This is a genomic window from Nocardioides hwasunensis (genome assembly GCF_014779665.1).
GTDB lineage: Bacteria > Actinomycetota > Actinomycetes > Propionibacteriales > Nocardioidaceae > Nocardioides > Nocardioides hwasunensis.
Window position 1 is genome coordinate 1 of sequence record NZ_JACXYY010000005.1, and the last position, 114,036, is coordinate 114,036.

Annotated in this window: 102 protein-coding genes, 2 tRNA genes and 1 other RNA gene (1 of these 105 only partly in view); 61 read left to right on the forward strand and 44 right to left on the reverse strand. The window is 72.2% G+C overall.

The features are described 5' to 3' along the window. Window positions 1–147 precede the first annotated feature (147 nt). A tRNA-Ser gene (locus tag IEZ25_RS12490) sits at window positions 148–233 on the reverse strand. A gap of 94 nt (window positions 234–327) precedes the next feature. Here IEZ25_RS12490 and ffs point away from each other — a divergent pair. The 11 genes from ffs (at window position 328) to IEZ25_RS12545 (ending at window position 9,829) form a co-directional block, all read left to right on the forward strand. Then, window positions 328–418, forward strand: an RNA gene (ffs, locus tag IEZ25_RS12495) — signal recognition particle sRNA small type. 78 nt (window positions 419–496) lie between these two features. Continuing rightward, window positions 497–2,650, forward strand: coding sequence for a DNA polymerase III subunit gamma and tau (locus IEZ25_RS12500; protein ID WP_191199786.1), 2,154 nt, complete (start codon window positions 497–499; stop codon window positions 2,648–2,650). 37 nt (window positions 2,651–2,687) lie between these two features. Continuing rightward, window positions 2,688–3,086 carry a YbaB/EbfC family nucleoid-associated protein gene (locus tag IEZ25_RS12505; RefSeq protein ID WP_191199787.1) on the forward strand — a complete coding sequence of 133 codons (399 nt, stop codon included), beginning with the start codon at window positions 2,688–2,690 and terminating at the stop codon, window positions 3,084–3,086. Window positions 3,087–3,095: 9 nt separating this feature from the next. Further along, window positions 3,096–3,692, forward strand: a complete 597-nt coding sequence (gene recR, locus IEZ25_RS12510; protein ID WP_191199788.1) for a recombination mediator RecR — start codon at window positions 3,096–3,098, stop codon at window positions 3,690–3,692. Further along, entirely contained in the window at window positions 3,689–4,267 is a 579-nt protein-coding gene (locus IEZ25_RS12515) for a DUF5063 domain-containing protein (RefSeq protein ID WP_191199789.1), read from the forward strand. The genes recR and IEZ25_RS12515 overlap by 4 nt, the downstream gene beginning before the upstream one ends. Before the next feature lie 92 nt (window positions 4,268–4,359). Then, complete coding sequence (locus IEZ25_RS12520; RefSeq protein ID WP_191199790.1) at window positions 4,360–5,670, forward strand: aspartate kinase; 1,311 nt, start codon at window positions 4,360–4,362, stop codon at window positions 5,668–5,670. Beyond that, window positions 5,667–6,725, forward strand: coding sequence for an aspartate-semialdehyde dehydrogenase (locus IEZ25_RS12525; RefSeq protein WP_191199791.1), 1,059 nt, complete (start codon window positions 5,667–5,669; stop codon window positions 6,723–6,725). Before IEZ25_RS12520 ends, IEZ25_RS12525 begins: the two co-directional genes overlap by 4 nt. A gap of 168 nt (window positions 6,726–6,893) precedes the next feature. Further along, a complete protein-coding gene (locus IEZ25_RS12530; protein ID WP_191199792.1) occupies window positions 6,894–7,121 on the forward strand; it encodes a hypothetical protein in 228 nt (75 codons plus the stop codon). Window positions 7,122–7,326: 205 nt separating this feature from the next. Next, the gene (locus IEZ25_RS12535) at window positions 7,327–8,232 is read left to right on the forward strand and encodes a DUF4397 domain-containing protein (RefSeq protein WP_191199793.1); all 906 of its coding nucleotides are present in this window, start codon (window positions 7,327–7,329) and stop codon (window positions 8,230–8,232) included. Continuing rightward, on the forward strand, window positions 8,229–8,945 hold the full coding sequence (locus IEZ25_RS12540) for a class F sortase (protein WP_191199794.1): 717 nt from the start codon (window positions 8,229–8,231) through the stop codon (window positions 8,943–8,945). The genes IEZ25_RS12535 and IEZ25_RS12540 overlap by 4 nt, the downstream gene beginning before the upstream one ends. Then, window positions 8,945–9,829, forward strand: coding sequence for a hypothetical protein (locus IEZ25_RS12545; RefSeq protein ID WP_191199795.1), 885 nt, complete (start codon window positions 8,945–8,947; stop codon window positions 9,827–9,829). Before IEZ25_RS12540 ends, IEZ25_RS12545 begins: the two co-directional genes overlap by 1 nt. Window positions 9,830–9,894: 65 nt before the next feature. Here IEZ25_RS12545 and IEZ25_RS12550 read toward each other — a convergent pair whose 3' ends face one another. The 6 genes from IEZ25_RS12550 to IEZ25_RS12575 all read right to left on the reverse strand — a co-directional run bounded on the left by IEZ25_RS12550 (window position 9,895) and on the right by IEZ25_RS12575 (window position 18,338). After that, a complete protein-coding gene (locus IEZ25_RS12550) occupies window positions 9,895–10,959 on the reverse strand; it encodes a multicopper oxidase domain-containing protein (RefSeq protein ID WP_191199796.1) in 1,065 nt (354 codons plus the stop codon). Between the two features lie 32 nt (window positions 10,960–10,991). Further along, a complete protein-coding gene (locus tag IEZ25_RS12555; RefSeq protein ID WP_191199797.1) occupies window positions 10,992–12,605 on the reverse strand; it encodes a cupredoxin domain-containing protein in 1,614 nt (537 codons plus the stop codon). Window positions 12,606–12,637: 32 nt separating this feature from the next. Further along, window positions 12,638–16,354, reverse strand: a complete 3,717-nt coding sequence (locus IEZ25_RS12560) for a ThuA domain-containing protein (RefSeq protein WP_318152202.1) — start codon at window positions 16,352–16,354, stop codon at window positions 12,638–12,640. Between the two features lie 224 nt (window positions 16,355–16,578). Continuing rightward, window positions 16,579–16,652: transfer RNA gene (locus tag IEZ25_RS12565), tRNA-Pro, on the reverse strand. Between the two features lie 102 nt (window positions 16,653–16,754). Continuing rightward, window positions 16,755–17,384 carry a dihydrofolate reductase family protein gene (locus tag IEZ25_RS12570; RefSeq protein WP_191199798.1) on the reverse strand — a complete coding sequence of 210 codons (630 nt, stop codon included), beginning with the start codon at window positions 17,382–17,384 and terminating at the stop codon, window positions 16,755–16,757. A gap of 18 nt (window positions 17,385–17,402) precedes the next feature. After that, a complete protein-coding gene (locus IEZ25_RS12575; RefSeq protein ID WP_191199799.1) occupies window positions 17,403–18,338 on the reverse strand; it encodes a metallophosphoesterase in 936 nt (311 codons plus the stop codon). 26 nt (window positions 18,339–18,364) lie between these two features. Between IEZ25_RS12575 and IEZ25_RS12580 the strand changes: the two genes are divergently transcribed. Beyond that, complete coding sequence (locus tag IEZ25_RS12580) at window positions 18,365–18,823, forward strand: GatB/YqeY domain-containing protein (protein WP_191199800.1); 459 nt, start codon at window positions 18,365–18,367, stop codon at window positions 18,821–18,823. Here IEZ25_RS12580 and IEZ25_RS12585 read toward each other — a convergent pair. Next, window positions 18,820–21,159 carry a transglycosylase domain-containing protein gene (locus IEZ25_RS12585; protein ID WP_191199801.1) on the reverse strand — a complete coding sequence of 780 codons (2,340 nt, stop codon included), beginning with the start codon at window positions 21,157–21,159 and terminating at the stop codon, window positions 18,820–18,822. The two genes, IEZ25_RS12580 and IEZ25_RS12585, sit on opposite strands and share 4 nt — an antisense overlap. A gap of 193 nt (window positions 21,160–21,352) precedes the next feature. Here IEZ25_RS12585 and IEZ25_RS12590 point away from each other — a divergent pair, with 193 nt between their 5' ends. Then, window positions 21,353–21,640, forward strand: coding sequence for a WhiB family transcriptional regulator (locus tag IEZ25_RS12590; protein ID WP_191200124.1), 288 nt, complete (start codon window positions 21,353–21,355; stop codon window positions 21,638–21,640). A 31-nt stretch (window positions 21,641–21,671) separates the two neighbouring features. Here the strand turns inward: IEZ25_RS12590 and IEZ25_RS12595 are convergent, their stop codons facing one another. Further along, entirely contained in the window at window positions 21,672–22,823 is a 1,152-nt protein-coding gene (locus IEZ25_RS12595; protein WP_191199802.1) for an ArsA family ATPase, read from the reverse strand. Further along, window positions 22,820–23,848: an ArsA-related P-loop ATPase gene (locus IEZ25_RS12600; RefSeq protein WP_191199803.1), complete on the reverse strand. Its 1,029-nt coding sequence runs from the start codon at window positions 23,846–23,848 to the stop codon at window positions 22,820–22,822. The genes IEZ25_RS12595 and IEZ25_RS12600 overlap by 4 nt, the downstream gene beginning before the upstream one ends. Before the next feature lie 196 nt (window positions 23,849–24,044). Between IEZ25_RS12600 and IEZ25_RS12605 the strand changes: the two genes are divergently transcribed. Beyond that, window positions 24,045–30,968 carry an OmpL47-type beta-barrel domain-containing protein gene (locus IEZ25_RS12605; RefSeq protein ID WP_191199804.1) on the forward strand — a complete coding sequence of 2,308 codons (6,924 nt, stop codon included), beginning with the start codon at window positions 24,045–24,047 and terminating at the stop codon, window positions 30,966–30,968. A 1,525-nt stretch (window positions 30,969–32,493) separates the two neighbouring features. On the opposite strand, the gene IEZ25_RS12610 is transcribed toward IEZ25_RS12605, so the two are convergent. Beyond that, on the reverse strand, window positions 32,494–32,895 hold the full coding sequence (locus tag IEZ25_RS12610) for a VOC family protein (RefSeq protein WP_191199805.1): 402 nt from the start codon (window positions 32,893–32,895) through the stop codon (window positions 32,494–32,496). Window positions 32,896–33,030: 135 nt separating this feature from the next. On the opposite strand from IEZ25_RS12610, the gene IEZ25_RS12615 reads away from it, so the two are divergent. The 8 genes from IEZ25_RS12615 (at window position 33,031) to IEZ25_RS22275 (ending at window position 41,747) form a co-directional block, all read left to right on the forward strand. Further along, window positions 33,031–34,092 carry an LLM class flavin-dependent oxidoreductase gene (locus IEZ25_RS12615; RefSeq protein WP_191199806.1) on the forward strand — a complete coding sequence of 354 codons (1,062 nt, stop codon included), beginning with the start codon at window positions 33,031–33,033 and terminating at the stop codon, window positions 34,090–34,092. Between the two features lie 99 nt (window positions 34,093–34,191). Further along, complete coding sequence (locus IEZ25_RS12620) at window positions 34,192–35,271, forward strand: ABC transporter substrate-binding protein (protein WP_191199807.1); 1,080 nt, start codon at window positions 34,192–34,194, stop codon at window positions 35,269–35,271. Beyond that, window positions 35,271–36,107, forward strand: a complete 837-nt coding sequence (locus tag IEZ25_RS12625; protein WP_191199808.1) for an ABC transporter permease — start codon at window positions 35,271–35,273, stop codon at window positions 36,105–36,107. Before IEZ25_RS12620 ends, IEZ25_RS12625 begins: the two co-directional genes overlap by 1 nt. Next, window positions 36,083–36,865 (forward strand): ABC transporter ATP-binding protein, encoded by a 783-nt coding sequence (locus IEZ25_RS12630; protein ID WP_191199809.1) that lies wholly within the window; start codon window positions 36,083–36,085, stop codon window positions 36,863–36,865. The genes IEZ25_RS12625 and IEZ25_RS12630 overlap by 25 nt, the downstream gene beginning before the upstream one ends. Continuing rightward, window positions 36,862–38,220 carry an LLM class flavin-dependent oxidoreductase gene (locus IEZ25_RS12635; RefSeq protein ID WP_318152203.1) on the forward strand — a complete coding sequence of 453 codons (1,359 nt, stop codon included), beginning with the start codon at window positions 36,862–36,864 and terminating at the stop codon, window positions 38,218–38,220. Before IEZ25_RS12630 ends, IEZ25_RS12635 begins: the two co-directional genes overlap by 4 nt. Beyond that, window positions 38,217–39,275 carry an aldo/keto reductase gene (locus IEZ25_RS12640; RefSeq protein WP_191199810.1) on the forward strand — a complete coding sequence of 353 codons (1,059 nt, stop codon included), beginning with the start codon at window positions 38,217–38,219 and terminating at the stop codon, window positions 39,273–39,275. Before IEZ25_RS12635 ends, IEZ25_RS12640 begins: the two co-directional genes overlap by 4 nt. A gap of 152 nt (window positions 39,276–39,427) precedes the next feature. Continuing rightward, complete coding sequence (locus IEZ25_RS12645) at window positions 39,428–40,516, forward strand: alkene reductase (protein ID WP_191199811.1); 1,089 nt, start codon at window positions 39,428–39,430, stop codon at window positions 40,514–40,516. Window positions 40,517–40,574: 58 nt separating this feature from the next. Then, window positions 40,575–41,747 (forward strand): DUF418 domain-containing protein, encoded by a 1,173-nt coding sequence (locus IEZ25_RS22275; RefSeq protein WP_318152204.1) that lies wholly within the window; start codon window positions 40,575–40,577, stop codon window positions 41,745–41,747. Here the strand turns inward: IEZ25_RS22275 and IEZ25_RS12655 are convergent. After that, window positions 41,725–43,131 (reverse strand): MFS transporter, encoded by a 1,407-nt coding sequence (locus IEZ25_RS12655; protein ID WP_191199812.1) that lies wholly within the window; start codon window positions 43,129–43,131, stop codon window positions 41,725–41,727. The genes IEZ25_RS22275 and IEZ25_RS12655 overlap by 23 nt on opposite strands. A gap of 74 nt (window positions 43,132–43,205) precedes the next feature. On the opposite strand from IEZ25_RS12655, the gene IEZ25_RS12660 reads away from it, so the two are divergent. The 3 genes from IEZ25_RS12660 to IEZ25_RS12670 all read left to right on the forward strand — a co-directional run bounded on the left by IEZ25_RS12660 (window position 43,206) and on the right by IEZ25_RS12670 (window position 49,866). Further along, window positions 43,206–44,240 (forward strand): LLM class flavin-dependent oxidoreductase, encoded by a 1,035-nt coding sequence (locus tag IEZ25_RS12660; RefSeq protein WP_191199813.1) that lies wholly within the window; start codon window positions 43,206–43,208, stop codon window positions 44,238–44,240. Between the two features lie 194 nt (window positions 44,241–44,434). After that, window positions 44,435–49,441 carry a beta strand repeat-containing protein gene (locus tag IEZ25_RS12665; protein WP_191199814.1) on the forward strand — a complete coding sequence of 1,669 codons (5,007 nt, stop codon included), beginning with the start codon at window positions 44,435–44,437 and terminating at the stop codon, window positions 49,439–49,441. Next, window positions 49,438–49,866, forward strand: coding sequence for an FxLYD domain-containing protein (locus IEZ25_RS12670; protein ID WP_191199815.1), 429 nt, complete (start codon window positions 49,438–49,440; stop codon window positions 49,864–49,866). Before IEZ25_RS12665 ends, IEZ25_RS12670 begins: the two co-directional genes overlap by 4 nt. Window positions 49,867–49,893: 27 nt before the next feature. On the opposite strand, the gene IEZ25_RS12675 is transcribed toward IEZ25_RS12670, so the two are convergent. Together IEZ25_RS12675 and IEZ25_RS12680 are read right to left on the reverse strand one after the other, a co-directional pair. Continuing rightward, window positions 49,894–50,289 carry a low affinity iron permease family protein gene (locus tag IEZ25_RS12675; protein WP_191199816.1) on the reverse strand — a complete coding sequence of 132 codons (396 nt, stop codon included), beginning with the start codon at window positions 50,287–50,289 and terminating at the stop codon, window positions 49,894–49,896. Between the two features lie 36 nt (window positions 50,290–50,325). Then, window positions 50,326–50,943 carry a malonic semialdehyde reductase gene (locus tag IEZ25_RS12680; RefSeq protein WP_191199817.1) on the reverse strand — a complete coding sequence of 206 codons (618 nt, stop codon included), beginning with the start codon at window positions 50,941–50,943 and terminating at the stop codon, window positions 50,326–50,328. Between the two features lie 93 nt (window positions 50,944–51,036). On the opposite strand from IEZ25_RS12680, the gene IEZ25_RS12685 reads away from it, so the two are divergent. Then, window positions 51,037–51,384, forward strand: a complete 348-nt coding sequence (locus IEZ25_RS12685; protein ID WP_191199818.1) for a winged helix-turn-helix transcriptional regulator — start codon at window positions 51,037–51,039, stop codon at window positions 51,382–51,384. Window positions 51,385–51,403: 19 nt separating this feature from the next. Here IEZ25_RS12685 and IEZ25_RS12690 read toward each other — a convergent pair whose 3' ends face one another. The 4 genes from IEZ25_RS12690 to IEZ25_RS12705 all read right to left on the reverse strand — a co-directional run bounded on the left by IEZ25_RS12690 (window position 51,404) and on the right by IEZ25_RS12705 (window position 56,526). Next, window positions 51,404–53,818: an FtsX-like permease family protein gene (locus tag IEZ25_RS12690; protein WP_191199819.1), complete on the reverse strand. Its 2,415-nt coding sequence runs from the start codon at window positions 53,816–53,818 to the stop codon at window positions 51,404–51,406. Then, window positions 53,818–54,564 carry an ABC transporter ATP-binding protein gene (locus IEZ25_RS12695; RefSeq protein ID WP_191199820.1) on the reverse strand — a complete coding sequence of 249 codons (747 nt, stop codon included), beginning with the start codon at window positions 54,562–54,564 and terminating at the stop codon, window positions 53,818–53,820. The genes IEZ25_RS12690 and IEZ25_RS12695 overlap by 1 nt, the downstream gene beginning before the upstream one ends. Before the next feature lie 121 nt (window positions 54,565–54,685). Then, complete coding sequence (locus tag IEZ25_RS12700; protein ID WP_318152205.1) at window positions 54,686–55,363, reverse strand: response regulator transcription factor; 678 nt, start codon at window positions 55,361–55,363, stop codon at window positions 54,686–54,688. Further along, window positions 55,360–56,526 (reverse strand): sensor histidine kinase, encoded by a 1,167-nt coding sequence (locus IEZ25_RS12705; protein ID WP_191199821.1) that lies wholly within the window; start codon window positions 56,524–56,526, stop codon window positions 55,360–55,362. Before IEZ25_RS12705 ends, IEZ25_RS12700 begins: the two co-directional genes overlap by 4 nt. 91 nt (window positions 56,527–56,617) lie before the next feature. Between IEZ25_RS12705 and IEZ25_RS12710 the strand changes: the two genes are divergently transcribed. Genes IEZ25_RS12710 through IEZ25_RS21870 form a run of 6 tightly spaced genes read left to right on the forward strand, consistent with a single transcriptional unit; the run spans window position 56,618 to window position 59,192 of the window. After that, entirely contained in the window at window positions 56,618–56,770 is a 153-nt protein-coding gene (locus IEZ25_RS12710; RefSeq protein ID WP_168218378.1) for a hypothetical protein, read from the forward strand. Between the two features lies 1 nt (window position 56,771). Further along, window positions 56,772–57,242: a RidA family protein gene (locus IEZ25_RS12715; protein ID WP_191199822.1), complete on the forward strand. Its 471-nt coding sequence runs from the start codon at window positions 56,772–56,774 to the stop codon at window positions 57,240–57,242. Window positions 57,243–57,244: 2 nt separating this feature from the next. After that, a complete protein-coding gene (locus IEZ25_RS12720) occupies window positions 57,245–58,105 on the forward strand; it encodes an NUDIX hydrolase (RefSeq protein WP_318152206.1) in 861 nt (286 codons plus the stop codon). Then, entirely contained in the window at window positions 58,102–58,908 is an 807-nt protein-coding gene (locus tag IEZ25_RS12725; protein ID WP_191199823.1) for an MBL fold metallo-hydrolase, read from the forward strand. The genes IEZ25_RS12720 and IEZ25_RS12725 overlap by 4 nt, the downstream gene beginning before the upstream one ends. Before the next feature lie 45 nt (window positions 58,909–58,953). After that, window positions 58,954–59,085, forward strand: coding sequence for a maleylpyruvate isomerase N-terminal domain-containing protein (locus IEZ25_RS22470; RefSeq protein ID WP_397184008.1), 132 nt, complete (start codon window positions 58,954–58,956; stop codon window positions 59,083–59,085). Then, a complete protein-coding gene (locus tag IEZ25_RS21870) occupies window positions 59,070–59,192 on the forward strand; it encodes a hypothetical protein (RefSeq protein ID WP_263575224.1) in 123 nt (40 codons plus the stop codon). Before IEZ25_RS22470 ends, IEZ25_RS21870 begins: the two co-directional genes overlap by 16 nt. 57 nt (window positions 59,193–59,249) lie before the next feature. Here the strand turns inward: IEZ25_RS21870 and IEZ25_RS12735 are convergent, their stop codons facing one another. The 5 genes from IEZ25_RS12735 to IEZ25_RS12755 form a co-directional block, all read right to left on the reverse strand. Next, window positions 59,250–60,395 carry a hypothetical protein gene (locus IEZ25_RS12735; protein ID WP_191199824.1) on the reverse strand — a complete coding sequence of 382 codons (1,146 nt, stop codon included), beginning with the start codon at window positions 60,393–60,395 and terminating at the stop codon, window positions 59,250–59,252. Beyond that, the gene (locus IEZ25_RS12740) at window positions 60,392–60,892 is read right to left on the reverse strand and encodes a SigE family RNA polymerase sigma factor (RefSeq protein WP_318152207.1); all 501 of its coding nucleotides are present in this window, start codon (window positions 60,890–60,892) and stop codon (window positions 60,392–60,394) included. The genes IEZ25_RS12735 and IEZ25_RS12740 overlap by 4 nt, the downstream gene beginning before the upstream one ends. A gap of 171 nt (window positions 60,893–61,063) precedes the next feature. Further along, window positions 61,064–62,332: a hypothetical protein gene (locus tag IEZ25_RS12745; protein WP_191199825.1), complete on the reverse strand. Its 1,269-nt coding sequence runs from the start codon at window positions 62,330–62,332 to the stop codon at window positions 61,064–61,066. Beyond that, complete coding sequence (locus IEZ25_RS12750) at window positions 62,329–62,820, reverse strand: SigE family RNA polymerase sigma factor (protein WP_191199826.1); 492 nt, start codon at window positions 62,818–62,820, stop codon at window positions 62,329–62,331. Before IEZ25_RS12750 ends, IEZ25_RS12745 begins: the two co-directional genes overlap by 4 nt. Window positions 62,821–62,888: 68 nt before the next feature. Continuing rightward, complete coding sequence (locus IEZ25_RS12755; RefSeq protein ID WP_090968825.1) at window positions 62,889–63,566, reverse strand: Crp/Fnr family transcriptional regulator; 678 nt, start codon at window positions 63,564–63,566, stop codon at window positions 62,889–62,891. A gap of 150 nt (window positions 63,567–63,716) precedes the next feature. On the opposite strand from IEZ25_RS12755, the gene nth reads away from it, so the two are divergent. The 4 genes from nth to IEZ25_RS12775 are packed head-to-tail and all read left to right on the forward strand — an operon-like array spanning window position 63,717 to window position 67,009. Further along, entirely contained in the window at window positions 63,717–64,442 is a 726-nt protein-coding gene (nth, locus tag IEZ25_RS12760; protein WP_191199827.1) for an endonuclease III, read from the forward strand. 10 nt (window positions 64,443–64,452) lie between these two features. Further along, window positions 64,453–65,061, forward strand: a complete 609-nt coding sequence (locus IEZ25_RS12765; RefSeq protein ID WP_191199828.1) for a TlpA disulfide reductase family protein — start codon at window positions 64,453–64,455, stop codon at window positions 65,059–65,061. A gap of 19 nt (window positions 65,062–65,080) precedes the next feature. After that, a complete protein-coding gene (locus tag IEZ25_RS12770) occupies window positions 65,081–65,827 on the forward strand; it encodes an NUDIX hydrolase (RefSeq protein ID WP_318152208.1) in 747 nt (248 codons plus the stop codon). A gap of 6 nt (window positions 65,828–65,833) precedes the next feature. Next, window positions 65,834–67,009 (forward strand): MarP family serine protease, encoded by a 1,176-nt coding sequence (locus tag IEZ25_RS12775; protein ID WP_191199829.1) that lies wholly within the window; start codon window positions 65,834–65,836, stop codon window positions 67,007–67,009. 3 nt (window positions 67,010–67,012) lie between these two features. On the opposite strand, the gene IEZ25_RS12780 is transcribed toward IEZ25_RS12775, so the two are convergent. Beyond that, the gene (locus tag IEZ25_RS12780) at window positions 67,013–67,411 is read right to left on the reverse strand and encodes a phage holin family protein (RefSeq protein WP_191199830.1); all 399 of its coding nucleotides are present in this window, start codon (window positions 67,409–67,411) and stop codon (window positions 67,013–67,015) included. A 156-nt stretch (window positions 67,412–67,567) separates the two neighbouring features. On the opposite strand from IEZ25_RS12780, the gene nhaA reads away from it, so the two are divergent. Continuing rightward, window positions 67,568–68,947 carry a Na+/H+ antiporter NhaA gene (gene nhaA, locus IEZ25_RS12785; RefSeq protein ID WP_191199831.1) on the forward strand — a complete coding sequence of 460 codons (1,380 nt, stop codon included), beginning with the start codon at window positions 67,568–67,570 and terminating at the stop codon, window positions 68,945–68,947. Between the two features lie 63 nt (window positions 68,948–69,010). Here the strand turns inward: nhaA and acs are convergent, their stop codons facing one another. The 3 genes from acs to IEZ25_RS21500 form a co-directional block, all read right to left on the reverse strand. After that, the gene (gene acs, locus IEZ25_RS12790; protein ID WP_191199832.1) at window positions 69,011–70,966 is read right to left on the reverse strand and encodes an acetate--CoA ligase; all 1,956 of its coding nucleotides are present in this window, start codon (window positions 70,964–70,966) and stop codon (window positions 69,011–69,013) included. Between the two features lie 131 nt (window positions 70,967–71,097). Further along, window positions 71,098–71,820: an anti-sigma factor family protein gene (locus tag IEZ25_RS12795; protein WP_191199833.1), complete on the reverse strand. Its 723-nt coding sequence runs from the start codon at window positions 71,818–71,820 to the stop codon at window positions 71,098–71,100. Further along, window positions 71,817–72,365, reverse strand: a complete 549-nt coding sequence (locus IEZ25_RS21500; protein WP_318152209.1) for a sigma-70 family RNA polymerase sigma factor — start codon at window positions 72,363–72,365, stop codon at window positions 71,817–71,819. The genes IEZ25_RS12795 and IEZ25_RS21500 overlap by 4 nt, the downstream gene beginning before the upstream one ends. Window positions 72,366–72,591: 226 nt before the next feature. Here IEZ25_RS21500 and IEZ25_RS12805 point away from each other — a divergent pair, with 226 nt between their 5' ends. Beyond that, complete coding sequence (locus tag IEZ25_RS12805) at window positions 72,592–74,805, forward strand: hypothetical protein (RefSeq protein ID WP_224748965.1); 2,214 nt, start codon at window positions 72,592–72,594, stop codon at window positions 74,803–74,805. Between the two features lie 65 nt (window positions 74,806–74,870). Here IEZ25_RS12805 and IEZ25_RS12810 read toward each other — a convergent pair whose 3' ends face one another. Next, a complete protein-coding gene (locus tag IEZ25_RS12810) occupies window positions 74,871–76,478 on the reverse strand; it encodes a solute symporter family protein (RefSeq protein WP_191199835.1) in 1,608 nt (535 codons plus the stop codon). Next, complete coding sequence (locus tag IEZ25_RS12815) at window positions 76,478–76,819, reverse strand: DUF485 domain-containing protein (RefSeq protein WP_318152210.1); 342 nt, start codon at window positions 76,817–76,819, stop codon at window positions 76,478–76,480. Before IEZ25_RS12815 ends, IEZ25_RS12810 begins: the two co-directional genes overlap by 1 nt. A gap of 169 nt (window positions 76,820–76,988) precedes the next feature. On the opposite strand from IEZ25_RS12815, the gene IEZ25_RS12820 reads away from it, so the two are divergent. The 3 genes from IEZ25_RS12820 (at window position 76,989) to IEZ25_RS12830 (ending at window position 78,987) form a co-directional block, all read left to right on the forward strand. After that, the gene (locus tag IEZ25_RS12820; protein ID WP_191199836.1) at window positions 76,989–77,909 is read left to right on the forward strand and encodes an NAD-dependent epimerase/dehydratase family protein; all 921 of its coding nucleotides are present in this window, start codon (window positions 76,989–76,991) and stop codon (window positions 77,907–77,909) included. A gap of 71 nt (window positions 77,910–77,980) precedes the next feature. Beyond that, window positions 77,981–78,553 carry a hypothetical protein gene (locus IEZ25_RS12825; protein WP_191199837.1) on the forward strand — a complete coding sequence of 191 codons (573 nt, stop codon included), beginning with the start codon at window positions 77,981–77,983 and terminating at the stop codon, window positions 78,551–78,553. Between the two features lie 44 nt (window positions 78,554–78,597). After that, window positions 78,598–78,987 carry a VOC family protein gene (locus IEZ25_RS12830; protein ID WP_191199838.1) on the forward strand — a complete coding sequence of 130 codons (390 nt, stop codon included), beginning with the start codon at window positions 78,598–78,600 and terminating at the stop codon, window positions 78,985–78,987. On the opposite strand, the gene soxR is transcribed toward IEZ25_RS12830, so the two are convergent. Beyond that, window positions 78,988–79,467, reverse strand: a complete 480-nt coding sequence (gene soxR, locus IEZ25_RS12835) for a redox-sensitive transcriptional activator SoxR (protein ID WP_191199839.1) — start codon at window positions 79,465–79,467, stop codon at window positions 78,988–78,990. 46 nt (window positions 79,468–79,513) lie between these two features. Between soxR and IEZ25_RS12840 the strand changes: the two genes are divergently transcribed. Next, the gene (locus IEZ25_RS12840) at window positions 79,514–80,197 is read left to right on the forward strand and encodes an SDR family NAD(P)-dependent oxidoreductase (RefSeq protein WP_191199840.1); all 684 of its coding nucleotides are present in this window, start codon (window positions 79,514–79,516) and stop codon (window positions 80,195–80,197) included. After that, window positions 80,197–81,249 (forward strand): S-adenosylmethionine:tRNA ribosyltransferase-isomerase, encoded by a 1,053-nt coding sequence (locus IEZ25_RS12845; protein WP_191199841.1) that lies wholly within the window; start codon window positions 80,197–80,199, stop codon window positions 81,247–81,249. The genes IEZ25_RS12840 and IEZ25_RS12845 overlap by 1 nt, the downstream gene beginning before the upstream one ends. A 75-nt stretch (window positions 81,250–81,324) precedes the next feature. Here IEZ25_RS12845 and IEZ25_RS12850 read toward each other — a convergent pair whose 3' ends face one another. The 7 genes from IEZ25_RS12850 to IEZ25_RS12880 all read right to left on the reverse strand — a co-directional run bounded on the left by IEZ25_RS12850 (window position 81,325) and on the right by IEZ25_RS12880 (window position 87,874). Then, entirely contained in the window at window positions 81,325–81,903 is a 579-nt protein-coding gene (locus IEZ25_RS12850) for a hypothetical protein (protein ID WP_191199842.1), read from the reverse strand. 147 nt (window positions 81,904–82,050) lie between these two features. Continuing rightward, a complete protein-coding gene (locus tag IEZ25_RS12855) occupies window positions 82,051–83,094 on the reverse strand; it encodes a DUF4082 domain-containing protein (RefSeq protein ID WP_191199843.1) in 1,044 nt (347 codons plus the stop codon). A 117-nt stretch (window positions 83,095–83,211) separates the two neighbouring features. Then, entirely contained in the window at window positions 83,212–84,729 is a 1,518-nt protein-coding gene (locus IEZ25_RS12860; RefSeq protein ID WP_191199844.1) for a sodium/solute symporter, read from the reverse strand. A gap of 7 nt (window positions 84,730–84,736) precedes the next feature. Beyond that, on the reverse strand, window positions 84,737–85,126 hold the full coding sequence (locus tag IEZ25_RS12865; RefSeq protein ID WP_191199845.1) for a hypothetical protein: 390 nt from the start codon (window positions 85,124–85,126) through the stop codon (window positions 84,737–84,739). A 10-nt stretch (window positions 85,127–85,136) separates the two neighbouring features. Further along, window positions 85,137–85,856 (reverse strand): LytR/AlgR family response regulator transcription factor, encoded by a 720-nt coding sequence (locus IEZ25_RS12870; RefSeq protein ID WP_191199846.1) that lies wholly within the window; start codon window positions 85,854–85,856, stop codon window positions 85,137–85,139. After that, a complete protein-coding gene (locus IEZ25_RS12875) occupies window positions 85,853–86,983 on the reverse strand; it encodes a sensor histidine kinase (protein ID WP_191199847.1) in 1,131 nt (376 codons plus the stop codon). The genes IEZ25_RS12870 and IEZ25_RS12875 overlap by 4 nt, the downstream gene beginning before the upstream one ends. 27 nt (window positions 86,984–87,010) lie before the next feature. After that, window positions 87,011–87,874 (reverse strand): class I SAM-dependent methyltransferase, encoded by an 864-nt coding sequence (locus IEZ25_RS12880; RefSeq protein ID WP_191199848.1) that lies wholly within the window; start codon window positions 87,872–87,874, stop codon window positions 87,011–87,013. A gap of 52 nt (window positions 87,875–87,926) precedes the next feature. On the opposite strand from IEZ25_RS12880, the gene IEZ25_RS12885 reads away from it, so the two are divergent. Both IEZ25_RS12885 and IEZ25_RS12890 read left to right on the forward strand, forming a co-directional pair. Continuing rightward, window positions 87,927–88,652 carry a hypothetical protein gene (locus IEZ25_RS12885; protein ID WP_224748966.1) on the forward strand — a complete coding sequence of 242 codons (726 nt, stop codon included), beginning with the start codon at window positions 87,927–87,929 and terminating at the stop codon, window positions 88,650–88,652. A 20-nt stretch (window positions 88,653–88,672) separates the two neighbouring features. Beyond that, window positions 88,673–89,389 carry a Fic family protein gene (locus IEZ25_RS12890; RefSeq protein WP_191199849.1) on the forward strand — a complete coding sequence of 239 codons (717 nt, stop codon included), beginning with the start codon at window positions 88,673–88,675 and terminating at the stop codon, window positions 89,387–89,389. Between the two features lie 315 nt (window positions 89,390–89,704). On the opposite strand, the gene IEZ25_RS12895 is transcribed toward IEZ25_RS12890, so the two are convergent. After that, entirely contained in the window at window positions 89,705–90,502 is a 798-nt protein-coding gene (locus IEZ25_RS12895; RefSeq protein ID WP_191199850.1) for an HAD family hydrolase, read from the reverse strand. Window positions 90,503–90,657: 155 nt separating this feature from the next. Here IEZ25_RS12895 and ssd point away from each other — a divergent pair, with 155 nt between their 5' ends. From ssd to IEZ25_RS12930, 7 genes are all read left to right on the forward strand, one after another. Beyond that, the gene (gene ssd, locus IEZ25_RS12900) at window positions 90,658–91,665 is read left to right on the forward strand and encodes a septum site-determining protein Ssd (RefSeq protein ID WP_191199851.1); all 1,008 of its coding nucleotides are present in this window, start codon (window positions 90,658–90,660) and stop codon (window positions 91,663–91,665) included. Next, on the forward strand, window positions 91,662–92,837 hold the full coding sequence (locus IEZ25_RS12905) for a TadA family conjugal transfer-associated ATPase (protein WP_191199852.1): 1,176 nt from the start codon (window positions 91,662–91,664) through the stop codon (window positions 92,835–92,837). The genes ssd and IEZ25_RS12905 overlap by 4 nt, the downstream gene beginning before the upstream one ends. After that, window positions 92,834–93,526: a type II secretion system F family protein gene (locus IEZ25_RS12910; protein WP_191199853.1), complete on the forward strand. Its 693-nt coding sequence runs from the start codon at window positions 92,834–92,836 to the stop codon at window positions 93,524–93,526. The genes IEZ25_RS12905 and IEZ25_RS12910 overlap by 4 nt, the downstream gene beginning before the upstream one ends. Beyond that, window positions 93,523–94,209, forward strand: coding sequence for a type II secretion system F family protein (locus IEZ25_RS12915; RefSeq protein WP_191199854.1), 687 nt, complete (start codon window positions 93,523–93,525; stop codon window positions 94,207–94,209). Before IEZ25_RS12910 ends, IEZ25_RS12915 begins: the two co-directional genes overlap by 4 nt. Before the next feature lie 389 nt (window positions 94,210–94,598). Next, a complete protein-coding gene (locus tag IEZ25_RS12920) occupies window positions 94,599–94,781 on the forward strand; it encodes a DUF4244 domain-containing protein (protein WP_224748968.1) in 183 nt (60 codons plus the stop codon). Beyond that, window positions 94,781–95,146, forward strand: a complete 366-nt coding sequence (locus tag IEZ25_RS12925) for a TadE family protein (RefSeq protein WP_191199855.1) — start codon at window positions 94,781–94,783, stop codon at window positions 95,144–95,146. The genes IEZ25_RS12920 and IEZ25_RS12925 overlap by 1 nt, the downstream gene beginning before the upstream one ends. Continuing rightward, on the forward strand, window positions 95,143–95,478 hold the full coding sequence (locus IEZ25_RS12930) for an Rv3654c family TadE-like protein (RefSeq protein WP_191199856.1): 336 nt from the start codon (window positions 95,143–95,145) through the stop codon (window positions 95,476–95,478). Before IEZ25_RS12925 ends, IEZ25_RS12930 begins: the two co-directional genes overlap by 4 nt. A 12-nt stretch (window positions 95,479–95,490) precedes the next feature. Here the strand turns inward: IEZ25_RS12930 and IEZ25_RS12935 are convergent, their stop codons facing one another. Beyond that, window positions 95,491–95,802: a hypothetical protein gene (locus tag IEZ25_RS12935; protein WP_191199857.1), complete on the reverse strand. Its 312-nt coding sequence runs from the start codon at window positions 95,800–95,802 to the stop codon at window positions 95,491–95,493. A 16-nt stretch (window positions 95,803–95,818) separates the two neighbouring features. Continuing rightward, window positions 95,819–98,161, reverse strand: coding sequence for a DEAD/DEAH box helicase (locus tag IEZ25_RS12940; RefSeq protein ID WP_318152211.1), 2,343 nt, complete (start codon window positions 98,159–98,161; stop codon window positions 95,819–95,821). Window positions 98,162–98,331: 170 nt separating this feature from the next. Here IEZ25_RS12940 and IEZ25_RS12945 point away from each other — a divergent pair, with 170 nt between their 5' ends. Further along, complete coding sequence (locus tag IEZ25_RS12945; protein ID WP_191199858.1) at window positions 98,332–98,667, forward strand: anti-sigma factor antagonist; 336 nt, start codon at window positions 98,332–98,334, stop codon at window positions 98,665–98,667. Between the two features lie 167 nt (window positions 98,668–98,834). After that, window positions 98,835–101,114: a sodium-translocating pyrophosphatase gene (locus IEZ25_RS12950; protein ID WP_191199859.1), complete on the forward strand. Its 2,280-nt coding sequence runs from the start codon at window positions 98,835–98,837 to the stop codon at window positions 101,112–101,114. Window positions 101,115–101,182: 68 nt separating this feature from the next. On the opposite strand, the gene IEZ25_RS12955 is transcribed toward IEZ25_RS12950, so the two are convergent. Together IEZ25_RS12955 and eccCa are read right to left on the reverse strand one after the other, a co-directional pair. Then, entirely contained in the window at window positions 101,183–102,076 is an 894-nt protein-coding gene (locus IEZ25_RS12955; RefSeq protein WP_191199860.1) for a phosphotransferase family protein, read from the reverse strand. Between the two features lie 12 nt (window positions 102,077–102,088). Next, entirely contained in the window at window positions 102,089–106,009 is a 3,921-nt protein-coding gene (eccCa, locus tag IEZ25_RS12960) for a type VII secretion protein EccCa (RefSeq protein WP_318152212.1), read from the reverse strand. 208 nt (window positions 106,010–106,217) lie between these two features. Here eccCa and eccD point away from each other — a divergent pair, with 208 nt between their 5' ends. Next, complete coding sequence (gene eccD / locus IEZ25_RS12965) at window positions 106,218–107,594, forward strand: type VII secretion integral membrane protein EccD (protein ID WP_224748969.1); 1,377 nt, start codon at window positions 106,218–106,220, stop codon at window positions 107,592–107,594. 9 nt (window positions 107,595–107,603) lie between these two features. Here the strand turns inward: eccD and IEZ25_RS12970 are convergent, their stop codons facing one another. Next, a complete protein-coding gene (locus IEZ25_RS12970) occupies window positions 107,604–108,230 on the reverse strand; it encodes a hypothetical protein (protein WP_191199863.1) in 627 nt (208 codons plus the stop codon). After that, window positions 108,227–109,306, reverse strand: a complete 1,080-nt coding sequence (locus IEZ25_RS12975; protein ID WP_191199864.1) for a hypothetical protein — start codon at window positions 109,304–109,306, stop codon at window positions 108,227–108,229. The genes IEZ25_RS12970 and IEZ25_RS12975 overlap by 4 nt, the downstream gene beginning before the upstream one ends. A gap of 141 nt (window positions 109,307–109,447) precedes the next feature. On the opposite strand from IEZ25_RS12975, the gene eccB reads away from it, so the two are divergent. From eccB to IEZ25_RS13005, 6 genes are all read left to right on the forward strand, one after another. Continuing rightward, window positions 109,448–110,800, forward strand: coding sequence for a type VII secretion protein EccB (gene eccB / locus IEZ25_RS12980; RefSeq protein ID WP_191199865.1), 1,353 nt, complete (start codon window positions 109,448–109,450; stop codon window positions 110,798–110,800). Window positions 110,801–110,906: 106 nt separating this feature from the next. Beyond that, window positions 110,907–111,224, forward strand: coding sequence for a WXG100 family type VII secretion target (locus IEZ25_RS12985; RefSeq protein WP_318152213.1), 318 nt, complete (start codon window positions 110,907–110,909; stop codon window positions 111,222–111,224). Window positions 111,225–111,235: 11 nt separating this feature from the next. Continuing rightward, the gene (locus IEZ25_RS12990; protein ID WP_191199867.1) at window positions 111,236–111,523 is read left to right on the forward strand and encodes a WXG100 family type VII secretion target; all 288 of its coding nucleotides are present in this window, start codon (window positions 111,236–111,238) and stop codon (window positions 111,521–111,523) included. A 90-nt stretch (window positions 111,524–111,613) separates the two neighbouring features. Continuing rightward, window positions 111,614–112,063, forward strand: coding sequence for a hypothetical protein (locus IEZ25_RS12995; protein ID WP_191199868.1), 450 nt, complete (start codon window positions 111,614–111,616; stop codon window positions 112,061–112,063). A 29-nt stretch (window positions 112,064–112,092) separates the two neighbouring features. After that, the gene (locus tag IEZ25_RS13000; protein WP_191199869.1) at window positions 112,093–113,286 is read left to right on the forward strand and encodes a hypothetical protein; all 1,194 of its coding nucleotides are present in this window, start codon (window positions 112,093–112,095) and stop codon (window positions 113,284–113,286) included. Window positions 113,287–113,317: 31 nt separating this feature from the next. Next, window positions 113,318–114,036: the 5' portion of a lamin tail domain-containing protein gene (locus IEZ25_RS13005; protein WP_191199870.1), read on the forward strand. The gene runs 286 nt beyond the window's last position; 719 of the gene's 1,005 nt are visible here — the first part of the coding sequence; it begins with the start codon at window positions 113,318–113,320; its stop codon lies off the right edge, out of view.

The window sequence follows — 114,036 nt, forward strand, 5'->3', positions numbered from 1 at the left end:
GGCGAACTGCTCCGTGAGCTCACCATCGACCCCACCCGCAACTACCAGCCACTAGGCCGACCGCCCGGCCCCAAGCCCGGACAACACAGAAGGCCGGACCCAGAATCTGGGTCCGGCCTGTCCGGTATCTCCTGAGAGATCACACGGCGGAGGTAGGGGGATTCGAACCCCCGAGGGCTATTAACCCAACCCGCTTTCCAAGCGAGCGCCATAGGCCACTAGGCGATACCTCCGCCGAGGAGAGTACCGGTCGGCTCGCGGCGCGGTGAAATCGCCTGCCGTCCCCGGGTTTGGGCGGCCGTCACCGGCTCGCCTAGACTCCCCGGCAACCCCCCACGCGGCGTCACCTCGCCCAATTCCCCCAGGGCCGGAAGGCAGCAAGGGTAAGTGAGCTCTAGCGGGTGCGTGGGGGGCCTCTTCATGTCCGGGGACGGCCGTCCCCGCGGGCGCTCTCCCGCGGTGTGCAGTGTGGGTGCGCCCGGTTAGGGTTCACGACGTGGAGTCACCGCTCGCGCTCTATCGCCGCTACCGGCCCGAGACCTTCCAGGAGGTCATCGGGCAGGACCACGTGACCGAGCCGCTCCGCGCCGCCCTCGCGGCCAACCGCGTCAACCACGCCTACCTCTTCTCGGGTCCCCGCGGCTGCGGCAAGACCACCTCCGCGCGGATCCTGGCGCGCGCGCTCAACTGTGCGCGGGCGCCGATCTCCGACCCGTGCGGCGAGTGCGACAGCTGTCGTGACCTCGCGCGCGGCGGCCCGGGCTCCATCGACGTCATCGAGATCGACGCGGCCTCGCACGGTGGTGTCGACGACGCCCGCGACCTGCGCGAGAAGGCGTTCTTCGCGCCGGTGCGCGACCGCTACAAGGTCTACATCATCGACGAGGCCCACATGGTCACCACGCAGGGCTTCAACGCCCTGCTCAAGCTGGTCGAGGAGCCGCCGCCGCACCTGCGGTTCATCTTCGCCACGACCGAGCCCGACAAGGTGCTGCCGACGATCCGCTCGCGCACCCACCACTACCCGTTCCGGCTCATCCCGCCGCGGCTGCTCAGCGACTACCTCTCCCAGCTCGCGGGGGAGGAGGGCGTCGCGATCGAGCCGGCCGCCCTGCCCCTGGTCGTACGAGCCGGCGCGGGGTCGGCGCGCGACACGCTGTCGGTGCTCGACCAGCTCCTCGGGGGCGCCGGACCGGCCGGGGTCACCCACAAGCTGGCGACCGACCTGCTCGGCTTCACCCCCGACTCGCTGCTCGACGAGGTCGTCGAGGCCTTCGCGACGCGCGACGGGGCAGCCGTCTTCTCCGTCGTCGACAAGGTCGTCGAGACCGGCCAGGACCCGCGGCGCTTCACCGAGGACCTGCTCCGCCGGCTGCGCGACCTCGTCATCGTCACCGCCGTGCCCGACGCCCCGGCGACCGGGTTGATCGACGTCTCCGAGGACGCCGGCGAGCGGCTCGTCGCGCAGGCTGCGCGCTTCGGCGCGATCGAGCTCAGCCGGGCTGCCGACATCGTCGCCGCCGGACTCACCGAGATGCGCGGCGCCACCGCCCCGCGGCTGCTGCTCGAGCTGCTCTGCGCCCGCGTGCTGCTGCCCGGCGCCGACCACACCTCCGACGGCGTCATGGCCCGCCTCGAGCGACTCGAGCGCCGTCTGGACGTCACCGGAGTGCCCACCGGAGCAGCCGCCGCGCGCGCGGCGGTGCCGGCCCCCGCCGAGCCGACCCACGCCGAGCCGGCCCACGCCGAGCCGACCCGGGTCGAGCCTGCCCGGGTCGAGCCTGCTCCCGAGCCTGCTCCAGCCGCGCCCCGCAGCGACGAGCCCGCCCCGCCGCCACCGATGCCCACCGCGGCTCCGATGCGTGACGACGGCCCGGCCCCGCCGCCGCCGATGCCGATGCCGACCAGCGCCCCCGAGGCGCCACCCGCCCCGCCCACGGTCGCCGAGCCCGCCACCGCCCCGGCCGCTCCGGTCGCGGCGCCCGACGCCCCGGTGGCCGACCAGCCCGCCGGACCGCGCGGCGGCCTCAGTCTGGTCGACGTGCGCCGCCTGTGGCCCGACATCCTCGAGCAGACCAAGAACCGGCGTCGGCTGGCGTGGATGGTGCTCTCCCAGCACGCCCATGTCGTCGACGTCGACGGCACCCGCCTGACCGTCGGGTTCGCCAACGCAGGTGCCCGCGACTCCTTCGTGAACGGCGGCTGCGACGAGATCCTGCGCCAGGCCGCGATCGACGTCGTCGGGATGGACTGGCGCGTCGAGTCGATCGTCGACCCGAGCGGCGCGGCCGCCGAGGCGCCGGTCGTCCGCCAGGCCGCGACCGACCCCCAGGGCCCGCCCGCCGCCGCACCCGGTGCCCCGGCTCCGGAGACACCCGACGGTCCGCCCGCCTGGGTCACCGGCGACGCGGCGGTGCCCACCGCCGCACCCGCGCCGCCCGCGGAGCCGGCCGTGTCCGCGGCGCCTGCCCGCGAGGCGCTCGAGGCCGCCCGCTCGGGAGGCGTTCCCCAGGCCGCCGAGCCGGTCCGCTCGGCCGACGACGACGTGCACCCCGACGACCCCGACGCCGACTCCGCCGCGATCGACACCGAGTCGCTGCTGAGCCAGACGCTCGGCGCCAAGCTGATCGAAGAGATCAAGAACGACTGACCCGCTCCAACCACTCACCTCTCACGTGGGAGATCCGATGACCCAGAACCCCTTCGACGCCCTCGGTGGCGGCGGCTTCGACATGAACGCCCTCCTCCAGCAGGCCCAGCAGATGCAGCAGCAGCTCGAGGAGGCGCAGGCCAACCTCGCCCAGCAGACCGTCGACGGCACCGTCGCCGGCGGCGCCGTCGTGGTGACCGCCAACGGTGTGGGCGAGCTCGTCGGGGTGACGATCCGCTCCGGGGAGTTCGACGGCAGCGACCCCGACGACCTGTCCGACCTCTCCGACCTGATCGTCGCCGCCTACCGCGACGCGCGCGCCAAGTCCGAGGCTCTCGCCGGCGACTCGCTCGGTCCGCTCACCGAGGGACTCGGTGGCAGAGCCGGTGGCGAGGGTGGCGGCGGCCTCGGCTTCCCGCCGCCCAGCCTGGGCTGAGGGACTTCGTTGTACGAGGGTGTCGTCCAGGACCTCATCGACGAGCTGGGCCGGTTGCCCGGCGTCGGTCCGAAGAGCGCGCAGCGCATCGCCTTCCACCTGCTGCAGGCCGAGCCCGTCGACGTACGCCGCCTCGCCGACGTGCTGATCGAGGTCAAGGCCCGGGTGAAGTTCTGTTCGGTGTGCTTCAACGTCAGCGAGGACGAGCAGTGCCGGATCTGCCGCGACGAGCGGCGCGACCCGAGCGTGCTGTGCGTCGTCGAGGAGTACAAGGACGTCGTCGCGATCGAGCGCACCCGCGAGTTCCGCGGCCGCTACCACGTGCTCGGCGGGGCCATCTCGCCGATCGACGGCATCGGCCCCGACCAGCTGCACGTCAAGGAGCTGATGCCGCGGCTGGCCGACGGCACGGTCACCGAGGTCATCCTCGCCACCGATCCCAACCTCGAGGGCGAGGCCACCGCGACGTATCTCACGCGGCTGCTCGCCCCCATGGGGTTGCGTGTGACCCGATTGGCGAGTGGACTGCCAGTGGGCGGCGACCTCGAGTACGCAGACGAGGTGACGCTCGGACGAGCGTTCGCCGGAAGGAGATCGGCCCAATGAGTGACATCGACATCAGGTTCGAGGAGCAGATCGCGGACTCCGTGACGAGCTTCCTCGTCGCGGTGCGCGAGATCGCGCGCGAGGGCAACGGCCAGCAGGCGGTGTCGTTGCTCCTGCTCGAGATCAGCCAGGTGCTGCTCGCCGGTGCCCGGCTCGGCGCCCAGACCGACTTCAGCCCGCGCGAGGAGTTCCAGCCCGACGTCGGCCCCGAGGCCGACATCGACGAGCTGCGCCTGCGCCTCGCGGAGATGCTCGGCGGCGTCGACGCCTACACCTTCGTCTTCGACCCCTACGTCCCCGAGGTCGTCGAGAGCCGGCTGTCCGACGACCTCGCCTCCATCGCGATCGACCTCGAGAACGGTCTGCGCCACTTCCGCGCCGGCAACGTCGACGAGGCGCTGTGGTGGTGGCAGTTCTCCTACGTCAACAGCTGGGGCAACCTCGCCGGCGCCGCGCTCAACGCGCTCATCACCGTCGTCGCGCACGACCGCTTCGACACCGACTTCGAGGCCGATGCCGACCAGCTCGAGGTCGCCGATGAGATGCTCGAGAGCGCCCCTGCCGCGCAGCCGTAGAATCGGGGGAGTCCGGCCGGCAACGGCGCCGCCGGGCACGCCAGACGTACGCGGTCGCTGACGGCCGCACCCCGATCCGTAGAGGTTCAACCGTGGGCATTGTCGTGCAGAAGTACGGCGGCTCCTCGCTCGCCGACGCCGACGCCATCAAGCGCGTCGCCCGACGCATCGTGGACATCAAGAAGGCCGGTCATGACGTCGTCGTCGCCGTGTCCGCCATGGGCGACACGACCGACGACCTGCTCGACCTGGCCAACGGCGTCTCGCCGCTCCCTCCGGCGCGCGAGATGGACATGCTGCTGACCGCCGGCGAGCGGATCTCGATGGCGCTGGTCGCGATGGCCATCAGCGACCTCGGCTTCACCGCCCGGTCGTTCACCGGCTCGCAGGCCGGCGTGATCACCGACTCGGTCCACGGCAAGGCCAAGATCATCGACGTCACGCCGGGCCGCATCACGCAGGCCATCGGCGAGGGCCACATCGTCATCGTCGCCGGCTTCCAGGGTGTCTCGGCCGACACCAAGGAGATCACCACGCTCGGCCGCGGAGGCACCGACACCACGGCGGTGGCACTCGCCGCGGCCCTCGAGGCCGACGTCTGCGAGATCTACACCGACGTCGACGGCGTCTTCACCGCCGACCCGCGCATCGTGCCGTCCGCGCGCAAGCTCGACACGGTCTCCTACGAGGAGATGCTCGAGCTCGCGGCCTGCGGCGCCAAGATCCTGCACCTGCGGTGCGTCGAGTACGGACGCCGCTACGGCATCCCGATCCACGTCCGCTCGTCGTTCAGCCAGCTCGAGGGCACCCGGGTCAGCAACGACGCTCGCCCCGACGCACAGCCCGATCTGCAGCCCACGGGAACCACCCAGGGAGACACCATGGAACAGCCCATCATCGCCGGCGTCGCCCACGACCGGAGCGAAGCGAAGATCACGGTCGTCGGCGTGCCCGACAAGGTCGGCGAGGCCGCCCGCATCTTCGAGGCGCTGGCCGACGCACAGATCAACCTGGACATGATCGTGCAGAACGTCTCCGCTGCCGCGACCAGCCTGACCGACATCTCCTTCACGCTGCCGCGCACCGACGGCCAGAGCGCGATGAGCGCGCTCGCCCGGATCCAGGCCGAGGTCGGCTACGACAAGCTGCTCTACGACGACAAGATCGGCAAGGTCTCGCTGATCGGTGCGGGCATGCGCTCGCACCCCGGCATCACCTCGAAGTTCTTCGGCGCCCTCGCCTCGGCCGGCGTCAACATCGGCATGATCTCCACCTCGGAGATCCGGATCTCGGTGATCGTCGACGAGGCGTCCGTCGACGACGCCGTGCGCGCGACGCACACCGCCTTCGACCTGGACGCCGACGAGGTCGAGGCCGTGGTCTACGGGGGCAGCGGACGATGAGCATCAACATCGGCATCGTCGGCGCCACCGGGCAGGTCGGTGTCGCGATGCGCCAGATCCTCCTCGAGCGGGCCCACTCCGGACTGATCGGCCCCGCCGACCAGGTGCGCTTCTTCGCCTCGTCGCGATCGGCCGGCACGGTGCTGCCGTTCGGCGACCGCGAGATCACCGTCGAGGACGCCGGGAGCGCCGACCCGTCCGGCCTCGACATCGCGCTCTTCTCGGCCGGGGCCACCACCTCGCGCGCGCTCGCCCAGAAGTTCGTCGACGCCGGCGTGATCGTCGTCGACAACTCCTCGGCGTACCGCAAGGACCCGTCGATCCCGCTGGTCGTCTCCGAGGTCAACCCCGATGCGATGGCGTCGGTGATCGAGGCCGGTCGCGGCATCATCGCCAACCCCAACTGCACGACGATGGCCGCGATGCCGGTGCTCAAGCCCCTGCACGAGGAGGCCGGGTTGACCCGGCTGGTCGTCTCGACCTACCAGGCCGTCTCCGGATCCGGTGTGGCCGGCGTCGACGAGCTCGCGAGCGGCGTGGCCGAGGCGGGTGACAAGGCGCGCGAGCTGGCCTACGACGGTGCCGCGATCGCGCTGCCCCAGCCGGTGACGTACGTCGAGCCGATCGCCTACAACGTGCTCCCGATGGCCGGCTCGATCGTCGACGACGGCCTCGGCGAGACCGACGAGGAGCAGAAGCTGCGCCACGAGTCGCGCAAGATCCTCGGCATCCCCGATCTGCTGGTGTCGGGGATCTGCGTGCGCGTCCCGGTCTTCACCGGCCACTCGCTGGCGATCAATGCCGAGTTCTCGCGTCCGCTGACGCCCGCTCGCGCCCGGGAGATCCTGGCGACCGCGGCGGGCGTCGAGCTCGACGAGGTGCCGACCCCGCTGAAGGCAGCCGGCAAGGACCCGTCCTACGTCGGTCGCCTCCGCCAGGACGAGGGCGTCCCGGACGACCGGGGCCTCGCGCTGTTCATCAGCAACGACAACCTGCGCAAGGGCGCGGCCCTCAACACCGTCCAGATCGCCGAGCTGGTCGCCGCGGCTCGCTGACGACGCGGGCGGTCACGGCGTACGACGTCGGCGCGCGGACCTCGGCACCGGGTTCGTCGCGCGGAGCTGGTGAGCCACCACGACCTGAGCGAGCCAATCCGCGGGGCCTCCGGCCACGAATGACTCGCAGGGGCGAGCACCCGACCCGCCCGGGACGCAGGAGTGGTCATGAGCAGACTGGCCCTTGATCTGAACCGACGTGGCGTCGTGGGTCGTCCGGCGCCGCGGCACGCCGCGACAGCCGGCTCGGCTGCGCGACAGCTGTCGCGCGGCGCGGTCGCCGTGGTGGCCTTCGTGGCGCTGTTCGCCGCGCTGGCGCTCGTGCTCTCGACCCTGACGGGGAGCACCGACGTGGACCCGGTCCGGTCGCCGGCAGCCCTGGCGCAGACGAGCTGAGGGACTGACCCACGCTCGGAGTGGGCACCCGTGGTCTAGTCCGCGTGTCCGCGCAGAGCCACACGACGTCCACATCCCGGCCCGGGGTGACACGTCAGGGCAACAGTTCGGTCCCGTGACGGTGGGCCGGCAATCCACGGAGGGACCACCCCCGAACGACGCGCGATGGACGCGTACCCGACACGTCCGAGACGCAGGAGTGGTCATGAAGAGACTGACGTTGCTCTCCCTCGCAGGGGCGCTGGCGATCGCAGGCGCCGCCACCGCGGCCCCGGCTGCGCAGGCCGCAGGGAGCACTCGACCCGACACCGCCCGCCTCACGGTGGTGCAGGCCCTGCCGGGTCAGAGCCTCGACGTCGACATCGACGCCGACACCGTGACCCGCGGCTCCGACACCGGCGACCTCGCAGGACCCTTCACCGTGCCGGCCGGGCGGCACCAGGTGACCTTCCGCGACGCCTCGGGCGGCGTCGTGGTCGCGACTGCCGTGGACCTCGCGCCCGGCAGCACCCAGGACCTGGTGGTCCACCTCCCCGCCCAGGTCGACGGCGACCCCGTCGCGACGGTGTACGAGACCCCGACCCAGCCCCTCGCCAGCGGCAAGGCCCGCGTCCTGATCGCTCACACGGCCTCCGTCGCGCCGGCCGACGTGCGCCTCGACGGCTCGGTCGTCTTCCGCAACATCGCCAACGGTGAGTTCGCCACCGCCGACGTGGCCGAAGGCGACCATGTCGCCGAGCTCCTGCCGTCCGGGCTCGCCGCGCGTCCGATCCTGGGCCCGCTCGGGGTCGAGCTGAAGCCGGCGACCGCGACGATGGTCTACGCCGTGGGCAACACCGACGACCTCTCGATGCAGGCCATCTCGCACAGCATCTCGCTCGGCGCGAGCAACGAGGACGCCCCCACCACGATCGCCGCCGGCAGCGAGGGGCTCGCGGCGGGGATCCCCGTCACGCCGTTCTCCGGAGCGGCCTCCACCTCCTCCGCTGCCGACCAGGAGCGAGGCGAGGGTCCGGCGGACTGGATGGTCTTCGGCGGGCTGGCAGGAGCGCTGTCGCTGGCAGCCATGGTCCTGGCCCGCAGTCGGATCACCGCCGACGTCGCGCCGTGAGCCGACAGGCCCCGCGGCACTCCGCGAGGGCCGGCACGCGCGTGGGCCCGATGTCCGGTGAGGCGCGCTGGGTGGCGGCCCTCGTCGCCGTGCTCGCCGCGCTGGCCGTCGTCGTCGCCAGCTGCACGGGGAGTGCGAAGAGCGCGGGCGAGGCCGACGCCGATCCGCCTGCGTCGACCGCGGCCGTCGCCCAGCCGGCCTCACCGCGCGCTGCCGAGCCCGCGCGGCGCACGGGATCCGTGATCCCCGAGCGACCCCGGAGCGTCCGGCTGCCGAGCGGCCGGACGGTCCCGGTGGTCCCCGTCTCGACCCTGCCCGACGGCACCCTGGACGTCCCCGGCGACGTGGACGTCTCGGGCTGGTGGCGGGGCGGGTCGCGCATCGGTGACCCGTTCGGCTCGGTGCTGCTGTCGGCACACGTCGACTCGGCGACCCAGGGGCTCGGGCCGTACGCCGAGCTCCTGGGCGTCAGCGCCGGCGACACCGTCGTGCTCTCCTCGGCCGGACTGCGCCAGGAGTACGCCGTGAGCTCACTGAGGCTGCTCGACAAGGGAGCGCTGGCCGACGACCCCTCGATCTCGTCCCCGGCCGGTCCCCACCGGCTGACCCTGGTGACCTGCGCGGGGCCCTTCGTCCCGAGCAGGGGCGGCTACCAGCGGCTGGCGGTCGTCACCGCCGAGGCTGTCAGCCCGCCCACCGAGAAGAGCTCGTGATGTCCGACGACGGACTCGAGGCCACGCCGAAGGTCGTGGGGCCGCGCCCGCGGCCACGGCTGACCTCGTCGGCGCTGCGACGCAACGCCCCGGACGGGGTGGCGGCGGCCGGCGCCAGGAGGCCGCAGCCGACCCCGATGCCGACCCCAAGCACCGAACCCCAGCCCGAGCCGGTGGGTCCACGTGGCAGGCGCCCGGCCGTCGCGGGTGCCGTCGGAGCCGTCCTGCTGGTGGTGCTGGGGCTCGCGTGCGTCATCCGTCCGGCCGTCGATCGCCCGGTGGGGGTCGCGACCGGTGCCGGCTCGGCCGCCGAGGCGCGCCGGGCGGGTCGGTTCGACGCCCCGGTCGCTCTGGCGCCCGACTCCGAGCGCGTCGAGACGGAGGTCCTCGACGACGGTGATCTCCAGGTGACCCACTGGGTCGCGACGAGCGTCGACATCGACCAGGTCCGCCTGGGCCTGCCGACCAGTCCCGCGCTCGCGGACGTCGACCTGTCCGCGACCGGCGTGACGCTCGCCGCGGACGGCGTACGCCTGGACGGCGCCGGCGACGTGACCCGCGAGCCCGTGGTGCCGCCACCGGGTACCCGTCGGCTCTACGTGCAGTACGTCCTGCCGGGCGCCGTGCAGGACAGTGACTCGGCCACGGGGCGCGCACTGGCCACCGTGACCGCGCTGGAGCTCGGCCTGGCGGGACGCTCGCTCGCCCGGACCCAGGCGTTCCCCGGTGGCGACGTCCTGGCGCTGGCCTGCCTGGGACGAGGCGTTCGGGCGGTCCCCGAGCCGTGCGGTGCCTCGACGGACGGCGTCTGGCAGGTCGCGTCGGCCGCCGGCGACGCACCCGTCGTGATCGCGCAGCTCGACCTCGCGACGGCCCGGAGATGACCCGGAGATGACGGACGGACCCACGCCAGGCGTGGGTCCGTCCGTGGCCGCTGCGAGTCGTCCTCCTAGTGGTGAGCCCCGTCGCCCATGGGCATGTGGCCGTGCTCGGGCGGCCAGTCGCCGGCGGGTGGGCGCCCCTGCCGGTCGTGGACGTGGAAGTAGGTGCTCATGCCCATGTCGGAGTGCGTCTGCAGGTGGCAGTGCAGCATCCAGTGGCCCGGCCCGGACCCTTCCCCGGCGACGACCTGGAAGCCGAAGCTGTCGCCGGGGCCGATGGTCTTGTTGTCGATGACCGGGACCATGTCGGCCCAGGCGTCGTCGGGCAGCATCCCGGTGCGGGTGTCGGCCCAGGTGTGGCCGTGCAGGTGCCACGTGTGCAGCTCGGATCCGAGGGCGATGTTGACGAACTCGATCCGCTCGCCCTGGTTGGCCACGATGCTGGTGTTGGAGCGCACCGGGTTGGCCGGGTCGTAGGTGTCGGTGTCGGGGTAGCGACGGGCGTTGAGCTCCATCCCGTCCCCGAACGCCGTCACGTAGGTCGACACCGGCAGGGGGTCGTTGCGCCGACGCACGATCAGCGCACCGAACAGCCCGGCCTCGAGCCCGCCGGTGCCGTGCTGGGTGCCCACCACGTGGTCGTGGTACCACCAGTAGCCCGCCGACCCGGCGATGCCGTTGGCCCGCGCGGCGGGTCGGGCCCACCACACGTAGCTGCGGGACTCGCCCGGCGCCACCCACGACCCGCTGTGGACGGTGCCGTCGGAGTCCTGCCCGTAGCGCACCCCGTGGGCGTGCAGCGAGATGCCGATCGGGGTGTGCTCGTCGGTGCGCAGCGCCTCCAGCGTCTCGGCCGAGACCTCGTTGTGCAGCACGATCTCGATGGCCTCGCCCTCGACCATCTCGATCGTCGGACCCGGCACGGACGCGGTCTCCGGCGTCCGGCCGTAGCCGATGCGCTTCTCGCCGGAGTAGTCCGGCAGCTCCACGGCGTACAGCTGGATCCGGCGGCTCGGCGACGGGAAGCCGGCCGGGACGGCGGCCTCCGCGCCCTGCAGGGCTGCGGCGCCGCCGACGACGACGACCGGTCCGGCGCCGAGGCCCCGGAGGATGGATCGACGGGTGGGGGACATGCGGTGTCCTTTCGACTGGGACGACTCGGTCATCACGCGCCCTGCCTTCCGACGTCGGACCGGTTGGCGGCGCTCACGATGCGCGAGCGCTCGGCGCCGGTGACGTAGCCGTCCTCGAGGAGGCCGGCGAGCACCGAGCGGACGTGGACCATGAACGCGTCGTGGCTCGACCAGCGGGCCTCGTCGCGGATCAGGTCGTCGATCGTGCAGGAGCCGTCGCCGGTGACGCGGTTGCGCACGTCGGTCCCGATGGTGCCCATGACGACCACCGGGCTCGGGTCGGGTGTCGGACAGGCCGGGGCGGCGGTGTCGGCGACGATGGTGAAGCCTACGGTGCCGACCTCGGAGACGTTGCCGCCGAGGTCCACCGCGCGGTACTGCATCGTGTGTGCGCCCTCCTCGTCGACGGTCACGGGCTCGTCGTACGTCGTCCAGTCGCCGTCGTCGAGCAGGTACTCGGTGCGTGCCACGCCCGAGCCCTCGTCGGTGGCGTCGAGGGTGACGGTGACCTCGCCCCGGTAGGCCCAGGTCGCGTCCTGGGTGCCGGCGATCGACGCGGTCGCCACGGGAGGCTCGGTGTCGTCGTCGGGCGCCTCCACGACGGTGAAGGACAGCTCGCCGACCTCGGAGACGTTGCCGGCCGCGTCGGTGGCCCGGTAGGTCACCGTGTGGTCGCCGACCGCGGTCACGTCGAACACGTCGGTGTAGGCCGTCCAGTCACCGCCGTCGAGGGTGTACTCCACGGAGGCGATCTCGGACTGTGCGTCCTGGGCGTTGATCATCACCTCGGCCCGACCCAGGTAGGCGCCGTCGTCGTTGGTCTCGCCGTGCACCATGCCCTCCACCGTCGGGGGCGTCGTGTCCGGCCCGTCGGCCGCGACCACCGAGAAGGCCTCGTTGCCCTCCTCGGAGACGTTGCCGGCCTCGTCGGTCGCGCGATAGCCGATGGTGTGGTCGCCGACCTCGTCGACGACGACCGGCTCGGTGTAGGGCTGCCAACCCAGGTCGTCGACCTGGTACTCGACCGAGGCCAGCCCGCTGCCGCCCTCCTCGTCCGTGGCGCGCACCGTGGCGGTGGCCTGACCGATGTAGGCGCCGTCGGCGTCCTGGTCACCGGCCAGCGACACCGCGACCTCCGGAGGCGTGGTGTCCTCGTCCGGGTCACCCCCGCCGCCGCTGGTGACGACGAGCAGGCCCTGCATCTGGCCGTGGCCGGGGATCGTGCAGAAGAAGCGGTACGTCCCGACGCTCAGGTCGACCTCGACCTCCCAGCGACCGCCGTTCTCGTCGCTGGGCGAGGCCAGGATGTCGACGTCGACGTCGTCGTTGTACTGCCCGCCGGAGGTGTCGAACGTCAGCGTGTGCTGCAGGCCGCTGGTGTTGCCGGTCGCGGTCGAGTTCTCGAACACGATGGTCGCCGGGCCGGAGGTCGCCTCGGTGGTCTGCGACGCGTAGGCGGTGGTGCTGTTGTTGCCGGTCCAGGTCAGCGTCTGCGCCGCTGCCTGCTCGGCCGAGGCCGGCGCGGCGGCCGCGACAGGTGCGAGCGTCGCAGCGGCCGGTGCCGCCGGCGCCGCCCCGAACGCCGGGCCGAAGGCGGCAGCTGCCACCAGCCCGGCCAGCAGTCCGTACGTGATCCTCTTCGTCATCTCGGTGGTCCTCTCGGTGCTCCGGGTCGCCCTCATCGCTGCTGCACCCGGATGTTGCGGAACTCCGCGGCGTCGCGGTCGCTGTGGTTCTGCAGACCGAGGTAGCCGGAGAGGAACTGACGCATGTCGGTCGGCGGGTCGCCGGCACGCGACGACTCCTGGCCGGGTGCGTTGGTGAAGGTGTTGATGCGCACCCCGTTCCGCGTGATCGTGTACTGCTGGCCCTGGACCCGGATCTCGTAGTCGTTCCAGACGTTCTTCGCCGTCGGACGAGCGGCCTGCAGGCCCACCGGGTCGAAGTTGTAGACCGACCCGGTCTTCTGGGTCTCGCCCTCCTCGCCGTCGTAGATCTGGATCTCGTGGCCGCAGTAGATGGCCACCCAGGCCTGCGAGGTGCGGGCCGAGCCGGTCGTCCCGCACGAGCCGGCGGGCCGGTCCTCGAGCGGGGTCCGCAGGTCGGGGAACCGCGTGAACACGCCGGTGTTGGCGCGCGCGCCCTCCGGTGCGATGTCGCGGAACTGCAGGCGCACGGTGAAGTCACCGAACGGCCGCTCGGCGTACCACAGCATCCCGAGACCGCCGGAGGTGCGCAGCGTGCCCTGGCCGGTGCGCCGGAAGTTGCCGGACGGTGCCTGCTCCCACTTGCGGAACGAGGCGGCCGAGCCGTCGAAGATCGGCGTGTACGGCGGCGCCACCCCCACGCCGGAGCTGACCGCGGCCCGCTCCATGGCCCGCTTCTCGATCGCGTTGATCGACCGGTCGGCGACCATGCGCCGGGTGAGGGCCGTGACGTAGGCGGTGAACTCGGCCTGCGAGCCCCACGCGCTCTCGTCGTCGACGACGTCGTTGAGCGTGCACCCGCCGCCGACGTCGAGGTTGAAGACCCCGGTGTCGTCGCCGAGGAACCACACGGTCTCGCGAGCGTCGGGGGCCGGGCAGCTCACCTCGAGCGGCACGGTGTTGGTGGCCTCCTCGCCGTCGGTGTAGCCGACGGTCAGCGTCACCTCGTGCGTCCCGCCCTCGGTGAAGGTGTGGGTGGGGTTCATCTGCGTCGAGGTGGTGCCGTCACCGAAGTCCCAGGCCCAGGACGTGCCACCCGGGGCCCGGAACGAGTAGCGGGTGGGCGTGGCCTGCGTGGTGGGCGCAGCGTCGTACGCCGCCGCGGCAGTGCGCAGGTCCTGGTCGGCCATGGCCCGCATCTGGCTCGGGGTCGGAGTGGCCGGACCACCCTTGTAGACGACGCGGATGAGCTTCTGGTTGGGGTGGAGGCTGAAGAAGCCGCCGCCGTAGTCGAGCAGGTAGAGCGCGCCGTCCTCGCCGAACTTGGCGTCCATCCAGCTCTGCAGCTGCTGGGGCCCGTTGCCGCCGGGGATGATCTTGCGCAGGTCCTCGGCATAGGCGGGCGGACCGGCCTGGGACACGGTGCCGGGGTCGACGGTCACCGCGACGCGGTTGTTGGCGTTCGACTGGTCGCCGATGAGCCACTTCCCCTCCCAGTACGCCGGCCACGCGACGTCGCTGTCGGGGTCGACGTCGTCGCGGCGGTAGGTCGGGCCGGACATGATGGCCTGGCCGCCACCGCGCAGGTAGGGCTGGGTGAAGGTCTGCTCGTCGGCCTCGTAGGTGGGCACGCCGCTGCCGTCGCCGCGCTCGGGGAACACCGGTCCGCCACCCGAGGGCGAGTACCAGATCATGTTGCCCCGGGCGTCGGGGATGTCGACCAGGCCGGTGTTGCGCGGCGAGGTGTTCTGCAGGTCGTCGCAGTCGTACCAGTCGCCCGGCTCCTCGGCGTCGGTGTTGCTGCGGTCGCGGTAGGGCTGCTTGTTGCCCATGCAGAAGGGCCAGCCCTGGTTGCCCGCGGAGGTGATCACCGTGGCGGTCTCGTACTTCGCCGGGCCCCACGTGGTGCTGGGCTCGGAGGCGTCGGGGCCGACCCAGCCGGCGGTCAGCCAGTCGGTCTCGGTGTCGATCTGCAGGCGCGAGATGTTGCGCACGCCCATCACGTAGATCTCGGGGCGGGTCTTGCCGCCGCCCTCCTCGTTGCCGGTGAACAGGTTGCCCGCCGGGACGGAGTAGGTGCCGTCGTCCTCGGGGTGGATCCGGATGACCTTGCCGTTGAGGTCGTTGGTGTTGCCCGAGGTGCGGCGCGCGTCCTGGAAGGACAGCCCCTGGTAGTCCTCGGTCCAGTTGTTGCCGGAGTAGCCCCCGGAGCCGCCGGAGGAGTTGCTGTCGCCGGAGCCGATGTAGAGGTTGCCGTCGGAGTCGAAGGCCATGCCGCCGCCGGCGTGGCAGCAGGAGTGGATCTGGGTCTCCCACTCCAGCAGGTCGACGCGGGTCGACTGGTCGATGCTGTCGGCCGCGGGGTCGTAGGTGAAGCGCGAGACGGTGCGCATGCCCACCCGGCGGTCACGGTCGATCGACTCGTGCGGCATCCAGTAGGTGTAGAGCCAGTTGTTCTCGGCGAAGTCGGGGTCGGCGACGATGCCGAGCAGCCCCTCCTCGTTCTTGACCAGCTCGTCGCCGCTGCCGCGGTTGCCCATCACGTCGAGGGTGGTGAGCAGCGAGACGTCGCCGGTGTCCGGGTCGTAGCGGTGGATGGTGCCGCAGCCGAGGCCGACGTCCGGGTCGTCCCAGCTCGCGACGGGGCCGGACGGGCAGGAGGCCTTGCCGACGTAGAAGACGTCGCCGCCGGGAGCGACCGTGAGCCCGTGGGACTCCCCGATCTGGTCGAGCTCGCCGGGCTGGTTGGGCGCGGTGAGGCGCTCGACCTCGTAGTTGGAGGCGATGGTGGCCTGGCAGTCGCCGCGCACCATGCCCGCCGTCCACTGCAGCGCACCGGCGAGGTGCGAGCGGAACGCGTCGTTGTCGAACGACGCCGCGGTGGCGCCCATCCCGGTGTAGAACGAGCGGCCGCGCTGCACGTCCTGGCACCAGGAGATGGGGTGGAACGGGCCGTTGCCGTCGACCGAGCCCGCCGACGGAGCGTAGGTGCTCTCGTTGACCTGGGCGATCGTGTGGACGTTGCCCAGCGGGTTGGTCTCCCAGTTGGTCCACCGGTCCGTGGCCTCGAAGGTGTAGCCGAGACCCCGACCAGCGGGGTGCTGGCGGTCGAGCACGTCGACCGTGGCGCGCTGCGGCTTGAAGGGACTGTTGGTCGCGCGAGCGCCGACGAGCGAGGTGAACCAGGCGTTGGCGGCCTGGGCGCGGACGGCGTCGTGGACACCGAGGAACCCGCCGCCGCCGTTGACGAACTCGCGCAGGCCGCGCAGCTGGGCCCCGTTGAGGGAGGCGCCCTCGTTGGAGAGGAACACCACCGAGCGGAAGCGGCTGAGGTCGCTGGCGAAGATCGCCGGGTCTTCCGAGACCTCGGTGGCGAAGCCGTGCTGGGTGCCGAGCTGGCGCACGGTGTTCGCCGCCTTGGCCACGGCGTCCTCCTGGCGCGCCGCGGGCCCGTGGAAGACGAGCACCGTGGGACGGGCGGCGGCCGCGACGGCGGCCATCGTCGTGGGCGTCGCCATCGGCCCGACGAGCGCGTCGGTGGAGCTCGCCGGCGCGGCGCTCGTGGCCTCCGGGCCGGCCGGATCGTCTGCGCCGGCCGCCCCGCTGGGCGCGAGCCCGAGGCCGACGACGCAGGCGAGTGCGGCGCCCGCTGCGATGGTGCTGCGCCGCCAGCGACGGGCACGAGCCCGTCCGGACGGCGGGCCGGAAGCTGCTGCTCCTGGACGTGGGCATGACTGTGCTGTGCGCACTGGCTGGGTCCTTTCCCGAGAAGACAAGCCGTACGAATTCTTTACCCAACGTAAGTCGTTGTGTCTGTCGTCACAAGAGGTTCGGCACCATCAATCGTCAACTTTTGACTGGTGCGCGACAAAACTCTTCGCGGCGACGGCGAGGGTGGGAAGACCCCGGAAATGACGAACGGACCCACGTCTCCGTGGGTCCGTCGTCGCGGATGTCCTGCGACATCACTGGGTCGGGCTGACAGGATTTGAACCTGCGGCCTCCTCGTCCCGAACGAGGCGCGCTACCAAGCTGCGCCACAGCCCGCCGACCAGCCGGGATCCTGCATGGCAGGAAACCTGTCTGGGCAACGCCGGCGAGCATACCGGAGCGATCGAGGGCTCTTGAAATCGCCCCGGCCCGGTGGACTCAGTCCGGCCGGCGCCGGGTCAGGCTGAGGTGGACCACGCCGCTCGGCGCGACGACGGACTCGATGTGGAAGCGGGCCTCCAGGCCCTCCAGACCGTCCCAGAGCGGGGTGCCACGACCGAGCACGATCGGCACCACGGCGACGTGCAGGTGGTCGACCAGGTCGGCGCCCACGAAGGCCCGGACCGTGCTCGCGCCGCCACCGATGCGGACGTCGAGATCGCCTGCGGCATCGCGAGCGACCGCGAGCGCCTCGGCCGGCGAGGCGTCGAGGAAGTGGAACGTCGTGCCGCCCTCCATCTGCAGCGGATCGCGCGGCCGGTGCGTGAGGACGTACGTCGGGGTGTGGAAGGGCGGGTCCTCGCCCCACCAGCCGCGCCAGTCGGGGTCGTCCTGCCAGCCGGGCGGCCCGAACTTGTGCGCGCCCATGATCTCGGCGCCGAAGCCGACGTCGTACTGCCGGCCGTAGAGCGCGTCGATGCCGTTCGGTGCACCCTCCTGCCACGTGGCGAAGCGCCACTCGTGCAGCTTCATCCCCGCATGGCCAAACGGCGTCTCGAGGGTCTGCGGCTCACCCGCACCGCAGCCGTCGAGCGAGATCGCGAAGTTGGTCACGCGGACGAGCGGCATGGGGCTCCTCAGGGGCGGTCAGGACGGGGCGACGAGCGTCATCAAGGTGGCCTCGGGCCGGCAGGCGACCCGGAGCCGTACGTAGGGGTTGGTGCCCAGCCCGGCCGAGACGTGCAGCCAGGCCGAGACGTCGTCACCGGGCGCCGAGTCGGCCGGGTGGCGGTGCAGGCCGCGGGCACGGGCGGGGTCGAGGTCGCAGTTGGTGGTCAGCGCGCGACCCCGGCCGTCGAGGGTGGGCAGGCACACCTGGCCGCCGTGGGTGTGCCCGGCGATGATCGCGTCGTAGCCGTCGGCGGCGAACTGGTCGAGGACCCGGAGGTACGGCGCGTGGGTGACCGCGAGCCGCACGTCGGCGCCCGGGTCGGCCGGCCCGGCGACCCGCGCGAGGTCGTCGTACCTCAGGTGCGGGTCGTCGACGCCCGCGAAGGCGATGGAGGTGCCCCCCACCTTCAGCGCGCCGAAGCCGTTGGTGAGGTCGATCCAGCCGGCGGCGCCGAACCGCGCCTTGAGCTCGGGCCACGGCAGCTGCGGGGCGCGGGTGTTGCGCTTGCCGGTGTCGGGCAGGAGGTAGCGCAGCGGGTTGCGCAGGCCGGGTGAGTAGTAGTCGTTGGAGCCGAGGACGTAGACACCCGGCACGTCGAGCAGCGCACCGAGCGCGTCCGTGACGACCGGCACCGACCGCATGTGCGAGAGGTTGTCGCCGGTGTTGACCACGAGGTCGGGCTCCAGGGCCGCCAACCCCCGCAGCCACTCCTGCTTGGCCCGCTGGTCGGGAGCCATGTGGATGTCGCTGAGGTGCAGCACCTTCAGGGGCGCGTGCCCGGCCGGCAGCAGCGGCACGGTCACCCGGCGCAGGGTGTACTGGCGGGCCTCCCACGCGGCGTACGTCGCCAGGCCGGCGCCGGCGACCGCGCCCAGGGTGGCGGTGCGACGCAGGAGCGGGAGGAAAGCCATTCGCCAAGGCTGCCACAATGGCTGGCATGAGTGCCCTGAAGGACCGTCTGCGTGCCGACCTCACGACCGCCATCAAGGCGCGTGACGAGCTGCGCTCCTCGACGCTGCGGATGGTGCTGACCGCCATCACGAACGCCGAGGTCGCCGGCAAGGAGGCCCGCGAGCTCTCCGACGACGACATCCTGGGCGTCCTGTCGTCGGAGGCCAAGCGTCGCCGCGAGGCCGCGACGGCCTTCGCCGACGGCGGCCGCGCGGAGATGGCCGCCAAGGAGGCAGCCGAGGGCGAGGTCATCGCCGACTACCTCCCGACCCCGCTCACCGAGGCGGAGATCAGCGAGCTGGTCACCGCCGCCATCGCCCAGACCGGCGCCGCCGACGAGGGCATGCGCGCCATGGGCAAGGTGATGGGCGTGGTCACGCCGCAGGTGAAGGGGCGCGCCGACGGCGGCGCGGTCGCCGCCGAGGTGCGCAGGCAGCTGGGCTAGCCGCGACCGCCGCGGCCCTTCCCCTTGCCCTTGCCCTTCGGAGGCATGTAGCCGGTCGAGGTGTAGAGGGTGACCGTGTCGCCGCTGCTGAGCCGCGTGCCTGCGTCGGGCGAGGTCTTGGCCACCAGCCCCTCGTCGGTCCGGGAGTTGACCGGGCCGCCGTCGGCGACGGTGAAGCCGGCCGCCTGGAGCTGGGCGGTGGCCTCCTCGACCGAGATGCCGGTGACGTCGGGCACGCTGCTGAGGACGCCGGCGATCTCGTCGCCGGCCGGCGCCTGGAAGTTCTCGTCGGGGAGCTTGGCCGAGATCGTGGCCATCGCGTCACCCCAGATCGGGCCCGCGAACCCTGATCCGGACGCCGAGTAGATGTAGCGGCCGCCGATCGTCTGGCCCTCCAGCTCGAGCCACTGGCCCTCACCGTTGGCGCCGGCGATCATCGCGGCAGCGGCGAGCGCGGGCGTGTAGCCGACGAACCACACGGAGCGTCCGTCGTTGGTCGTGCCGGTCTTGCCGGCCGAGGGCTTGCCGATCTGGAGCGCATTGCCGAAGCCACCCTCCATCACGCCGCGCAGGATGTCGTTGACCGCGTCGGCCGTCGCACCGGGCATGACCTGCTGGCAGCTGGGTGCGAAGTCCTTGAGCACCTCGCCCGAGGAGTCGAGCACCTGGGTCACCGGCCGCGGGTCGCAGTGCAGGCCCCGGGCCGCGAAGGTGGCGTAGGCCTGGGCCATCGTCAGCGGATCGACGTCCGAGACGCCCAGGATCCACGACGGCACCTGCTGCGCGGGTGGGACGTCGACGCCCATCTGCTTGGCGAGGTCGAGCGGCTCGCACATCCCGGTGCGCGTCTCGAGCTGGGCGAAGAACGTGTTCACCGAGTTCTGGGTGCCGGTGTAGAGGTTGTAGGTGCCGTAACCGGTGGAGTTCTGCGGGTCCCAGCCCTTGCCGTCGCCGCGGTAGGGGCCGTCGCAGGTCTCGAAGTCGGAGTCGTCGAAGTGCATCGTCTGCGGCGCGTTGATGGTCGTGCTCAGCGGGATGCCCTGGTTGATCGCCGAGGCGAGCACGAAGGCCTTGAACGTCGAGCCGGCCTGGAAGCCGTTGGCGTCGCCGTACTCCTTCGGCACCACGTAGTTGAGGTAGGTCTGGCCCGCGTCGCGATCCTTGCCCATCGGCCGCGACTGGGCCAGGGCGCGCACGTCCCCGGTGCCGGGCTCGACCATCGCCAGACCGCCGATGGCCTGGTCGGTGGGATAGACGTGAGAGGAGACCGAGTCGTCGGCAGCCTGCTGCATGTCGATGTCCACGGTCGTGTGGATCTGCAGGCCGCCCGTCTTGAGGGTGCGCGCGCGCTCCTTGGCCGTGTCGCCGAGCACCGGGTCCTTCATCAGCCAGTTGACGACGTAGTCGCAGAAGAACGGCGCCCGTGACTGCTGGCAGCCGTTCGGCGTGGTCGTGACGTTGAGCGTCTTGGCGATCGGGCGCTTCTTGAGCTTCTCGGCCCGCTTCTCCTTGATGACACCGAGCTGGGCCAGCCGGTCGAGGACGACGTTGCGGCGGCTCTCGGCACGCTCGGAGTTGTCGATCGGGTCGTAGCCGACGGGGTTCTTCACCAGGCCGGCCAGCGTGGCCGCCTGCAGCATGTTGAGGTCCTTGGCGTCCTTGGAGAAGAAGTGCCGCGCAGCCGACTGCACGCCGAAGGCACCGTCGCCGAAGTAGGCGATGTTGAGGTAGCGCTCGAGGATCCAGTCCTTGGTGTGGTTCTGCTCGAACGCGATCGCGTAGCGCAGCTCACGGATCTTGCGAGCGTAGGTCTCCTCCGTGGCTGCGGCCTTCTCCTCCGGCGTCTCGGCCTGGTAGAGCAGCGTCTGCTTCACCATCTGCTGCGTGATCGAGGAGCCGCCCTGCACGGCACCGCCGTTGGCCTGGTTGGTGACGAAGGCGCGCAGCGTCCCCTTGAGGTCGAGCGCGCCGTGGTCGTAGAAGCGATAGTCCTCGATCGCCACGATCGCCTTGACCATGGGGCGCGAGATCGACGTGAGCGGGACGTTGATCCGGTTCTGGTCGTAGAGCGAGGCGATCGGGTTGCCGTTGACGTCGTAGATCGTGGTCCGCTGCGACAGGTCCTTGGCCTCGAGGGACTCGGGGAGGTTGACCATCCCCTTGCTGACGTCCTTCGCGGCCACGCCCGCCAGTCCGGCGAACGGGATGGCGAGGCAGGCGGTGAGGACACCCATGACGACCGCGACGGCGCCCATCACCGCGACGTGCGAGGCGATGCGACCGGCGCCGAGACGTCCGCTGGAGTCCGACGGCGGACGCGGCGAGGGGGAAGACATGGGCCCTAGGGTACGTGGGAACCACATAGCACCTTCAATTCCAGTTGCGCAGCCGGATAGTCCATTCGGACTACTCGAATTGAGCCACCTGGTCCTGCCGCACCTGCTAGCGATTCGTTTACTTTTCTCTTACGAGCCGGGGATGGCCGCTATGGGGGCGGCCGACCAGCTCACACACCGTGGGGATATGACTATGTGGGTTGAGGACTGGGCGACACGCGCCGCGTGCAAGAGCGACACTCCGGACGCGCTGTTCGTGCGGGGCGCCGAGCAGAACAAGGCCAAGCAGGTGTGCGCGGGCTGCCCCGTGCGGACCGAGTGCCTGGCCGAGGCTCTGGACAACCAGATCGAGTGGGGTGTCTGGGGTGGCATGACCGAGCGTGAGCGCCGTGCGCTGCTCCGCCGCCGCCCCGACTCGTCGTGGCGCTCGATCCTCGAGACCGCCCGCACCAAGGTCGAGGCTCCCGCCGTCTCCGTGTGATCCCGGCAGATCGGCCAGTGCTGCTCGCTGACTAGCGCTGCTCCGCCAGGCTCGTCCCGATCGCGCGCAGGCCCTCGAGGTCGTGCACGTCGGAGGCCATCGCCGCCGCGACGGCCGACGGCACCTGCGGGTGCGAGGCGGCGAAGCGCTCGCGCAGGTGCTGCTCGCGCTCGACGATGCGGACCCGGTCGGCGTGCAGCTGGAGCAGTCCGGCGGTCAGCGACGACGAGTCGCCGGCGCGTAGCCGTTCGGCGGCCGTGATCGCGGCCTCCGCCGACAGGTCGGTGCGAGCCGGCGGGCTCGCCCGGTTGACGACGAGACCGGCCAGCGGCATGTCGTCGTCGGTGAGCCGGTCGACGAAGTACGCCGCCTCCCGCAGGGCGTCCGGCTCCGGGGCCGCGACGACGACGAACGCCGTCCCGTCGGCCTGCAGCAGCGCGAAGGTCTTCTCGGCGCGCTGGCGGAAGCTGCCGAAGAGCGTGTCGAGGGCGGTCACGAAGGTCTGCACGTCGCGCAGCATCTGTCCGCCGAGGATCTTGCCCAGGGCGCTGGTCACGACCGACAGGCCGGCCGTCATCAGCCTGGCCGGTCCACGAGCCGGCGCCACGAGCAGGCGGATCAGCCGACCGTCGAGGAAGCTCGAGAGGCGCTCGGGTGCGTCGAGGAAGTCGAGCGCCGAGCGGGACGGCGGCGTGTCGACGACGATCAGGTCGTAGGTGCCGTCCGTGAGCGCCTCGCGGTGGAGCTGGCCGAGCTTCTCCATCGCCATGTACTCCTGGGTCCCGGCGAACGAGCTCGAGAGCGCGATGTAGAAGGGGTTCTCGAGGATCTGCTTGGCCTTCTCCGGCGAGGCCTGCCCCTCGACGACCTCGTCGAAGGTGCGCTTCATGTCGAGCATCATCGCGTCGAGCGACCCGCCGGCTGCCGGGTCGACGCCCGTGACCGGCCGCGGGGTGTTGTCGAGCTGCTCGATGCCCATCGACTGCGCCAGCCGGCGAGCCGGGTCGATCGTCAGCACGACCACCTTGCGCCCGCGCTCGGCAGCCCGCAGCGCGAGTGCGGCCGACGTCGTCGTCTTGCCGACACCACCCGAGCCGCAGCACACGATGATCTCGGTGCCGCGGTCGTCGAGCAGCGCGTCCACGTCGAGCACCGGCGGGCCCGGACGACGGCGGGCCGTCATGCCATCCCCTGGCGCCGCAGCAGCTGGGCCAGCTCGACCAGGGCCCCGTGGTCGATCCCGCCGGCGAGGCGCGGCAGCTCGTAGATCGGCACGCCCTCGGTCGCGACGAGGTCGCGCTGCTCGTCCTCGAGCCGGCGGCGTACGGCGTGGTCGCGCGCCTCGTCGAGCAGGGAGGTGACCAGCGCCTGGTCCACGTCGACCTGTGCGCGCTTGAGGTCGGAGGCGACGGCGGTCGGGTCGACCTCGTCGTCGTGCACCTGCGCGAGGGCGCTCGCGCCCAGCGCCTGCGGTCGCACCAGGTTGACCACGACGCCACCGACGGGCAGGCCGGCGGAGCGCAGCTCGGCGATCCCGTCGGAGGTCTCCTGCACCGGCATCTCCTCGAGGATCGTGACGAGGTGGACGGCCGTGTGCGCCGAGCGCAGCAGCGCCATCACCTTGTCGGCCTGGGTCTTGATCGGGCCGACCTTGGCCAGCCCGGCCACCTCGGAGTTGACGCCGAGGAACTGCGAGATCCGCCCGGTCGGCGGCGCGTCGAGCACCACGGCGTCGTAGGTGATCGCCTCGCGTCCCCGCCCGCTCGCGCGAGGGCGCTGGACGGCCTCGTAGACCTTGCCGGTCAGGAGCACGTCGCGCACGCCCGGCGCGACGGTGGTGGCGAAGTCGATGACACCGAACCGGTCGAGGGCCTTCCCTGCCCGCCCGAGCTTGTAGTACATCGCGAGGTACTCCAGCAGCGCGGACTCCGGGTCGATGTGCAGCGCGTGGACCTGACCGGCGCGACCGTCCTGGTCCGGCGCGCCCTTGGTGATCCGGCGCTCCTCGTAGGGCAGCGGATCGGTGTCGAACATCCGCGCGATCCCCTGCCGGCCCTCGACCTCGCACAGCAGCACGTTGCGCCCGGACGAGGCCAGCGCCAGGGCGAGGGCGGCCGCGACCGTCGACTTCCCGGTGCCGCCCTTGCCGGTGACGACGTGGAGGCGCACCTGCGGCCAGTCGACGGTCCGATCGGGGTGCGCGCTCACGTGGCGAGCGTAGCGAGGGGGCACGGCGGGCCTGCGTGCGCGGACCCCGGAGGGATCTTCCACTGCGACTAAAGGACCTTATTGATCTTGGCAGGCAACTTTTGATTGACCGTTGCGCAGAAGTCTGCGAGCGTCCACTCCTGTGGTGCTGGTGACGTGTGTCACATGCACCCTCCCCATCGACCCGGAGGCTCGGATGTCCCTCTCTGCTCGCCCGATCGCACGTACGTCCGCCCGCCCGGTTGCCGAGACCGCCCTGCTGGCGGTCCTCGCGCTCATCGGAGGCCTGCTGCTCGGCGTGGGCGTCGCGGCGCCCGCGCAGGCCCATCCCGGGCACGGGCACGTGCTGCTGTTCAACGCCGCGCCGGCCGGCCCGTGGCACGACGCCGCCATCGAGTACGGCACGCCGAGGCTCAAGGCGGCGCTCGAGGCGAAGGGCATGACGGTCACGGTCTCCGCCGACGCGTCGGTGTTCACCGACGAGAACCTCGAGCAGTTCGACGCGATGGTCGCCTTCCAGACCAACGGCGACCCGTGGAACGCGGCGCAGAAGGCGGCGATGGAGCGCTGGATGCAGGCCGGAGGCGGCATCGCAGCGGTGCACAACGCCACCGACATGCGCGGCAACTACGACTGGTGGGACGAGATGGTCGGCTCGCTGATGCCCGGCCACGCGCCCACGGGCAACGACCCCGGCCCCGAGGGCGTCGTCCGGGTCGAGGACCACGTGCACCCCTCCACCGACCACCTGACCGAGACCCGCTGGACCCGCAACGACGAGTGGTACAACTTCTCCAACAACGTCCGCGGCACCGCGCACGTCCTGGCCACCATGGACGAGAGCACGTACTCCGGCGGCACCCAGGGCTACGACCACCCGATCTCGTGGTGCAAGCCCTACGACGGCGGGCGCTTCTGGGCCACCGCGATGGGTCACTTCCCCTCGCACTACGACGAGCCGAAGTTCATGGAGCACCTCGTCGGCGGCATCGCCTACGTCGCGGGTCTCGAGGAGGGCGACTGCGGCGGCACGGTGTGGGACAGCTTCGAGCGCGTCCCGCTCGACCAGAACACCTCCGCGCCGTTCGCCATCGACGTCGCCGACGACGGCAAGGTCTTCTACACCGAGCTCGTCCGCGGCCAGCTGCGGATGTACGACCCGGCGACCCAGGCCGTGACCACCGTCCTGCAGCTGCCGGTCTACTCCGGCGGCGAGGACGGCCTCCTCGGTGTCGCGCTCGACCCCGGCTTTACCGACAACGGACACCTCTACCTCTACCGCTCGGCTGAGTCCCCGGACAACGCGGACCCCGACAACTTCATCTCGACGGTGTCGCGCTTCACCTTCGCGAACGGCTCGGTCGACGCCGACACCGAGAAGGTCATCATCGAGATCCCTGCCCGTCGGCTGCCCGACGAGCCCGGCCACACCGGCGGCGGCCTCGACATCGACGCCGACGGCAACCTGTTCATCGGCGTCGGCGACGACGTGAACCCGCACTCCGAGCCCTCCGGTGGCTACGCGCCGCTGTCCGAGCGGGCCGGCACGTTCCACGACGCCCGCGAGACCTCGGCCAACACCAACGACCTGCGCGGCAAGATCCTGCGGATCACCCCGCTCGCCGACCCGGGCGACCCCGGCGTCGACTCCAGCTACTCCATCCCCGAGGGCAACCTGTTCCCCGAGTCCGAGGACGTCGGGCGCGACAAGACCCTGCCCGAGATCTACGCCATGGGCTTCCGCAACCCGTTCCGCTTCTCCATCGACGACGAGACCGGCTGGCTGAGCATGGCCGACTACTCGCCCGACAACGGCACCGACGCCCCCGCCACCCGCGGCCCCGCCGGCATCGCCGAGTGGAACCTCATCAAGACCCCGGGCAACTACGGCTGGCCGATGTGCATGGGCGGCAACCACCAGGGTCAGAACCCGAACGGCGAGCCGTTCCGCGACGTCGACTACGGCAGCACGACCCCGTTGAACCCGCCGGTCGTCGGCGACTACTTCGACTGCGCCAAGCCGATCAACGACTCGGTGCGCAACACCGGTCTCACCGAGCTGCCGCCGGCCCGCGCGGCCGACATGTACTACGGCTACCAGCGCTCGTCGGTCCCCGGCGCGATCCCGCAGGGTGGCGGCCTGGCCCCGATGGGCGGCCCGATCTACCGCTACGACGCCGAGCTCGACTCCGACACCAAGTTCCCGGCGTCCTACGACGGCAAGCCCTTCTTCTACGAGTGGGCGCGCAACAAGATGTTCTCCATCCAGCTCAAGGACCCGGCCTCCGGCGAGCCGGGCACCGAGGTGGAGAAGGTCAACCCGTTCCTGCCCAACGTCCCCTTCCTCGCGCCGATCGACTCCAAGTTCGGCCCTGACGGCTCGATGTACGTCCTGGACTGGGGCGGCGGCTACGGCCGCGACAACCCCAACTCGGGCCTGTACCGCATCGACTACATCAGCGGCTCCCGCTCGCCGATCGCCCGGATCTCCGTCGACAAGGACTCGGGCCAGGCGCCCCTCACCGTCGAGTTCGACGGCAGCGGCTCCACCGACCCCGAGGGTGAGGAGATCACCTACGACTGGGACTTCGACGGTGACGGCTCGACCGACGGGACCGGGGAGACGGTCACCCACGAGTACACCGACGAGGGCGTCTACAACGCGCGCCTCACGGTGACGGACCCCGCCGGGAAGACCGGCACCACGACCGTCCCGATCACGATCGGCAACACTCGACCGGTGGTCGAGATCGAGACCCCGCCCGCCGGCGCGTTCTTCGACTTCGGCGACGAGGTGAGCTGGGAGGTCGCGGTCACCGACCCCGAGGACGGCGACGTCGACCCGCAGCGCGTCGAGGTGCAGCCGGCGCTCGGCCACGACGAGCACGCCCACCCGCTGACGGCCTCCCGCGGCCTGACCGGCAGCACGGTGACGTCCATCGGCGGGCACGCGGCGGACGAGAACATCTTCTACGCCATCGACGCCCGCTACACCGACACCGGTGGCGCTGACGGCGAGAACCCGCTGCTCGGCTCGGACACCGCGGTCATCTACCCGAAGCTGCGCCAGGCCGAGTGGTTCAACCGCAAGTCCGCCAGCGCCACCCTCGCGCCCGGCCGTGACGCGGCCGGCGGCGGCCAGGTCGTGGTCGGCAGGGACGGCGCATGGGTGAACTTCGAGCCGGTGAGCTTCCACCGCATCGAGACCTTCAACCTCCGGGTCCAGGCCTCGGCCGAGGGGGGCACCATCGAGATGCGCGACGGCAGCCCGACGGGTGAGCTCGTCGGCACCGCCGAGGTGCCCGCCGGGCAGCAGTTCCGCGACGTCGCGGTCGACGTCAGCGAGCTCGGCAGCGAAACCATGGACCTCTACCTGGTCTTCACCGGGGCGAGCGACATCAGGCTCAACTTCTTCGAGGCCGTCGGCCAGGGCATCTCGCCGAAGGCCAAGCCGGTCGTGGCGATCACCGCACCGCTCGACGGCGACCGGCTCGACCCCGGCACCGAGGTCGAGGTGGCCGCTGAGGCCTCCGACGCCGACGGCACCATCACCAAGGTCGAGTTCTTCGAGGGCGACACCAAGATCGGCGAGGACACCACTGCGCCGTACTCCGTCACGTGGACGACCTCGCAGGACGAGGGGCTCGTCAACCTCACCGCGAAGGCGACCAGCGACGACGGCGACACCACCACCTCACGACTCGTGCAGGTGCAGGTGGGCGAGCTCTTCGGCGACCTGCTGACCTTCAGCAACGTCGGCGGCGAGTTCGAGCGGATCGGTGCCGGCGCGTTCCGGCTCACCGGAGCCGGCGACGACACCTGGCAGGGGACGGACCAGTACACCGCGCTCTACCACCCGGCCGGCGGCGACGAGTCGTACGACGCCGTGGTCCGCGTCGACGCGAGCACGCTCACGCACCAGTCGGGCAAGGCCGGGCTGATCATCCGCAACGACATGACGCAGCCCGGCACCTCGCCCGGCTACGCGATGGTCGCCTGGCGCCCGAGCGGCGGCATGGAGTTCCTCACCGACCCCGACGGCAACGGCCAGCTCAACGCGTCCGTCGCCGGCGGCACCAGCGGCACCACGAAGTGGCTCAAGCTGAGCCGCCGAGGCGGCGAGGTGTCGGCGTTCTGGTCGAACAACGGGACCTCCTGGACCCAGATCGGGGCCGCGGTGACGCTGGCCAACATCGGCTCCACGCAGGACGTCGGCATGTTCGTGATGTCGCACGAGTCCGCGGCGAAGTCGGCCGACTTCTCGCAGTTCGCCATCGACACCGACCCGCAGGAGGAGGAGCCGGAGGCGCCCAGCGAGCCGCTCAGCTGCGTCGGCGGCCCGGTCTCGGACGAGTTCGACTCGCCCGGCGTGCTGCCGAAGTGGGCGCTGCGCACCGCACCGGGCTCCGCGATCACCCAGACGGGCGGCGCGCTGCGCCTGCCGGTCACCGCGGGCGACATCAACGAGGCCAGCACCGGACCGGTGAGCTTCGCCGGACAGTCGATGCCGAGCGGCAACTGGACCGCCACCACGAAGATCACGCTGGACCACAGCTCCCACTGGCAGTGGGCCGGGCTGGTCGTGCACAAGAGCGACGACGAGTACAACAAGCTCGCCTTCGTTCGGCACCAGGACGGCGGCCGGCTGGTCGAGTTCCAGTCGGAGACCAACGGGACGCGATCGACACCGGGCGCGCCGCGGCTGTCGGCCGACTTCCCGAAGACCATCCACCTCCGGCTGACCAACACCGGAGGGACGCTGAGGGCGGCGTACTCGGCGGACGGGTCGGCGTGGACCGACGTCAACGGGACGACGGCGCTCAAGACCGGCGCCGGCACGAAGATCGGTGTCATGGCGGCCGGCGACCTCGGCACCGCGCCGCGCGTCGCGGAGGTCGACTGGTTCCGGGTCAGCCCGGACGGCACGGCCTCGACGGTGACGGCCGACGACGAGTTCGACGGCACCAGCCTGGACGGCTGCCGCTGGGCTGCGTCGGTGCGCTACAACTCCAACACCGCCTCGGTGGCGGACGGGCACCTGAAGATCGGCACCGAGCCCGGAGACATCAACGGCGACAACCCGCTCTCGCCGCGCAACTTCATCCTGCAGGACGCCCCCGAGGGTGACTGGGTGGCCGAGACGAGGTTCAAGGCGCCGCTCAAGCACCGCTACCAGCTCGCCGGGCTGCTGATGTACGGCGACGACGACAACTACGCCAAGGCCGACGTGGTCGCCTACAACGCTCCGGGCTCCGGTGTGGACCTGCGCGCCGAGATCGCAGCGGAGAAGGACGGCAACGGCCTGCCCGGCGGCGACGCGATCGACATCGCAGACACCACCGAGAGCGGCTATTGGTGGGTGCAGGTCACCAAGGTCGGCACCACCTACACCGCAGCGGTGAAGTCGACCGCGGGTGCCTCGTGGACCCCGATCGGGGACGGCATCACCTATGACGGGCCGCTCAACTCCCTCGGGCTGATGGCCATCGGCCCGCAGCAGGAGGAGCCCGTCACGGTCGAGTTCGACTGGTTCCACCTCGACGCCGAGGAGGAGCCCACCGAGGACACGACGGCGCCGACCACCACGGCGACGAAGACGGTCGTCGCGGGCGGCGTCCAGGTGACCCTCACCGCCACCGACGACGAGGGCGGGTCCGGCGTCGCCTCGACCGAGTACCGGATCGACGAGGGTGGCTGGACGGCCTACGACGGTCCCTTCGTGATCAGCGAGCCGGGCACCTACACGGTCGCGTTCCACTCCACCGACGCGGCCGGCAACGTCGAGGAGGACACGAGCATCGAGGTCGTCGTGGACGCCCCCGACGACGCCGCGCCGACGACGACCCTCACCTGGTCGCCTGCGGCTCCGGACGGCAAGGCGGGCTGGTACGTCAGCGCGCCGAGCTTCACCCTGGCTGCTGACGACGGCGACGGGTCCGGCGTGGCGTCGACGGACTACCGCATCGACGGCGGCGCGTGGACGGCGTACGACGCCGCGGTCGAGGTCACGGACGGCGAGCACACCGTGGAGTTCCGCTCGACCGACGAGGCGGGCAACGCCGAGGAGGCACAGACGTCCGAGGTGAGGGTCGACACCGTCACCCCGGCGACCGGTGCCACCCAGGCGCCCGTCGCGGACGGTGTCCGGGTCACTCTCGAGGCCACCGACGCCACCTCCGGCGTCGAGGGCACCGAGGTCAAGGTCGGACAGGGTGCGTGGCAGGCCTACGCCGAGCCGGTCACGGTGACCGGCGCGGGCGAGCACACGGTGCGCTACCGCTCGACCGACAAGGCCGGCAACGTGGAGGACGAGCAGTCGCTCGTCGTCACGGTCGGCGGTCCACCCGCCGACACGTCGGCACCGGTCACCACCGTGCGCACCGACCCGGCCACGCCGGACGGCCGCGCCGGCTGGTTCACCACGGCGCCGACGGTCACGCTCGCCGCGACCGACGAGGGCTCGGGCGTGGCACGCACCGAGTACCGGATCGGCAGCGGTGCCTGGACGGCGTACGCCGCTCCCTTCCGGATCACCGCGGAGGGCCTGTCGGTCCTGGAGACGCGCTCGATCGACGAGGCCGGCAACGTGGAGACCGTCCAGTCGAGGCAGGTGTCGCTCGACACCACCGGTCCGCAGGTCGTGATCGGCGGGATCCGCGAGCGCAGCTATCCGAGCCACAAGGCGACGACGGTGGCGTGGACGGCGACCGACGCGACGTCCGGTGTGCGCAGCGTCAGGGCGACGCTCGACGGCGAGAGCGTCGAGCCGGGGGAGTGGCAGATGTGGACGCTCTCCACGGGTCGCCACGTCCTCACCGTCACGGCGACCGACGTCGCGGGCAGCACCAGCTCGCAGACGGTGGTCTTCACGGTGAAGGCGACCCAGGCCTCGCTGAAGAAGGTCGTCAAGGCCGCCGCGGCCGACGGCGACCTCGGGCCCAAGCTGGCGAACAAGCTCATGCAGCTGGAGAAGGACGCCCGCAAGGCGGGGAAGAAGGGCGAGCGTCGCGCCGAGAAGAAGCACCTCAAGGCGATGCGCAAGCTGGTCCGCACGAAGGTGAAGGGCGACCTGCGCGAGGCGCTGTTGGTCCAGGTGAGGGAGCGCCTGAAGATGCGGTGACACAGCGGTGACGGCCTGGAAGTGACCGGGTCCGGAGACGACTTCGGTCGCTCCGGGCCCGGTCGCTCCACGTGGTGGGTCCTTGCGTGCTGGCCGGCGCGAGCCTCGAGGCGCCCACTGCGTCGGAGCCCTGTTCGTCAGTGTGACGCTTGATGGGGACGGCTCGAGTGGGGTCGTCGAGATCGCATGACGCCAGACGAGTGGGGCGACCTGTGCTCCATGGGCGGCTGGGAGATGGATGGCGCAGCGCAGCACGTCCGATGACAGGTGAGAGAGCTCCCGCGTGACAAGCGCTACCTGGTCTACGGCCTGTACAACCTCGTGTTCTAGGACAGTCCGTCGCTGCCGATCGGTCCGGCCCTTGCTCGGTTGCAGGAGCTGGCCGCCCAACACCCGACCGGCATTCCGGGCGCGGGCTGGTAGGCGTACAAGCCGGACCAGACCTCGACCTCGAAGTGGTCCGGACCTGCCGCGAACAGGGCACGGATCTGCCGATGTGCGGTGGTGTCGTCGGCCGAGCGGGCCGGAGCTGTGGGAGCCGGTCTGGTCCGGCGAGGGATCTCGGCTGGGCGACACCGGCCGTGCCGTGGAGCGGCCTCGTGCAGGTCGACGTGGAGGACGCCCTTCGGCGCCAGTGTGCGAGGTCGAGCTCCGGGTCGGGTGCGGCGGTGTGCTCGAGGAGGAGCTCGAACAGCTCGGCGGGGCGGGCTAGCCAGACGAAAGCCTCGGCGCGCAGGTCGTCCGGGTGGGCGTCGGGATGCCGTGGCACGATGATCTCGACGACGCGCGAGACGGTGGCGTCGACCGCCGCTGCGTCGCCGGCGTCGAGCCTCGCGAACAGCATGCGCAGGCCGAACTCGTCGGTGCGCCCGAGGCGCGCGAAGCGGCGGCGCCGCTCGGCCTCGCACCGCTCCTCGTGGAGGGCGGTGTCGGCCTCGATGACCTTGGCAGCTGCGACGTCGAGCACGCGGCCGATGGACTCGGTCGCGATCATCCGCGACATCGCCCTGTCGACCAGGCCCACCTTGGCGAGCGGCAGGTGCCGCGAGAGCTTCGCGATCCGGCGGGCGACCCAGACCTCGCACTCCCCGCGCACGCACACCGCCCACGTGAGCGGCAGGCGGTGCTGCAGGTCGAGCGCGTCGGCCAGCATGTGCTGCGTCGCGGTGACACCGGCGCCCCGCGCCATCGCGATCTCGCCGAGGCAGAAGTCCTGGACCGAGGGGGTGCCCTCGCCACCGACCTGGCGGAGCACGTTGCCCGTCCTGCGGGCGATGCGTCCGTCAGGCCCCTGCGTCGGGTCGGTGGAGTGCATGGCAGCCCACGCGACGACGACCTCGAGCTTGCGCACCTCCGCCCGGCGAGCCGCGCGCTCCGCCTCCGTCGATGCAGCCAGCAGCCCGGCGGCGTCGAGGTCGAGGAGGTCGGTCGGCATGAGAGAAATCTACCGACCACCACCGACACTCTGACCTGCGCAAACAGACCTGTGGAGAACCATGAGCGAACGTGTGAGCGAGAAGCAAGATCAGGCGGGACTGACCCCGTCGCCCCCGGCCGAGGTCGACCAGTCGGGCAGCTCCTGCAGGTGCCACTGGTTGCCATCGGGGTCGCTGAAGTGGACGAAACGCCCCCACGGCTGCGGGTCCACCTCGCTCACCTCGACTCCGCGCGCCACCAGGTCGGCGTACGACGCGTCGGAGTCCGCGATCACCATCTGCAGGTTGTCGAGCGATCCCGGCTCCATCCCCGTCAGGCCGCGGCCGACCGCGATCGAGCAGGCCGAGCCAGGCGGCGTGAGCTGCACGAAACGCACCTCCTCGCTCACGGTCTGGTCGTGGTCGGCGTGGAACCCCGCCCGCACGTAGAACTCCTTGGCCCGGTCGACGTCCGTCACGGGCACCATCACCAGCTCGAGCTTCATGTCCATGCCTCGACGGTAGGACGGTTTCAGGTCACCGGGTGTCCGCATTCGCGATGGTGTGCCGGCTCGTCTCGTTCGGGCGACCACGCGCGTGTGCTATCTGTAGTAACTCACTACAGAAAATGCAGAAAGGGACGCTCGATGGAGTTCCTCTGGTACATCCCCAACCAGGTCGACCCCGGCCACCGCCTCGACGACACCGTCCAGGGGCACAACAGCCTGAGCCGTCTGACCAGCCTCGCGCGGCTGACGGAGGACCACGGGTGGCGCGGCGCGCTGATCGGCACAGGCTGGAAGCGGCCCGACACGTTCACGGTCGCCACTGCGCTGGCCGCGGCCACGACCACGTTCAACCCGCTCGTCGCGATCCGGCCCGGCTACTGGACGCCGGCTCACTTCGCCTCCTCGGCAGCGACGCTGGACCAGCTCAGTGGTGGGCGGGTGAAGGTCAACATCGTCAGCGGCCCGGACCACCAGCCGCAGTACGGCGACGACGAGGGCGACCAGGCGGCGAGGTACGCCCGGACCCGCGAGTTCATGCGGCTGGTCCGGCGCTACTGGACCGAGGACGACATCACCGTCGAGGGCGAGCACTACGCCGCTTCGGGCGCGACGCTCGAGCACAAGCCGGTCGCCCGCGAGGGCCGAGCACACCCACAGCTCTACTTCGGAGGCGCCTCCGAAGCGGCCCAGCGGACCGCGGCGGCCGAAGCGGACGTCCAGCTCTTCTGGGGCGAGCCGCTCGACGGGGTCGCGGCGCGCATCGACCACCTGCGCGCCCTGAGCGTCGAGGTCGGGCGCGACCTGCCACCCCTGGAGTACGGCCTGCGCATCACCACGCTGGTGCGCGACACGACCGAGGAGGCGTGGGCCGACGCGGAGGCCAGGGTCGCAGCGATGGCCGAGGGCACGGACGAGTGGTTCGTCGACCCGGGCCGGCGCGTGGCGGTCGGCCAGCAGCGCCTGCTCGACCTGGCCCAGCAGGGCGACGTCCTCGACGAATGCCTCTACACCGCTCCGGGCCGGGTGGGCGGCGGTGGCGCCGGCACGACCTGGCTCGTCGGCTCGCCGGACGACGTGGCCAAGGCGCTGCTGCGGTACGCCGACCTCGGCGTCACCCACTTCGTCCTGAGCGACACGCCCTACGAGCGGGAGATCGTGCGCGTCGGCGACTCGCTGCTCCCGCTCCTGCGCACGGCCTGAGATCCCGCGCGCCCGCGAGGGAACGCCTGTCGCTCAAATCTGTGGTTAGTCGACTGGATTACATTACTTTGGTGGTTCCACCCACGAAGGAGACCTGTGATGTCACGACGAGGGCCCCGTCCGAACCCGCACCGTCGCCCGCTGTTCCGCACCTCCGTCCCGACCGTCCTGCTGGCGACCGTCGGCCTGCTCGCGCTGTCCGCCTGCGGCAGCTCCGACTCGGGACCGAGGCTCGAGCTGTCGGCGGCCCTGCCCGACGCCGCCGCGGACGGCACCGTGCTGCGCGTCGGCGACCCCGCGACCCAGGTGGCACTGGAGACCTCGGGCCTCGTCGACGACCTCGACATCGACGTCGAGTGGGCCAACATCACCGGCGGTCCGAAGACGCTCGAGGCCTTCCGGGCCGACGCGATCGACATCGGCTCTGTCGCGGACATCCCACCGCTCTTCGCGCACTGGACCGGCACCGACGTCCGCATCGTCGCCGCCCGCGAGACCGTCGACCCCGCCGAGCACCCGACCTACGAGCTGGGTGTCGCGCCGGGCGTGGACGTGGCGCGCATCGAGGACCTGAAGGGCAAGAAGATCGCCTACAGCCCCGGCCAGGCCCAGGGCGCGCTCGTGCTCAACGTGCTGCGCGAGGCCGGGCTCACCCAGGACGACGTCGAGCTCGTCGAGATGCAGAGCGTCGACGACGCCTTCTCCGTGGCGCTGGCCAGCAACCAGGTCGACGTGGCCCCGCTCGGCCAGTCGCTGGTGAAGACCTACCTCGCGAAGTACGAGCAGGACGGCGCCACCACGATCCCGCCGGGCGTGCGCGACGACGCCTGGACGCTCTACGCGCCCACCTCCGTGCTCGAGGACGCCGACAAGGCCGCCGCGATCAAGGAGTACGTGGGGCTCTGGGCGCAGGCCCAGCAGTGGATCTCCGAGAACCCCGACGAGTTCGCGCAGGCCTACTACGTCGACCACGAGGGACTCTCACCCGAGGACGCGACGTACGTCGTCGACGCGCTCGGCGAGTTCACCGTGCCGACCGACTGGGACGACTTCATCACCCGCCACCAGCAGACGGTCGACACCCTCGTGAAGGAGCAGGACCAGGAGCCGCTCGACGTGGAGACCCTCTACGACCGGCGCTTCGAGAAGGCCATCGCGGCTGCGGTGGAGGGGTCCTGATGGCCACCCTGGCCACGCCTGCGCGCCCGGTCGCCGCGACCGAGGACGTACGTCCGGTGCGACGCCGGCTCGGCCCCGGCGCCCCGATCCGCTTCGGTGGTCTGATCGGCATAGCGGCGCTTCTGGGTGCCTGGGTCGTCGGCTCGGCCACCGGCCTGCTCGACCCGCGCAACCTCACCGAGCCGTGGACGGTGGTCGCCACCGCCGGGACGCTGGTCGAGAACGGCCGTCTGCAGGAGAGCCTGGTGACCTCGGGGGTGCGCGCCGCCCTCGGCCTGGGCCTCGGCGTCGCGGTCGGCACGGTCCTCGCCGTGGTCTCAGGGCTCTCCAGGATCGGCGAGTCCCTCATCGACGGGCCGATCCAGGTCAAGCGCTCCATCCCGACGCTGGCCCTGATCCCGCTGCTCATCCTGTGGCTGGGCATCGGCGAGCCGATGAAGGTCATCACGATCGCGCTGGCTGTCTTCGTGCCGATCTACATCCACACCCACAACGGCCTGCGCTCCATCGAGGGGAGGTACGCCGAGCTCGCAGAGACCCTCGGCGTCAGCCGCGCCGAGTTCGTCCGACACGTCGTGCTCCCGGGCGCGATGCCCGGCTTCCTGCTCGGCCTGCGCTTCGCGGTGACCTCGTCGCTGCTCGCGCTCGTCGTGGTGGAGGTCATCAACGCCACGAGCGGGATCGGCCACATGATCACGCTGGCGTCCAACTACGGCCAGACCGACATCATCGTCGTCGGCCTGGTCGTCTACGCGCTGCTGGGCGTCACCGCCGACGCGGCCGTCCGGCTCATCGAGAGGAAGGCACTGTCATGGCGTCGCACACTGGCGAGCTGAAGCTCGACGCTGCTGTCCGGGTCCAGGCCCTGCACCGCAGCTTCAACGAGGCGGGCGGCGTGCTGAACGGCCTCGACCTCGACATCGCGCCCGGCGAGTTCGTGGCGCTCCTGGGCCGCAGCGGCTCGGGCAAGAGCACCCTCCTGCGTGCGCTCGCGGGCCTCGACCGCGGTGTCGCGGGCCACGGCCGCATCGCGGTGCCCGAGCGCGTCTCGGTCGTCTTCCAGGACTCGCGGCTGCTGCCGTGGAAGCGGCTGCTCGACAACGTCGTCCTCGGTCTCCGGGTCCCGGGCGCCGCCGAGCGCGGCTCGCAGACCCTGGCCGAGGTGGGCCTGGCCGGGCGGGAGAAGGCATGGCCCCACGAGCTCTCGGGCGGCGAGCAGCAGCGCGCGTCCCTGGCCCGCTCGCTCGTGCGCGAACCGCAGCTGCTCCTGGCCGACGAGCCGTTCGGAGCTCTCGACGCGCTCACCCGGATCCGCATGCACACCCTGCTGCGGAGGCTCTGCGAGGTGCACCGGCCGGCAGTCCTGCTCGTCACCCACGACGTCGACGAGGCGATCGTGCTCGCCGACCGCGTGATCGTGCTCGACGACGGCGTCGTGCGCCACGACGCGCGGATCGACCTCGGCACCCGCCGCTCGCAGGCCGACCCGGCCTTCGCGCGGCTGCGCGCCGAGCTGCTCCACGAGCTAGGCGTCGAGGACGACCACGACGCCGTGCGCGGCCGCTCGACCCTCGACGAGAGGGCGGCCTCGTGACCGGGTCGCGCCGGCAGCTCCACCTCAACGCGTTCCTGATGAGCACCGGGCACCACGAGGCGTCGTGGCGGCGGGAGGAGAGCGACCCGGCGGCCAACACCGACGTCGCCCACTTCGTACGCCTCGCGCAGACGGCGGAGCGCGGCCTGCTGGACTCGGTGTTCTTCGCCGACAGCCCGGCCCTCATCGGCGAGGTCGGTCGCCGTCCGGCAGGCGCGCTCGAGCCGACCGTCCTGCTGACGGCCATGGGTGCGGCGACGTCGCACATCGGGCTGATCGCCACGGCGTCGACGTCCTACAACGACCCGTTCAACCTGGCCCGTCGCTTCTCCACGCTCGACCACGTCAGCGGCGGACGGGCCGGGTGGAACATCGTGACCACGGCCACGCTCGAGGCGGCGCGCAACTTCGGGCTCGAGGAGCTGCCCGCGCACGCCGATCGCTACCGCCGCGCGCGCGAGTTCGTCGAGGTCGCGACGAAGCTGTGGGACAGCTGGGAGGACGACGCGATCCTGGCCGACAAGGCGGCCGGCCGGTGGGGTGACACCTGCCGGGTGCACCCGATCGACCACGTGGGCCAGCACTTCCGGGTCGCCGGACCGCTCAACCTGCCGCGGTCGCCGCAGGGGCGCCCAGTGCTGGTCCAGGCAGGCTCGTCCGAGGACGGTCGTGACTTCGCCGCGCAGCACGCCGAGGCCATCTTCACCGCCCAGCAGACCCTCGAGGACGCCCAGGACTTCTACGCCGACATCAAGGCCCGCGCCGTCACCTTCGGGCGCGACCCGGGGAGGCTGCTGGTCCTGCCGGGCATCGTCCCGGCGATCGGGTCGACCGAGGCCGAGGCCCGTGCGCTCGAGGAGGAGCTCGACGAGCTCATCCTCCCCGAGTACGCCCGGCGCCAGCTCGCCCGCACGCTGCGCGTGGCGCCCGAGCGGCTCGCGCTCGACGAGCAGCTGCCCGACGAGCTGCCCGACGAGGACCAGATCGAGGGGGCGAAGTCGCGCTACACGCTGATCGTCACCCTGGCCCGGCGGGAGCGACTGACCGTGCGCGAGCTCATCGGTCGCCTCGGCGGGGGACGCGGGCACCGCACGTTCTCCGGCACGCCGGAGCAGGTCGCCGACGCCATCGAGCACTGGTTCACCAGCGGTGCGGCCGACGGCTTCAACGTGATGCCGCCCGCCCTGCCCTCCGGGCTCGACGCCTTCGTCGACCACGTGGTGCCGATCCTGCGCTCGCGCGGGTTGTTCCGCACGGAGTACACAGGAAGCACGCTGCGCGACCACTACGGGCTGGACCGGCCCGTCAGCCAGTACGCGCCCTCGTCGCCGATCCACGTCAAGGAGACTGCATGAACGAGCGCATCAGCTACGAGCACTACCGCCCTCTGGGCCGCACCGGCGTCCAGGTCAGCCCGCTGACCCTCGGCGCGATGATGTTCGGCGCGTGGGGCAACACCGACCACGACGACTCGATCGCGATCATCCACCGCGCGCTCGACGCCGGGATCAACGTCATCGACACCGCCGACGTCTATGCCCGCGGTGAGTCGGAGGAGATCGTGGGCAAGGCGCTGCAGGCCCGCGCGGGCAGCCGCGACGACGTCTTCCTCGCCACCAAGTTCCACGCCGGCATGCACGACGAGGACCCCAACCAGCAGGGCAACTCGCGCCGCTGGATCGTCCGCGAGGTCGAGAGCTCCCTGCGCCGGCTCCAGGTCGACCACATCGACCTCTACCAGGTCCACCGACCCGATCCGAGGGTCGACGTCGACGAGACACTGGGTGCCCTGACCGACCTCGTGCGGCAGGGCAAGATCCGCTACCTCGGCACGTCGACGTTCCTGCCGTCGCAGGTCGTCGAGGCGCAGTGGGTGGCCGAGAAGCGCCAGCGGGAGCGTCCGGTCACCGAGCAGCCGCCGTACTCCATCCTGGCCCGCGAGGTGGAGCGCGACATCCTGCCGACCGCCGAGAAGTACGGCCTCGGCGTGCTGCCGTGGAGCCCGCTCGCCGGTGGGTGGCTCTCGGGCCGCTACCGCCGCGGCGGGGAGCGTCCGGCGACGTCGAGCCGGATGAGCCGCCAGCCCGCGCGGCACGACCCGGACAGCCCCGAGAACCGGGTGAAGCTGGAGGCGGTGTACGCGCTGCAGGAGCTCGCCGAAGAGGCCGGGCTGTCGCTGATCCACCTCGCCATCGGCTTCGTGATCGCCCACCCGGCGATCTCCTCGGCCATCATCGGCCCGCGCACGATGGAGCAGCTCGAGTCGCAGCTCGGCGCCGCGGAGGTGGCGCTGCCGGCCGACGTGCTCGACCGGATCGACGAGATCGTCCCTCCCGGCACCACGCTCAACGAGGCCGACCGCGGTTACGCACCGCCGGCCCTCGTCGAGGCGGCGCTCCGGCGTCGCTGAGGCGTGCCCGCTGTCCGGTCTCGGGGGGACCGGACAGCGGGGACGCGCACGCCCGCAGGGGTGTGACATCGCTCCCCCTGGGGAACAACCGGTGCCGCGCGGTGGCTGAGGTAGGTCGTACATTCCTCAACTTCTCTGGAGGCACCACCTTCATGTCCCGTGCATTCGAGCCCCTCACCGTCGGCCGCTGGCAGCTCCCGCAGCGCTTCGTGATGGCCCCCCTCACCCGCAACCGTGCGGGTGCCGGTCACGCGCCCGGCCCGCTGAACGCCGAGTACTACGGCCAGCGTGCCGGAGCCGGCCTGATCATCACCGAGGGCACCGCGCCGAGCCAGGTGGGTCAGGGATACCTCGACGTCCCCGGTCTCTACACCGACGAGCAGGTCGCCGGTTGGCGGCTGGTCGCCGACGCCGTCCACGCCCGCGACGGGGTGATCGTGGCCCAGCTGATGCACGCGGGTCGCATCGCGCACGCCGACAACAAGGACGGCGTCGAGACGATCGCCCCAAGCGCCGTGCAGGCGCCCGGCGAGATGGTGACCGCGGCCGGCTCCCTGCCCCACGACGTGCCGCGCTCGCCCGGCACCGACGAGATCCCCGGCCTCGTCGCCGACTACGTCACGGCAGCACGCAACGCGATCGCAGCCGGGCTCGACGGCGTGGAGGTGCACGGCGCCAACGGCTACCTGCTGCACCAGTTCCTCGACCCGGCCTCGAACGTCCGCGACGACGTCTACGGCGGGTCGCCGGAGAACCGTGCGCGCTTCGTCGTCGAGGTGGTCACCGCCGTCGCCGAGGCGATCGGCGCCGACCGGGTGGGGCTGCGACTGAGCCCCGGGCACCAGTTCAACGGCATCACCGAGGAGCCCGGCAGCGACCTGACCGCGACCTACCGCGCGGTCGTCGACGGCGTCGCCCCCCTCGGGCTGGCCTACCTGAGCGTGCTCGCCAGCCCGCTCGAGCCCCTCGAGACCCTGGTGCGCGACCTCCACGAGCGCTTCGGTGGCGTGGTGCTCCTCAACAGCGGTTTCGGGGACATCACCTCGCTGAAGTCCGTCGAGGACCTGCTCGAGACCGGACTGGCCGACGCCGTCGTGGTCGGGCGCCCGTTCCTCGCCAACCCGGACCTCGCCGAGCGCTGGCGCCGGGGTGCCGAGCTCAACGAGCCGGACCAGTCGACGTTCTACGGCGGTGGGGCCGAGGGCTACACCGACTACCCGACGCTCGACCAGGCTTCCTGAGCGACCGGCGGTGGCGGTCCGCTGTCAATAATGGAGTGAACGCTCTAGTATTACGGCTGTGACCGCCACCGCCGCGCCCCGCGCCGGGTCGACGCCCACCACGGAACGGTCCCTCGGCCCGGACCTGGCGCGCGGGGTGATGCTGCTCGCGATCGCGCTGGCCAACTCGCACTACTTCCTGGTGGGGTCGTCGTACCTCGGCGGCTTCCCGCTCGGGCAGGGGCCGGTCGACCGGGCAGTGGCGTGGGCGACCACGACCTTCGTCGACGGACGCGCGTTCCCGATGTTCGGCCTGCTCTTCGGCTACGGCGTCGCGCAGATCGTCCGGCGGCAGGGGGACGCACGACCGCGGACCGTGCGCCGCCTGCTGTGGCGACGGGCCGGCGTGCTCGTCGTCGTCGGCTTCCTCCACGCGGTCCTGCTCTACGTCGGCGACATCCTCGCGGCCTACGGCGTGCTGCTCCTCGTCGGTGCGTGGGCCGTGCGCTGGCGCGACGGCTGGCTGCTCGGTGTCGCGGCGGCGTTCTGGCTGCTCACGGCGCTTCCCGGCGACGGGACCCTCGCCGACGCCACCGAGGGGCCCGACCTCGCCACCATGCTGCCGACCGACCTCGGGGCGATGCTCGTGGACCGTGCCTTCGCGTCCGCGTTCATCGCCTCGCTGGGACCCGTCGGGTTCGCGTGCCCCTTCCTCCTCGGGCTCTGGGCCGGACGCCGACGGCTGCTCGAGCGGCCGGCGGCCGAGCATCGGGCGCGGCGTGCGCGGGGTCTGCTCGCCGTCGGGCTGGGCGGGGTCGCCGCCGCGGCCGTCGGTGCCCAGCCGCTCGCCCTGCTCCAGCTCGGAGGCGGTGTGGTGCCCGACGGGCCGACCCTGTCGCGGCTGGCCGCCCTGCACGACGCGACGGGCGTCCTGGGCGGGCTCGGGTACGCCGCCCTCATCGCGTTGCTCGCCCTGCGGATCGAGGAGTCGGGGCGCGCGGGGCGCCGCGTGGTGCTCGCGCTGCAGGCTGTGGGCCAGCGGTCGATGACCTGCTACCTCGCGCAGTCGGTCGTGTGGACGCTGGCGTTCACACCCGCGCTGCTCGGCCTCGCGGACGACCTGACCATCGCCACCGACGCGCTGCTCGCGATCAGCGCCTGGCTCCTCACGGTGGCGCTCGCCGACTGGCTGCGCCGCACCGGGCGTCGGGGTCCGTTCGAGGTGATCGTCAGGCGGGCGACGTACCGCTGACGGCGTCGGGTCGCACGACGGCCCGCCACGCGGCCAGCACTCCGATCACGCCGATCACGACCGCCAGCACGTAGACGACGGGGAACGGGTCGAGGTCGGCCCGGACCGCGACCGAGTAGGCGATCCCGCTGATCGACAGCGCCAGCGCGGCGCCCAGCGAGTCGGCGACGGTGAGTGCGGAGGAGTTGAATCCCCGGTCCTCGTCGCTGGTCGCGGCGAGCATCGCCACGCCGGTGCGCGGGTAGGCGAAGCCCATGCCGATGCTGGCGAAGACGTAGGCCACGATCGGTCCGAGCGCGGGCACCCCGTCGCCGTGCGAGCGCAGCCAGACCAGCAGCGCGATGCCGGTCACGCCCACGAGCACGACGATCGTCCCGAACCGCAGCGCGGCCTCGTTGGACACCCGCTCGCTGAGGCGCGACGACGCCTGGCTGGACGCCGCCCACACCAGGCCGACGAAGGTCAGGGCGATGCCGGCCTGGCCGGGCGTGAGGTCCCACCGCTCCTGCAGGACGTAGACGATGTAGGCCTCGGCGCAGAAGAAGGACGCGCTCAGCAGGCCCCGTGTCGCGATGACGGACGGCAGCCCTCGGCCGCCGCGCAACGTGCCGACCGGGAGCAGCGGACGCAGCCCGACCACGACGAGGACGAACGCGAGCGCCGCCGCGACCAGGACCAGCCCGCGCCCCGACCCGAGCAGCTCGAGGGCGAGCACCGCGACGGCGGCGAGGACCGCCCAGCCGAGGCGCGAGCGCGGGGTGGGGGCCGGATCGACCGGGACCGGCTGCGAGCGCGCGGTCCCGGTCACCAGCACGGCGGCCACGGCGATCAGGGCGACGATGCCGAGGAACACCCACCGCCAGCCGACGGTGTGCGCGACGAACGCCGCGACACCCGGCCCGAAGAGGGCCGGGAGCACCCAGGCCGCGGCGAACGCGGCGAAGACGGCACCGCGCAGGCGGGCCGGGTAGGCCAGCCCGACGAGCACGTAGGCGACGACGATCATGGCGCCGCTGCCCAGCCCCTGCACGATGCGGCCGAGGACGAAGGCCTCCATGCCAGGCGCGGTCCCGCAGACGACCATGCCGAGGGCGAAGGTGACCATCGACGTCACGAGGGGGCGCAGCGGTCCGCTCCGGTCGGACCACATGCCGGCGACGACCATGCCGACGACTCCGCTGGCGAAGGGCGCCGCGAAGGAGATCGCGTAGTAGTCGAACCCGTCCAGGCTCCGCGCGACCGTGGGCATGATCGTGGTGACGGCCATCGCCTCGAAGGCGGCGAACACGATCAGGGAGAACAGGCCGACGGTGGTCGCGGCGTAGGCCGGGGACAGGATCCCCTCGCGGGGCTCGGTCCCGCTGGGAGTGGTGCTGGTGCTCACCTGACGAAGGTAGGACCTCATGTGCACCAGAGGTCAATCGGAATAACGGCGGCGTCGATCGCGCTGGGATCACAGTGACTGCTCTCTCCGTGCTCGACCTCGTGCCCGTCCGCAGCGACCAGACCACCGGTGACGCGATCGCCGCCTCCCGCAGCCTCGCGCAGGCCGCCGACGAACTGGGCTACACCCGCTACTGGATCGCCGAGCACCACAACATGCCGGCCGTCGCGGCGACCAACCCGCCGGTGCTCATCGCGATGCTCGCCGCCGCCACCTCGCGCATCAAGGTGGGCTCGGGTGGTGTGATGCTGCCCAACCACGCGCCCCTCGTGGTCGCCGAGCAGTTCGCCCTGCTGGAGGCGGCCTACCCCGGGCGCATCGACCTCGGCATCGGCCGCGCGCCCGGCACCGACCCGCTGACCAGGTACGTCCTGCGCGGCGGGAGCGCGGAGTCGGCCGACGAGGCGGTCAGCAAGTTCCCCGACTACGTCGAGGACATCCGCACGCTGATGACCACCGACGGCGTCGAGCTTCAGATCGGGCCACGGCGCCAGCCGTTGCGCGCGACCCCGTCGGCCCGCTCGGTCGCCGACATCTGGCTGCTCGGCTCCTCGGACTACTCGGCGCGCCTGGCCGCGGAGAAGGGCCTGCCCTACGTCTTCGCCCACCACTTCCAGGGTGAGGGCACCGGCGTCGCGCTGGACCTCTACCGCTCGTCGTACCGGCCCTCCCCGGAGCATCCCGAGCCGCGCACCTTCCTCACCGTCAACGCCGTCGTCGCCGAGACCGAGGAGGAGGCGCGCCGGCAGGCGCTGCCCAACATGCAGATGATGCTCTCCCTGCGGTCGGGCGCGCCGCTGCTGCCGCAGCGCCTCGTCGAGGAGGCCGAGGCGGTCGAGATGACCTCGGAGCAGCGCTCGTTCGGAGAGGCGATGGCACGACGCTGGGTCGTCGGCGACCCCGAGCAGGCGAAGAAGCAGATCGCCGAGCTCGCCGGGGAGTACGGCGTCGACGAGGTGATGGTGCACCCGGTCTCGGGTGCCCACGCGGGCACCGACGCGACCACCTCGCCCAACCGCGAGACGACGCTGCGGCTGCTCGCCTCGTGATGTGACCGTCGCAACACCGATTCGTCCCAAAGGCGGATCACCTGTGCACTGAGCTTCACCTATTTTAGGTACGCCTGTCGCCCGGAAGCGGTCCGCGTGAGGGTGACCTGAAAGAGACTCCACGGCGCATGCGTTCGGTTCTGCTGTCAGTTGTCGGTGCACGATCGAACACTCGGGGGGGCACCGCGGCGCGGGTGGGCACGGCCCTCGCCTTCGCCGCGAGCACCGTGGTGGCGACGGTGGTCGTCGACACCACGGCCGCGCCGCTGGCCTCGGCGAACCCGGCGCCCACGCCGGGACCGATCGCCGTCACCGCGCCCGGCAGCTTCTCGGGCACCGTGCCGCTCGGGTCGTGCTTCGTCGACGTGCGGGTGACCGGCGGCGCCGGTGGCCACAACATGATCGGCAACCAGGTCAGCCAGCCCAACGCCAACGGCGCGGCCGCGCGCATCTCCGCGCGCTACGCCGTCGTGCCGGGTGAGTCGTTCAGCGGCGTCGTCGGAGGCGGTGGGGGTCAGGCGCGCACCGCCGGCAGCAACGGCGGCGGCAACGGCGGGCTGCTCACGGGCCAGAACCTCCATCCCGGAGCAGGGGGAGGCGGGTGGACGTCGCTGCAGCTCGACGGCACCGACGTCGTCGTGGCCGGCGGCGGTGGCGGCTCCGGCGGTGGCCACTCGCTCACCGAGGGCGGCGGCGGCGACGCCGGCCTGCCGAGCGGGCCCGGCGTCACCGCCGGGTCCACAGGAGTGGCCGGCCGGGACGAGCCCGCGTCCAACGCCGTCGGCGGCGGAGGCGGCGGTGGCACCACCGCGTCCGGTGCCGGTGGCGTCAACAGCGGCAACGCGGCACGTAACGGCGCCGCCGGCTCGGGTCGCACCGGCGGTGACGCCGGCGAGGACGCCACGCCCGACAGCGGCGGCGGCGGTGGCGGCGGGTGGTTCGGCGCCGGCGGTGCCGCCTCGACCGTCGGCAACGGCGGCGGTGGCCTGACCGAGACCGGTGTGACCGGTGCCGGTGGTGGCGGTGGCTCGAGCTACGTCGCCCCGACGAGCCCCGGCCAGCCCGGCTACGCAGTCTCCGGTGTGGCCTCGACCGCCGTCGGCAAGCGAGCAGCCGCAGGGGCAGGTGCCAACGGCGACGTGCTCCTGACCTTCGTGCCGTGCACCTACGACCTCGCCGTCACCAAGACCGTCGACGACACCTCGCCGGATCCGGGAGACACGGTGACCTGGACGGTCACGGTCGCCAACGTCGGCACGGTGCCGATGACGCGGGGCGACACCGTGACCCTCGGCGACAGCCTGCCCGGCCCCGGCGCCAAGGTCGTCCAGTCCATCAGCCGCACCGGCGGCAGCAACGATCGAGGGCTCGCCCGCGGGCCCGTGACCTGCGGCGTCTCCGCAGGCGACCCGATGCCGGCGACCCTCTCGTGCTCGCGGCCCTACGCCGACGGCGTGGCCAGCTCCGCCGACACCGGCGTACGCGGCCTCGACCCGGGTGAGGTGCTCACCGTTGTCTACACGCAGGCCATCCCGTCCGCGGCATCCCCGGCGACGCACACCAACACCGCGACCGTGACCGACCGGGTCACCACCGACAGCAACGACTCCGCGACCGCGAGCATCACGATCGTCGCCGGGCCGCCCGTCGCGACCGACGACAGCGCCAACACGCCGTTCAACCAGGCCGTGACGCTGCCGGGCGCCGCCAACGACACTCCCGGTGACCCGGGCACGCCGATCCAGCCCGGCCAGACGGTCTTCACGAGTTCCGCCGCCACCAACGGCGGCAAGACCCTGACGACGGCCCAGGGCGTCTGGCAGGTCAACCCCGACGGCCGGGTGACCTTCACGCCCGAGACGGGCTACTCCGGCACCACGCCCGCCGTGGAGTACCGGATCACCGACTCCGCCGGCGGCACCGACGTCGCGGACCTGGTCGTCACCGTGCGACCCGGCCCGACGGCCTCGCCGGACAGCGGCACGACCGCGCAGGGCGTCACCGTGACGCTCGACCCGCCGGTGCTCGGCAACGACACCCCCGGGCTTCAGGCCAACGGTGCCCCGGGCACGTTCGACGTCGGCTCGCTGGTCTTCGTGCCCGGTGGGACTCCGGGCGGCACGGTGTCCGGTGACGGGAAGACCCTGACCATCGCCGACCAGGGCGTCTTCACGATCGGCACCGCAGGGGCGGTCTCCTTCGCCCCCGCTCCGTCGTTCACCGGTGTCACGACGCCTGCCGCCTACGCGGTGCGCGACTCGCTGGGCAACCCGACGGCGTCGACCATCACGATCACGGTCGATGCGATCAGCCCGACTGCCGAGGACGACTCGGCGTCGACTCCGTTCGGCAACCCGGTGGAGTTCTCGTTCGTCGCCAACGACGAGCCGGGTGCTGCCTCGGCGCCGATCGACATCGCGTCCGGCACGTTCGAGGCGAGTGACAACGATGCGGCCTGGACGATCTCCAGCGACGGGAAGACGATCACGGTTCCCGGTGAGGGTGCCTACGTCCTCGGCGACGACGGAAGGGTCACGTTCACCCCGCAGGGCGGCTACGTCGGCACCACCACGTCGGTGACCTACACCGTTCGCGACGCGAACGGCACGCCGGCCAAGGCCGGCATCACCGTCACGGTCCGTCCGGGGCCGAGCGCGGTCGACAACGAGGCCTCGACCCCGCAGGGCGTCGAGGTCAACGTCGACGTGCTGGTCGACGACGTCCCGGGTGTCAACGCCGACGGCACGCCCGGCTCCTGGGTGACCTCCTCGGTCCGCTTCGTGCAGGCAGACCAGCCCGCCGGCGCCGTCGTCAGCGCCAACGGCTCGACCCTGACGGTGCAAGACGAGGGCGTCTACACCGTCCAGCCGAACGGCACCGTCACGTTCGACCCGGACCCGGGATTCCGGGGTGTGGCGACACCGGTCGTCTACACGGTGACCGACACCCACGGCAACGACGCGTCGGCCGACCTGACCATCACCGTCGACCCGATCGACCCGGTCGCGAACGACGACGCCGCCAGCACGCCGCTCAACACCACGGTCACGCTGGACGGAGCCCGCGACGACGCGGCCGGTGCGCCCAGCGCACCTCTCCAGCTCGGCCTGACGGTGTTCCCGCAGGCCGGCCAGCCCGCAGGCGCGGTCGTCTCGGCGAACGGCAAGACGCTGACGATGCCCGACCAGGGCGAGTACGTCATCCAGGCTGACGGCTCCGTGGAGTTCACGCCGGTGCGCGGCTACACCGGCACCACCACACCGGTGACGTACCGGATCGAGGACAGCAACGGGACGACGGACACCGCGCAGCTCACGGTGACCGTCCGCCGCGGCCCCTCGGCCTCACCCGACGACGCGAGGACCCCGCAGAACACCGACGTGGTCGTCCCGGTGCTGGACAACGACTCCGCCGGCCTCGCCGCCAACGGCGACCAGGGGGCGTTCGTGCCGGCCTCGGTCGTCCTCCCCGCGACCGGCCAGCCGGCCGGCTCGACGGTCGCGCCGGACGGCAAGACGCTGACCGTGCCCGGCGAGGGCGAGTACACCGTCAACGCCGACGGCACGATCACCTTCGACCCGGAGCCGCAGTTCACCGGCGCCGCCTCGCCGATCACCTACTCGGTGACCGACGAGTTCGGCAACGACGTCTCCTCGACGGTCGTCGTCACGGTCACCCCGATCGTGCCGGTCGCCACCGACGACCGCGCCATGACGCCGTACAACACCCCGGTGACCCTGCCGGGCGTGACCAACGACGCGGCCGGCGCCACCTCGGCGCCCCTCGTCCCGGGCCGGACCGACTTCCCGGCCGCCGGTCAGCCGCAGGGCTCGACGGTGTCCGCGGACGGCAGGACGGTCACGGTGCCGGGTGAGGGCGCCTGGACGCTCCTCGCGGACGGCACGGTCCTCTTCACCCCGGCCGACGGCTTCACCGGCGCCACCACGCCGGTGACCTACCGGATCGAGGACGCCAACGGCACCACCGACACCGCGCAGCTGACGGTGACGGTGCGACCGGCGCCGAAGGCCACCAACGACGCCGGCACGACCCCGCAGAACGTCGACCTGACGGTCGCCGTGCTCGGCAACGACGTGCCCGGCGCCAACGCCGACGGGACCGCCGGTTCGTGGGTGGCCACCTCGGTGGTGTTCACGAGCGCGGGCCAGCCGGAGGGGGCGACCGTGTCCGCCGACGGCAAGACACTGACGGTTCCGGGCCAGGGCACCTACCGCGTCAACCCTGACGGCACGATCACCTTCGACCCGGTGGCCGCGTTCACCGGCACGGCGAGCCCGGTGACCTACGCCGTCATCGACAGCCACGGCAACCCGGCCCGGGCCACCCTGGCGATCACGGTCACGCCGGTCGTGCCGACGGCAGCCGACGACCGGGCGACCACGCCGCACCACACCGCGGTGCTGATCGACGTGCTCGGCAACGACACCGCGGGCTCTGCGGCCGCACCGATCGACCCGGCCACGCTGCGCCTGGTCGACCCGGCCACCGGCCAGCCGGTGACCCGCGTGGTCGTGCCCGGCGAGGGTGTGTGGACCGTGGTCGACGGCCAGGTCCGCTTCGAGCCCGAGAAGGGCTTCTCCGGCACCGCGACGCCGCTCGGCTACGTCGTGTCCGACGCCAACGGCACCCAGGTGACCGCGACCGTCACGGTCGTCGTCGGCCCGGCGGGGTCCGCGAGCCCGGACAAGGACGCGACCACCCCGGGCAACCCGGTCACGGTGAACGTCCTGGGCAACGACCAGGCGGCGCCCGGTGAGGAGATGGTCCCCGGCTCGGTGTGCCTGCTGCCCGAGACCGCGAGCGGCAAGACCCGCTCGCGCGGCGCCCAGGAGTGCGTGAAGAGCTACACGCTCGACGGGGTCGGCACCTGGGTGGTCAACGCCGACGGCACCATCACCTTCACCCCGGTGAAGGGCTACACCGGCACCGCCGAGATCGGCTACACCGTCACCGACACCGGCGACAACGTCTACGAGTCGACGATCTCGGTCACCGTGAAGGGCGACCCGGACGTCGGCCCCAGCCAGGGCGGCAACGGTGGCAGCCCGAACGACGGCGGCAACGGCTCGTTCCTGCCGAACACCGGTGGACCGCAGCTGGCGCTCCTGGTCACTGCCCTCGGCCTGGTGCTGGCCGGCGGCGCCCTGCTGCTGGTGCGACGCCGGCGGTACCTGGCGTGACCTCGGTCCGGAGGAGCCGTGCCCTGGTCGTCACGCTGCTGGTGGCGAGCCCGCTGCTCTCGGCGTGCTCGGGTGGCGACCAGCCCGGCTCCCCGGACCCCTCCGCAGCGGGTGCTCCCGGTGAGGCGGTCTCGGCCATGCTGGTCGACCGCAAGCCGGCCCTGAAGCACCTCAAGATCGCGTCCTGCCCCTCGGGGAAGGGCGAGCTCGAGGCGGCCGGGTCGGTGCGCAACCGGGGCGACGAGGCCGCGGACTACGTGGTCACGGTCTCGTGGCTGGACGAGGGCGGGTCGGTCCTGGAGACGGTCGAGACGACCGTCGAGGGCGTGGCGCCCGCGACCAACGAGAGGTGGAGCGCCTCGGCCGAGCTCGACGAGCCCGCCGGGAGCTGCACGACGACCGTGGCGCGGGGCACGCTGCCCTGAGCCGCGCGGTGCTCGTGCCGCACCGTGCTAGTGCCGCTCCTCCAGGCCGACCGCCTCGCGGAGGTTGTCCGCCGCCTCCCGCAGCTGGGGGTCCTCGGCGGCGCGTGAGTCCATCAGTGCGGCGAGGGCCTCGGCGATGACGTTGAGCTTCTCCTGCTGGGCCTCGCTGTTGCGACGCCCGGCGTTCTCCAGGAGCACGAGCAACAGCAGCGACAGGACCGCCCCGAAGGTGTGGATCGCCAGCTCCCACTTCGTGGTGGTCTTCCACAGCGGGAAGCTGGCGGCCCAGAGCACGACCACGGTGACGCACACCGCGAAGAACGGCGGGCGGCTGATGGCGCCGGTCGCCAGCTCCACGAACCTCTCGAACGGGTCGAGCCCGTCGTGCTTCTCACGGCTCTCGGCCGCCTCAGTGCGCTCCATGGTCGGAACCTAGTCCCTCAGGAGCCTGGTCGGTGATCAGGCCCAGCGCACCGCGTCGCGTACGTCGACGCGCGGCAGCCGCGGGAACCACGGCGACTCCCCGGGGTGGCCGAGGTTGACCACGAGGTGGCTCTTCCACGGCGTGCCGGCGAAGAACTCCTCGTCGATGCCCGCGGCGTCGAAGCCGCCCATCGGCCCGGCGGCGAGCCCGTGCGCGCGGACGGCCAGGAAGAACTGCCCGGTGGCGAGGGCGGCGCTGTACTTCGAGATCGGCTCGCGCGCCTCGGCCGGCATGCTCCCGAAGCTCTCGAGGAACATCTCGGCGCGGTCGGGGAAGGTCACGGGGAACTGGTGGTGGAAGTCGGCGTCGTAGGCCAGCACCGCGACGACGGGCGCGGCCTCGGCCTTGCTGCGGTTGGAGCCCTCGGCGACGTGAGGCAGCAGCCTGGCCTTGCCCTCGGCGGTGCGGACGAAGAGCGCTCGCAGCGGCTGGCTGTTGGCCATCGTCGGGGCGAACCGGGTGAGCTCCCAGATGCCGGCGAGGTCCTCGTCGGTGACGGGACGCTCGGAGAACGAGTTGGCGGTGCGCGCCTCGGTGAAGAGGAGCGCGCGGGCGCCGGCGTCGAGCGCCTCGAGGGTGGTGGTGGTGGTCATGGTGGCTCCTGAAGACGAGGTGACTTGTGAATGTGATGCTACTCCTAAAACAGAAGCAACCGTCAAGATCGAAGTCGAGGTAGTCTTCGTCACATGGCAGCCGGCACTCGCGACGTGATCCCCGCAGGACACGAGGTGCGCCAGTGCGACGGCGCCCTCTCGCGGGCCTTCCAGTTCCTCGGCAAGCGGTGGAACGCGATGCTCGTCTCCGTGCTCGGTTCGGGTCCCGCCGGCTTCGCCGAGCTCAAGCGCGTGCTCGGGATCAGCGACTCGATGCTCTCGGACCGACTCTCCGAGCTCGCCGGAGCCGGACTGGTCGTCCGCCGGGTCGAGGAGGGTCCACCGGTCGCCGTCACCTACGAGCTCAGCGAGTCCGGCCAGGCGCTCCTCCCCGCGCTGCGGGAGATCGGCGACTGGGCCCGGGACAACCTCGAGGGCTGACCCGGCCCAGCCGCCCGTCTCAGTCGAGCGCGAGCCCGGCCGCCGGAGTCACGCGCGCGGCCCTGCGGGCGGGCACGACGCACGCGGCCAGGCCGGCGAGCGCGGCCACCACGGCGACGCCTCCCACCTGCAGGACCGGGACGCTGAGCCCGGCGTCCTCGATGACGCTCCCGATCATCACCCGCACCCCGATCCAGGCGAAGAACAGCCCGAGCGCCGTGCCGACCAGCGTCGCGACCGCCGAGAGCAGCAGCCCCTCGGCCGCCATCGCGCGGCGCAGCTGGGTGCGGGTCAGGCCCATCGCCCGCAGCAGGGCGTTCTCCCGCCCGCGCTCGAGGACCGACAGGCCGAGCGTGTTGGCGATCCCGATCAGCGCGATCACGATCGCGATGCCGAGCAGGCCGACGACCGCACCGGTGAGGATGTCGACCTGCAGGTCGACCCATGCCCGGTTGCTGTAGCCGCCGTCGACCGAGGCGCCGGCGGCACCGGCGAGGGCGGCCAGGTCGCCGCGCAGGTCCTCGGCGTCCGCGCCGTCGGTGGCCCGGACCCAGACCGCCATCGGTTGCGGCGAGGCGTCGAACGTGGTGAGCGTGGCGGCGGAGACGACGCCCGAGCGTCCCCAGCCGCTGGACGGCTCGGCCTTCAGGGTCCGGTCGCGACCGTCCACCGTGACGGTGACCTCCCGGTCGTCCCACACCCGGTCGCCGACCTTCCTCGGCAGCTCCATGATCACGTCGTAGGGCAGCAGGACCACCCCGTCCGCGGGAACCAGGTCGTCTCGCCCGCGCACGACTCCGGAGGCTCGCTCGGCGCTCACGAGGGGGACCTCGACCTTCCCGATGCTCGCCACGGTGCCGTCGAGGGCGGCGGCGTCCGCGGCTCCGGGGAGTGCTCCGGCGCGGGTGACGAGGTCGTCGGCGAGCGGGCTGTCCACCGCGGTGATCGAGCCGTCGACCGGGTAGGAGTCGTCCATCTCGCGGCCGAGCTCGGTGCGCGAGGACGCCAGCCCGGTGAGCACGGCGGTCGTCAGGGTGACGCCGACCAGGAGCGACGCGGCGGTCGTCGCCGTACGCCGCGGGTTGCGCACCGCGTTCCCTGTCGCGAGCTGCCGCACCGGCCCGCGGCCCGCGAGCCGCCCGACCAGCCGGATCAGGGCGGGCACCAGGAGGGGCCCGAGCAGCAGCACGCCGACGAAGAACACGGTGCCGCCGACCAGCATCACCGGCACGCTGGTCGTCGCGACGGAGACCGCGAGCAGCAGGCCGCCGCCGACGAGCGACAGCGCCGCGAGGACGAGCCGCACGCGCCCGGCCGCGGAGCGTACGTCGACACCGGTGTCGGGCCGCAGGGCGGCGAGCGGGGCGACCTTCGTGGCCGCACGCGTCGGCAGCCACGCGGCCAGCAGGGTGACGACCACGCCGACCACGAACGCGCCCCCGGCCCACAGCGGGTCGATCGCCGCGGGTCCCATGTCGCTGAACCAGTGCCGCACCAGCACCACGAGGCCCGCACCGACCGCCGCACCGACCACGATTCCGACGACCGCGGCGACGACGCCGAGCGCCAGCGCCTCGAGCCGGATCGCCCGCCGCAGCTGGCGGCGGGTCACGCCGACGCAGCGCAGCAGGGCGAAGTCGCGCTGGCGCTGGGCGAAGAGGATCGCGAACGTGTTGGCGATGACCATCACGCTCACGAAGAGCGCGATGAACACGAACATCAGCGCCATCAGCGCGATGACGTCGACGCCCTGGGAGATCTCGGCCTGCTTCGCGGCGGTCCAGTCGTAGGACGTCTCGACCGTGGCGCCCGGCGCGATCTCGCGGGCCAGGTCCGGCGAGCCGCCCCAGGCGACCGACGGCAGCCACAGGGTGTCGTCGAACCGCTCGAGGTCGGTCCACGGCACGTAGAGCGAGGCGTTCGCCGCGGCCGGGGAGTCGACGAGTCCGACGACCTCGACCTCGGTCGCGACGTCGCCGGAGCCGACGGTGATCACGTCACCGAGTCGCACACCGGTGCTCTTGGCGGCGTTGACGTCGGCGAGCGCCTGGCCCGGCGCGTCGGGGAAGCGTCCCTCGGTGAGGTCCTGCCACTGCAGGGCGGGGTCGAGCGCGACCTCGGAGACGTTGGCGTACGGCGCCAGCTGCACGCCGTCGCGGGCGACGGGCTCCATCGCGTAGCCGAGCGACAGCGCCGGGACGTCCCGCTCCTGGGCGGTGTCGACGAGCTTCACCGCCTCGCTCTGGTCATCGGTGCTGACCACGTGGTCGACCCCGGCGACCGGGGCCCCGACGTCGGCGGTCAGTCCCTCGCGGGTGGCCCCGGTCAGCATGCCGGTCACCACGACGAAGGCCACGCCGATGACCACGGCGAGCCCGGCGGCGACGTACCTGCGGGTGTGGTGGCGCAGGGAGGCGAGGAGGACGCCGCGCATCAGGCGCTCCGTCCGCGCAGCGCGGCGACCAGCTGGTCCTGGCCGGGGTCGGTCAGGTGGGCGGTGACGGCGCCGTCGTGGATGACGACCACGTCGTCGGCGTAGGCCGCGGCGTCGAGCTCGTGGGTGACCATCACGACGGTCATCCCGAGCTCGCGCACCGAGCGACGGAGGTGGCCGAGCACCTCGGCGCTGGACTCGCTGTCGAGGTTGCCGGTGGGCTCGTCGGCGAAGACGATGTCGGGCTGGGTGACGAGGGCGCGGGCGATGGCCACGCGCTGCTGCTGGCCACCGGAGAGCTGGCTGGGCAGGTGGCCGAGGCGGTCCTCGAGGCCGAGCACGCCGACCACCTGGTCGTAGCGGGCGCGGTCGACCGCGCGGCCGGCGAGCTCGAGCGGGAGCAGGATGTTCTGCCCGGCGGTGAGCATCGGCAGCAGGTTGAAGGCCTGGAAGACGAAGCCGATGTGCTCGCGCCGGAAGAGGGTCAGCGCGGTGTCGTCGAGGCCGCCGAGGTCGCGACCGGCGACGGTGACCGTCCCGGCCGTGGCGACGTCGAGGCCGGCCAGGCAGTGCATGAGGGTCGACTTGCCGGAGCCGCTCGGGCCCATGATCGCGGTGAAGCGACCGGCGGGCAGGTCGAGGTCGACGCCGCGCAGTGCGTGGACGGTGCTGTCGCCGTCGCCGTAGGTGCGCGTCAGGTCGCGTGCGGTGGCCGCGGTCGGGGTCTGGGTGAGGGTCGTCGTCATGGGGACAACGCTCGTCGTTCGCGGCGTCCGGATCGTCGACCCGCAGCACGGACCGCTGCTCGGCCCGTGGTCGCACGTCGCGCGGTCGGCGTACGACCCTGGTAGGACCCGTCGGGGTGGGCTAGGCGGTCACGAGGCCCGACTCGTAGCCCAGCACCACCAGCTGCACCCGGTCGCGCGAGCCGGTCTTGGCCAGGATCCGGCCGACATGGGTCTTCACGGTGGTCTCGGCGACGACGAGGTCGGCGGCGATCTCGGTGTTGCTCATCCCCCGCGCGATCAGGGTGAGCACCTCGACCTCGCGCTCGGTGAGACCGGCGAGCCGGTCGTCGCTCGCAGTCGGCGTGCCGGGGTCGGGCAAGGCCGCGAAGTGGTCGAGCAGCCGCCGCGTGGTGCTCGGCGCGACGACGGCGTCGCCGGCCATCACGGCGCGAACGGCGCCGAGCAGGTCGGGGGGAGCGGCGTCCTTGAGGAGGAAGGCGGAGGCGCCGGCGCGGATCGCGGCGAAGGCGTACTCGTCGAGGTCGAACGTGGTCAGCACGATGACCCGCGGCGGGGTGTCGGTCGCGAGCAGCCGGCGGGTGGTCTCGACGCCGTCGAGGCGCGGCATCCGCACGTCCATGAGGACGACGTCGGCCGTGGTCACGGCGAGCCGCTCGAGGGCCTCGCCGCCGTCGCCGGCCTCGCCGACGACCGTCATGTCGTCCTGGCTGTCGACCAGCATCCGGAAGCCGGCGCGGACCATCTGCTGGTCGTCGACGAGGAAGACCCGGATGGGGGCAGGCGCGTCTGGGCTCACAGCGGCAGCCTCGCAGACACCGCGAACCCGCCGCCCCCCGCGGGTCCCGCCTCCAGCGTCCCTCCGTGCACGGCTGCCCGCTCGCGCATGCCGACCAGCCCGAGCCCGTGGCCGTCGGAGCCCGCGGCGGCCCCGCGCCCGTCGTCGCGCACCTCGACCTCGACCTCGCGCCCGACGCCCACCCGCACCTCGACCGCGGCGTCCGGCCCGGCGTGCTTGCGGACGTTGGTCAGCGCCTCCTGCACGATCCGGTACGCCGCCAGCCCGACGCCGTCGGCGACCTCCGGCATCGGGTCGGGCAGGTCGGCCTCGACCCGGGTGCCGGCCAGCCGCGCCTCGTCGACCAGGTGGCGCACGTCGCCGAGCGTGGGCTGCGGTGCGACGCCGGTGTCGCCCTCGCGGAGCAGCCCGAGCAGTCGCCGCATCTCGGTGAGCGCGGACCGGCCGGTGGTGGAGATCGTCTCGAGGGTGCCGACCGCGACGTCGGGATCCTTGGCCGCCGCATAGCGTGCGCCGTCGGCCTGGATCACGATCACCGAGAGCCCGTGCGCGACGACGTCGTGCATCTCGCGGGCGATCCGGGACCGCTCGTCGCGGGCTGCGAGCTCGACCTCGCGCTCGGCCATCCGCTCGGCCTGCTCGGCGCGCGCGAGGAGGGAGGCGACGTACCGCTCCCGCGACTGGGCCGCGAAGCCGAGCGCCCACGCGGCGGTCACGATCGCGCCGATGGTGACGGTGTAGGGGACGAGCGAGCCGAGGCTGGGGCCGCCGGGGGGCGCGAAGGTGCTCATCCAGCGGTAGGACGCGACCACCGCACCGCAGTAGCCGATCGCGAGCGCCGCCGCGCCCTGCCAGCGCCGCGACCAGCGCGCGGTGGCGTAGACCGCGACCGGGAAGGCGAGCTGGCCGAAGGTGGGCTGGTCGACGAAGACGGCCTGCAGGACGCTGGCGGCGGCGACCGCGAGGAAGGCCGCCCACGGGTAGCGGCGCCGCCAGAACAACGGGGCGAGCTCCACGACGGTGAAGAGTGCCGAGCCCAGCTGCCCGGACAGCCCGTGGCCGACGAGCCCCAGCGTCAGGACGCCGCCCACCAGCAGCACGTCGAGCCCCCGGCGCGCGCGCGGGCCCAGGCGCCACGGGTGGTGCTGCGTCGTGGTCGGCATGGGGCAGACGGTAGACGCTCGACCCGACCGGTGCGTCGGTCCACGGGAGGACCTCGAGGAGCCGGCTCCGCGCCCGAGTAGGGTGCGAGCCATGACCCAGTGGGAATACCAGGTGGCGCCGATTCCGCTCCACAACGAGGCCCTGATGCTCAACAACTTCGGCCAGGACGGCTGGGAGCTGGTGGCCATCCACACCAACGCCCAGGGTGGTCTGGTGGCCTTCCTCAAGAAGCCGAAGGCCTGACGTGACGGCGTCTGGGTCTGGGGCGGAGGCACGGCTCGCCGAGCTGGGCATCACGATCCCCGAGGTCGTCCCGCCGGTCGCGGCCTACCAGCCCACCGCCCGCACCGGCGACCTCGTCTTCACCGCCGGCCAGCTGCCCGCGCGTGACGGCGAGATGCTCGCCATCGGCAAGGTCGGCGGCGAGGTCACCGAGGAGCAGGGCTACGAGTGCGCACGCCAGTGCGCCCTCAACGCGCTCGCCGCGGTCAAGGCCGAGATCGGCTCGCTCGACGACGTCAAGCGCGTGGTCAAAGTCGTCGTCTTCGTCGCCTCGACCCCCGACTTCACCGGGCAGCCCAAGGTCGCCAACGGCGCCTCCGAGCTGCTCGGCCAGGTCTTCGGCGAGGCCGGCAAGCACGCCCGCTCCGCCGTCGGCGTGTCCGTCCTGCCGCTCGACGTGCCCGTCGAGGTCGAGATCATCGTCGAGGTCTGAGCGTGCAGCGACTCCCGCTGCCGGAGGCACTCGTCGCGAAGGCGCGAGCGTACGCCGCCGGCGACGGCGCCCCCGCCGAGCCGCGGGACGCGGCCACCGTGGTCCTGCTGCGCCCCGGCGCTCGCGCCTCGGAGCTCTACCTGCTGCGGCGGCAGACGTCGATGGCCTTCGCCGGCGGGATGTGCGTGTTCCCCGGCGGTGGCGTCGATCCACGCGACTTCGACGACGAGCTGGTCGACCGCGGTCTCTGGGCCGGTCCCTCGCCCGCCGAGTGGGCGACCCGCCTGGGCTGTGACGAGGCGAGGGCCCGGGCACTGGTGTGCGCGGCGGTGCGCGAGACCTTCGAGGAGTCGTCGGTGCTGCTCGCCGGTGCGAGCGCCGACGAGGTGGTCGCCGACACGACCGGCGACGACTGGGAGGCCGACCGGGTCGCCCTCGAGTCGCGCGAGCTGTCGCTGACGGCGTTCCTCGAGCGGCGATCGCTCGTGCTCCGCACCGACCTCCTCGGTGCGTGGTCGGGCTGGCTGACCCCGATCTTCGAGCCACGTCGCTACCGCACGTGGTTCTTCGTGGCCCGGCTCCCCGAGGGACAGGTCACCCGCGACGTCTCCACCGAGTCGTCGTCGGTGTGGTGGGCCGATGCCCTCGACGTCGTCGAGGACGTCGAGGAGCAGCGGGTGCAGATGATGCCGCCGACCTGGCTCACCTGCCTCGACGTGGGGCAGTACGCCGATCCCTCCGCCGTCCTCGCGGAGGCGCGGGGCCGGACGGTGGAGATGTTCATGCCCGAGGTGACCGCCGACGGGGAGGGGTTCATCCTGTCCACGCCGCCGCGCTACGTCTCCCTGCTGGCCGCGCGATGAGCTCGCCGACCCCCTGGGCCGGCGGCGCCTTCGGCGACACGGGCACCTGCGTGCTGGCGCCGAACGCCGGGATGATGACCCTCGACGGCACCAACACCTGGGTGCTGCGCGACCCCGACTCGTCCCGGTCGGTGGTCGTCGACCCGGGCCCGTCGATCGAGGCCCACCTGTCCGCGGTCGACGCCGCCGCGGGTGACGTGTCGGTCGTGCTGCTGACCCACCACCACGCCGACCACAGCGAGGCGGCCCGGGAGTACGCCGAGCGGCACGGGTGCGGCGTACGCGCTCTCGACCCGGCCTACCGGCTCGGCTCGGAGGGGCTCGGCGAGGGCGACGTGGTCGCGGTCGGCGACCTCGAGGTGCACGTCGTCGCGACCCCCGGGCACACCTCGGACTCGCTGTCGTTCGTCGTGCCGCAGGACCGCGCCGTGCTCACCGGCGACACCGTCCTGGGCCGCGGCACCACCGTCGTCGCGCACCCCGACGGCCAGCTGGGGGCGTACCTCTCCTCGCTCCAGCGGCTGCACGCCCTCTGCGGCGAGCAGGGCATCACCACCGTCTGGCCCGGCCACGGCCCGGTCATCGACGACGCGCTGGGCGCCCTCGACTTCTACCTCGCCCACCGCGAGCAGCGGCTCGAGCAGGTGCGCGAGGCGCTCGCGTCCCTGCCCCCCTCGTCCGCGTCGGACGACCCCGCCCGCGCGATCGTGGAGATCGTCTACGCCGACGTCGACCCGGTGCTGTGGGGTGCGGCCGAGCTGTCGGTCCGCGCCCAGCTGGCCTACCTCGCCACCGCGGGGTAGTCCGCATCAATCCTCCGGTCGATCCGAGAATCGACCGGAACTCTGATACGGACTACCCCGCGAGGGGGTCTTGAGAACCTCGACCACCCCACCCTGTGCTCGGACTGGACCGTCCGGCAGCTCGCCGCCCACGTGGCGACCGGTCCCGCCGGTTCGTCGAGATGCGGAGCGGCCTGACCGACGAGAACCGCTCCGGGGCCTTCGGCTCCGAGGTCTCGCTGTCGGACGACGCGTCGGCGTACGAGCGGCTCGTGGCGTTCGCCGGCCGCGACCCCCGCCCCTGACCGCGGGGGTAGTCCCCTACGTTCTGGTCGTCGTCCGAGCGCCCAGAACGTAGGGGACTACCGCAGCGGGCGACGGAGGAGGCGCCGGAGCCCCATGAGTACGCCGATGGCGCCGGCGACGCCGAGGCCGATCATCCACGAGACGTCGCGCTGCTGGTCCGCGAGCGGGTCGCCGAAGTCGTGGGTCAGCTGTTGCGACGACGTGCCGTCGAGGTCGGGGACGAGGTCGACGGCGAGGCTGAGCACGACCCCGTCCTGCGGGACGTCGCGCACCAGGATGCGGTAGGTCCACTCCGACTCGGGGACGTCGGGCGAGGTGAGGAGCACCAGGTGCGCCCCCTCGACGTACGACTCGGGAGGTGCGTCGACCTGCTCGACGACGAGGTGGTCCTGGGCCCAGCCCAGCGGCCGGGTGGTGGCGCCCTGCGGATACAGGTCCGTCGGGAGCGCTCGTTCGACGCGCTTGCCCCGCTGCTGGGCGAACGTCGCGCTGTCGCCCACTTCCAGGGTGCTGACCGCGGTCAGCTCATTGGTCGGGGACGGGATGCCCAGCAGTGCCGACGTCCTGAACACCTCGGACTCGCCGCCGATCGGAAGCAGGCCGCCGGAGTCCTTGCCGTCCCGGTCGGTGCCGGTCCACAGCAGGTGGTCCGAACCCGGTGTCCAGGCGAGTGTGTCGACGTCCCGGTGCTCGTCGTTCGCGGGGAAGAAGGTCCCTTCGCCGGTCTCGAGGTCGATGACGTGGATCCGCCCGAGGACGGCCCAGGCCAAGTGCTTCCCGTCGGGGGACAGGGCGAGCTTCCCGGTCTCGGTCGGCCCGTCCGGGAGGTCGAGCTGGCGGTAGCGGCCGTCCTCGGCCCCGATGACCACCGGCCGCATGGAGGTGGGTGAGAGGAAGGCGACCGAGGACCGGCCGACGGCGAGGTCGGTCGTCACCGGCAGGTCGGCCGGGACGTCGTCGATCCGGCTGGGGATCGCGCCGCCGGGGACCGTGTCCGTGGACGCCGTACGTGCCTCGCGGTCGCCGCAGCCCAGCAGCACTGCACTCCAGGTGACGGAGGCGATGATCGCGAGCACCGCCGCGGCGACCAGCACCTGGCCGCGGCGACGCGAGGCCTGCGCGCGCTGCCAGAGGTCGTCGGAGACCGGGAGCGGCTCGGCGGAGTCGGCGAGCCGCCGGAAGGTGGTGCGGAGGTCGTTCATGCGTCTGCTCCGATCAGCTCGGCGAGCTCGGGGGCGAGCGTCCGCAGCCGGGCGAGGGCGTGGCGGGTCGTGGACTTCACCGTGCTGGTCGAGAGACCGAGCGCGCGGGCGGTCTCGACCTCGGTGAGGTCCTCGTAGAAGCGCAGCACGAGCACGGTGCGCTGCTTGGTGGTGAGGTGGCCGAGCGCCTCGTCGAGCGTCAGCCGTAGGTCGGTGTCGGGCGACGTGGACGCGCCGTCGTAGGCCCCCAGCGACATCTCGGTCACGTGGCGTCGGCGCCGCCACCACGAGATGTTCTGGTGATACATCGCCCGCCGCACGTAGGCCTCGGGCGAGGTGTGGATCCGCCGCCAGTGCTTGGCCGCCTGCAGCAGCGCGGCCTGCACCAGGTCCTGCGCGAGGTGGTGGTCGCCGGTCAGGAGGTACGCCGTCCGCGACAGCGCGGCCTGCCGCCCCGCCACGAACTCGGCGAAGCCCGCCTCGTCGTCAGTGATCACCGGTGTGCACCCCCCAGAAATGCGCTCTGTACGACGTCAGACGCCGGCCCGCGTCGTGCCGGGTGGTACCAGTGGCGAACTTTCTGGCAGGAGACGCGCGGACATTGGTCATCGGTCCGTCATGCTGGCACGCCTGACAGCGGTGCCCGCCCGCAACGTCTGCCCGTGCGTCTACGTGCGGCGGCGGATGCCACGGGACAGGAGCCGGAGTGCGCCCACGACGACCGCGATGATCACCAGGGCGAGGACGGCCAGCAGGGCCTCGGACCACACTGGGAGCGCGGGGCTGCTGGTCTCCGCGCCGGCAGCACCGGGTGAGCTGAAGTCGTGGGTCAGCTGCTGCTCAGGGCTTCCGTCGAGGTCGGGGACGAGGTCCACCGCGATGCTGGTGCCGAGCCCCTCGGGCAGGTCCTCGACCAGCGTGCGCCAGACCCACTCCGACTCCGAACGGTCGGGTGAGGTGAGGAGCACGACATCGTCGCCGACCTCGGCCACGAGCAGACTGTCGTCGGCCCACCCGATCGGTCGCACGACGGAGCCGTCGGGGTAGTGGTCGTCCGGGATGCCGCGGCCGAGGTCGCTGCCGGACGACGTCACGAACGGCACGGCGTCGACGGGTTCGTCGACAGGCGGCCCGCCCTTCTGCAGGTCCACGAGGCGCAGGTCGGTGCCGGGGAAGGTCGCGCTGATCCCGGCCCCCGGCGCCATCACGCCGACGAGTGGCTGGGAGCTCGTGTCGCCGGTCGACGGATCGACCGTGCAGCTGACCACGCCGGGGTCCTCCGGCTCGAAGGCATCCCGGTTGATCCCGACGATCGAGATCTGGTCGTCGGGCGTCCACGTCATCGCCCACGGCGTGGGCCCGCACGCCGGAAGGTCGACCAGCTCGCTCTCGCCGGTGGCGAGGTCGACCGTGCGGTACCAGGAGGTCATGATGGAGAACTCGCCCGGATCACGCTCCATGCGCGAGACGGTCGGGTACGCCAGTCGCGTGCCGTCGGGCGACAACGCGAACCAGGAACCGCTGCGGGAGTCGGCGTAGTCGTCGAACGAGTCGGCGTCCGGGAAGTCCGGCAGCTCCACGCGGTGCGCCTCGCCCGTGCTGGCGTCCACCAGCACCGGCTGAGCGTCGGAGTCGACGTACGCCACCGAGGCGCGGCCGACCGCGAGATCGGTGAGTACGTCGCCGCCGGGCTCGGGGATGACACTCGGGATCGCGCCGCCCGGCACCTCGGTGTCGGCCGTGCGGGCCTCACGGTCGGGCTGGAGGGCGAGGGCGCTGGCCCCGGCGATCGCCGCCACCGCGACGACGGCAGCCGCCCCGCGGACGATGCGGGTGTGGCGCCGCGCGCGCCGGCCGCGGTCCCACGCGGAGGGGTCGGGGGTGAAGGTCTGGGTGTCGGCGAGGGCGTGGAGCTCCTCGCGGAAGTCTGTGCTCATGCGTCTGCTCCCACCAGGTCGGCGAGCTCGGGTGCGAGGTCGCGCAGCCGCTTGAGGGCCTGCCGCGACATGGACTTCACCGCTCCGCTGGAGATGCCCAGGGCCTTGGCGGTCTGGACCTCGGTGAGGTCTTCGAAGTAGCGCAGCACCAGCACGGTCCGCTGGCGCGCGGTGAGCCGGCGCAGTGCCTGCTCGAGGGTGAGCCGCAACGTCGGGTCCGACGCGGGCGCCGCGGCGTCGTACGAGCCGAGCGTGGTCTCCGCGAACTTGCGGCGGCGCCACCAGGAGATGTTCTGGTGGTACATCGTGCGCCGGACGTAGGCCTCCGGCGAGGTGTCGATGCGCTCCCAGTGCTGGGCCGCCTTGGCGAGCGCGGCCTGCACGAGGTCCTCAGCGAGGTGGTGGTCACCCGTGAGGAGGTACGCCGTCCGCGCGAGGGCAGGGCCGCGCGCATGGACGAACTGGTCGAACCCGGATCGATCGCTCATCGTGAACCCCCTTCACCACCTACGACGCAGGAGTGCGCCGGTGCGGGGGTCAGCCGGGCGGAACTATCTCAGCGCGCGCGGCGCGAGAGGCGCTCGAGGTCCATGATCACCACGGAGCGGGGCTCGAGTCGCAGCCAGCCGCGCGAGGCGAAGTCGGCGAGCGCCTTGTTGACCGTCTCGCGGGAGGCGCCGACCAGCTGGGCGAGCTCCTCCTGGGTGAGGTCGTGGTGCACGTGGACGCCGTCGTCGGCGGTGCGGCCGAAGCGGTCGGCGAGGTCGAGCAGTGCCTTGGCGACCCGGCCCGGGACGTCGGAGAAGACCAGGTCGGCGACCACGTCGTTGGACTTGCGCAGCCGCGAGGCGAGCTGGGAGAGCAGGCCGCGGGCGACCTGCGGGCGCCCGTCGAGCCAGCGGAGGAGGTCGTCGTGCGACAGCGAGCCGAAGGTGGCGTCGGTGACCGCGGTGACGGTGGCCGAGCGCGGGCCCGGGTCGAAGAGGGACAGCTCGCCGAACATCTGGCCGGGGCCCATGATGGCCAGCAGGTTCTCGCGACCGTCGGAGGAGGAGCGGCCGAGCTTCACCTTGCCCTCGGTGACGATGTAGAGCTTGTCGCCCGAGTCGCCCTCGTGGAAGAGGACGTCGCCACGACGCAGCGTGGTCTCGGCCATCGAGTTGCCCAGCGCTGTCGCCGCCTCGTCATCGAGCGAGCTGAACAGCGGTGCCTGCCGGAGCACGTCGTTGTCCACGTCATTCCTCCCAGTCGGGTGCGCCCGGTGGTGCGGTCCGGGATCGGCACGATCCTAGCCGTGGTCCGCCTCACACGGGTGGACCTGCCCACGTAATCCGCGGCCGACGGTCCCGATCGTGCTGTCGGCGGCGGACCGTAGGCTGGGCAGGTGCCGCCGAAGAAGAAGGTCGTCGAGATCCCCAAGCCCGACACGTCCCTCGTCCGCCGTGCGCGCAAGATCGACCGCATCCTCGCCGAGACCTATCCCGACGCCCGCGCCGAGCTCGACTTCACCAACGCGTTCGAATGCCTCGTCGTCACCGTCATCTCGGCCCAGACCACCGACCGCCGGGTCAACGCCGCCAGTCCCGCCCTCTTCGCGGCCTACCCGACGCCGGTGGCGATGGCGGCCGCCCCGCGCGAGCACATGGAGCAGCTGCTCGGCCCGCTCGGCTTCTTCCGGCAGAAGAGCGACTCGCTGCTCAAGCTCAGCCAGGCGCTGGTCGACGACTTCGACGGCGAGGTGCCCTCCCGCCTCGACGACCTCGTGACGCTGCCCGGGGTGGGCCGCAAGACGGCCAATGTCGTCCTCGGCAACGCCTACGGCTTGCCGGGCATCACCGTCGACACCCACTTCGGCCGCCTCGCGCGCCGCTTCGGCTGGACCGAGGAGACCGACCCGGTCAAGGTCGAGCACGCCGTCGGCGCCCTGTTCCCCAAGCGCGACTGGACGATGCTGTCCCACCACCTCATCTGGCACGGCCGGCGCCGCTGCCACGCGAAGAAGCCCGCGTGCGGCGCGTGCCCGGTGGCCAAGCTGTGCCCCGCCTTCGGTGCCGGCCCGACCGACCCGATCGAGGCGGAGAAGCTCGTCACCACCCAGGGGCCCGCGTGAGGCGGTGCTCATGAGGAAGGCGCTCCTCGCGGTGCTCCTCGCGGTGTCGCTGAGCGCCTGCAGCAGCGACGGTGGCGGCATCGACGTACGCCCTCCCGACGTCAAGGTCGACACCCCCGCGCTGCGGGAGGTCAAGGCCCGCATCGGGATGGCGGACTGCGAGCCCGGCACCGGCGAGCGGGTCGAGGGTGGCCTCCCCGACCTGACGCTGCCGTGCTTGGGTGGCGGGCCCGACGTCGACCTGTCGTCGCTGCGCGGGCCGCTCGTGATCAACCTGTGGCAGGCCAACTGCGGCCCCTGCGAGAAGGAGATGCCGGTCCTCGAGCAGCTCCACCAGCAGTACGCCGACCAGGTCGGCGTGCTCGGCGTCGACTTCAACGACGTGCAGCCGGCGCGGGCGATGGCGCTGGCCGAGCGCACCGGGGCCACCTACCCCTCGATCGCCGACCCCGGGGGTGAGCTGATGGCGGAGGAGGCCTTCGCGATCGGCCGACGGGGGATGCCGGCGTTCGTCTTCGTCGACGCGGCCGGTCGGGTGACCGGACAGTCGTCCGGTGGCGTCGACTCCCTGGCCGAGGTCAAGGAGCTCGTGTCCGAGCACCTCGGGATCACCTTGTGATCGTCGAGGAGAGCACCTCGTGACGCTGCCTGCCTGGCTCACGCCCGTGCTCGAGGCGTGCTCCACGATCACGGTGCACGAGCTCACCCGCTTCATGCCCCCGGAGGGCAGCGACCCCCGGCGCGGCGCGGTGCTGATGGTCTTCGCCGACCGCGACGCGGACCCGACCGCACCCGACGACCTCGCCCACCGCGGCGAGCTGCTGCTGACCGAGCGCAACCACCACATGCGCTCGCACCCCGGCCAGGTCTCCTTCCCCGGCGGCTCGCTCGACCCCGGGGAGACGGCGCGGGAGGCGGCGCTGCGCGAGGCGTTCGAGGAGATCGGCCTCGAGCCGTCCGAGGTCGAGGTGTTCGGTGAGCTCCCCGAGCTCTGGCTCCCCCCGAGCAACTTCGCGGTGACCCCCGTGCTGGGCTACTGGCGCGACCGCGGCGACGTGCACATCGCCAGCCCCGACGAGGTGCACGAGATCCACAGCGTGCCGATCGCCGACCTGCTCGACCCGGCGCACCGCATCCAGGTCCGCCACCCCAGCGGGTGGCTCGGCCCGGGCTTCCTCATCGGGCCGGACCGCGACGTGATCCTGTGGGGCTTCACCGCCGGCATCGTCGCCCGGCTCTTCTCCTACCTCGGGTGGGCCGAGGACTGGGCGCAGCAATCGGGTGGGGCGCGGGTGCGTGACCTGCCGGACCACATGCTGCAAGGTGTCCCCAGAGGCACCGACCTCGCCCCCAGCACGCCGCCGAACACCAGGCTCGAGGAGTAGCGCATCGTGAACGTCCTCGACTGGTGCCTCGTCGCACTCGTGGGGATCTATGCCCTCTCCGGCTATTGGCAGGGCTTCATCACCGGTGCCTGCGCGACCGCGGGCCTGCTCCTCGGCGGCCTGCTCGGCATCTGGGTCGCGCCCCTCGCCCTCGGCGACGCGTCGCCGTCGCTGTGGGTCTCGCTGGGCGCCCTCTTCATCGTGATCGTCTCGGCGTCGCTCGGCCAGGCGATCTTCCAGTTCGTCGGCGCCCGGATCCGCGACCGCATCACCTGGCAGCCGATCCGCGCGGTCGACGCCGTCGGGGGCTCCGTCCTCAGCGCGGTCGCCGTGCTCCTGGTCGCCTGGGCGCTGGGCGTGGCGGTCTCCGGCACCCGCATCGGCGCCTTCACGCCGCTGGTGCGCGACTCGACGATCCTGGCCAAGGTCGACCAGACCCTCCCGACCGACTCCAGCAAGGTGCTGCAGACCTTCAACAACGTCGTGGGCACGACGTTCTTCCCGCGCTATCTCGAGCCGTTCGCGCCCGAGCGCATCGTGGCGGTCAAGCCGGGCGACCCGCGGATGCTCACGGATCCCGACGTCGTCGCGGCCGAGTCCAGCGTGGTCAAGGTCCGCGGCGCCAACGGGTGCGGCAGCGGCGTCGAGGGCACCGGCTTCTTCTACGCACCCGGCCGGCTGATGACCAACGCGCACGTCGTCGCGGGAGTCACTCGCCCCGAGGTCGAGGTCGGCGGCTCGAGCGTCGTCGCCTCGGTCGTCCTCTACGACCCCGAGCTCGACATCGCCGTGCTGTCCCTGCCCGATGCCGGTGTGCCCCAGCTGTCGTTCGACGTCGAGGCCCAGCCGCGCGACGCGATCGCCGTGCTCGGCTACCCCCAGGACGGCCCCTACTCCGTGGAGACCGGACGCATCCGCTCCGAGCAGCGGCTGCGCTCGCCCGACATCTACGGGGAGGGCACCGTCATCCGTCAGGTCTACTCGCTGCGCGCGCTGATCCGCCCGGGCAACTCCGGCGGCCCGATCGTGACCTCGGCCGGCGAGGTGGCCGGGCTGGTCTTCGCCGCCTCGGTCAGCGACCCCGACACCGGCTACGCGCTGACCGCGGCCCAGGTCGCGGAGTCCGCGGAGGCCGGGATCGCGCGCCAGTCACCCGTCGACACGGGCACCTGCGTGCGCTGAGGCTCAGCCCTTGCCCTTGAGCGCGCCGGGGATCTGCTTGCCCTGCTTGATCGCCCGCTCGGGAGCCTTGACCTGCTTGACCTGCCGTAGGCCGATGAGCCCGAGGACCGCGGCCACGAGGACGTAGAGCCCGAAGACGATCAGGAACGACCAGTGCAGGCCGAGACCGGCCCAGTGGATGAAGTAGGCGATCGACACCGACAGCATGATCACCGCGAGCAGCAGCAGGAAGGCCGCGGCGGCGAACAGGCCGATGCCGAGACCACCGTGGCGGACGCTGACCTTCAGCTCGGACTTGGCGAGCTGGATCTCTTGCGAGACGAGGGTCGAGATGTCGCGCTGCGCGTCCATGACGAGCTTGCCGAGCGTCGGATCTGTGTCCTTGATCGGTTCGTTGGCCATGTGGGGCGGTCCTTCGTCGTGCGCCGGGGTGCTGAACGCTGCGACCCTACCAACGCGCACCCCCTAGACTGGGGTGCAGGTGAGCCGGGAAGTCTGGTCGGCCCGTGGTGCCACACCGCGGTGATGACCGTCCGACCACCCCGAAAGGTGGGCCACATGGCCTCACACCCCCGCGACCCGCGCACGTCCGAGCCCGGTGACGACCTCTGGCAGTCCGGACCCGTCTACACCGCGAGCGACCGTCCGCTGGCCCGCCTCGTCGCCCGACCGGTGCGCGAGTTCCTGCGCATCGAGGCCGCTGGATCGCTACTGCTGATCCTGGCCGCGGTGGTCGCCCTGGTCTGGGCCAACAGCCCGTGGGCGTCGTCGTACGACGCGCTCTGGCACACGCACCTGACTCTCGACGTGGGTCCGCTGCACCTCGACGAGTCGCTCCAGCACTGGGTCAACGACGCGCTGATGGTGATCTTCTTCTTCGTCGTCGGGCTGGAGATCAAGTACGAGCTGGTCAACGGCGACCTGCGTGACCCGAAGACCGCCGCGCTGCCGATCGTGGCGGCGATCGGCGGCATGGTGGTGCCAGCGGGGATCTACCTCGCCCTCAACCCCCCAGGCAGCGAGGGCGGCGCCGGGTGGGGGATCCCGATGGCGACCGACATCGCCTTCGCGGTGGGCGTGCTCGGCATCCTCGGACGTCGCATCCCAGCGCCCGCGCGGCTGTTCCTGCTGACCCTGGCGATCGTCGACGACATCGGCGCCATCGTGGTGATCGCGGTGTTCTACACCAGCGACCTCGCGCTGGGCTGGCTCGCGCTCGCGGTCGGCCTGCTCGCCGTGATGGCCCTCGCGAAGCGGTTGCGGATCTGGTCGATGGTGGTCTACGTCGCCCTCGGGGTGGGCGTGTGGTTCGCGCTGCTCGAGTCGGGGGTCCACGCCACGCTCGCAGGCGTCGCGATCGGCCTGCTCGCCCCGGCCGCGCCGCTGCTCGAGGAGGAGGTCGCCCGCGCCCACGCCCGCGAGGCGCTGCGCGACAACGTGCTCGACCCCGACGAGCTGGCGCACCTGCGCTTCCTGCTCAAGGAGTCGGTGTCGGTGGTCGAGCGCCTGCAGGCCACGCTCCACCCGGTGTCGGCCTACGTCGTGCTGCCGGTCTTCGCGCTCGCCAACGCCGGCGTCCAGCTCGGCGCCATCGGGCTGGTCTTCACCGAGCCGGTCGGTCTGGGCATCGTGCTCGGCCTGGTGCTCGGCAAGCCGGTCGGCATCTTCCTGGCGTCGTTCGCCGCCGTACGCCTCGGCCTGGGCAGGCTCCCCGAGCGCACGACCTGGTCGATGCTCTTCGGCCTCGGCGCGGTCGGCGGGATCGGCTTCACGGTCTCGATCTTCATCGCCGGCCTGTCGTTCCCCGGCGCCGAGCTGCTGACCGAGGAGGCCAAGATCGCGATCCTGCTGGCCTCGCTGATCGCGGCCGTCGTCGGCGTCGTCCTGCTGCTGGCCGCCACCCGGAAGGCCCCCTCGCTCGAGGACCCCGACATCTGAGGACGTCGTGAACGGGAATCGGTGTCGATCCCGTTCGCGGCGTCCTCAGATGTCTCGAGGGGATCAGTCCTCCGGGGCCGCGGAGGACTCCTTCTCCTTGATCAGGTCCATGACCGTGGAGTCGGCCAGGGTGGTGACGTCGCCGACCTCGCGGTTCTCCGCGACGTCCTTGAGCAGGCGGCGCATGATCTTGCCGGAGCGGGTCTTGGGCAGCTCGGGCACGACCATGATCTGGCGCGGCTTGGCGATCGCGCCGATCTCCTTGGCGACGTGCTTGCGCAGCTCCTCGACGATGTCCTCGCCGCCGTCGCCCGCGGAGTCGCGGAGGATGACGAAGGCGCAGACCGCCTGGCCGGTGGTCTCGTCGGCGGCACCTACGACGGCTGCCTCGGCGACCTTCGGGTGCGAGACGAGCGCCGACTCGATCTCGGTGGTGGAGAGGCGGTGGCCCGAGACGTTCATGACGTCGTCGACCCGCCCGAGCAGCCAGATGTCGCCGTCGTCGTCGAGCTTCGCGCCGTCGCCGGCGAAGTAGAGGCCCTCCCAGCGCGACCAGTAGGTGTCCTTGAACCGCTCGTCGTCGCCCCACAGCGTGCGGAGCATGGCCGGCCACGGCTCCTTCAGCACGAGGTAGCCGCCGTTGCCGTTGCCGACGGACCTCGCGTCGTCGTCGACCACGTCGGCGGAGATGCCGGGCAGCGCCTTCATCGCCGAGCCGGGCTTGCCCGCGGTGACGCCGGGCAGCGGGCTGATCATGATCTGGCCGGTCTCGGTCTGCCACCAGGTGTCGACGACCGGGCACCGGTCGCCACCGATGACCTCGCGGTACCAGACGTAGGCCTCCGGGTTGATCGGCTCGCCGACCGAGCCGAGCAGCCGCAGCGACGACATGTCGTAGCCGTCGGGGATCTCGCGGCCCTGCTTCATGAAGGTCCGGATGGCGGTGGGCGCGGTGTAGAAGATCGTGACCTTGTAGTCCTCGACGATCTGCCACCAGCGGCCCTTCTCGGGCGTGCCCTCGTACATCACCTGCGTCGCGCCGTTGGCGAGCGGGCCGTAGACCATGTAGGAGTGGCCGGTCACCCAGCCGACGTCGGCGGTGCACCAGTAGACGTCGGTCTCGGGCTTGAGGTCGAAGACCTCCCAGTGCGTGAACGACGTGCCGGTGAGGTAGCCGCCGGTGGTGTGCAGGATGCCCTTGGGCTTGCCGGTGGTGCCGGAGGTGTACATGACGTAGAGCGGGTGCTCGGAGTCGTGCATCTCGGCCTCGTGGTCGCTCGAGGCCCCGTCGACGGCGTCGTGCCACCACACGTCGCGACCCTCGTCCCACGCGACGTCCTGGCCCGTCCGGCGTACGACGAGCACGTGGCGCACCAGGTCGCCGGTCTTCTCCACCGCCTCGTCGACGGCCGGCTTGAGCGCGCTCGCGGCACCGCGGCGGTAGCCGCCGTCGGAGGTGATGACGACCTGCGCGTCGCAGTCGGTGATGCGCGAGGCCAGGGCGTCGGCCGAGAAGCCGCCGAAGACCACGGTGTGCGGGGCGCCGAGGCGGGCGCAGGCGAGCATCGCGACGACGACCTCGGGGATCATCGGCATGTAGATCGCGACGCGGTCGCCCTTCTTCACACCCAGCTCGGTCAGCGCGTTGGCCGCCTTCGACACCTCGTCCTTGAGCTGCGCGTAGGTGATGTCGCGGGTGTCGTCGTCGGGCTCGCCGACCCAGTGGATGGCGACCTTGTCGCCGTTGCCCGCGTCGACGTGGCGGTCCACGCAGTTGACCGAGGCGTTGAGGGTGCCGCCGACGAACCACTTCGCGAAGGGCGGGTTCGACCAGTCGAGGACCTGGTCCCACTTCTGGCCCCAGTCGAGGCGGTCCGCGGCGTCGGCCCAGAAGGCCTCGCGGTCGGAGTCGGCGCGGTCGTAGGCCTCGGCCTTGACGTTGGCCTCGTTTGCCAGGTCTGCGGGCGGTTCGAAGCGGCGCTCCTCGTTGGAGAGGTTGGCCAGGGTGTCGCTGCTCATGAGGTCGCTCCCATCGCGAACGTGATCATCGTCACCGAACCTAGCGCCCGCGGGTTGGTGAACGGCAGGGCGGTGGCCGCCACGAGCGCCGGACGGTCAGTGGGGTGCGACGGGCGGGAGGTCGGGGGGCCTCAGAGGTCGGACGAGAGGACCGTGCGTCCCGCGTCGTCGGTCACGACGACCTGGGTGACGTCCTCGCGCAGGCTGGCCGACTGGAGGAAGCACGTCATCGTCTCCCCACCCACGCCGAGGAACTCGCCTGCCGGCACCAGCTCACCATCGTCAGTGCGGAAGGCGGCGTGGAACGTCTCGCCGGCGGCGAAACCGTCGGCGACGATGCGCAGCTCGACTCCCCACGTGTGCGCGACGAGGTCGGCACTGTCGACCGAGACCGCGTCGCCCTGCGCGACCTCCAGGGAGATGGCCTCGAGCGGGGGCTGGGGCGGCTCGGGAGCGGTGGTGCGACCGACCACCCCACCGACGCCGAGCGCCACCACGACCACGGCTGCGGCGGCGAGCCCGCGCACCATGCCGCGGCGCCTCCGCGCGAGCGCCTCGGTGCGGCGACGGCCGACCTCGTCGGCGTCGCGATCGGCGCGTGCCCGCGCGACGGCGAGGCGTACGTTCTCCCCCAGCGCGGGCGGTGGGGCCGGGACGTCACCGAAGGCGCGGGGGTCGACGAGGGAGAGTCGGTCGGCGAGGGGCAGCAGGTCATCGGCCTCGGCGCGGCACTGCGCGCAGCCGTCGAGGTGGGCACGCACGCGAGCCGCCTCGGGGCCGTCGAGGTGACCCAGTGCGAAGGACCCCAGCAGCTCGCGCAGCTCACGGTGGGTCGTGTCGTCGGAGGCACTCACAGGCTCACTCCCATCTCGTCCATCGCGGAGCGCAGCGCGCGCATCGCGTAGAAGACCCGGCTGCGGAGGGTTCCGACCGGGATCGACAGCTCGGCGGCCACCTCGTCGTAGGGCCGGCCGAGCAGGTGCGTCTGCACGAGTGCCTCACGGTGGTGGGGCGCCAGTCGACGCATGCCCTCCTCGACGAGCCAACCGTCGAGGACGGTGTCGGCGTGGTCCTCGACCGATCCGGCGGCCGACTCCATGCCCGGCGGGTCGACGAGGCTGGTGTGCCACGGCCGCGCCCGGCTGGCGCGGACGTGATCGATCATGGTGTTGCGGGCGATGCCGAACAGCCACACCCGGAGCGAGGCGGTCTCGGGGTCGTAGCGGGCGGCGTTGCGCCACGCCTTCACGAAGGTCTCCTGGGTGACGTCCTGAGCGGCGCCAGGATCGCCGAGGCCGCGCAGCGCGAAACGGTAGACCTCGGCGCCGTGCTGCCGGTAGGCGGCCAGCACGCCGTCCTCGTCCTCGAGCGAGGGGACGGCGCCGTCGGGGTCGCTCACGCCATGCAGTCTGCCGGTCACACCAGTGCGTACGGAGCACGACGCGACGGCGTTCAGGTCCGACCGCAGAAGAAGACGGGCCTCGTCGAGGTGAACGCGGGTGCGCCGGGAGCCGTATCGACTGGTGACGCCGCCCGTCCGGGTGGCACGGACAGGCGGCGCACCACGGTGGGCCGCACGACGACCAGAAGGGCAGACAGCGATGTCAGCACTGAGGACGACCGGAGTGCGAGCGACCACGGGTGTGGCCGCGACCGCGCTCGCACTCGCCGCCTTCGCGGTGACCCCCGCCAGCGCGGCGGACCCCACCCGCACGACCGGCGCCGGACAGGCGGAGCAGACGAGCAGTCGCACCGCCCCCGCCGCACAGAAGGCCGCCAAGCGCACCTTTCGCGTGCGCACGGAGGCGCAGCTGCGCGCTGCTGTGCGCAAGGCCAACAAGACCTCCGGCAAGCACCGGATCATGCTCATGCGCTCCATCGCGTTCGACACCAAGCGCGGCAGCAAGGGCGGGGTCGGCAAGGGTGACCTCGACCTCCGAGGCAACGTCGTGGTGCTCGGGCGCGGGAAGACGATCAACGCCCGCAGCGTCGACCGCGTGTTCGACGTCCGCAAGGGAGGCACCCTGAAGCTGGTGCGTGTCAAGCTGCGCAACGGCGCCCCGGCGCCCAGCGAGAGCGGCGGCCTGATCCGCAGTCGCGGGGACGTCACGGTCCGCAAGTCCCACCTGCTCAGCGCGAGGGTGTGGGGCGAGGGCGCCTCGGGCGGCGCCATCCTCAACGAGGGAGGCACGCTGCGCGTGGTCGACACCCGCGTGCGCGGCAACTCTGCCGAGCGCGCCGGCGGCGGCATCGAGGCGGTCGGCGGCACGACAGTGCTGAACCGCGTCCGGCTCACCGGCAACACCACCGGTGCCGTTCCGGGCAACGGTGGCGGCCTGCACCTGACCGGCACCGGCGACGTCCGGGTGCGCGAGAGCGTCGTGGCCGGCAACACCGCCGCCGCCGAGGGTGGCGGACTGTGGAACTCCGACACCGGGACCATGCTCGTCGAGCGCAGCGACGTGCGTCGCAACACGGCGGCGGGCGCCGCCGCCGACCAGGGCGGCGGTGGTCTCTACAACGACGGAGGATCGCTCACCGTGCGCGGCTCCCGCGTCTACGACAACACCGCGACGGGTGCGGCCGGCTCCGGCGGCGGAGTGCTCAACAACCTCGGCACGGTGGTGCTCGCCACCACCGAGGTGCGCGCCAACACTGCTCCGCGTGCGGGGGGCGGGGTCGAGGCCAACGCGGGCACCACGACCCTCCTCGGCTCGATCCTCCAGTCCAACAGCACCGGTGTCGCCCCCGGCAACGGCGGCGGCCTCCACCTGACCGGTGCGGGCGTCGTGACCGTCGACACCACTCAGGTGCTGGACAACACCGCCGTCGAGGGTGGCGGCCTCTGGAGCTCCGCGACCGGTTCGATGCGGGTGACGGGGTCGACGATCTCGCGCAACATCGCCTCCGGCGCGGCTGCCGACCAGGGCGGCGGCGGCATCTACTCGGACGGCACCACCGACATCGCGGCCAGCACCATCACCGCCAACAAGGCGACCGGTGCCGCGGGCTCTGGCGGTGGCGTCCTCAACAACCTCGGGACGCTCAGCGTCGACGGCGGCACCATCAGTGGCAACTCCGCCCAGCGTGCGGGCGGCGGCATCGAGGCCAACATCGGCTCGACCGTCGTCAGCCGTACCGTCTTGTCGGGCAACGACGCCGGCACCGCGCCAGGGAACGGTGGTGGCCTGCACCTGACGGGCGCCGGCACTGTCACCGTCACCCAGGCCAAGGTGCACGACAACACCGCCGTCGAGGGCGGCGGTCTCTGGCACTCCGCGACGGGCACGATGACCGTCAAGGACACCCACCTGTGGAGCAACGTCGCCACCGGCGCCGCAGCCGACCAGGGCGGCGGCGCGATCTACTCCGACGGCGGCTCGCTGTCGGTCATGGGTGCCACCATCGAGAAGAACAAGGCGACTGGCGCTGCGGGCTCCGGCGGCGGCGTGCTCTCGCTGAACGGTGCGTTGACCATGGGCTGGACGGACCTGACGGGCAACTCGGCGCCGCGCGCCGGTGGAGCGGTCGAGGTCAACGGCGGCTCGGCGGAGCTGACCAACGTCAACGCCCGCGACAACGCCACCGGGGCCGCGCCTGGCAACGGCGGCGCCCTGCACATCACGGGAGCTGGCACGGTCACCTGGGCCAACGGTGCGGTGACGGGCAACTCGGCCAGCAACGAGGGTGGCGGGCTGTGGAACTCGGCCACGGGCACCTTCACCGCGACCGGCATCGACTTCGGCGCCAACACCTCGCCCGAGGGACCCGACGCCTACAACGACGGCGGCGCGATGAGGGTCAACGGCCTCGTCGTCCTTCCTGGCACGGGGTTCTAGGACCCGCACGCGCGACGGCGCCCCGGAGGCCTGGCCTCCGGGGCGCCGTCATGCGGTGGGGCGGGTCAGTGCTGCGCCGCCTCCTCGGCGCCGGCGCCGGTGAGGGCGCGGACCTCGAGCTCGACGTAGCGCTCCTCGGCGTCGGGCTCGCGCGAGGTCACCGTGCCGAGGTAGCCCAGCAGGAAGCCGAGCGGGATCGAGACGATGCCCGGGTTGTTGAGCGGGAAGATCGCCCAGTCGGCGTTCGGGAACAGCGACGTCGGCAGGCTGGAGACCGTCGGGGAGAACAGCACCAGGCCCACGGCCGCGGTGAGGCCGCCGTAGATGCTCCAGGTCGCGCCGCGGGTGTTGAACCGCTTCCAGAACATGTTGAAGATGATCGCCGGCAGGTTGGCCGAGGCCGCGACCGCGAAGGCCAGGGCCACGAGGAACGCGATGTTGAGCCGCTGGGCCGGGATCGACAGGGCGATGGCGACGGCTCCGATGCCGAAGGCCGCGATGCGCGCGACCCGCACCTCGTCCTTCTCGGTGACCGGCTGGTCCTTCTTGATGACGCCCTTGTAGAGGTCGTGCGCCACCGACGACGAGCTCGCCAGCGTCAGTCCGGCGACGACGGCCAGGATCGTGGCGAACGCCACCGCGGCGATGAGGGCCAGCAGGATCGCGCCCCCGGTGGAGCCGGTTCCGCCACCGACGGCCTCGGCGAGCAGCGGGGAGGCGAGGTTCTGGTTGCCGCCCTCGACCGGGTCGACCGCGTCGCGGTCGAGCAGGGCCGCGGCGCCGAATCCGAGCACCAGCGTCATCAGGTAGAACGCGCCGATCAGGCCGATAGCCCACAGCACCGACTTCCGAGCGTCCTGCGCGGTCGGCACCGTGTAGAAGCGGATCAGGATGTGCGGCAGGCCGGCGGTGCCGAGCACGAGGGCCAGGCCCAGCGACAGGAAGTCGATCTGCGACGTCAGCGTGGCGCCGTACTGCAGGCCGGGCTGGAGGAAGGCCTCGCCCTTGCCGGAGTTCTCCGCGGCCGCGCCGAGCAGCGAGGAGAGGTTGAAGTTGAACTTCGCCAGCACCAGCAGCACGATCAGCGCCGAGCCGATCATGAGCAGCACGGCCTTGACGATCTGGACGTAGGTCGTGCCCTTCATGCCGCCGACGACGACGTAGAAGATCATCAGGGCGCCGACGCCGATGATGGTGATGTTCTTGATCGCCTGGCTGTCGACACCGAGCAGCAGCGCGACGAGCGAGCCGGCGCCGACCATCTGTGCGAGCAGGTAGAAGATCGACACGACGACGGTCGAGATCGATGCGGCCGTGCGGACCGGGCGCTGCCGCATGCGGAAGGCGAGCTGGTCGGCCATCGTGTAGCGCCCGGCGTTGCGCAGCATCTCCGCGACGAGCAGCAGGGCCACGAGCCAGGCGACGAGGAAGCCGATGGAGTAGAGGAAGCCGTCGTAGCCGTAGACCGCGATGGCACCGGAGATGCCGAGGAACGACGCGGCTGACATGTAGTCGCCGCCGATCGCGAGCCCGTTCTGGAAGCCCGAGAAGGAGCGACCACCGGAGTAGAAGTCGGCGGCCGTCTTGGTCTGCCGGCTCGCCCAGAAGGTGATGCCGACCGTCAGCGCGACGACGGAGAGGAACAGGAACGTGGTGAGCAGCTGGGTGTCCATCAGGCGTCGCCTCCCTTGCGGTAGTCCGCGTCGAGCTGGCGGGCCAGCGGGTCGAGCTTGGCGGCGGAGAAGCGGGCGTAGTAGTAGGCGAGCCCGAAGGTCGTGACGAACTGCAGGATCCCGAAGATCAGCGCGACGTTGATGTGACCGACCACCCGGATGGACATGAAGCCCCCGGCCCAGTTGGAGAGGATCACGTACAGCAGGTACCAGACCAGGAACGCAGCCGTCGCCGGGAACACGAAGCTGCGGTAGCGGCGTCGCAGCTCCGCGAACTCGGGTGTCGCGTGCAGCCTGTCGTAGATGGGGTCGTGGCGCGCGGCCCTGTCGTGCTCTGTCACGGATCGAGTCCTTCCGCAGGGGCCACCGGAGTGTGACCGCCGTCACCGTGGCACCCGTCACAGTCGCCGCGGGAGGGCTGCGTACGTCCCGGTCGACCGGTGGGCGCCGTCGCGCGGTGAGCGGTGGGCTGGGCACGACGAGCGGTCGGTCGACTGGCAGGGTGGGGCCATGACCTCAGTCGTAGCTTCTCCCGTCGTCGTCGTGACCGGTGCCAACGGACTCGTGGGCGAGCACGTCGTGGCTGCCCTGGTGGAGCGGGGTGCCACGGTGCGCGCCGTCGTACGTCGCCCGGGTGCCGCACCCGACCTGCCGGGTGCCGAGGAGCACGTGGGCGACTTCGCGGACGCGGGCTTCGCGGCCGAGGTGGTCACCGGGGCGGACGCGCTGGTGACGACCGTGCACCCGCTCGGTGGCGACGCCGAGACCCAGCGCCGGGTCGGCCTCGACGGGACGATGGTCATCGCGTCGGCAGCCGCCGACGCGGGGGTGCCCGTGCTGGTCCACGTCTCGACGGCCGGTGTCTACGACCGCAGTCCCGGTGCGGGTGACGTCGACGAGGACGGCACGCTCGTCCCCGACGGGAGCGACGACTACGGCGTCATCAAGAGGGACGTCGATGCGGCACTCGACCGGCTCGGCGGGCCCACGCGGGTGCTGGTGCGACCGCCGGCGATCCTCGGTGCCGGGGCGACCTCCGTCTGGAACACGCTCCGGCCGGCGCAGGTCCGCGACGACGAGGCCCAGCGCCACTCCCGTCCCGACGCCACCTTCGCCTGGGTGCACGTCGACGACCTCGCGGCCCTGGTCGCCGAGGTCGCGACCGGCGCGATCCCGGTGAGCGACGATCCCGAGGTCGGTCCGCTCGCGGGTGGCTGCACGTGCGTCAACGTCGCCGGCGAGCCGGCCACCCAGCGCGACTACCTCGGCACCGTGACCGACGCGCTCGGCGTCGACCCCGTCTGGGACGACGGACCGGTCTGGACCGGCCGGATCGTCGCCGACCGGGCCCGCCGCTGGGGCTGGGAGCCGCGGGTCACGCTCGCGCAGGCGCTCCACGAGCTGTCGTCGGGTGTGCGCGACCTCTCCTGAGCGGTCCCGCCTCCCCGGCGCCCGTGGGAGCTCGTGGACATCGCAGTCGCGGCAGGAGCATCCTCGGACCCATGCGCCGACTTGTGCTCGCGGCCGCCCTCGCCGCTGTCGCCGGACTGACCACGACCCCCGCCCACGCGGAGTCCTTCCGGGGCGAGGATCCCGCCCGCGACGTACAACGCCTCACCCGCTCCGGGGACGGTGACGACTACACGGCCGTCCCGACCCGCGCGAACCCCGACATCACGAGCATCGCCGTGCGCCACGGTCGCTCGAAGGTGGTGATGACGGTGGCCTTCGACGACATCTTCGTGCCACCGGGCCCGCGCGGGGTGTTCAGCGTGTTCGGCGAGCTGCGCAGCGACACGCGTGGCGCGTCGTGGGACCTGTGGGCCACCCAGCGCGCGCGGCAGGGCAAGGTGACGATCTGGCGGCGCGGCACGCGGTGCACCGGTTCGGCCAAGGTCGACTACGCACGGGACCGGGCGCGCGTGGTGCTGCCCCGCAGGTGCCTGGGCGACCCGTCGTGGGTGAGCACGTCGGTCGCCGCGTGGAGCCAGGACGACGCCTTCGTGTGGGAGGACAACGGCCTGCAGGCAGGCTTCCTGCGGGATCGCTACACCCCGCGCCTCGCCCGCGGCTGAGCCGGCCTTGACCTCAGGTGCACCTCAGGTCCGATGATCGCCGGGTGAGCGATGTCCAGGAGTTCCGCATCACGCTGACCGTCGACGACTTCGATGCGGCGGTCCGGCTCTACCGCGACGCGCTCGGGCTGCCGCAGGTCGAGGACTGGAGCAGCGACCAGGGTCGGGTGCTGCTGCTCGACGCCGGCCACGCCACGCTCGAGCTCTTCGACGAGCGGCAGGCAGGGATGGTCGACGACCTCGAGGTGGGGGAGCGCGTCTCCGGCAAGGTCCGGTTCGCGCTCAGGGTCCCGGACGCCGGCGCCGCCTCGGCCGCCTTGGTCGAGGCGGGCGCCACCTCGGTCGCGTCCGTCAGGGACACGCCCTGGGGCGACCGCAACGCCCGGGTCGCCGCCCCTGACGGCATGCAGCTGACGCTCTTCAGCGTGAGGTGACTACCCCGCGGTGCGCCGGGTGGGGTGCGGCTTGCGCATCGAGTCGGGCAGGAGCCGGGCGCCGGGACCCTGCTCGGCCGCCCAGTCGCCGGCGTTGGAGAAGGCGCAGCTGCGCAGGCTGAGGCAGCCGCACCCGATGCAGCTGTCGAGGCCGCTCTTGAGTCGCTCGAGCGCGGCGATCTGCTCGTCGAGCCGCGCACGCCAGTGCTTCGAGATCCGGTGCCAGTCGGCCTTGGTGGGCGTGCGGTTGTCAGGGAGTCGCGCCAGCTCCTCCCGGATCTCGTCGATGCTCAGCCCGACGTTGGACGCGGCGCGAATGAAGGCCAGCCGCCGCAGCGCGCTGCGCTCGAAGCGACGCTGGCCGCCGCCCGAGCGGTGCGCCTCGATCAGGCCCTCGGCCTCGTAGTAGCGGATCGCTGACGCAGCGAACCCGCTGCGGCTCGAGATCTCACCCATCGGCAGCAGATCACGCGGATCCATCGACACCCCTTGAACTCAAGTTCACTTCAACTTGAACGATGGTTTCATGAACACGCGAGCGAGAGCAAGGGTGGCTCTGGTCACCGGAGGATCGGCCGGGCTCGGCCTGGCCCTGACCGCGGCACTGGCGGAGCAGGGCTGGCACGTCCTGACCGACGGGCGCAGAGAGGAGAAGTTCGAGGAGGCCGGCCTGCCGGACGAGGTGACGGTGGTCGTGGGCGACCTGACCGATGCCGACCACCGGGCCGAGCTGGTGGCAGAGGTCGAGCGTCGAGGTCGGCTCGACCTGCTCGTGCACAACGCGAGCACGCTGGGGCCGCTCCCGATGCGCCCACTGGCCGAGGTCGACATCGGCGACCTGCAGGACGTGTGGCGCACCAACATCGGTGGACCGATGGTCCTGACCTCCCAGCTCCTGCCGTGGCTCCGGGACTCGGGCGGTGTGCTCCTCTCGATCAGCTCGGACGCGGCGGTCCACCACTACGAGACGTGGGGCCTCTACGGCGCGAGCAAGGCCGCGCTGGACCACGTGACGCTGACCTACGGCGCTGAGACCGGTGTGAGGGCCTACGCCGTCGACCCGGGCGACATGCGCACGGCGATGCACCAGGACGCCTTCCCGGACGAGGACATCTCCGACCGCCCCCTGCCCGCGACGGTCGTCCCCCGCTTGCTAGCGCTGCTGGACACGCGTCCGCAGTCGGGCCGCTACCGGGCGGAGGACCTCTGATGAGCACCCTGACCGAGACGCCACGCACCCACTTCGAGGCATCCGCGTTCGCGCCGCAGCCCGCCGAGTGGCGGGGGCTCGAGCGGGACGAGGTCCGCCTGCTGGTGGGCACGCCCGACGGGCTGGAGCACGTGCGCTTCCGCGACCTGCCCGACCAGCTGCACGCCGGGGACGTGCTCGTCGTGAACACGTCGGCCACCGTGCCCGGTCAGATCGACGCCACCCTGGACGGGGCGCCCGTCGTGGTGCACGTCGCCCACCACCTCGAGGACGGCGACCGGGTCGTCGAGCTGCGTACGGCACCGGACGCGGCCCGCGCCCTTCTCGACGCCTCAGTGGGTGACGTCGTCGAGGTGGGCGACGTACGCCTCGCGTTGCGCTCGTCGTGGCCGGCGGACGCGCCGTCGTCACCGACGGGTGCCGGCAACCGCCTGTGGCGTGCGTCGGTCCGCGGGGACCTGGACCGCCAGCTCGCCTGGAACGGACGGCCCATCGCCTACGGCTACCTCGACCGGCCCTACCCGCTCGAGGCCTACCAGACCGTCTTCGGCATCCACCCCGGCAGCGCCGAGATGGCGTCCGCCGGGCGACCGTTCACCCCGTCGCTGGTGACGCACCTGGTGACGAGCGGTGTGCAGGTCGCACCGGTCACCCTGCACACGGGGGTGTCCTCCCAGGAGGCCGGCGAGGCCCCCGGCCCCGAGTGGTTCGAGGTCCCGGCGACCAGTGCGCGCACGATCAACGGGGCGCGCGAGAACGGTGGGCGCGTGGTCGCCGTCGGCACGACCGCCACGCGCGCCGTCGAGTCGTCCGTGCTCGGCCGCCACGTCGTCGCCGGCCGGGGCTGGACCTCGCGGGTGGTCACACCTGCCCGTCCGCCCCGGATCGTCGACGGACTCATCACCGGCTGGCACGACCCGATGGCCTCGCACCTGCTGCTGGTGGAGGCGGTGGCAGGCGAGAGCCTCACCCAGGCGGCGTACGACGCCGCGGTGACCGAGGGCTATCTCTGGCACGAGTTCGGCGACTCCGCGTTGCTGCTGCGACGCTGACGGCTGCCGGGAGGTCGGACGACCGCCGACGCGATGGAGCACGAGCGGCTGGGCGTGATCACGGCCCGGTCGAGGTCAGGAGCAGGTGCCGGCGACGTTGTTGATCCTGATCTCGTTGCCGATGCGCGAGTTGGCGTCGGCCGCAGTGGTGTGGACGAAGGCCATCGTCACGTTGCCGGTCGTGTTGGCCGTCCACGTCACGGCGCGGGACCCTGACGCGCCGCTCGAGGTGGTGTCGATGGTGCTGCCGGTGACGTTGACACCGTTGACCCGGAGAACCGATGTCTGGGGTCGAGGGTTCGCGAGGTAGGCGGTGTAGCCGTAGGTGAACCGGTAGGTCCTGCCGGCCGTCACGCAGATCGTCCTGGCTGCCTGCACGACGAGGGTGTTGCCGGCAGCGGGGTCGCCCGGCGGATCGAAGACCCCGCCGCTGATGAACTGGTTGGTGCCGCCGCCCTCCTGGGTTCCGGACACGGTGGAGATCGCCCACCCGTTGCCGAGGGTGCCGGAGTTGGGGAAGGGCTGGAAGTAGAACTCCGGGCAGTTGCACGGCGAGGCAGCGAACGCCGGTGCCGCGGTCGCCACCGCCACGACGGGCACCGTCCAGGCAGCCGCACGCGTCAGCGTGCGGCGGGTCGGGCGCGGTGCGTTCATGGCGGCGTTTCCTGGCGGGGGACGAGGTGATCGTCAGGACGTTAACCAACCAGCGCGCCTTCTGTGACCGTTTTGTGGATTTCGTGTGGGAAGCGACACCGGCCCGCACTCATGCTGCTGACCTCCGCGGCCACGGGCTCGGGTCGGCTAACGGGTCCGGAAGGTCCAGGTCGCGCGCTGCAGGCCGGGCCTGGTGGGGTCCTGGTCGAGGCGGTTGCCGGCGAGGTCGGCGACGGCCGTGGACACCACGACCCGGTAGGTCGTGCGCGGGAGCAGGCGAGACCTCGGGGTCAGCGAGAGGCGGTGGCGACCCACGTCGTAGCGCAGGCGGGCCGGCACGGGACGCTTGTGCCCGACGCGCACCAGGCGCACGGTGGCCTTGGTCAGCAGGGCGGCCCGGACCGGCTCGGAGAAGGTGATCCGGATCCTCTGCCGGGTGCGGACCCGCTTGTTGCCCTGGGTCGGGACAGTCACCCGCACGCTGGGGCCGTCGACGTCGGCCGGCGGCGCGGGCACCGCCGGGGGAGGGACGGGCTGCCCCTGCGGGACGCTCCACAGCGGCGTCACCCAGTAGGTGGAGCTCCGGAAGGCCCTGGAGGGGTACTGGCAGGTGGCCACGTCGTAGCAGTGCACGCCGTTGGGGTCGCCTGCCACCGAACGCAGCGCAGTCACGGGTCCTCGGGTGAGCTCGTCGTCGAAGAACCCGTAGCGGAACGCGTACCTGGTCGCCGGTGAGTAGTAGGACGCGATGTAGGTGCGACCGGGTCGGATCGTGACGGGCTCGTCGAAGACGAGGTCCTGCCAGCCGGCGGTCGTCTGCGGCGCGAACCTCCCGGTCGCCAGCCGGGTGCCGTCGGCGTCCCACAGCGTGCCGGTCACCTGACCGGGATCGACGCGGTAGACCCGGACCCCGGTGACGGCCAGGGCACGCGAGGTCTGGAACTTCGTCCCGAGCTCGACACCGTTGCGGACGTCGTCCGCGGTGCAGAAGCCCTGGTCGTCGAGGGTCCAGCGACCGCAGTCTGCCGCCGTCATCTGGGCGCCGAAGTCCGAGTCCCAGAGACCGATCTCCGTGCCTGTGGACCGTGCATCGGGGGTCGGGGCGGCGGACGTCGCCGTCGACGCCGATGCCGGCACCCACGCCAGCGCTGCCAGCACGGCCAGGACCGAGACGTACGTCTTCACTCGCATGTTTCCCCCACGCACCCGTCCGGCTGGCCGGCTTCCCCAAGCCGGGGCTGCGCTGGACGCGCAGCGGACGTTGGTGGTGACGATACCCCGGCACTGGAGGGCCGGTGCCACGAACGACTACCCGCGTTCGAGCTCGACGGCCTCCGGCGTGTGCAGGCGCACCATGAAGCGGCCCGCGTGGGCCGGCACGGAGGCCCGGGTCAGGCGCGAGACGACCACCATGGTCAGGAGCGACGCCGGCACCGACCAGGCCGCGGGCTGGCTGAGGAGGGCGGCCGCCCAGCCCGACGACGACGACGTCGCGAGGGTCCAGGCGACGGCCACCCCGGACCCCAGGCCACCGACCAGCAGGCCGGCCACCGCGCCGGCCGGGGTGAGCCCCCGCCACCAGATGCCGAGCATCAGCAGGGGCGCGAAGGTGGAGGCCGTCACCGCGAAGGCCAGACCGACGGTCCGGGCGACGGCCACGTCCTGGGCGGGCACCGACATCAGCAGCGGAACGACGACGGCGATGACGGCCGCGACCCGGAAGGCCGCCACCCCGCCCAGGCGGTGGGAGCCCCAACGCCGGCCGGTGACGTCCTGCGAGAGCACGCCGGCCACGGCGATCGTGAGCCCCGAGCTGGTCGAGAGGAACGCGGCGAAGGCACCGGCGGTCACCAGCCCCGTCAGCGTCGCCCCGAGAGGTCCGCCCACCATCAGGCTCGGCAGCTCGAGCACCAGCACGTCGGAGCGACCGTCGGCGAGCGCGGGCGCGTAGATGCGGCCGAGGGCGCCGTACACCGGCGGGATGACGTAGAAGATCCCCAGCAGCCCGAGGACCGCCAGCGTCGTCCGACGTGCAGCGCGCCCGTCGGGGTTGGTGTAGAAGCGGACGACCACGTGCGGCAGTCCCATCGTGCCGAGGAAGGTGGCCACGATCAGCGAGTACGTCGTGTAGAGCCCGATGCCGCCGCCCGGGTCGGCGAGCGGGATCGACCACGACCTCGGTGCGGTCGCGACCGGGTCCGCGGCGCCGTCGGACACCCAGATCGCGAGCAGCACGCAGACCGGGATCAGCAGCGCGGTCAGCTTCAGCCAGTACTGGAAGGCCTGCACGAAGGTGATCGAGCGCATCCCGCCGGGGCTGACCGACGCCAGCACCACCACCGCCACGACGAGCGAGCCCACCCAGGGTGGGGCGTCGATCGTGGCCCGCAGCGTCACGCCGGCGCCCTGGAACTGCGGCAGCAGGTAGAGCCAGCCGATCATCACGACCAGCACCGAGCAGAGCTTGCGGACCCCGCGCGACCCGAGACGCGCCTCGGCGAAGTCGGGCAGGGTGTAGGCCCCCGAGCGACGCAGCGGCGCTGCCACCAGCACCAGCAGGACGAGGTAGCCCGCGGTCCAGCCGACCGGGTACCAGAGCATCTCGGCGCCGAAGGTCAGCAGCAGGCCGGCGACGCCGAGGAAGGACGCGGCGGAGAGGTACTCCCCGCCGATGGCGCTCGCGTTGAGCCGTGGCCGGACCGTGCGCGAGGCCACGAGGAAGTCGCTGGTGGTCCGCGAGATCCGCAGTCCCCACGTGCCGATCGCGAGCGTGGCCAGGGAGACCAGGACGACCGCGACCACCCCGGGCACGACGTCGGCGCTCACGAGGTGCTCATCCCGGCTCCTCGTCGGCCGAGCCCACCAGGTCGGCGAAGTCGCGCTCGTGTCCCTCGGCCCGGCGGACGTAGGCCCAGCCGAGCAGCACCAGCCACGGGTAGGTCAGCACGCCGAGCAGCAGCCAGGCGAGCGGGAGCGGGCCGACCTCCACCTCGCCCAGCCCGGGCCAGAGGTGGAAGACCAGCGGGAGCAGGCCCAGCGTCAGCGTGAGCGCGACCAGCACCCGCACCGCCAGCAGCAGCTGCTCGCGCAGCAGGGAGCGCATGAAGACCTCGCCCAGGGCGGTCTCGGCGTCGATCTCCCGCGTCCCCGGCGACCGTACGACGTCCGCGCGACGCCGCGGCGGGCCGGTCACCCGGACCCGGGGTGGCGGCTGCTCGCTCACGGCGGCACCCTCACCCGAGCGGCTCGCGTCGGGTCAGCACGGACCGCAGCTCGCGACTGTGCCGGCGGCTGACCGACAGCTCGGTGCCGCCGATGACGACGCTCACCCGGCCGCCCTCGCTGCGCACCTCCTCGACGTGGGGGAGCGCGACGAGGACCGAGCGGTGGATCCGCACGAACCCGGCCGAGGCCCACTGCTCGGCGAGGGACGAGAGGGGCGTGCGCACCAGGTGCGAGCCGTCCGCGGTGTGCAGTCGGGCGTAGTCGCCCTGCGCCTCGACGTGCGTGATCTCGGAGCGGTTGACGAACCGGGTGACGCCGCCGCGCTCGACCGGGATCTGCACGTCGCCCGAGGGCGCCGGACTGCCGGCCTCGACCACGCGTCGCACGGCCTCGGCCAGCCGCTCCTCGCGCACGGGCTTGAGGACGTAGTCGACCGCGCGCAGCTCGAAGGCGGCGACGGCGTGCTCCTCGTGGGCCGTCACGAACACCACCGGCGGCGGCGACCTGAAGCGGGAGAGCACCTGGGCCAGGTCGAGCCCGGTCAGCCCGGGCATCTGGATGTCGAGGAAGACCGCGTCGACCTCCTCGGCCTGCAGCACGCGCAGCGCGTCGGTCGCCGAGTCGCTGCCCATCACCTCGCCGATGCGCGGGTCGCGGCCGAGCAGGAACGTGAGCTCGTCGAGGGCAGGACGCTCGTCGTCGATGGCGAGGACTCGTAGTGCGTTCATACCTGGACTCCGGGGGCGAACTTCGGCACCCGCACGATCACCTTCGTGCCGGCGCCCGGTGCGGTCTCGACGACCAGACCGTAGTCGTCGCCATAGGCGTTGCGCAGCCGCGCGTCGACGTTGCCGAGCCCGACGGAGTCCATCGAGGTGTCGCCGGCCAGCGCCTGGCGGACCCGCTCGGGATCCTCGCCGGTGCCGTCGTCCTCGACCTCGATGAGGCACTCCTGGTCGAGGTCGCGGGCGGTGATGGAGAGCCGGCCGACGCCGTCCTCCTTGTCGGCGCTGGCCTCGAGACCGTGGCGCACGGCGTTCTCGACCAGGGGCTGGATGCAGAGGAACGGCACCGCGACGGGCAGCACCTCGGGCGCCACCTGGAGGGTCACCTGGAGCCGGTCACCGAACCGCGCCTGCTCGAGGAGGAGGTAGCGCTCGACGGAGCGGAGCTCCTCGGCGAGCGTCGTGTACTCGCCGTGGCGGCGGAAGGAGTAGCGGGTGAAGTCGGCGAACTCGAGCAGCAGCTCGCGCGCCCGGTCCGGGTCGGTGCGCACGAAGCTGGCGATCGCGCCGAGCGAGTTGTAGATGAAGTGGGGGCTGATCTGCGCGCGCAACGCACGCACCTCGGCCTCCATCAGGCGGTTGCGCGACAGGTCGAGCTCGGCGAGCTCGAGCTGGCCGCTCACCCAGGACGCGACCTCGTCGGCCGCTCGCACCAGGCCGCCGGTGGTGTGCGGGGCACCCACGACCAGGGCCCCCACGAGGGTGTCCTCGGCGACCAGCGGGCTCACGATCGCCTGCCGCACCTCGCACCCGCCGTCCTGGCAGGACAGGGTCCGCTCGTCGACGATCATCGTCCGCCCGGTCTCCGAGACCTGCGCGATCGTGCCCGCGAGCTGGGCGCGGTGGTGGCCGCCGAGGCCGTCCCAGGCGAGCAGGCCGCTGGTGTCGCCGAGCCCGGCGGCCGGGGTCCCGAGCAGCGCCCGCAGGTGGCGGACCGAGCGTTCGGCGCTCGCGGTGGTCAGACCCTCGCGGAGCGCCGGACTCGCGAGCGAGGCGTTGTGCAGGGCGCGGAAGGCGGCGCGGTCGGCCTCGCCACCCAGCGACGTACGCCGCCACCGCCATCGCGCCACGCCAGCGACCCTAGGTGCGACCTGGCTCTACCGGAAGTCGATGAGCAGCATGTCGGTGTCGGTGCCGTCGCTGACCGACGGACCCTCCTGGGACGACCCGTCCGGCCCGGAGGTCGGCAGCCCGGAGGGATCCGGCCCCGCGGGATCGGCGACGACCGCGCGGTAGCAGCGGGTCACGTAGGGGATCTGCATGCCGTCCATGCCGCGGCCGTAGTCGTCGTAGAACGCCAGCACCTTCGCGAGGTTGTCCTCGCGCTCGGCGTCGTCCATCGTGGCGAAGCTCGAGCGTGACCGGGCCAGGTCGAGGATCGACTCGCGGTCGATCTCCTGCCAGTTCTTGAACGTCGTCTCCTCCAGCTCGCCGAAGAGGTCGCTGTCGGCGAGGTGCTGGGCGGAGGTGGTGTTGCCGTCCTGCATCCCGAGGATGTCGCCGAGTCGGCGGACCCACGGGATCCGGTCGTCGCGGCTGTTCCACACCAGCGCCACGTGGCCGCCGGGCTTGAGCACGCGGGCGATCTCGGCCAGCGCCGCGTCGTGGTCGAACCAGTGGAACGCCTGCGCCACCACGACGACGTCGACGGACCGGTCGTTGGCGGGGACCTCCTCCGCCGTCGCGACCTTGACACTGACCTCCGGCACGCGCGCGCGGAGCACCGCGAGCATCGCCTCGTCGGGCTCGGTGGCGAAGACCGCGTGTCCCTGGTCGACCAGCTGGCGGGTCAGCTTGCCGGTGCCGGCGGCGAGCTCGAGGACGACCTTGGCCTCTCCGCCCATCAACCACGCGACCGCCTCGGCGGGGTACGACGGACGCCCGCGGTCGTAGGCGTCGGCGACCGAGCCGAAGGAGCGCGCGCGGTCGACCGGTGCGGGGGCGGGGTGTTCGTCGCTCATCGCGCTCACCGTATCCCTTCGGCGGGCGCGCCACGCCCCTACGCTGCTGTGCGTGACGACCTTCGAGCGCCTCGACGCCGGGCCCGTGCAGGACACGGTCTCGCGCCTCGAGTCGCGGGTGCGGGCGCGCTTCCCCGAGCGCGGCCTGCTCGCCGTCGTCGGTGAGCTCGCGGTGCTCACGACCGACGTGGCCGAGGGCTCGAGCGCCGTCCGTGGCCGGCTGCGGTGGGTCCGCCTGGGCTCGCGCGTCGCGGCCGTGGTCGTCCTGGTCGCCACGGTGGCGGTCTTCGCGCTCGCGTTCCGCGACGCCGTACGGGCCGGTCCCGACCGCTCCTTCGAGTGGGTGCCGCTGATCGAGTCGGCGATCAACGACCTGGTCTTCGCCGGGCTGGCACTGTGGTTCCTCTACGCCCTCCCGCAGCGACTCGAGCGCGGGCGCCTGCTCGACCTGCTGCACCGCCTGCGCTCGCTCGCGCACATCGTCGACATGCACCAGCTGACCAAGGACCCCGAGCGGCTGCGACCCGACTTCGTGCGGACCGACGAGTCGGTGCGCGTCGACCTCACCCGCGCCGAGATGGAGCACTACCTCGACTACTGCTCGGAGATGCTCTCGCTGATCGGCAAGGTCGCCGCCCTGTGCGCGGAGGAGTCGCGCGACTCCCTCGTCCTGACCACCGTCAGCGACCTCGAGACCCTCACCACCGGGATGTCACGCAAGATCTGGCAGAAGATCTCGCTGCTCCCGCACGAGGGCTCCCGGCCGGTGTCGGACTGAGGGCCACTACCGTCTGGCCCATGACCGACCCGCTGGCCTGGCTCACCGACCTCGACGGGGTGCCCTCGGCCTACGCCGGCACCCGCGACGGGATCGACGTGATGCTGCGCGACCGCGGCCTGCGGCGTACGTCGCCGGAGATGACGGCCGAGTCGCTGCTGCGGGGCGCCCACGCGAGCGCCGTGCTCGAGGGGTCCTCCTCGAGCCTCGAGGAGGTCCGCGCGGGCGAGGCCGACGCGATCGCCGCCGACGCGGTGCGGCTCTCGGCCTCGATGCTCGCCCTGGCCCCGCTGCTCAAGACCGCTCCGCTGCAGGCGATCGCCCGACTGCACACGGTCGTCGGGTCCTCGTCGCTCGGCCCCGAACAGCTGGGGCGTCCGCGCGACGCCGCCTCGGCCGACCGGCTCCGGGGGGTCGCCGAGCTCCTGGTCTCCGGCACCTCGGCGCCGGCGCTGCTGGTGGCTGCCATCGCCCACGCCGACGTGGCGAGCGCTGCACCCTTCGCCTCGCACAACGGCATCGTCGCCCGGGCCCTCGAGCGGCTCGTGCTGGTCTCGCGCGGGGTCGACGCCAAGTCGCTCGTCGTGCCCGAGGCCGGGCACCTGGCGCACCGGTCGGCGTACGAGTCGAACCTCCGCGCCTACCGCGACGGCGGGCCGAGCGGGGTCCACGCCTGGGCGCTCTACGGCGCCGAGGCGTTCGCCGCCGGGGCCGAGGCGTCGCCGCTCCGGGGGTAGTCCAGTGGCAGATGGCCGCCCGCGCGGGTGCGCACCTCGGACGTGCGAGCGGCACCCGCTCACGTGGACCGGGTGCCGCCGCTGACACGTGACGCCGTGGCTACCAGGCGTGCTCTTCTCAATCGCTGCCTCGGGCAGGTCCCGACCGGTCAGCACCCCATCGGATGGGTGGATCGCCGCGTGGGTACCGGGGAGTCACGTGCTGCTGTGGAGTTCTTCCCCAGTCCTACCCCTGCCGGCCCCGCCCCACAAGGGTTGACTTTGCCGGGCTTCGGTGAGCGTCCGAGTACCGGAGAGTAGGACGCCGAGCCGCCCTCAGGCGCCGTGGTCGCGGCGCCGGCGGTTGGCCCACAGCACACCGCCGGCGGCCACCGCGCCGCCCACGGCGAGGGCCGCGATCGTCGGCTTCGCCGGCGGGACGGGGATCCGTCGTCGCAGGGCGACCGGGCGCACGAAGCTCAGCACGGGCCAGCCGCGCTCGGTGGCCGTCCGGCGCAGCTCCTTGTCGGGATTGACCGCGAACGGGTGCCCGACCACCTCGAGCATGAAGACGTCGGTGACCGAGTCGCTGTAGGCGAAGCACTCGGAGAGGTCGTAGCCGACCGTCTCCGCGAGGTGCTCGATCGCACGCGCCTTCTCCTCGGCGTAGGCGTAGTAGTCGATGGTGCCGGTGTACCTCCCGTCGACGATCTCCATCCGGGTCGCGATCACGCGGTCCGCGCCGAGCAGCTGACCGATCGGCTCGACCACCTCGGCACCGGAGGCCGAGACGATGACGATGTCGCGTCCCGCCGCGCGGTGCTCCTCGATCAGGCTGACGGCCTCGTCGTAGACCAGCGGCTCGACGATGGTGGTGAGGGTCTCGTGGACGATCTCACGGACCGTGGCGACGTCCCACCCGGCGCACAGCTGCGAGACGAACTCGCGCATCTTGTCCATCTGGTCGTGGTCGGCGCCACCGGTGAAGAAGACGAACTGCGCGTACGCCGAGCGCAGCATGGCCCGCCGCGAGATGAGCCCGCCCGCCTGGAACTCGCGGCTGAAGGCCAGCGTGCTCGACTTGGCGATGATCGTCTTGTCGAGGTCGAAGAAGGCCGCGGTGGGGCGGGACATGCGTCCATCGTAGGGGCGCGGTCCCACGCCGATGGTGGTTCAGGCGGACGTGGCACGGGCCACCAACCGTCCACAGGGAGGGCTGCAGGGGAGTTGTCCACAAGACGTCCCGGCGGGGGCTGCTCGACGTCGGTGGCCGGCACGACGCTCGAGTCATGTCCGTCCTGCTCATCACCCGCTCCCCGTCCGTCCACGAGGCCGTCGTCCCGCTCTGCGCAGCAGCCGGGGTGGGGACGGAGGTGTCCGCCGAGCCCGCCCTCGCCCTCGCGTCCTGGAGCGGAGCCGACCTGGTGCTGGTCGGCACGGACCTCGCCGGCGAGGTGGCGGCGCTGGCTCCGGCTCGTCGGCCGGGCGTCCACCTTGTCGGCACCACGCCCGACGACACCGCCTTCCGCCACGCGGTCGAGCTCGGCGCCGCATCCGTGGTCGACCTGCCCTCGGCCGCGTCCTGGCTCGTCGACGCGCTCGCCGACGTCGGTGAGCGTGCGTCGCCGGGGCGGGTGGTCGGGGTGGTCGGGGGAGCGGGCGGCGCCGGTGCGACGACGCTCGCGTGCGCCCTGGCCCAGGCCCATGCCGTGCGCGCGCCGACCCTGGTGGTCGACACCGATCCCCTCGGGCCGGGGCTCGATCGCCTGCTGGGCATGGAGGAGCGGCCCGGTGCCCGGTGGGAGGCGCTCGTCGACACGGCGGGGCGGCTCGGGGCACGCGCCCTTCGCGAGAGCGTCCCCCGCACCGACGGTCTCGGCGTCCTCACGTGGTCGGGCCTGCGGCGTCGGCTCGACGTGCCGACGGTGCGGCGCATCCTGCCCTCGGCGGCTCGAGGTCACGACCTCGTCGTCCTCGACCTGGCCCGGCACGGAGGAGCACTGCCCGAGCTCGCCGACCGGTGCGACGACCTCCTCGTGGTCGCGCCCGCGACGCTGGCGGGGCTCGCAGCGACGGCGCGGCTGGTGGCCGAGCTCGGTGAGCGCCGGGCGGGCCTGGTGCTCAGGCCGGGTGGGGTCGGCGACGCGGACGCCGCGCGGGTGACCGGCCTGCCGGTCGTGGCCGCGGTGGGCGACCAGCGGGGGCTGGCCGCGTCGCTCGACCGGGGACTCGGGCCCCTGCCTGGTCGGGGTCCGCTCGCCCGAGCCGCCCGCGACCTCCTCGCGGAGGCGGCATGACCACCGCTGTCCCGGCTCCCGTGCCCCCTGCCGTGCTCGACGACGTACGCCGCCGGCTCGCGGGCTCGGCCGGCGAGCTGACGCCCCACCGGGTGGCCGAGGCGCTCCGCGCGTCCGGCTCGCCCGTGGGCGACGCGACCGTGCTCGCCGTGCACGAGGTGTTGCGTCGCGACGTGCTCGGGGCCGGTCCGCTCGAGGACCTGCTCCGGCTCCCCGACGTCACCGACGTGCTGGTCAACGGCCCCGATGACGTCTGGATCGACCGTGGCGGCGGTCTCGAGCGTGCCGGAGTCTCCTTCCCCGACGAGGCGTCGGTGCGTCGGCTCGCCCAGCGCCTGGCGGCCTCGGCCGGCCGGCGGCTCGACGACGCCTCGCCGCACGCCGACGTGCGGTTGCCCGACGGCACGCGCTTCCATGCGGTGCTCGCGCCCGTGGCGCGGTCGGGCACGGTGGTGTCGCTGCGGGTTCCCCGTGGGCGGGTGTGGACCCTGCCGGAGCTGGTGACGGCCGGCGCCATCCCGCCGGACGGCGCCTTCCTCCTCGAGGAGGTGGTCGACTCGCGGTGCGCGTTCCTGGTCTCCGGCGGGACCGGCACGGGCAAGACGTCGATCCTGTCGGCCCTGCTGTCGCTGGTCGACCAGGGCGAGCGCATCGTCCTGGTCGAGGACGCGAGCGAGCTCCGTCCCGACCATCCCCATGTCGTCGCGCTCGAGGGACGACCGGCCAACATCGAGGGTGCGGGCCAGATCACCCTCCAGACACTCGTCCGCCAGGCGCTGCGGATGCGTCCGGACCGGCTCGTGGTGGGCGAGGTGCGCGGTGCCGAGGTCGTCGATCTCCTCGCGGCGCTCAACACGGGGCACGGAGGCGGGTGCGGGACGCTCCACGCCAACTCCGCCGCCGACGTGCCGGCCCGGATCGAGGCACTGGCGCTGGCCGCCGGGCTGCCACGCGACGCGGCGCACAGCCAGCTCGCCTCCGCCATCGACGTGGTGATCCACCTCGGCCGTGGCAACGACGGCCGCCGGCGTGTGGTCGAGCTCGGCGTGCCCGAGCGCGACGCCTCCGGGATGGTGTCGTTGCGCACGGCGGCGACCTTCGACGGCGACCGGGTGGTGCGCGGTCCGGCCGCGGCGACGCTGGCCTCCCGGCTCGACGAGATGGCGTGGTGAGCGCCTGGCCGGCGGCCCTGCTCGTCGCCGTCGCGGCAGCGGTGCTGGTGCCTGCCGCGCCGCCGGTCCGACTGCCGCGTCGCGGGACCACCCCGCCGGTTGCTGCCCCCGCTGCACTCTGGCTGAGATGGCCGCGGCTCGGCCGGCGGCGCGGGACCGCGGCGGACCGGGCGGCCGTGCTGGAGGTGTGCGACCTCCTGGCCGCCGAGCTCGCTGCCGGTCGACCGCCGGGCGCTGCGCTGGCCGCCGCCGGTGCACGGTGGCCACCACTCGCGGCGGCGGTGGAGGCGTCCCGGCTCGGGGCCGACGTCCCCGACGCCCTGAGACGCCTGGCCGCGGAGCGGCCGGGGGCCACCGACCTGCGATGGGTGGCCGGTGCCTGGGAGGTCGCCCAGGACTCCGGACACGGTCTGGCGCTCGCGCTCGAACGCACCGCAGCCGGACTGCGGGCGCAGCGGCGCACGCGACGGCTCGTCGACTCCGAGCTGGCATCTGCCCGAGCGACGGCGCGTCTGGTCGCCTGCCTGCCGCTCGCCGTGCTGCTGATGGGTTCAGGTGCCGGGTCGGACCCGTGGTCGTTCCTGCTGGCCACTCCCGTCGGGTGGGCATGCCTCGGCCTCGGTCTCGGTCTGCTCGCCCTCGGCCTCTGGTGGATCGAGCGCCTCGCCGACCGGGCCTCCGCGCCGTGAGCTGGCTCAGCGTCCTCTGCGCGGCACTGGCGGTGGCGGCCTGCGTGCCAGCCCTGCCGCGCGTCGCCGGTCCACCCCCGACCTCCCGACCGGTGGTGCGGCCGTGGGGTGTCGTCGGCGTCGCGGTGGGTGCGTGGCTGGTGGTCGGCGGCTGGCCCGGCGCAGGGGCCGGCCTGCTCGCGGGTGCGGGCGCGCACCACCTGCTGGCAGGCGCCGAGTCCTCCCTCGCCCGGCGGACCCGCGAGGAGGTGGAGCGCACCCTGCCGCACCTCGTCGACCTCTATGCGTCCACCCTGCGCGCTGGTGCCGAGCCGGTGGCCGGGCTCGCACAGGTCTGCGCCGCCCTCCCCGGTCCCGCCGCGGACAGACTCGCGCCGGTCGTCGAGCGCGCCCGGTGGGGTGCCGTCGGCGCGGAGGCGTGGGGTGCCGTCGCCGAGGACGAGGTGCTCGCCCCGCTGGCCCGCGCCATGGTCCGCTCGCACGCCTCGGGCGCGTCCGTCGTGCGGGGCGTCGAACGCCTCGCCGACGAGCTCGGGCGCGAGACCCTGGCTCGCGCCGAGGACGCTGCGCGCCGGGTCGGGGTCGCGGCGGCGATCCCGCTCGGGGCTTGCCTCCTGCCCGCCTTCATGCTGCTCGGCGTGGTGCCGACCGTCGCCTCGCTGTTCGGTTCGGTGACGCCGTGACCCTCGGCGTTCCCGTCGACGCGGGCCGCGCTGCGTCCGGTCCCCGGAGCGCGTTCTCGGCGCCGCCCAGGAGGTGCCGTTCGAGGTCTGACCGGACATCATCATGGAGTGCTCGTGTCACCTGGTGACGCAGCAACTCCACGATCTCGGGCTTCTGGGTGGGGGCCCGTGGTGTCCGTGGGTCAGCGGAGACGCAGCCGCCACGGGTCAGACATACGTGTCCGCGCCGTCGACCCCGCGCCTGGTCGTGGGCCGATATCCGTCCACAGGTCGTGCGATCCGACCACTGTCCCCAGCCCCCGACGTTCGCAGGTGCGACCTGTCCGGCGCCCGCCCGAGGCTGGACGGCGACGGAGCTCATCGGGAGCTCCACGACGACAGGAGATCTGATGATGGACACGTTGGGCCGCACCCGCGACGACTCGGGGATCACGACCGCGGAGTACGCCGTCGGCACCGCCGCCGGCGCAGGGTTCGCGGGGCTTCTCTACACGCTGCTCACCGGCAAGTTCGGCGACCAGCTGCTCGAGCGGCTCTTCAAGCACGTCATGGGCCTGCTCGGCATCGGCTGATGCAGCCGGGGGCTCGCGACGAGTCGGGCACGGCGACCGCCGAGCTCGCGCTGGGGATCCCGCTCCTGGTCGCGCTGACCGCCGGCCTCGTCTGGATGCTGGCGGTCGGTGCGGCCCAGGTCCGGGTGATCGACGCGTCGCGCGAGGCCGCCCGGGCGGTCGCGCGAGGTGACGACGTCGTCGCGGCCGAGACCCTCGCCCTCCGGGTGGCCCCGGAGGGCTCTCGGGTGTCGATCTCCATCGAGGCGAGCCGGGTCGTCGTCACGACGAGGGTCCGGGTGTCCGGGCCCGGCGGGCTGCTGGGCTCGTTGCCCGGGGTCACGGTCACCGCGGACGCCGTCGCACTCGCCGAGGAGGATCCGTGAGGAGAACCGCCGAGGACGGTGCGGCCACCGTGCTCGTCGTCGCCATGGCCGGCGTGCTGATGTTCGTGATGGTCGGGCTCGCCGCAGCGGGCGGCCTCGTCACCGCTCAGCGCCGTGCCCAGGCGGCCGCCGACCTGGCGGCCCTGGCCGGCGCCGCATCACCCGAGCTCGCCTGCAGCCGGGCCGCCGAGGTCGCCCTCGCCAACACCGCAGTGCTCGACAGGTGCCTGGTCGAGGGCCGGGAGGTCAGGGTCGAGGTGTCGGTCGCCGGACCACCCGTGCCGTGGAGGGAGGTGCGCGTCACCGCCGAGGCGCGCGCGGGTCCGGCCTGAGAGCCGGACGACTCACACCCGGTCGGGGCCTTCGTGGTCATGGCCCTCCGCGCGGCGCTCGGCCTCCACGCGCTCGAGCTTGGCGTTGAGGTCGTGCAGCTCCTTGCGCTCCTTGCGGTGCGCGAGGCTTCGCTTGGTGCCCCACCTGAGCACGGCGAAGCCCCACAGGATGGCGGCTCCGGCGGCGACGCCGACGAAGAAGGAGTCGAGGGTCGTCACGTCGAAGCCGAGCAGCTCGCCCCCGGTGCCGGGCTCGCTGACGAAGATCGCCGAGAGCACCGCGATGCCGCCGAGGATTATGAGGCCGAGGCCCAGGATCACCATGAGTCCGAATGTAGACCTAAGTCGGCGGCTGCGGACCACCCGACAGCAGGGCGTCGAGCAAGGAGATCGCGCCGGCCTTGTCGAGGGGGTTGTTCTGGTTGCCGCACTTGGGCGACTGGATGCACGACGGGCAGCCGCTCGAGCACTCGCAGCTGGCGATCGCCTCGCGCGTCGCGGACAACCACCCGGCCGCGGTCCGGAAGCCTCGCTCGGAGAAGCCGGCGCCGCCCGGGTGGCCGTCGTAGACGAAGACGGTCAGCACGCCGGTGTCGGCGTGGCGGGCCGTCGAGACGCCGCCGATGTCCCAGCGGTCGCAGGTCGCGAAGAGCGGCAGCAACCCGATCGAGCAGTGCTCGGCCGCGTGTGCCGCGCCGGGCACGTCGAGTGCCGCCAGCCCGGCCTCGGCGACGACGTCGTCGGGCACGGTCCACCACACCGCCGTCGTCCGCAGCGTCCGCTCCGGCAGGTCGAGCGGCTCCTCCGAGAGCACCTCGCCGCCCGGCTGGCGCCGCTTCAGGTAGGACACGACCTGGTGGGAGACGTCGACCTCACCCAGCACCAGCTCGCACCCTCCCCAGGTCTGGCGCTCGCGGACGGTGACGATGCTGATGTCGGTGACCTCGCGCGCCGTCGTGCTGAAGGTGGGCTCGTCGCGGCGCATGACGGCGACGTGGTGGTCGAGGTCGAGGCTCTCCACGAGCCACGACTCGCCCTGGTGGACGTAGACCGCGCCCGGGTGAGCCTGGTTGTGCGCACCACCGGCGTCGACGGTGCCGATCATCCGTCCGGTGTCGGCCTCGATGAGCTGCACCGGCGAGCCCCCGGCCGAGCGGATGTCCGCGAGGTCCGCCGCCCGGCCGCGGTCGGTCCAGAACCACCCGCGCGGGCGGCTGCGCAGGAGGCCGAGCGCCACCAGCTCGTCGACGACCTCGCGCGCGGTCGGGCCGAAGAGCGGGAGGTCGGCCTGGGTCAGCGGTGACTCCTGGGCCGCGGCCGCGAGGTGCGGCCCCATCACGTGCGGGTTCGACGGATCGAAGACCGAGGCCTCGACCGGGGCACCGATCAGCATCTCGGGATGTGTGACGAGATAGGTGTCGAGCGGGTCGTCCTTGGCGACGAGCACGCCGAGGGCGTCCTGGGCGCCGCGGCCGGCACGGCCCACCTGCTGCCAGAAGGCCGCCCGGGTGCCCGGGAAGCCGGCGATCAGCACCGCGTCGAGGCCGCTGATGTCGATGCCGAGCTCGAGCGCGTTCGTGGCCGCCAGCCCGACCAGGTCGCCACGTCGCAGTGCGGCCTCGAGGGCGCGCCGCTCCTCGGGGAGGTAGCCGCCGCGATAGGCCGCGACGCGGTCCGGGAGCGACGGGTCGACCTCGGCCAGGAGTCCGGCGGCTGTCAGCGCGACCTGCTCGGCGCCGCGCCGCGACCGGATGAAGGCCAGCGTGCGCACGTCCTCGGCCACCAGGTCGGCCAGCAGGTCGGCCACCTCGGTCGAGGCGGCGCGCCGCACGGGTGCTCCGTTCTCCCCGGAGTGCGAGGTGAACGGCGGCTCCCACAGCAGCAGCGACACCGTGCCGCGCGGCGAGTCGTCGCGGGTCAGTGCGACCACGTCGAGGCCGGTCAACCGGGAGGCGGTCTCCCCGGGCTGGGCGACGGTGGCCGAGGCCAGCACGAAGGTCGGGTGGGCGCCGTACATCGCGCACACGCGGCGCAGCCGACGCAGCACGTGGGACACGTGCGCCCCGAAGACGCCGCGGTAGTGGTGGCACTCGTCGACGACGACGTAGCGCAACGAGCCCAGGAGCCGCGACCAGCGGTGGTGCGAGGGGAGCAGCGAGCGGTGGAGCATGTCGGGGTTGGTGAGGACGTACTCGCCGAAGTCCCGCGTCCAGTCGCGCTCCTCTCGCGAGCTGTCGCCGTCGTGGGCCGAGAGGCGTACGTCGAGTCGCAGCGACTCCAGGCCGGCGAGCTGGTCGTGGGCGAGCGCCTTGGTCGGGGCGAGGTAGAGCACCGACGCGCCGCGCTCCCCGCGAGGCCCGCGAGCCAAGCGGATGGCCGACAGCGCCGGCACCTGGTAGGCCAGCGACTTCCCCGACGCGGTGCCCGTCGCGACGATCACGTGGTCGCCGGCGTGGGCCGCGTCGGCCGCCACGACCTGGTGTCGCCAGGGCCGGGCGACCCCGTGGGCTGCATAGGCGCCGCGCACGTCATCGGGCACCCAGTCGGGCCAGTCCTCGTGGACGGCCTCGCGCGCGGGCAGCACCTCGAGGTGTCGGAGCCGGTCCTCGCGGCCGGGGACGCCGGTGAGCCGCCGGATCAGCACGTCGACCGGCGGCAGCACGCGGGGACGGGACTGGCTCACTCGGGGCAGTCTCGCAAAGGGTGCCGACACCCCCGGAAGCGGTGATCTGTTGGGGAGCCCTGCGAAACCCGTGTGACTCGTGGTTTGATACCACCCGGAACGAACATGTGGGCTCAGTGGTGTGCCCGCAGGCGCACTGTCCGAACGAATTCGGGGACCGGGGAGCAGTCGTGGATCTCACCCTTGCGACACGCGAGGTCGACGGTCGCGCCCTCGTGACGGTCGGTGGCGAGATCGACGTCTACACCGCTCCCAAGCTGCGCGACTGCATCACCGAGCTCGTCGGCTCCGGCACCTACGACATCGTGATCGACCTCGAGGCCGTCGAGTTCCTCGACTCGACCGGCCTCGGCGTCCTGGTCGGCGGCCTGAAGAAGGTCCGCGCCCACGACGGCTCGCTCGACCTGGTGTGCACCCAGGAGCGACTGCTCAAGATCTTCCGGATCACCGGTCTGGCCAAGGTGTTCGTCATCCACGACGCCCTCGGTCTCGCGCCGGGCGCCTGAGGCGCCTGCTCCCTCTCGCTCACCCCTCCGGGCATGCCCGGAGGGGCTTTTCGTCGTCCGGCGCGACGCCTCGGTGTGGTGTAGGTCACCCTGCACCGTGATCTGGGTCACGTCTGCGTAGACTCCGGCGCGTTCATGGAAGTGATCCAGTCCCAGTAGGAGGACGCATGACGGGGATCTTGCCCGCAGTCGTGAAGCCGGAGCTCGAAGGTGGCAACCTCGTGCTGGTCGTCGTCGTCGCCCTGATCGCGCTCGGCGCGCTCGGGATGGCCGCGATGTTCCGGTCGCAGGTGCTCGCCGCCGGCGAGGGCACCGACAACATGAAGACCATCGCCCAGGCCGTGCAGGAAGGCGCCAACGCCTACCTGACGCGGCAGTTCCGCACTCTCGGGATCTTCGCCGCTGTGGCGTTCGTGGTCCTCTTCGCACTGCCCGCCGACGATGTCGCCGTACGCATCGGACGCTCCATCTTCTTCCTCGTCGGGGCGGGCTTCTCCGCCGCCATCGGCTACCTCGGCATGAGTCTCGCGGTCCGTGCCAACCTCCGCGTCGCGGCAGCCGCCGAGACCGAGGGTCGCGACCCGGCCATGACCATCGGCTTCCGCACCGGCGCCTTCGTCGGCATGGCGACCGTTGGCCTCGGCCTCCTGGGCGCCAGCGTCGTGGTGCTGCTCTTCAAGGACGAGGCGCCCCACGTGCTCGAGGGCTTCGGCTTCGGTGCCGCGCTGCTCGCCATGTTCATGCGAGTCGGCGGTGGCATCTTCACCAAGGCCGCCGACGTCGGCGCCGACCTCGTCGGCAAGGTCGAGCAGGGCATCCCCGAGGACGACCCGCGCAACGCCGCCACCATCGCCGACAACGTCGGCGACAACGTCGGCGACTGCGCCGGCATGGCCGCGGACCTCTTCGAGTCCTACGCCGTCACGCTGGTCGCCGCGCTGATCCTCGGCGCCGCCGCCTTCGGCGACAAGGGCCTGGTCTTCCCGCTGCTGATCCCGGCGATCGGAGCGCTGACCGCGGTCGTCGGCATCTACATCACCAAGCCGCGCCCCGGGGAGAACGGCCTCACCACGATCAACCGCGCGTTCTACATCTCCGCCGCCATCGGCGCGGTCGCCTCGGTGATCCTGTCCTACCTCTACCTGCCCGGATCGTTCGCCGACTTCGGCCCGGACTTCGCCGCCATCGACGGCGACCCGCGCTTCGTCGCCAGCGCCGCCGTGGTGATCGGCATCGTGATGGCCGCGGGCATCCTCGCCCTCACCGGCTACTACACCGGCACCGAGTTCCGTCCGGTCAAGGACGTCGGCAAGACCTCGCTCACCGGTCCGGCCACCGTCATCCTGTCGGGCCTGAGCGTCGGCTTCGAGTCGGCGGTCTACACGACGCTGGTCATCGGGGCTGCCGTGTTCGGTGCCTACCTGCTCGGTGGCGCGACCCTGACCGTCTCGCTCTTCGCCGTGGCGCTCGCCGGCTGCGGCCTGCTGACCACCGTCGGCGTCATCGTCGCGATGGACACCTTCGGCCCGGTCTCCGACAACGCGCAGGGCATCGCCGAGATGTCCGGCGACGTCAGCGAGGAGGGCGCGCAGATCCTCACCGAGCTCGACGCCGTGGGCAACACCACCAAGGCGATCACCAAGGGCATCGCGATCGCGACGGCCGTGCTCGCCGCGACCGCGCTCTTCGGCTCGTACGCCACCTCGGTCGCCGAGGCCTACCTCGAGTCGGGCGCCACCGAGGCGCTCGACTTCACGGTCTTCAACCCCGGCGTGCTCGTCGGCGTGCTGCTGGGTGCGGCCGTGGTGTTCCTCTTCTCCGGCCTCGCCATCAACGCCGTCGCCCGCGCGGCGGGTGCGGTCGTGATGGAGGTGCGCCGCCAGTTCCGCGACATCCCCGGGATCATGGAGGGCACCGGTCGTCCGGAGTACGGCAAGGTCGTCGACATCGTCACCCGCGACTCGCTCCGCGAGCTGATCACGCCGGGCATCCTGGCCGTGATGGCTCCCGTCGCGGTCGGCTTCGGCCTCGGTGTCACCGCACTCGCTGGCTTCCTCGCCGGCGCGATCGGCGCCGGCACGCTGATGGCCGTCTTCCTGGCCAACGCCGGCGGGGCCTGGGACAACGCCAAGAAGCTCGTCGAGGACGGCAACCACGGCGGCAAGGGATCGCCCGCCCACGAGGCGACGATCATCGGTGACACGGTCGGCGACCCGTTCAAGGACACCGCCGGCCCGGCCATCAACCCGCTCATCAAGGTGATGAACCTCGTCTCGCTGCTCATCGCGAGCGCCATCGTCTCGATGAGCGTCGGCAAGGACGAGAACGACGCCCTGCGCATCGTCATCGCCCTCGTCGCGGTCGCGATCATCACCGTCGCGGTGGTCATCTCGAAGCGGCGGGAGGTCGCGATCTCGGACGACGCGCCGGCGGCTTCCTCGGTCTGAGGCGCTTGCTCGACCCGTACGACGTCATGGCGGCTGGTTGCCTCGGCAACCGGCCGCCATGACGCGTCTCAGCGCTCGTCGAAGTGGGGGCGGGTCAGCTCGCCGGTGAGTCCGCCGAGGGCGGTCCGGTCGTCGGTGTCGCCGGCGTGCGGGCCCTGGAGCCACTGGGCGAACGACCAGATCCCCGAGAGCCGCCACTCGAGGTCGAAGAGCCGCACGAGCCTCGGGTCGTGCGGCACGTCGCGACCCCCGTGCACGAGCGTCGCGAGGTCGCGCTCGCGCGGGGCCAGCAGGAGCGACTCCCAGTCGATGAGCCACGTGCGCCCGCGCGCGAGCCACTGGTTGCGCACGTGGGGCTCGCCGTGGGTGACGACGTACGTCGACGGGTCGGCGAGGTCGAGGAGCCGGGCGTGCTCGCGCGCCCAGCCTCCGACTCGCGTCAGGTGCTCGAGCAGGAGCTCGCGGGCGCTCGGGCCGAGGGGGGCCGGACACTCCTGCTGCAGCAGGAGTCGCAGCCGATCGCCGAGGTCCGGAACGATCTCGGTCGTCCAGGCCCGGGCGGACGACGGTGCCGCGACGGTGTGGAGCGCGGCCAGCAGGTCGGGCAGCTCGTCGACCGAGGCCTCGGGACGTGTGCCCTCCAGCCACCCGTTCGCGCTCGAGGTCCGCGTGCCGGCCGGGACGGCGTACGCACCCCCGACGGTGGCGATGCTCGGCCACACGAAGTCGAGGTGCAGCGCCGCCGCCGAGCCGTAGGCCGCCTCGAGCGTCGCGTGAATGTGGCGCGGCAGGTCCGGGTCGAGGGTGGCGAAGAGCACCGGCTCACCCGCGACGTCGACCCGCCAGTGGTGCGCGCCCCAGCCGACCGGCAGGTGCTCGACCCCGTCGGCTCGGGGCTCCCAGTGACGCCGGACGACGTCGAGCACCTGCTCGTCGCTCACGTCCGAGGGTCGCTCGAGCACCGGCCGCGTCCCTCAGGAGGGCATGAGCGGGGTCTGGATGACCTTCGCCCCGGTGCGGCGGTCGACCAGCTTGCCTCGCCCGGTGGGCATCGGCTCGAACTTCTGGCCGTGCAGGATCGATCCCTCCTCCTTCGAGCCCGACAGCAGGAGACCGGGGGTGCCGATCTCCTTGAGCCGCTTCTGGAGCGGCTCGAAGCTGCCGCCGCCGGAGCCGCCGGCGGCGCGCGCGACCACCAGGTGCAGCCCGATGTCGCGAGCCTGCGGGAGGAACTCGACCAGCGCGTGGAGGGGGTTGGGCTGGGACGCGGCGATCGACTCGTAGTCGTCGATGAGCACGAACAGTCGCGGACCGGCCCACCGCGGTGCCTGTCGTGCGGTGGGGTCGATGGTGATCCCGGCGAGCCGCTCCTGCAGCGCCGCGACGATCTGGGCGACCTTCTCGGTCGCGTCCTTGGAGTTCGTCACGTAGGCCAGCTGGTGTGCCGTCGTGACGGCCCCGATCAGGCCCCAGCGGTAGTCGAAGGTGATGATCTTCGCCTCCTTCGGGGTCCAGCGCTGGGTGATCCCGCCGGCGATGGCGCGCAGCACGTTGGACTTGCCCGACTCCACGTCGCCGAGGACGAGGAAGTGGGGCTCGGCGTCGAAGTTGACGAACTCCGGGGCCAGGGCGTCCTCGTTGAGGCCGATGGGGACCAGGCCGCCCACCGACTCCGGCGTCTGCTGGGGCAGCTCGGTGTAGGGGAGCTCGCGCGGCAGCAGCCGGACCTCCGGTGCCTCGGGACCGGTCCACGCCGCTCGTACGTCGCGCACCATCCGGGCTACGCCCTCGCTGAGGTCGTCGACCGAGGAGGACCCGTCGATCCGGGGTAGCGCGGTGAGGTAGTGCAGCTTGTTGGCGCTCAGGCCCCGACCGGGCGACTTCTCCGGGACGTTGCGGGCCGCGCGGCGGTCGATGTCGGACTCGGCAGGGTCGCCGAGTCGCAGCTCGAGGCGCTGGGCGATCAGGTCGCGGAGCGCCGGCCGCAGCTCCATCCACCGCTGGATCGAGATGACGACGTGCACGCCGAAACCCAGTCCCCGTGTCGCGATCCTGGTGATCTGCGCCTCCAGCTGCTCGTGCTCCTGCCGGATCGTGCCCCACCCGTCGACGACGAGGAAGATGTCGCCGTAGCCGTCCCCGGGGTCGGCCCCCGAGGCGACCTTGCGCCGATAGGTGTTCATCGAGTCGATCCGGTTGGCCGTGAAGTGCGCCTCGCGGTCGTCGATGATGCCGTTGATCTGCGCGACCGTGCGGCGCAGTCGCTCGACGTCCAGGCGGGTGGCGACCGATCCCACGTGGGGGAGGTCGATGAGCCCCGACAGGGTGCCGCCGCCGAAGTCGATGCAGTAGAACTGCACCTCCCGGGGCGAGTGCGTCAGCGACAGGGAGCTGATGAGCGTGCGCAGCAAGGTGCTCTTGCCGCTCTGCGGCCCACCGACGACGACCGCGTGCGAGCTCGCGAGGTCGACCCACATCGGGTCGCGACGCTGGTCGAACGGCTTGTCCTCGATGGCCACGGGCGCCGAGAGGTATCGCTCGGGCAGACGGCGGGCGAGCAGCCCGCGGTCGGTGGGCACCAGCGGGGACAGCAGGCCGTCGACGGCGGGCGAGTCGTCCAGGGGTGGGAGCCACACCTGGCGCGCAGGCTGACCGTGGCCTCGCACCTGGTCGACCATGATCTCCATCAGGGTCACCGACGGTCCGGTCCCGGAGCCCTCGGGCTCCGGATCCGCCACCAGGAGGTCGGCCTCCTGCGGAGGCTCGACGTAGCCGATGGGGAAGCGCTGCACCTGCAGCGAGGCGGAGTGGGTGCCGGCACCGACGCCCGAGGAGACGGGCACCTTGCCGCCCTTGTAGGGAGCCGAGACGTACGCCGCGCGGAACCGGACCAGCCCGACCGTCGAATCCTTGAGGTAGCCGTGGCCCGGGGCGCTGGGCAGCTCGTAGGCGTCGGTGACGCCGAGCACCGTCCGACTCTCCATGGCGGAGAAGGTGCGCAGGCCGATCCGGTAGGACAGGTGGGTGTCGAGCCCCCGCAGCTTGCCCTCCTCGAGCCGTTGGGAGGCGAGCAGGAGGTGGACGCCCAGCGAGCGACCGAGACGCCCGATCATCACGAAGAGGTCGATGAAGTCGGGCTTGGCGCTCAGCAGCTCGCTGAACTCGTCGACCACGATGAACAGCGACGGCATCGGCTCGAGGTCGGCGCCCTGCTCGCGAGCCTTCTCGTAGTCCTTGAGGGAGGAGTAGTTGCCCGCTGCTCGCAGGGCCTCCTGCCGGCGCACCATCTCACCCGCGATGGCGTCCTTCATGCGGTCGACGAGGATGAGCTCGTCCTCGAGGTTGGTGATCACCGCGGAGGTGTGGGGCAGCACGTCCATGCTCGCGAAGGTGGCGCCGCCCTTGAAGTCGACGAGCACGAAGTTGAGCACGTCGGGGGAGTGCGACACCGCGAGTCCGAGCACGAGGGTGCGCAGCAGCTCGGACTTGCCGGACCCGGTGGCGCCGATCACGAGCCCGTGCGGGCCCATGCCGCCCTGCGCCGACTCCTTGATGTCGAGGTCGATCGGGCTGCCGGTGGGTCCGACGCCGATCGGCACGCGCAGCCGGTCACGCGGAGCGCGCGGGCGCCACGTGGTGTTGGTGTCGATCGTGTGCGGGTCGCCGAGCCTGAGCAGGTCGGGCAGGGTCATGTCGACGGTGAGCAGGTCGGTCGGCTCGTCGGAGGAGCCCGACGGCATCCGGTAGCGGCTCATCGAGCGTGCGAGCGTCGCGCACTCGTGCATGGAGAGCTCGTCGGGGGAGCCGAGCGGTGACCGCGTCACCTGTCCGGTCACGGCGTCACGGCGCAGCCCGACGACCGACCTGCCGTCGATCTGCAGCTGCAGCACGCCTGTGGGGTACTCGGTGGGCAGGACGGCCCGCAGGTCGACGACCGTCACGCCCTGGACCAGCCCGGAGGCCAGCTGCGCCTCCGGGTGCACGCGCCCGCCGTCGAGGATCACCACCAGGTGCGGCCCCTCGGGCTGGGAGTCCGCGCCGAACCGCGGTCGCTGGCTGAGCTCCTCGCCGAGCTGGTTCTCGATGGCGAGCAGGTCGTCACCGATCAGCCGCACCTGCCCGACCGCGTCGGTGTCGTCGCCCAGGGCGTGGGGCAGCCACTTGAGCCACTCCCAGTCCTCGACGGTGTTGATCCCCGCGCAGACCGCGATGCGGACGTCGTCGGGCGACTGCATCGTGGCGAGCTGCGCGATCAGCGCGCGGGTCATCATCCGCGCCGCCTCCGGCTCACCGGACATGCTGATCAGCCCGAAGGCCCTGAGGGACACGGCCACCGGGAGGTCGGGGACCGTCTTGTGGGTGCGCACGAAGCGGCGCAGCGCGCCCGACGAGATGGGCTCGAGGTCCTCGACCGGCTTCGTCTCGGGTGTCACGAGGGACACCGCGAGGCGCTGCGGTCCGGATGCGATCCGGACCGCCAGGTGGTCGACGTCGTTGGTGCGCCGCTCCCACAGCCGGGTGCCGAGCGCGAGGCACCACAGCGACCTCGGCTCCGGGTGGTGCCACAGGGCGGCCTTGCGCTGCTGGTCGGCGGCCTTGCGTGCCTGGCGACGGACCTGCACCAGGTAGCGCTGGTAGTCGCGTCGGTCCCCGTCGAGCTTGCGCCTCTTGTCGGCGGACTGACGACCCATGCTGCCGAACATCATCCCGGCGAAGGCGATGCCCATCATGCCCATCCCGACCATCATGATCGGGTTGCCACCGCCCCCGCTGGTGCGCGCGACCATCATCAGGCCCATCCCGCCCATGCCGGCCATCATGGGAAGCACCATGAGCGCCTGTCCGGCGCCGCCGCCGGAGACCGTCTCGGGGAGCTCGGGGGGCGAGTCCAGCACGATCTCGCCACGCGGCTCACGGGGAGCGCGCTGGCGTGTCGGTCGACGGAAAGGTTGCGTCCCCATGTGCAGTCCCTCGGAAGTCTCTCGGCGCCCCGCGTGAACCCACGCCCGGTGATCGGCGACCATGGGCCAGAATGCGGGTGACAATACCGGGCGACGTCGGGGGGTCCGACGTCCGTGAGGGGTGCTGATGGCTGCGAGTCCCATGTCCAGTTTGACCCGACTCACCGTGGTGACGTCGAGCACCCGCATGGATCTGGCTGTGCCGCTCGAGCTCACGGTCGCCGAGCTCATGTCGAGCCTCGTCGAGACCCTGGGGTCCGACGTCGCCGACCAGGGCGCGGCCGCCGGCGGCTTCGTGCTGCAGCGATCCGGGGAGACGGCGCTCGATCCGTCGATGACACTGCGCGCCGCCCAGGTGCGTGACGGGGAGATGCTGCACCTGCGCATGCAGGTCGGTCAGATGCCCGAGGTGGCCTACGACGACGTGCTGGAGGCGGTCGCCGACGGTGTGCTGACCAGGTCCAAGCGGTGGACCGAGGAGGACACCGCGCGCGCCTGCTCCTGGCTCGCCGCGCTGTGCGTCGGCTTCGTGCTCGGCTCCTGCCTGCTCGCGGGTCCGTCGTGGGCGGCGCCGGCAGCCGTCAGCGGTGGCCTGGCGTTGCTGCTCGTCGGGGTGTCGGTGGTGCTCGGCCGTGCCTTCGACCGACCCGGTACGTCGCTGGTCGCGGCTGGCTTCGCGATCGCCTCGGCGTTCGCCGGCGGGGCGATGGCGTTCGGCGGTCGACTCACGGTGGTCTCGTTCGGAGCCGACCAGCTGCTTCCCGCGGCCGCGGCCGCCGTGCTCGTCGCGGCCGTGTGTCGCGTGCTGCTCCCCAGGGGAGTGGCCGGCTTCACCGCGACGATCGGCACCGGTCTCCTCGCGGTCGCCGGTTCGCTGGCGGCCGGCGTGGGCGGCCTCGACGTCGCCGCGACCGCGGCGTTCACCGCTGGGGTGGCCCTGCTGGCCTCCCCAATCATCCCGGTGGCCTCCTTCAAGATGTCGCGGCTCAACCTGCCCATCGTCCCGACCGGCGCGGACGACCTCCGCGCCGAGACCGCCTCCGTCGACGGGACCCGGGTGCTGCGCCAGGCCGTGATGGCCGACCAGTACATGACCGGCATCGTCACCGCCCTCGCCACGATCCTCGGGGGGGCGGCCGTCCTCCTGGCCGACGGCGACGGGGTCCAGACCGTGCTGGCAGGGGTGCTGGGCGGGATCGCCGCGCTCCGGGCGCGCCTGTTCACCGGACGGGCGCAGCGGCTCTCGCTGCTGCTCGCCGGCGCCGTCGCCGGCTTCGCCGTGCTCCGCGCCATGGCGACGTCGTTCGACACCTGGTCGGCGCAGCTGGCCCTGGTCCTGGGAGTCGCGATCCTGGCGCTCGCCATGTTCTGGCTCGTCGTCGTGCTCCCGGGACGTCGCTACGCCCCCCCGAGCAGCCGCGCCGCCGACATCGTCGAGGCGCTCCTCGTCCTGTCGGTGCTGCCACTGATCCTCGGGATCATGGGCGTCTACAGCCGGATCCGCGAGCTCGTCGGGTAGGTCTGCCGATCAGACGCCGAGGACCGACCGCTCCCCGGCGGTGAGCTCGGGGCGGACCAGGTGCACCTGTCCGCGGGTCACCACCGCAACGGCGTGCCGCGGCACGACGGTGAGACTGGCCGAGGCCTCGCCCAGGCCGAGGGCCCGGCCTATCTCCGTGGCCAGCGGCGCGCTGACGGCGTCGAAGAAGGCGACCTCGACGTGGGCGAGCCCCGCGACCCGGGTCAGGTCGAGGCGTGCCTCGTCGAGGTGTCCGACGCGCAGGTGGCAGTGCCAGTCCGGCACGTCGCCGACGGGACCGGAGCTGCCGAGGTCGTCGACGAGCAGGGTCGGTGTCTGTGCGGGCGCCCGGTTCCGGTCGAGCGACGGCACGAAGCTCGTGTCACCGCCGTGGCGCACCACGCCGGCCCACGACGACGTACGGGTGCTGGCCACCCGCACGCTGGCGCCCGCCAGCGCCGCTCGCAGGGCCAGCAGGCGCGCGACGTGGGGCGCGGTGAGGACGACCGCCCGGGTGCCACGCTGCCGGAACAGGCGGAGCGTCAGCGGTCCGGCCTTGGTCTGCCCCAGCTCGATGCCGCTGCGCGGGGCCGGCAGCACCTGGCCGGAGGCGAGGGGACGTGCCCACGAGGTCATGCCGCTCGCTCCCGGGGGACACCCAGCAGCGTGGTCGCCTGCAGCAGCGGCAGCTGGTCACCGACCACCGGCGCGACCCGCAGGCCCAGCAGCGCCGCAGTGGCCCCGAGCGAGGCGACGGCGTTGCCCACCACCTCGGTGGGTCCACTGACGCGCATCAGCACGGTCACCGTCGGGGTCCTGCCGGTGTCGTCGGACTGGAGCACGACGCTCGTCGCCACCACCGGGGCCGGCACCTGCTGGGCGAGCTCGGCCAGGCGGAGCAGGACGTCGGACCCGGTCACGGCGAACGTGTGGGCGGCGCCGTCGGCGAGCTCGACCTGGCCCATCGACTCGCCGGTGGCGAACAGGCTCACGTCCGGGCCGGTCACCGTCCGTCCGACCGCTCCGGCCGCGGCCGCCGCCACGGCCCGCTCGGAGAGCCGCCTGACCTCGACGCCGGTGACGTGGAGCAGCTCCTCGGCCCGGAGCACGCACCGCCGCAGGATCTGGTGGATCGCGGGTGTGCCGCCCCGCTCGACGATCACGTCCGCGGCGTAGGCCGTGTCGAGGGTGAGGACCAGGTGGCGGCTCGCCCGCTGGGCGGGTCGCGCACCGGGTCCCACGAGGCTCTCCGCCGCCGGCATCGCTGGCCACACGACGGTCACCACCCGCACGTTGGCCAGCGGCACGCCCTCGATGCGCAGCAGGGCGGCCAACCGGTCGAGGTCGATCGGTGCGTCGTCGTTGAGCACCGAGCTCAGGGGCATCTCGAGGGGGACCGACCAGGTCGTCTCGCCCTGGATGACCCCGACCGCGGCGCCACGCCCGGCCGAGGGCACGGTGACGACCCGGAACTGGTCCCCGGGACGCGCCGCCTCGCGGCGCCCACGAGGGCGCCGCAGGCGCATGCCGAACCACGATCGGATCACGCCGTAGAGCGGCCGGCCGTGGACGGTCACCAACGCCAGCACGGCGCACACCGCGGAGGTCGCCGCGCCGACGGGGAGCCAGGCTCCTCCGAAAACCCAGGCCACGAGCCCGGCTGCGATCGCGATCTCCAGCAGCACGAGCCGTGGGCGCGAGGCGAGTGGCATGGGGGGAGTATGCCCCACGCGCAAGCCTCGGGGGCCTAGGGTTGGCCCAGCGTGAGAGGCCGCTCGGAAGGTGCCGCCCGACGCGACGGGGGTGCCCGACCGGCGGCAGTCCTCGACCCGCCAGCTGTGAAGGGGACCACGGTGCAGACCCGGCGCGACCAGCTCCACGCCTACCGCTTCATGACCCGTCGTGCCATGTCGTCGCTGGTCACGGGCGAGCCCGACGCCGTCGAGCCGCCGATGCGCCGCCTGACGGTGATGACCATCAGCGGCATCATGGTCGCCATCGTCGTGGCCGCGGTGTTCGCGGTCATCGGGCTGCTCAAGGGCGGAGGCGGCGACCAGTGGCGCAACGAGGGCGCGGTCGTGCTCGAGGAGGAGACCGGCGCCCGCTACGTCAACATCGGCGGCACCCTCTTCCCGGCCCTCAACTACTCCTCCGCGGTGCTGGCCTCGGGCGCCGGTGACGCCGTGAAGCTCCAGGAGGTCTCGCGGTCCGACCTGGCCACGGCCGGGCGGGGCCGGTTGATCGGGATCGCCGGTCTCCCGGACTCGATGCCCGACCCGGAGGACCTGGTCCGCGGTCCGGTGTCGGTCTGCTCCCAGCCGCAGCAGGAGGGGATCGAGACCCTGGCCGAGGTCGTGGTCGACATCGGTTCGACCCCGGCGAAGGCGCTGCCGAGCACCGAGGGCGTCTACGTCGAGTCGTTCGACGGCGACCGGTTCCTGCTCTACGGCGGCGAGCGCCTGCCCGTCGCCCGCGAGGTGGAGGCGGCCCTCCAGATAGGCGAGGCGCCGGCGCCGGTCGGCAGCGCCTTCTTGACCTCGATCCCGATGGGCGCCGCCCTCGAGACCCCCGTCCTCGAGGCACAGGGCGAGCCCGTCGACATCGGTCGACCCCTGCGCGTCGGCCAGGTGGTGGAGGTCAACGACGGCACGTTCCGGGTGGTCCTGGCAGACGGTCTCGCCCGGGTCAGCGACGTCCAGGCCAAGCTGCTCCTCACCGCCGAGCTGGCCGGCGAACGGCGCGAACCGATCGAGCTGTCCCTCTCGGAGGTGCTCGACCTCGGCGAGGGTGCCGGGCTCGGCGGGGTGATGGCCGGGCTGCCCGAGGTCATGCCCTCGTTGCCCTCGCAGTCGGCCAGCACCGTGTGCGCCGTCTACATCGAGGGGGACGAGCGCCCCGGGTTCGCGATTCCCGCCGGTGCGGGTGGGACGCCCACGCCCACCGGTGAGTCACGCACGTCTCGCACCGGCGGCGCCGACCGTGTCGAGCTCGAGCCGGGACGGGGCATGCTCGCCGCCGCGCCGGACGCCAAGGCCGTCTACTACATCGGCGCCCCGGGACGCCGCTACGCCGCTGCCGGCCTGCAGACGTTGGCGGGGTTCGGGTACGGCGAGGTGGAGCCCGTCGTGGTGCCCGCCGAGCTGATCGCGATCCTGCCGCCGGGGCCCGCCATGGATCCCGCGAAGGCACGCGAGTCCGCCGGCTGAGGGTGCTCCCAGGACCATCCACCGAGTTTCCACGGCGTTTCGGGTTTGCCATAGTGATATCGGGGGATGCTGACTGCATCCGATCCAACTAACAGGAGGCACGGCTGTGGCCGGTAGTTTCGCAACAAGTCAAGAGGCGATGGCCGCTGGCGCGGCGCACGTCGACGAGGCAACCCAGCTCGTCCAGGGCCAGATCACCACCCTGCGCGGCGAGGTCGAGACCATGATGGGTGGATGGGGCGGCAGCGCTGCCTCGGCCTTCACCGGTCTGCACCAGAACTTCGAGGGTCAGGCGACCCGGATCAACAACGCGCTGATCGCGATGCAGGAGGCGCTGGTCTCGACCCGCGCCACCTACGTCAACCAGGAGGACCAGGAAACCTCCGCCATCAGCAGCCTGTCCGGCCAGATCAACGAGATGTGAGGTAGAGCGACATGAGCGAGATCCGCGTCAACTTCGGTTCACTCGATGCCGGCCGCGCCGGCATCCTCAAGACCCACGGCCAGCTGGTCGCCACGCTGGACGACCTCGAGGCCAACCTCCAGCCGATGCTGCAGACCTGGGACGGTGAGGCCCGCGAGGCCTACTTCCGCTGCAAGCAGGAGTGGGACTCCGCCGCCGCCGCCATGGCTGCCACGCTCAACCAGATCGGCACGGCTGTCGGCACCGCCAACGAGAACTACGGCTCCGCCGAGCGCGCGGCCACCCAGACCTGGTCCTGAGCACCTGGCACACCCGTGATTCCGGGCGACACCTCCGGGAGTCGCCCGGAACCGCGGTGGGCGCTGTGCAGCTGACGAACTGAGGAAGAGATGAGCGGGGACTACAGCTACGACGACGAGGGCGTGACCCTCAGCAACAGCGACAGCGGTGCCAACACCGCCACCTCGCTCGACGGCTACGACGGCGAGATCAACCCGAACCAGAACTGGCCCGGCACGGTCGTCAACAAGAAGGAACTGGTCGCCAAGCCCGACGACATGCGGACCGTGGCCAAGGAGCTCAAGGACCTGGCCGACCGCATCAGGGAGAGCTCGTCGGTGCGCGAGGTCGAGCGTGCCTCGAACGACGTGCAGATGGGGCCCTCGGACTGGCAGGCCACCAACTACCTGAAGCAGGCGGGCGTCCAGACGGCAGGTCTGGTGGCCGGGGGCGCCAAGCAGATCGCCGCCAACCTCGACCAGGCTGCAGCCGCCATCGAGGCGGCCGCCGACGGCTACGACAACGCCGAGCAGAGCAACCAGTCCGGCTTCAACCGGTGACGTCGCAGGACTGAGGAGAAGGAACAGACATGGTCGACGCCGAGTACAACTACCAGAGTGTCTCGCGACAGCAGGACACCAGCAGCTACAGCCAGGACTACGACACGATCAAGGCCGGCTTCGAGAGCAACGTGCAGCCGGGCTCGATCGAGGGCGCGAAGTCGGCGTGGAGCAACATCGCCACCCTCATGGGCGAGGACGGCGCTCCGCGCATCCTGTCGCTGGCCAACGACCTGTTGAGCTCGTGGGAGTCCGAGGCATCGGTCGAGGCCCAGGAGCACCTCAAGTTCGCCGAGGCGACCGCGCGTGCGCTCGCCGACAACGCGATGCAGATGGCCCGCGGGTTCGACTACGCGCACCAGTACGCCACCTGGTACCGCGACCACATGCCCGGCACGGGCATGGTCCAGACGGGCGCCGACGACGGCTACGCCCGCGAACACCTCGTCGCCTACCTGACCCGGATCAACGAGGTCACCGGCTACAACGTGCCCCCCTACGTCCAGACCAAGCTGGCACAGTCGGGCGTGACACCGCCCCCGAACCCCGAGATGCCCGGTGTGGGTCCCGGCCCCGGGCCCGGTCCCGCAGGCCCCGGTCCCGGGCCGACCCCCGGGCCGACTCCTGGGCCCACCCCTGGACCGACTCCCGGGCCGACCCCCGGACCGACTCCCGGGCCGACCCCTGGACCGACTCCCGGGCCCACCCCTGGACCGACTCCCGGGCCCACCCCCGGACCGACTCCCGGGCCTCACCCCGGTCCCATCCCCGGTCCGGGCGACGGCGGCGTCGGACCCGGCTCGTACCCGGGTGCCGACGGTGGCGGTGGCGGAGGTGCCCACGGCACCGGCCTGGACTCTCGTTCCTCCCTGTCGGGTCTCGGGTCCGGTGGAGGCGCCGGCGGCAGCTTCAGCGCCGGCAGCGGCGGTCTCGGTGCCGGCGGAGGTGGTCTCGGTGCCGGTGGCGGTGGCCTCGGCGCGGGAGGTGGCCTGGGCTCCGGCGCACCCAGCGGTCTCGGTGCGGGTGCTGGCGCAGGTGCCGGCTCCGGCCTCGGTGCCGGCGCGGGCGGCGGCATCGGCGCAGCAGGCCGTGGTGCCGGACCGGGCATGATGCCTGGTGCTGGGGCGAGCGGTCAGGGCGACGAGGAGCGCGAGCGCGAGACCTGGCTCGTCGAGGACGAGGATGTGTGGGGCGGCGACGACGTCCCCCCGGACCTCACCTGAACCGACCGACCACCTCTTCGACAAGGACAGCATGATCGTGAAGACGATGCGTCTCGGGCGCACCGCACTGGTGCTGGCGTCGCTGGCACTCGCAGTCTCCGCCTGCGGTGACCAGCCGTCGTCCGGATCGGCGGCCTCTGGCTCGTCGGCGCCGGACGACTCAGCCGCCACCGAGTCGGGCTCGAGCCTCGGCGCCGAGCTCGGCGACTACGACGGACTGTGCTCGTGGGTGTCACCGTCCGACCTCGAGGCGATCTTCGGCGAGCCGGTCGACGCCGTGGGCACCAAGGAGTGCCGCATCGTTCCGGCCGACTCGGCGGGCTCGGACGGCTTCTACCACGTCCGCCTCGACCAGGACGCCGGCTTCGACGCGCTGCTGGCCAACCTCGAGCAGAACCAGTCCGGCATGGGGTTCTCGATCTGCGACACCGACTCCACCCGGTGGCAGGGCATGCGTCTGAGCCGTCAGGTGACCTGTCCCGACGGGGGAGGTGGCGACTTCGCGCCGCAGGTCTCCCTCGAGATCGGGCCCGGCCGGGTGCTCACCAACCAGCCGTTCAGCGCCGACAGCGAGCAGGCCGCGCAGGAGGCCAGCCAGCGGTTCGTCGAGATCATGAAGGTCTTCGCCGCCGGCGTCGAGGGCAAGCCGGTGATCAACGAGGTCATGCCGGGCGCCTGGCTCGAGGTCTACAACCCCGGCAAGCAACCGGTCGACCTGTCGGGTGCCGAGCTGACCGGCTACGACGACTT

Coding starts and splice junctions, on each gene's coding strand:
- IEZ25_RS12505 (WP_191199787.1), top strand. CDS start 2,688: ATGACCCAGAACCCCTTCGACGCCCTCGGTGGCGGCGGCTTCGACATG.
- IEZ25_RS12515 (WP_191199789.1), top strand. CDS start 3,689: ATGAGTGACATCGACATCAGGTTCGAGGAGCAGATCGCGGACTCCGTG.
- IEZ25_RS12525 (WP_191199791.1), top strand. CDS start 5,667: ATGAGCATCAACATCGGCATCGTCGGCGCCACCGGGCAGGTCGGTGTC.
- IEZ25_RS12530 (WP_191199792.1), top strand. CDS start 6,894: ATGAGCAGACTGGCCCTTGATCTGAACCGACGTGGCGTCGTGGGTCGT.
- IEZ25_RS12535 (WP_191199793.1), top strand. CDS start 7,327: ATGAAGAGACTGACGTTGCTCTCCCTCGCAGGGGCGCTGGCGATCGCA.
- IEZ25_RS12545 (WP_191199795.1), top strand. CDS start 8,945: ATGTCCGACGACGGACTCGAGGCCACGCCGAAGGTCGTGGGGCCGCGC.
- IEZ25_RS12550 (WP_191199796.1), bottom strand. CDS start 10,959: ATGTCCCCCACCCGTCGATCCATCCTCCGGGGCCTCGGCGCCGGACCG.
- IEZ25_RS12555 (WP_191199797.1), bottom strand. CDS start 12,605: ATGACGAAGAGGATCACGTACGGACTGCTGGCCGGGCTGGTGGCAGCT.
- IEZ25_RS12570 (WP_191199798.1), bottom strand. CDS start 17,384: ATGCCGCTCGTCCGCGTGACCAACTTCGCGATCTCGCTCGACGGCTGC.
- IEZ25_RS12575 (WP_191199799.1), bottom strand. CDS start 18,338: ATGGCTTTCCTCCCGCTCCTGCGTCGCACCGCCACCCTGGGCGCGGTC.
- IEZ25_RS12580 (WP_191199800.1), top strand. CDS start 18,365: ATGAGTGCCCTGAAGGACCGTCTGCGTGCCGACCTCACGACCGCCATC.
- IEZ25_RS12585 (WP_191199801.1), bottom strand. CDS start 21,159: ATGTCTTCCCCCTCGCCGCGTCCGCCGTCGGACTCCAGCGGACGTCTC.
- IEZ25_RS12590 (WP_191200124.1), top strand. CDS start 21,353: ATGTGGGTTGAGGACTGGGCGACACGCGCCGCGTGCAAGAGCGACACT.
- IEZ25_RS12595 (WP_191199802.1), bottom strand. CDS start 22,823: ATGACGGCCCGCCGTCGTCCGGGCCCGCCGGTGCTCGACGTGGACGCG.
- IEZ25_RS12605 (WP_191199804.1), top strand. CDS start 24,045: ATGTCCCTCTCTGCTCGCCCGATCGCACGTACGTCCGCCCGCCCGGTT.
- IEZ25_RS12610 (WP_191199805.1), bottom strand. CDS start 32,895: ATGGACATGAAGCTCGAGCTGGTGATGGTGCCCGTGACGGACGTCGAC.
- IEZ25_RS12615 (WP_191199806.1), top strand. CDS start 33,031: ATGGAGTTCCTCTGGTACATCCCCAACCAGGTCGACCCCGGCCACCGC.
- IEZ25_RS12620 (WP_191199807.1), top strand. CDS start 34,192: ATGTCACGACGAGGGCCCCGTCCGAACCCGCACCGTCGCCCGCTGTTC.
- IEZ25_RS12625 (WP_191199808.1), top strand. CDS start 35,271: ATGGCCACCCTGGCCACGCCTGCGCGCCCGGTCGCCGCGACCGAGGAC.
- IEZ25_RS12630 (WP_191199809.1), top strand. CDS start 36,083: ATGGCGTCGCACACTGGCGAGCTGAAGCTCGACGCTGCTGTCCGGGTC.
- IEZ25_RS12640 (WP_191199810.1), top strand. CDS start 38,217: ATGAACGAGCGCATCAGCTACGAGCACTACCGCCCTCTGGGCCGCACC.
- IEZ25_RS12645 (WP_191199811.1), top strand. CDS start 39,428: ATGTCCCGTGCATTCGAGCCCCTCACCGTCGGCCGCTGGCAGCTCCCG.
- IEZ25_RS12675 (WP_191199816.1), bottom strand. CDS start 50,289: ATGGAGCGCACTGAGGCGGCCGAGAGCCGTGAGAAGCACGACGGGCTC.
- IEZ25_RS12680 (WP_191199817.1), bottom strand. CDS start 50,943: ATGACCACCACCACCACCCTCGAGGCGCTCGACGCCGGCGCCCGCGCG.
- IEZ25_RS12685 (WP_191199818.1), top strand. CDS start 51,037: ATGGCAGCCGGCACTCGCGACGTGATCCCCGCAGGACACGAGGTGCGC.
- IEZ25_RS12690 (WP_191199819.1), bottom strand. CDS start 53,818: ATGCGCGGCGTCCTCCTCGCCTCCCTGCGCCACCACACCCGCAGGTAC.
- IEZ25_RS12695 (WP_191199820.1), bottom strand. CDS start 54,564: ATGACGACGACCCTCACCCAGACCCCGACCGCGGCCACCGCACGCGAC.
- IEZ25_RS12705 (WP_191199821.1), bottom strand. CDS start 56,526: ATGCCGACCACGACGCAGCACCACCCGTGGCGCCTGGGCCCGCGCGCG.
- IEZ25_RS12710 (WP_168218378.1), top strand. CDS start 56,618: ATGACCCAGTGGGAATACCAGGTGGCGCCGATTCCGCTCCACAACGAG.
- IEZ25_RS12725 (WP_191199823.1), top strand. CDS start 58,102: ATGAGCTCGCCGACCCCCTGGGCCGGCGGCGCCTTCGGCGACACGGGC.
- IEZ25_RS21870 (WP_263575224.1), top strand. CDS start 59,070: ATGCGGAGCGGCCTGACCGACGAGAACCGCTCCGGGGCCTTCGGCTCC.
- IEZ25_RS12735 (WP_191199824.1), bottom strand. CDS start 60,395: ATGAACGACCTCCGCACCACCTTCCGGCGGCTCGCCGACTCCGCCGAG.
- IEZ25_RS12745 (WP_191199825.1), bottom strand. CDS start 62,332: ATGAGCACAGACTTCCGCGAGGAGCTCCACGCCCTCGCCGACACCCAG.
- IEZ25_RS12750 (WP_191199826.1), bottom strand. CDS start 62,820: ATGAGCGATCGATCCGGGTTCGACCAGTTCGTCCATGCGCGCGGCCCT.
- IEZ25_RS12765 (WP_191199828.1), top strand. CDS start 64,453: ATGAGGAAGGCGCTCCTCGCGGTGCTCCTCGCGGTGTCGCTGAGCGCC.
- IEZ25_RS12780 (WP_191199830.1), bottom strand. CDS start 67,411: ATGGCCAACGAACCGATCAAGGACACAGATCCGACGCTCGGCAAGCTC.
- nhaA (WP_191199831.1), top strand. CDS start 67,568: ATGGCCTCACACCCCCGCGACCCGCGCACGTCCGAGCCCGGTGACGAC.
- acs (WP_191199832.1), bottom strand. CDS start 70,966: ATGAGCAGCGACACCCTGGCCAACCTCTCCAACGAGGAGCGCCGCTTC.
- IEZ25_RS12810 (WP_191199835.1), bottom strand. CDS start 76,478: ATGGACACCCAGCTGCTCACCACGTTCCTGTTCCTCTCCGTCGTCGCG.
- IEZ25_RS12820 (WP_191199836.1), top strand. CDS start 76,989: ATGACCTCAGTCGTAGCTTCTCCCGTCGTCGTCGTGACCGGTGCCAAC.
- IEZ25_RS12825 (WP_191199837.1), top strand. CDS start 77,981: ATGCGCCGACTTGTGCTCGCGGCCGCCCTCGCCGCTGTCGCCGGACTG.
- soxR (WP_191199839.1), bottom strand. CDS start 79,467: ATGGATCCGCGTGATCTGCTGCCGATGGGTGAGATCTCGAGCCGCAGC.
- IEZ25_RS12840 (WP_191199840.1), top strand. CDS start 79,514: ATGAACACGCGAGCGAGAGCAAGGGTGGCTCTGGTCACCGGAGGATCG.
- IEZ25_RS12845 (WP_191199841.1), top strand. CDS start 80,197: ATGAGCACCCTGACCGAGACGCCACGCACCCACTTCGAGGCATCCGCG.
- IEZ25_RS12850 (WP_191199842.1), bottom strand. CDS start 81,903: ATGAACGCACCGCGCCCGACCCGCCGCACGCTGACGCGTGCGGCTGCC.
- IEZ25_RS12855 (WP_191199843.1), bottom strand. CDS start 83,094: ATGCGAGTGAAGACGTACGTCTCGGTCCTGGCCGTGCTGGCAGCGCTG.
- IEZ25_RS12870 (WP_191199846.1), bottom strand. CDS start 85,856: ATGAACGCACTACGAGTCCTCGCCATCGACGACGAGCGTCCTGCCCTC.
- IEZ25_RS12880 (WP_191199848.1), bottom strand. CDS start 87,874: ATGAGCGACGAACACCCCGCCCCCGCACCGGTCGACCGCGCGCGCTCC.
- IEZ25_RS12890 (WP_191199849.1), top strand. CDS start 88,673: ATGACCGACCCGCTGGCCTGGCTCACCGACCTCGACGGGGTGCCCTCG.
- IEZ25_RS12895 (WP_191199850.1), bottom strand. CDS start 90,502: ATGTCCCGCCCCACCGCGGCCTTCTTCGACCTCGACAAGACGATCATC.
- ssd (WP_191199851.1), top strand. CDS start 90,658: ATGTCCGTCCTGCTCATCACCCGCTCCCCGTCCGTCCACGAGGCCGTC.
- IEZ25_RS12905 (WP_191199852.1), top strand. CDS start 91,662: ATGACCACCGCTGTCCCGGCTCCCGTGCCCCCTGCCGTGCTCGACGAC.
- IEZ25_RS12920 (WP_224748968.1), top strand. CDS start 94,599: ATGATGGACACGTTGGGCCGCACCCGCGACGACTCGGGGATCACGACC.
- IEZ25_RS12925 (WP_191199855.1), top strand. CDS start 94,781: ATGCAGCCGGGGGCTCGCGACGAGTCGGGCACGGCGACCGCCGAGCTC.
- IEZ25_RS12935 (WP_191199857.1), bottom strand. CDS start 95,802: ATGGTGATCCTGGGCCTCGGCCTCATAATCCTCGGCGGCATCGCGGTG.
- IEZ25_RS12950 (WP_191199859.1), top strand. CDS start 98,835: ATGACGGGGATCTTGCCCGCAGTCGTGAAGCCGGAGCTCGAAGGTGGC.
- eccD (WP_224748969.1), top strand. CDS start 106,218: ATGTCCAGTTTGACCCGACTCACCGTGGTGACGTCGAGCACCCGCATG.
- IEZ25_RS12970 (WP_191199863.1), bottom strand. CDS start 108,230: ATGACCTCGTGGGCACGTCCCCTCGCCTCCGGCCAGGTGCTGCCGGCC.
- IEZ25_RS12975 (WP_191199864.1), bottom strand. CDS start 109,306: ATGCCACTCGCCTCGCGCCCACGGCTCGTGCTGCTGGAGATCGCGATC.
- IEZ25_RS12990 (WP_191199867.1), top strand. CDS start 111,236: ATGAGCGAGATCCGCGTCAACTTCGGTTCACTCGATGCCGGCCGCGCC.
- IEZ25_RS12995 (WP_191199868.1), top strand. CDS start 111,614: ATGAGCGGGGACTACAGCTACGACGACGAGGGCGTGACCCTCAGCAAC.
- IEZ25_RS13000 (WP_191199869.1), top strand. CDS start 112,093: ATGGTCGACGCCGAGTACAACTACCAGAGTGTCTCGCGACAGCAGGAC.